Origin of the sequence: Paenibacillus sp. FSL W8-0187, from assembly GCF_037969755.1 — a bacterium.
GTDB lineage: Bacteria > Bacillota > Bacilli > Paenibacillales > Paenibacillaceae > Paenibacillus_AQ.
On sequence record NZ_CP150206.1, the window covers coordinates 3393047 to 3508389 of the forward strand.

90 protein-coding genes (2 of these 90 running past the window's edge) are annotated in these 115343 nt (G+C 48.2%); 74 read left to right on the forward strand and 16 right to left on the reverse strand.

Annotated elements, in window-relative coordinates:
• Positions 1–182, reverse strand: the beginning of a protein-coding gene (locus tag MKY48_RS15295; protein WP_339293325.1) for a beta-galactosidase trimerization domain-containing protein. Its footprint begins 1804 nt before the window's first position; only the first 182 of its 1986 coding nucleotides appear in the window; it begins with the start codon at positions 180–182; the stop codon falls past the left edge of the window.
• Between the two features lie 134 nt (positions 183–316).
• Here MKY48_RS15295 and MKY48_RS15300 point away from each other — a divergent pair, with 134 nt between their 5' ends.
• The 9 genes from MKY48_RS15300 (at position 317) to MKY48_RS15340 (ending at position 17567) form a co-directional block, all read left to right on the forward strand.
• The gene (locus MKY48_RS15300; RefSeq protein WP_339293326.1) at positions 317–1261 is read left to right on the forward strand and encodes an AraC family transcriptional regulator; all 945 of its coding nucleotides are present in this window, start codon (positions 317–319) and stop codon (positions 1259–1261) included.
• Between the two features lie 33 nt (positions 1262–1294).
• Positions 1295–3604, forward strand: a complete 2310-nt coding sequence (locus tag MKY48_RS15305) for an AraC family transcriptional regulator (protein ID WP_339293327.1) — start codon at positions 1295–1297, stop codon at positions 3602–3604.
• A 301-nt stretch (positions 3605–3905) separates the two neighbouring features.
• Positions 3906–4931: an ABC transporter permease subunit gene (locus MKY48_RS15310; protein ID WP_339293328.1), complete on the forward strand. Its 1026-nt coding sequence runs from the start codon at positions 3906–3908 to the stop codon at positions 4929–4931.
• A 15-nt stretch (positions 4932–4946) separates the two neighbouring features.
• Entirely contained in the window at positions 4947–5831 is an 885-nt protein-coding gene (locus MKY48_RS15315; RefSeq protein ID WP_339273062.1) for a carbohydrate ABC transporter permease, read from the forward strand.
• Between the two features lie 37 nt (positions 5832–5868).
• Positions 5869–7395 (forward strand): ABC transporter substrate-binding protein, encoded by a 1527-nt coding sequence (locus tag MKY48_RS15320; RefSeq protein ID WP_339293329.1) that lies wholly within the window; start codon positions 5869–5871, stop codon positions 7393–7395.
• 130 nt (positions 7396–7525) lie between these two features.
• A complete protein-coding gene (locus MKY48_RS15325; protein ID WP_339293330.1) occupies positions 7526–11299 on the forward strand; it encodes an Ig-like domain-containing protein in 3774 nt (1257 codons plus the stop codon).
• Between the two features lie 115 nt (positions 11300–11414).
• Positions 11415–12092, forward strand: coding sequence for a hypothetical protein (locus tag MKY48_RS15330; RefSeq protein ID WP_339293331.1), 678 nt, complete (start codon positions 11415–11417; stop codon positions 12090–12092).
• Positions 12085–16341: a glycoside hydrolase family 2 TIM barrel-domain containing protein gene (locus MKY48_RS15335; RefSeq protein WP_339293332.1), complete on the forward strand. Its 4257-nt coding sequence runs from the start codon at positions 12085–12087 to the stop codon at positions 16339–16341. The genes MKY48_RS15330 and MKY48_RS15335 overlap by 8 nt, the downstream gene beginning before the upstream one ends.
• Before the next feature lie 74 nt (positions 16342–16415).
• Positions 16416–17567, forward strand: a complete 1152-nt coding sequence (locus tag MKY48_RS15340; protein ID WP_339273505.1) for a glycoside hydrolase family 88 protein — start codon at positions 16416–16418, stop codon at positions 17565–17567.
• Positions 17568–17677: 110 nt separating this feature from the next.
• Here MKY48_RS15340 and MKY48_RS15345 read toward each other — a convergent pair whose 3' ends face one another.
• Positions 17678–18907: a cytochrome P450 gene (locus tag MKY48_RS15345; protein ID WP_339293333.1), complete on the reverse strand. Its 1230-nt coding sequence runs from the start codon at positions 18905–18907 to the stop codon at positions 17678–17680.
• 200 nt (positions 18908–19107) lie between these two features.
• Here MKY48_RS15345 and MKY48_RS15350 point away from each other — a divergent pair, with 200 nt between their 5' ends.
• The 25 genes from MKY48_RS15350 to MKY48_RS15470 all read left to right on the forward strand — a co-directional run bounded on the left by MKY48_RS15350 (position 19108) and on the right by MKY48_RS15470 (position 53608).
• Positions 19108–19617, forward strand: coding sequence for a PadR family transcriptional regulator (locus MKY48_RS15350; protein ID WP_339293334.1), 510 nt, complete (start codon positions 19108–19110; stop codon positions 19615–19617).
• A 149-nt stretch (positions 19618–19766) separates the two neighbouring features.
• Complete coding sequence (locus MKY48_RS15355) at positions 19767–19865, forward strand: hypothetical protein (RefSeq protein ID WP_339273506.1); 99 nt, start codon at positions 19767–19769, stop codon at positions 19863–19865.
• Positions 19866–20081: 216 nt separating this feature from the next.
• Positions 20082–20720: a spore coat protein gene (locus tag MKY48_RS15360; RefSeq protein WP_339273072.1), complete on the forward strand. Its 639-nt coding sequence runs from the start codon at positions 20082–20084 to the stop codon at positions 20718–20720.
• Positions 20721–21065: 345 nt separating this feature from the next.
• On the forward strand, positions 21066–22565 hold the full coding sequence (locus tag MKY48_RS15365; RefSeq protein ID WP_339273074.1) for a malate:quinone oxidoreductase: 1500 nt from the start codon (positions 21066–21068) through the stop codon (positions 22563–22565).
• A gap of 279 nt (positions 22566–22844) precedes the next feature.
• The gene (locus MKY48_RS15370) at positions 22845–23861 is read left to right on the forward strand and encodes a glycosidase (protein WP_339293335.1); all 1017 of its coding nucleotides are present in this window, start codon (positions 22845–22847) and stop codon (positions 23859–23861) included.
• Positions 23862–24160: 299 nt separating this feature from the next.
• The gene (locus MKY48_RS15375) at positions 24161–25456 is read left to right on the forward strand and encodes an extracellular solute-binding protein (protein WP_076323333.1); all 1296 of its coding nucleotides are present in this window, start codon (positions 24161–24163) and stop codon (positions 25454–25456) included.
• A 97-nt stretch (positions 25457–25553) separates the two neighbouring features.
• On the forward strand, positions 25554–26426 hold the full coding sequence (locus MKY48_RS15380; protein WP_015735068.1) for a sugar ABC transporter permease: 873 nt from the start codon (positions 25554–25556) through the stop codon (positions 26424–26426).
• A 16-nt stretch (positions 26427–26442) separates the two neighbouring features.
• Positions 26443–27273 (forward strand): carbohydrate ABC transporter permease, encoded by an 831-nt coding sequence (locus tag MKY48_RS15385; protein ID WP_339293336.1) that lies wholly within the window; start codon positions 26443–26445, stop codon positions 27271–27273.
• A gap of 47 nt (positions 27274–27320) precedes the next feature.
• Positions 27321–29144 carry a sensor histidine kinase gene (locus MKY48_RS15390; protein WP_339293337.1) on the forward strand — a complete coding sequence of 608 codons (1824 nt, stop codon included), beginning with the start codon at positions 27321–27323 and terminating at the stop codon, positions 29142–29144.
• Positions 29107–30681 carry a response regulator gene (locus MKY48_RS15395; RefSeq protein WP_339293338.1) on the forward strand — a complete coding sequence of 525 codons (1575 nt, stop codon included), beginning with the start codon at positions 29107–29109 and terminating at the stop codon, positions 30679–30681. The genes MKY48_RS15390 and MKY48_RS15395 overlap by 38 nt, the downstream gene beginning before the upstream one ends.
• A gap of 40 nt (positions 30682–30721) precedes the next feature.
• Positions 30722–33046 (forward strand): glycoside hydrolase family 3 N-terminal domain-containing protein, encoded by a 2325-nt coding sequence (locus MKY48_RS15400; protein ID WP_339293339.1) that lies wholly within the window; start codon positions 30722–30724, stop codon positions 33044–33046.
• A gap of 187 nt (positions 33047–33233) precedes the next feature.
• Positions 33234–33794 carry a TetR/AcrR family transcriptional regulator gene (locus MKY48_RS15405; RefSeq protein WP_339293340.1) on the forward strand — a complete coding sequence of 187 codons (561 nt, stop codon included), beginning with the start codon at positions 33234–33236 and terminating at the stop codon, positions 33792–33794.
• 38 nt (positions 33795–33832) lie between these two features.
• Positions 33833–34228, forward strand: a complete 396-nt coding sequence (locus MKY48_RS15410) for a YvaD family protein (protein WP_339293341.1) — start codon at positions 33833–33835, stop codon at positions 34226–34228.
• Between the two features lie 375 nt (positions 34229–34603).
• Complete coding sequence (locus MKY48_RS15415; RefSeq protein WP_339293342.1) at positions 34604–35569, forward strand: helveticin J family class III bacteriocin; 966 nt, start codon at positions 34604–34606, stop codon at positions 35567–35569.
• An 85-nt stretch (positions 35570–35654) separates the two neighbouring features.
• Positions 35655–36473: an endonuclease/exonuclease/phosphatase family protein gene (locus tag MKY48_RS15420; RefSeq protein WP_339293343.1), complete on the forward strand. Its 819-nt coding sequence runs from the start codon at positions 35655–35657 to the stop codon at positions 36471–36473.
• Between the two features lie 208 nt (positions 36474–36681).
• The gene (locus tag MKY48_RS15425) at positions 36682–38094 is read left to right on the forward strand and encodes an extracellular solute-binding protein (protein WP_339293344.1); all 1413 of its coding nucleotides are present in this window, start codon (positions 36682–36684) and stop codon (positions 38092–38094) included.
• 59 nt (positions 38095–38153) lie between these two features.
• A complete protein-coding gene (locus MKY48_RS15430) occupies positions 38154–39917 on the forward strand; it encodes a sensor histidine kinase (protein WP_339293345.1) in 1764 nt (587 codons plus the stop codon).
• 10 nt (positions 39918–39927) lie between these two features.
• Positions 39928–41556: a response regulator gene (locus MKY48_RS15435; RefSeq protein WP_339293346.1), complete on the forward strand. Its 1629-nt coding sequence runs from the start codon at positions 39928–39930 to the stop codon at positions 41554–41556.
• A gap of 13 nt (positions 41557–41569) precedes the next feature.
• Positions 41570–43822: a glycoside hydrolase family 95-like protein gene (locus MKY48_RS15440; RefSeq protein ID WP_339293347.1), complete on the forward strand. Its 2253-nt coding sequence runs from the start codon at positions 41570–41572 to the stop codon at positions 43820–43822.
• 105 nt (positions 43823–43927) lie between these two features.
• On the forward strand, positions 43928–46258 hold the full coding sequence (locus tag MKY48_RS15445; RefSeq protein ID WP_339273105.1) for a helix-turn-helix domain-containing protein: 2331 nt from the start codon (positions 43928–43930) through the stop codon (positions 46256–46258).
• A 157-nt stretch (positions 46259–46415) separates the two neighbouring features.
• Positions 46416–48077, forward strand: a complete 1662-nt coding sequence (locus tag MKY48_RS15450) for an extracellular solute-binding protein (protein ID WP_339293348.1) — start codon at positions 46416–46418, stop codon at positions 48075–48077.
• An 89-nt stretch (positions 48078–48166) separates the two neighbouring features.
• Positions 48167–49144 carry an ABC transporter permease subunit gene (locus MKY48_RS15455; protein WP_339273108.1) on the forward strand — a complete coding sequence of 326 codons (978 nt, stop codon included), beginning with the start codon at positions 48167–48169 and terminating at the stop codon, positions 49142–49144.
• Between the two features lie 12 nt (positions 49145–49156).
• Positions 49157–50047, forward strand: coding sequence for a carbohydrate ABC transporter permease (locus tag MKY48_RS15460; protein WP_339273110.1), 891 nt, complete (start codon positions 49157–49159; stop codon positions 50045–50047).
• Between the two features lie 16 nt (positions 50048–50063).
• Positions 50064–51188: a glycoside hydrolase family 88 protein gene (locus MKY48_RS15465; RefSeq protein ID WP_339273112.1), complete on the forward strand. Its 1125-nt coding sequence runs from the start codon at positions 50064–50066 to the stop codon at positions 51186–51188.
• Positions 51189–51229: 41 nt separating this feature from the next.
• The gene (locus MKY48_RS15470) at positions 51230–53608 is read left to right on the forward strand and encodes a chondroitinase-B domain-containing protein (protein ID WP_339273114.1); all 2379 of its coding nucleotides are present in this window, start codon (positions 51230–51232) and stop codon (positions 53606–53608) included.
• 24 nt (positions 53609–53632) lie between these two features.
• Here the strand turns inward: MKY48_RS15470 and MKY48_RS15475 are convergent, their stop codons facing one another.
• Genes MKY48_RS15475 through MKY48_RS15490 form a run of 4 tightly spaced genes read right to left on the reverse strand, consistent with a single transcriptional unit; the run spans position 53633 to position 57842 of the window.
• Positions 53633–54871: a Ger(x)C family spore germination protein gene (locus MKY48_RS15475; protein WP_339273116.1), complete on the reverse strand. Its 1239-nt coding sequence runs from the start codon at positions 54869–54871 to the stop codon at positions 53633–53635.
• Between the two features lie 32 nt (positions 54872–54903).
• Complete coding sequence (locus MKY48_RS15480; protein ID WP_076323349.1) at positions 54904–55113, reverse strand: CLC_0170 family protein; 210 nt, start codon at positions 55111–55113, stop codon at positions 54904–54906.
• Entirely contained in the window at positions 55110–56204 is a 1095-nt protein-coding gene (locus MKY48_RS15485; RefSeq protein ID WP_339273118.1) for an endospore germination permease, read from the reverse strand. The genes MKY48_RS15480 and MKY48_RS15485 overlap by 4 nt, the downstream gene beginning before the upstream one ends.
• Before the next feature lie 3 nt (positions 56205–56207).
• A complete protein-coding gene (locus tag MKY48_RS15490) occupies positions 56208–57842 on the reverse strand; it encodes a spore germination protein (protein WP_339273120.1) in 1635 nt (544 codons plus the stop codon).
• A 265-nt stretch (positions 57843–58107) separates the two neighbouring features.
• Between MKY48_RS15490 and ric the strand changes: the two genes are divergently transcribed.
• The 8 genes from ric (at position 58108) to MKY48_RS15530 (ending at position 68129) form a co-directional block, all read left to right on the forward strand.
• On the forward strand, positions 58108–58806 hold the full coding sequence (gene ric, locus MKY48_RS15495) for an iron-sulfur cluster repair di-iron protein (protein WP_339273121.1): 699 nt from the start codon (positions 58108–58110) through the stop codon (positions 58804–58806).
• 468 nt (positions 58807–59274) lie between these two features.
• Complete coding sequence (locus MKY48_RS15500; protein ID WP_339273123.1) at positions 59275–60729, forward strand: aldehyde dehydrogenase family protein; 1455 nt, start codon at positions 59275–59277, stop codon at positions 60727–60729.
• A gap of 18 nt (positions 60730–60747) precedes the next feature.
• On the forward strand, positions 60748–61617 hold the full coding sequence (locus MKY48_RS15505) for a methyl-accepting chemotaxis protein (protein ID WP_339273125.1): 870 nt from the start codon (positions 60748–60750) through the stop codon (positions 61615–61617).
• A gap of 539 nt (positions 61618–62156) precedes the next feature.
• The gene (locus tag MKY48_RS15510) at positions 62157–63308 is read left to right on the forward strand and encodes a GntR family transcriptional regulator (protein WP_339273126.1); all 1152 of its coding nucleotides are present in this window, start codon (positions 62157–62159) and stop codon (positions 63306–63308) included.
• Between the two features lie 33 nt (positions 63309–63341).
• Positions 63342–64160, forward strand: coding sequence for an MBL fold metallo-hydrolase (locus MKY48_RS15515; protein WP_339273128.1), 819 nt, complete (start codon positions 63342–63344; stop codon positions 64158–64160).
• Between the two features lie 41 nt (positions 64161–64201).
• Positions 64202–65308, forward strand: coding sequence for an extracellular solute-binding protein (locus MKY48_RS15520; protein ID WP_339273130.1), 1107 nt, complete (start codon positions 64202–64204; stop codon positions 65306–65308).
• A gap of 86 nt (positions 65309–65394) precedes the next feature.
• Entirely contained in the window at positions 65395–66423 is a 1029-nt protein-coding gene (locus tag MKY48_RS15525; protein ID WP_339273131.1) for an ABC transporter ATP-binding protein, read from the forward strand.
• The gene (locus MKY48_RS15530) at positions 66420–68129 is read left to right on the forward strand and encodes an iron ABC transporter permease (protein ID WP_339273133.1); all 1710 of its coding nucleotides are present in this window, start codon (positions 66420–66422) and stop codon (positions 68127–68129) included. Before MKY48_RS15525 ends, MKY48_RS15530 begins: the two co-directional genes overlap by 4 nt.
• 257 nt (positions 68130–68386) lie before the next feature.
• Here MKY48_RS15530 and MKY48_RS15535 read toward each other — a convergent pair whose 3' ends face one another.
• A complete protein-coding gene (locus MKY48_RS15535) occupies positions 68387–69331 on the reverse strand; it encodes a 2-dehydropantoate 2-reductase N-terminal domain-containing protein (RefSeq protein WP_339273135.1) in 945 nt (314 codons plus the stop codon).
• 237 nt (positions 69332–69568) lie between these two features.
• Between MKY48_RS15535 and MKY48_RS15540 the strand changes: the two genes are divergently transcribed.
• The 13 genes from MKY48_RS15540 to MKY48_RS15600 all read left to right on the forward strand — a co-directional run bounded on the left by MKY48_RS15540 (position 69569) and on the right by MKY48_RS15600 (position 84076).
• Positions 69569–70141: a TetR/AcrR family transcriptional regulator gene (locus MKY48_RS15540; RefSeq protein ID WP_339293349.1), complete on the forward strand. Its 573-nt coding sequence runs from the start codon at positions 69569–69571 to the stop codon at positions 70139–70141.
• Positions 70142–70275: 134 nt separating this feature from the next.
• A complete protein-coding gene (locus MKY48_RS15545; protein WP_339293350.1) occupies positions 70276–70995 on the forward strand; it encodes a response regulator transcription factor in 720 nt (239 codons plus the stop codon).
• On the forward strand, positions 70992–72143 hold the full coding sequence (locus tag MKY48_RS15550) for a HAMP domain-containing sensor histidine kinase (protein WP_339293351.1): 1152 nt from the start codon (positions 70992–70994) through the stop codon (positions 72141–72143). Before MKY48_RS15545 ends, MKY48_RS15550 begins: the two co-directional genes overlap by 4 nt.
• Positions 72144–72241: 98 nt before the next feature.
• A complete protein-coding gene (gene bahA, locus MKY48_RS15555; RefSeq protein WP_339293352.1) occupies positions 72242–74500 on the forward strand; it encodes a bacitracin amidohydrolase BahA in 2259 nt (752 codons plus the stop codon).
• A gap of 201 nt (positions 74501–74701) precedes the next feature.
• Positions 74702–75991, forward strand: coding sequence for a class II aldolase/adducin family protein (locus tag MKY48_RS15560; protein ID WP_339293353.1), 1290 nt, complete (start codon positions 74702–74704; stop codon positions 75989–75991).
• A 227-nt stretch (positions 75992–76218) separates the two neighbouring features.
• Positions 76219–76704 carry a DUF6530 family protein gene (locus tag MKY48_RS15565; protein WP_339293354.1) on the forward strand — a complete coding sequence of 162 codons (486 nt, stop codon included), beginning with the start codon at positions 76219–76221 and terminating at the stop codon, positions 76702–76704.
• A 73-nt stretch (positions 76705–76777) separates the two neighbouring features.
• Positions 76778–78997, forward strand: coding sequence for an AAA family ATPase (locus MKY48_RS15570; RefSeq protein WP_339293355.1), 2220 nt, complete (start codon positions 76778–76780; stop codon positions 78995–78997).
• Between the two features lie 242 nt (positions 78998–79239).
• Complete coding sequence (locus tag MKY48_RS15575; RefSeq protein ID WP_339293356.1) at positions 79240–80394, forward strand: AI-2E family transporter; 1155 nt, start codon at positions 79240–79242, stop codon at positions 80392–80394.
• Between the two features lie 41 nt (positions 80395–80435).
• A complete protein-coding gene (locus MKY48_RS15580) occupies positions 80436–81002 on the forward strand; it encodes an NADAR family protein (protein ID WP_339293357.1) in 567 nt (188 codons plus the stop codon).
• A 224-nt stretch (positions 81003–81226) separates the two neighbouring features.
• Positions 81227–81712, forward strand: coding sequence for an Rrf2 family transcriptional regulator (locus tag MKY48_RS15585; RefSeq protein WP_339293512.1), 486 nt, complete (start codon positions 81227–81229; stop codon positions 81710–81712).
• A 321-nt stretch (positions 81713–82033) separates the two neighbouring features.
• Positions 82034–82237 (forward strand): DUF3658 domain-containing protein, encoded by a 204-nt coding sequence (locus MKY48_RS15590; protein ID WP_339293513.1) that lies wholly within the window; start codon positions 82034–82036, stop codon positions 82235–82237.
• 131 nt (positions 82238–82368) lie between these two features.
• Entirely contained in the window at positions 82369–83139 is a 771-nt protein-coding gene (locus tag MKY48_RS15595) for an alpha/beta hydrolase (protein ID WP_339293358.1), read from the forward strand.
• An 82-nt stretch (positions 83140–83221) separates the two neighbouring features.
• Positions 83222–84076, forward strand: coding sequence for an aminoglycoside phosphotransferase family protein (locus MKY48_RS15600; RefSeq protein WP_339293359.1), 855 nt, complete (start codon positions 83222–83224; stop codon positions 84074–84076).
• A 159-nt stretch (positions 84077–84235) separates the two neighbouring features.
• On the opposite strand, the gene MKY48_RS15605 is transcribed toward MKY48_RS15600, so the two are convergent.
• From MKY48_RS15605 to MKY48_RS15620, 4 genes are all read right to left on the reverse strand, one after another.
• Positions 84236–85060, reverse strand: a complete 825-nt coding sequence (locus MKY48_RS15605; RefSeq protein ID WP_339293360.1) for a DJ-1/PfpI family protein — start codon at positions 85058–85060, stop codon at positions 84236–84238.
• A gap of 2 nt (positions 85061–85062) precedes the next feature.
• A complete protein-coding gene (locus MKY48_RS15610) occupies positions 85063–85695 on the reverse strand; it encodes a DUF2306 domain-containing protein (protein ID WP_339293361.1) in 633 nt (210 codons plus the stop codon).
• Positions 85696–85816: 121 nt separating this feature from the next.
• Positions 85817–86857: a DJ-1/PfpI family protein gene (locus MKY48_RS15615; RefSeq protein ID WP_339293362.1), complete on the reverse strand. Its 1041-nt coding sequence runs from the start codon at positions 86855–86857 to the stop codon at positions 85817–85819.
• Positions 86858–86876: 19 nt separating this feature from the next.
• Entirely contained in the window at positions 86877–87092 is a 216-nt protein-coding gene (locus tag MKY48_RS15620) for a hypothetical protein (protein WP_339293363.1), read from the reverse strand.
• Positions 87093–87297: 205 nt separating this feature from the next.
• Between MKY48_RS15620 and MKY48_RS15625 the strand changes: the two genes are divergently transcribed.
• Positions 87298–87984, forward strand: a complete 687-nt coding sequence (locus MKY48_RS15625; protein ID WP_076323376.1) for a response regulator transcription factor — start codon at positions 87298–87300, stop codon at positions 87982–87984.
• A gap of 1 nt (position 87985) precedes the next feature.
• On the forward strand, positions 87986–89344 hold the full coding sequence (locus MKY48_RS15630; RefSeq protein ID WP_339293364.1) for a HAMP domain-containing sensor histidine kinase: 1359 nt from the start codon (positions 87986–87988) through the stop codon (positions 89342–89344).
• Between the two features lie 50 nt (positions 89345–89394).
• Here MKY48_RS15630 and MKY48_RS15635 read toward each other — a convergent pair whose 3' ends face one another.
• A complete protein-coding gene (locus MKY48_RS15635; RefSeq protein WP_339293365.1) occupies positions 89395–89595 on the reverse strand; it encodes a hypothetical protein in 201 nt (66 codons plus the stop codon).
• A 315-nt stretch (positions 89596–89910) separates the two neighbouring features.
• On the opposite strand from MKY48_RS15635, the gene MKY48_RS15640 reads away from it, so the two are divergent.
• The 3 genes from MKY48_RS15640 (at position 89911) to MKY48_RS15650 (ending at position 92471) form a co-directional block, all read left to right on the forward strand.
• A complete protein-coding gene (locus MKY48_RS15640) occupies positions 89911–90423 on the forward strand; it encodes an N-acetylmuramoyl-L-alanine amidase (RefSeq protein ID WP_339293366.1) in 513 nt (170 codons plus the stop codon).
• A gap of 24 nt (positions 90424–90447) precedes the next feature.
• Complete coding sequence (locus MKY48_RS15645) at positions 90448–91503, forward strand: helix-turn-helix domain-containing protein (RefSeq protein WP_339293367.1); 1056 nt, start codon at positions 90448–90450, stop codon at positions 91501–91503.
• A gap of 173 nt (positions 91504–91676) precedes the next feature.
• Positions 91677–92471 (forward strand): SDR family oxidoreductase, encoded by a 795-nt coding sequence (locus MKY48_RS15650; RefSeq protein WP_339273168.1) that lies wholly within the window; start codon positions 91677–91679, stop codon positions 92469–92471.
• A 103-nt stretch (positions 92472–92574) separates the two neighbouring features.
• Here MKY48_RS15650 and tatC read toward each other — a convergent pair whose 3' ends face one another.
• From tatC to MKY48_RS15665, 3 genes are read right to left on the reverse strand one after another with little or no spacing between them, the layout of a single operon-like run.
• Positions 92575–93318 carry a twin-arginine translocase subunit TatC gene (gene tatC / locus MKY48_RS15655; RefSeq protein ID WP_339293368.1) on the reverse strand — a complete coding sequence of 248 codons (744 nt, stop codon included), beginning with the start codon at positions 93316–93318 and terminating at the stop codon, positions 92575–92577.
• Positions 93315–93500 carry a twin-arginine translocase TatA/TatE family subunit gene (gene tatA, locus MKY48_RS15660; protein WP_071221680.1) on the reverse strand — a complete coding sequence of 62 codons (186 nt, stop codon included), beginning with the start codon at positions 93498–93500 and terminating at the stop codon, positions 93315–93317. Before tatA ends, tatC begins: the two co-directional genes overlap by 4 nt.
• Positions 93501–93517: 17 nt before the next feature.
• Positions 93518–94198, reverse strand: a complete 681-nt coding sequence (locus MKY48_RS15665) for a hypothetical protein (protein ID WP_339293369.1) — start codon at positions 94196–94198, stop codon at positions 93518–93520.
• A gap of 123 nt (positions 94199–94321) precedes the next feature.
• Here MKY48_RS15665 and MKY48_RS15670 point away from each other — a divergent pair, with 123 nt between their 5' ends.
• The 5 genes from MKY48_RS15670 (at position 94322) to MKY48_RS15690 (ending at position 99041) form a co-directional block, all read left to right on the forward strand.
• Positions 94322–95083, forward strand: coding sequence for a gluconate 2-dehydrogenase subunit 3 family protein (locus MKY48_RS15670; RefSeq protein ID WP_339293370.1), 762 nt, complete (start codon positions 94322–94324; stop codon positions 95081–95083).
• 30 nt (positions 95084–95113) lie between these two features.
• Complete coding sequence (locus tag MKY48_RS15675) at positions 95114–96826, forward strand: GMC family oxidoreductase (RefSeq protein ID WP_076323385.1); 1713 nt, start codon at positions 95114–95116, stop codon at positions 96824–96826.
• Between the two features lie 32 nt (positions 96827–96858).
• A complete protein-coding gene (locus MKY48_RS15680; protein WP_339293371.1) occupies positions 96859–97236 on the forward strand; it encodes a c-type cytochrome in 378 nt (125 codons plus the stop codon).
• A gap of 124 nt (positions 97237–97360) precedes the next feature.
• A complete protein-coding gene (locus tag MKY48_RS15685) occupies positions 97361–98071 on the forward strand; it encodes an alpha/beta hydrolase (RefSeq protein WP_339293372.1) in 711 nt (236 codons plus the stop codon).
• A gap of 193 nt (positions 98072–98264) precedes the next feature.
• A complete protein-coding gene (locus tag MKY48_RS15690) occupies positions 98265–99041 on the forward strand; it encodes a hypothetical protein (RefSeq protein WP_339293373.1) in 777 nt (258 codons plus the stop codon).
• 85 nt (positions 99042–99126) lie between these two features.
• Here MKY48_RS15690 and MKY48_RS15695 read toward each other — a convergent pair whose 3' ends face one another.
• Positions 99127–99972, reverse strand: coding sequence for a helix-turn-helix domain-containing protein (locus tag MKY48_RS15695; protein WP_339293514.1), 846 nt, complete (start codon positions 99970–99972; stop codon positions 99127–99129).
• 226 nt (positions 99973–100198) lie between these two features.
• On the opposite strand from MKY48_RS15695, the gene MKY48_RS15700 reads away from it, so the two are divergent.
• The 9 genes from MKY48_RS15700 to MKY48_RS15740 form a co-directional block, all read left to right on the forward strand.
• On the forward strand, positions 100199–104653 hold the full coding sequence (locus MKY48_RS15700; protein ID WP_339293374.1) for a glycosyl hydrolase family 8: 4455 nt from the start codon (positions 100199–100201) through the stop codon (positions 104651–104653).
• Positions 104654–104935: 282 nt separating this feature from the next.
• Positions 104936–106291, forward strand: a complete 1356-nt coding sequence (locus MKY48_RS15705; protein ID WP_339293375.1) for an amino acid permease — start codon at positions 104936–104938, stop codon at positions 106289–106291.
• A gap of 300 nt (positions 106292–106591) precedes the next feature.
• The gene (locus MKY48_RS15710; RefSeq protein WP_076323391.1) at positions 106592–107266 is read left to right on the forward strand and encodes a response regulator transcription factor; all 675 of its coding nucleotides are present in this window, start codon (positions 106592–106594) and stop codon (positions 107264–107266) included.
• Positions 107263–108630, forward strand: coding sequence for a HAMP domain-containing sensor histidine kinase (locus MKY48_RS15715; protein WP_339293376.1), 1368 nt, complete (start codon positions 107263–107265; stop codon positions 108628–108630). Before MKY48_RS15710 ends, MKY48_RS15715 begins: the two co-directional genes overlap by 4 nt.
• Positions 108631–108858: 228 nt before the next feature.
• Complete coding sequence (locus MKY48_RS15720; RefSeq protein ID WP_339293377.1) at positions 108859–109842, forward strand: alpha/beta hydrolase; 984 nt, start codon at positions 108859–108861, stop codon at positions 109840–109842.
• Between the two features lie 169 nt (positions 109843–110011).
• Positions 110012–110992: an alpha/beta hydrolase gene (locus MKY48_RS15725; RefSeq protein WP_339293378.1), complete on the forward strand. Its 981-nt coding sequence runs from the start codon at positions 110012–110014 to the stop codon at positions 110990–110992.
• Positions 110993–111122: 130 nt separating this feature from the next.
• Positions 111123–112577 carry an alpha/beta fold hydrolase gene (locus MKY48_RS15730; RefSeq protein WP_339293379.1) on the forward strand — a complete coding sequence of 485 codons (1455 nt, stop codon included), beginning with the start codon at positions 111123–111125 and terminating at the stop codon, positions 112575–112577.
• A 523-nt stretch (positions 112578–113100) separates the two neighbouring features.
• A complete protein-coding gene (locus tag MKY48_RS15735) occupies positions 113101–113847 on the forward strand; it encodes a hypothetical protein (protein WP_339293380.1) in 747 nt (248 codons plus the stop codon).
• A gap of 230 nt (positions 113848–114077) precedes the next feature.
• A protein-coding gene (locus MKY48_RS15740; protein ID WP_339293381.1) for a discoidin domain-containing protein crosses the window boundary here: on the forward strand, positions 114078–115343 show its 5' portion. 2253 nt of this gene lie beyond the right edge of the window; only the first 1266 of its 3519 coding nucleotides appear in the window; it begins with the start codon at positions 114078–114080; the stop codon falls past the right edge of the window.

Below are 115343 nucleotides of genomic sequence, written 5' to 3' on the forward strand. Positions count from 1 at the left end.
TGTGTTTCATTGGCTTCGCTCGGGTGGTAAGCCCAGCCGTGATGACATTTAGAGAAAACGGTAATGGAGTCGACATGCCCGGCACGCAGCATGTTCTGAAACTGTTTTTTTGAAAACTGGCTTCCGATTTCCGGAATGGCCTCGGATGTGTGAAAGTCGAGATGAACCTGACGAAATCGCATGTGTGAACAGCCTCCTTTGCCGCCTGATGAGAACGGTTTCTTTTGTTCAATGTACCTCTTTAATACGCGGGTAACCAGTGATAATATAGACTTTGATTAGCACAAAATGGACTTGCGAAAAGGAGAGAACCGCTGTGCTGTGCTTAGAATTCGCCATTCCGCCGCTGCCGCAATTCGTAACGGCGGGACATGCCGTCTGGAAGCCCGGAGACCGGCATTTCGCCCGCACCTTCGGCGTCTACGACCTGCTGCTGGTAACTAAGGGAACGCTTTATATGACGGAAGAACAGACCGAATATGAGGTCTGTGCCGGAAAGCTGCTCGTGCTGGAAGCGGGACTGCGGCATTTCGGGCATCGTGCCTGCTTGGAGCATACGGAGATTTATTGGGTGCATTTCATCCATGGACATCCAGCTTCATACATCTCGCAGGAGGATATTCCTTGGTCGGCCCTGCTGTCCAAAGGCACGGTCGAGGATGTCGAACCGTCCACGCAGCAGCGCATGTACCTGCCGAAGTTCGCCTCCGTCGAGGTGCAGACCGTAGAGCCGATGCTGCGCGGGTTGAATGATATCCACAACCGGCTGAACGGGGAGAATGCGCTCAAGCTCCATTTATTGCTGGCCGAGCTGTTCGCCGCACTGCAGGCTGACTGCGCACGGATGACCGAACCGGAGCCTTCCATCCGACTGGCACAAGCCGCCGCCGCTTATTTAAACGAACACTGGAGGGAGCCGTTTGAACGGGCTGCATTGGAGGAGAAGCTGCATTTCCAGGCGAGTTATATCGCCAGATGCATGAAGAAGCATATCGGCAAAACGCCGCTCCAGTACGTACTTCATCTGCGCTTGGAGGAAGCCAAAAAACTCCTCGGCGGCACGGTGCTTGGCATTTCGGAGATCGCTGAAAGGGTGGGAATCCGCGATTCGAATTACATGACGCGCTTGTTTACCGCCAAGCTTGGCATGACGCCCGGCGCGTATCGGCAGATGCTGCGGCAGATGAAGGAAGAAGCGGGGGAAGGTACGGCTATTTTTTCGAAAATGCTGATTGACAATGAAAAACCCGCCGGATTATAGTAAAGCCACCTAACCTTGCAGGAGAGTGGTCCCATGAAGTTGCTGCAAACCCTCCGCTCTCGCAAATATTTGCAGCGGATTATTCTGAGCTTTATGCTCGTCGTCGCCATGCTCGCCATCGCCTCCCTCTTCCTGAACGCCGCTGCCCGTGATAAAGTCCTGAGCCTCCAACACGAAGCCGATCGCAAGCTGCTCACCCAAATCAACTACAATATCGAGAACATGAACGGGATCGTGAAGGATTTGGCGGTGTCGTTGTACAATGACGAAGAGCTGATCGCGCTGAAGTCCGGGGCGGATTATAAGCAGAGCATTCTGAAAATCGAACGTTTGAACCGGACGGTAGCCGCTTCGCCGTACTTGCACGCCGCCGTTTTTTACAACGGCAAGCAGAACCGTTTTTTCTCGTCGCTGAGCCATGATATGGACACGCGCGCCCTGTACGGCGCGCTTGAAGATTATATGGCTTCCCGAGCCGATCTGCCGAAGCTGCAGCTCATTCCGCTCGATCTTGACGGGGAGAATGAGGGCATCGACGTATTCGCTTTTTTCATTTATGACGGGCCGACCCTCGGTTCCGTTAACCGGAACGCCCTCATTTTGACAGTGAAGCCAGGCTGGATGCTCGACAATGTGAAAGCGCTTAATCGAGTGGCCGAACGGGAAAACGACGTCCTGTTCGTCACCGACGGCGATGGACAGGTGCTAATGGCAGGTGAGCGCAAGCTGCCGCCCGGGCTTGACATCAAGAAGGATTTACTGGGACGAATGGGCTCGACGGACAATGCACCGGACTCTTTCATCCATAAACAAGGAGAGAAGGATTATAAGGTAACTTATTTGAACAAAGGCTTGAACAACTGGCAGATCATCAGCCTGCAGGATTACGATGACGTGCTGGGCAGCGTACGCCAGATGAGATGGACCGAAATGGCCGTGACGCTGTCCGTTGCCCTGCTGGCCTTGCTCTTGTCCGTATTAATCTCGCTGAGGCTGTATAAACCGGTAGGCCGTCTGCTTATGCTGGTTCCCCATGACGGGCGCGGTGATAGCAGGGCAAAAGATGAGTTGTCCCTCATCGCGGAGAATGTGACGGAGATGATAGGCAAACTCAAAGGCTTGGAGCAGGAACGAGCGACGCAATGGAATATCGCCAAGGTTTATCATTTGCGGAGCCTGATTAGCCTCAGCGATAGTATGGACGAAGATGCATTTCTACGGATTAAGGAGCAGTATGCGATTGATATAACGCATCCATCGCCGCTCCGGCTTGCGGTTGTACAGCTTGACGATCTGCAGAGCCTTCTCCTGCAGCCGGATTCCCAGACGGAGGCCCTGTATCACTTTGCTATCGCGAACATCGGCCAAGAGCTGCTGCAACGTGGTGGTTCGTGCGAAGCCGCGGACATGAAGAGCGGCCATCTTGTCTTTATCGCCAGCGGCAATCCCAGTTACCTCGAGATGCTGGATGAACGGTTCCGGGAGCTTCAGGAGACCATACTCCGCTTTTATCGAGTTACGTTCACCGTAACGCTTAGCGATGCGTTCGAAGATTACCGCAGGCTAACGAAACATTACAACCTGGCGATGCGTCATTCCAACTATCGCATGATTTTCGGCAAGGGGGCCGTGATCCAGCCTGACATGATCCGCCGTAACGAGGGGAACGAGTCGCTTACCATTCCGAAAGAGCTGGAGCGCCGGCTGACGGAGGGGTTGAAAAGCGGAGACTCGGAGGAGACAGAGCAAGCGATTCGAAGCTGGAGAGGACTCCTGGGCGAGTTCAGCTTCGATAACATGTTCTCGGCGCTACTGCATTTGACCATGACACTGAGCCATACGCTGGGCGAGATGAATAACAATAATCTGAATCCGGTATCGGTTAATCTGCAGGCTATCAATCGGCGCATTCTCGAAAAAGAGACGCTGGATGAGATCGAGGGCGTGCTCCTGGACGTCGTGCGCGATGTATTCGATCAGCGCAGGAGCGGAAGGGAGGACAAAAACCGGCTGCTTGTGGACACGGTCAAAGAAATGATCGAGAAGCATTACGCCGATCCGGACCTGAACGTCCAGAAGATCGCCGAAATGCTGAAGATGAGCGCCGTCTATTTGGGCCAAGTGTTCAAAGCCCAGGAAGGGACAACGGTGGTCGACCAGATCAATGCGACTCGACTTGCCCGAGCCCAACAGTATCTGGAGCAGCAGCATTTGACCGTGGCCGAAATCATGGAGAAGGTGGGCTTCGGCAATGAAAGCTATTTCTATCGGCTGTTCAAGCGCCGCTACGGAGCGACACCGAAAGAGTACCGTCTGAAATCAGCCATCGACCGCAGTACCTAAAATTAGAAATGTTTCATAAGACCCGCAGATGAAATTTACCGTGTGCGGGTCTTTGGCATGCCGCGGTTATGAAGTGGTGATTCGGTGGCTTTTTTGAGTTGCGCTGGTTCCGATTGACCCAGGTACAGTAATCCTGCTTCTATACAGCCGGCTGTACAGCATTCCGAAATCCTTACAGCCCGGCCGTACAGCAATCCTGAAATTGTACAGTAACGCAGAGCCCCGAGTTTGAGCTATCGTTAATCATGCAAAGCCTGGCATGCAGGCGAGGAGTGCATAAGAAAAGGAAGGGGCTTTCGCTATGTTGAAGAAGGTAACACTATCGGGTTCTATTGATGCAGACCCGGCTAACCGTTCGGGACCCGAATTGGGACCGAATCCTGGACCTGCCGGCGCACGCCAAAAAAAATCGGCGCTTCGCAGAGAGCTTCGCCATTTTCGTAACAACCGGGAGCTGTTTCTGCTATCGCTGCCCGGAATTCTGTACAAGCTGATTTTTGCCTATATCCCGTTAGTGGGATTGATCATTGCCTTCAAGCATTACCGCTACGATCTTGGTATATTCGGCAGCGAATGGGTTGGACTGGAAAACTTCCGTTACTTGTTCTCGACCGATACGGCTTGGCGGATCACGCGCAATACGGTGCTGTACAATGCCGCTTACATTGTAGCTACCACCGCTGCAGCGCTGCTACTGGCGATCCTAATGAACGAACTCAGGGCGAAATGGAGCAAATTTTATCAGACTGCGCTGTTCTTGCCCCATTTTTTATCTTGGGTGTTGGTCGGATACGTCGCCTATGCCTTCCTGAACCATTCCGACGGGTTCATCAACCGCACCTTACAGATGTTCGGGATGGAGCCGGTCAGTTGGTACCAGACGGCCGAGGCATGGCCAGCCATCCTCATTCTTGTTCATTTATGGAAGGCGGTCGGATTCAATACACTTATCTATTTTGCTGGCATACTCGGCATTAACAGCGAGTATTACGAGGCAGCGCGGATCGACGGAGCGACGAAATGGCAGATGGCGATGAAAATTACGGTTCCGCTGCTGGCTCCGCTGGTCATTATTCTGCTGATTTTGTCCATCGGCAACATGTTCCGCGGCGATTTCGGACTGCATTATTTCATTCCGAACAACTCCGGCTTTCTGTACGGCTCCACGGATATTATCGATACGTACGTATACCGTGCGCTCCGCGAGATCGGCAACGTTAGCATGTCGGCGGCTACGGGCTTTTACCAGTCGGTTGTCGGCTTCGTCCTGGTGCTGGTGGCGAACGGGGTCGTGCGCAAAATCAATCCCGAGCATTCCCTATGGTAAGAAGGAGGACATCCGATGCCTAAGAAGTTCGAACTACCGAAACTGTTGATCCATCTACTGTTCATCCTGCTCTCGCTGGCGGTCGTCTTGCCGTTTCTGCTCGTCGTCGCCGTGTCGCTGACGGACGAAGCTTCGCTCACCCGCAACGGGTATCAGTTTCTGCCCGAATCATTCAGTCTGGAGGCGTATCGCTACCTTCTGGATGCTCCTGACATTCTGCTGCGGGCTTACGGGGTTACGATTACGGTGACCGTCATCGGAGCGCTGGCAGGATTGCTGCTCACCGCGATGACCGCGTACGTCATCTCAAGGCCGGATTACCGCTACAACCGGGCAACAACATTCTACGTATTTTTCACGATGCTGTTCAGCGGAGGACTCGTTCCTTCCTATATCCTCATCACGCAGTACCTGCATTTGAAAGACAGCTTACTGGCACTCATCCTGCCGGTGCTGCTCTCGCCATTCAACATTATGGTCATGAAAGGATTCATGTCCAAAATTCCGCTCGAAATCGTGGAATCCGCCAAAATTGACGGGGCGAGGGAGCTGCGGATATTTTTCAGGATCATATTACCACTGTCTACACCGGCTTTGGCTACGCTTGGCTTGCTAATCTCGTTTACGTATTGGAACGAATGGTTTAATGCCATGCTGTACATCGACGATCCGAACAAGGTGCCCCTGCAGCTGCTGCTCGTGCGGACGCTTGGCAGCATTGAGTTCATTACTTCCAATTCGGAATTTGCGCAGCAGCTGGGTGTTGATTTATCCAGTTTTCCAAACAATTCGGCAAGAATGGCAATCGCGGTGCTTGCGGGTGGGCCGATGCTGATCATCTTTCCGTTTTTCCAGCGGTTTTTCGTGAAAGGGCTTACGGTTGGCTCCCTCAAGGGTTAACATACAACAACCAATTAAACACTCAGGAGGACATGTTATGAAAAAAAGACTGCTAGGACTTTTGGCGATCGTCTTGATCGCGATGTCCACTCTTGCCGGCTGCGGGGGCAGCGGCGGAAACGGCGAGACGAATAGCGGAACGCCGGACACGCAAGGGGCGTCACCGGATACAGGCGGATCGAGCAAGCTTGATCCCGTCGAGTTGACTTGGTATTACCCGCTGCTGCAGCTGCAGCCCGACCAGAAGAAGGTCGAAGAGGAAATCAACAAAATCGTGAAAGAGAAATTGAACGCCACCATAAAGCTGATGCCTGTTGCGATAGGAGATTACGTACAGAAGATGAACACCGTTCTGGCAGCGGGGGAAAAGTTCGATATTCTCTGGACCGGTTACATGCTGAAGCCGGAGGAGCTGGTCCGGAAGGGAGCCATTCAGCCGCTGAACGGGCTCTTGGATGAGTACGCGCCGCAGCTAAAGACGGATGTCCCTCAGGTGATGTGGGATGGCCTCTCTGTGGACGGGGAAATTTACGGCATTCCGAACCAGCAGATCAATGGTTCGAGATACGGCTTCATCGTACAGAAGCGGTTTGCCGACAAATACGGCTTGGATCCTTCCACGATCAAAAATATTGCGGATATCGAGCCGTTCTTGGAACAAATCAAGCAGAACGAGCCTGGCATCATCCCGATCGGACTGTTCGGCGGCTCGTTTGTCAACCCGCAGGCGCATGACGATCAATACTGGGTCGTTCCGGGGCTTGACGATCATTTCTACATCAAGACCGATGACCCGTCCTATACGCTTCATCGCTATCCCGAAGAGGAGCTGGACAATTTCAGACTGGCCAGCAAATGGTATAAAGCCGGGTACATCCACAAGGACGCGGCTACGGAAAAAATGACCGACTACCAATCCAAAGGCCAGATCGCGGTCGAGTTCGACGTCACGCTGAAGCCGGGGGTCGAGGCGGAGGTCAAGCCGAAGAACGGCGGCAACGATGTCATCATCATTTCGCTCAGCGATTGGTTCTCCAACGGCTATTCAGCAACAACCAACCAGTCGATCAGCCGAACTTCCCCGAATCCGGAACGGGCCCTGATGCTGCTCAATCTGATCAACACCGACAAGGAGCTCTACAATTTGTTGATCAACGGTTTAGAGGGAGTGCATTACGAGAAACTGAGCGGCGATTATATCAAAGCGATGCCGGATTCCAGGTATCGTCCGAACATGGATTGGGTGTTCGGCAGCGTATTCAATTCCTACCTGAAGGAAGGGCAACCGGAAAATATCTGGGAGGAAACGAAAAAAATCAACACGAGCTCCGAAATCAATCCGGTCGGCGCATTCAAGTTCAATTCCGAGCCAGTCAGCACGGAAATCGCCAACCTGAACGCCGTATGGGGCGAGTACAAACGCGGACTCGTGACTGGAACGCTTGATTTTGAGGAAACCTGGCCGGTTCTTTACGGCAAGCTGAAGGAGGCGGGCGAAGATAAATACGTCGAGGAGGTGACGCGTCAGTTCGAGCAATTTCTAAAAGAGAAGGGCTTAAAATAATCGGCCCGTAGGCTTGTAGACGGATGGAGACGAAACGGGAGAAACCTGCTGCCTGGGTGGGCTTTGACGACACTGCGCAGTGCGTAGGCAAAGCTGACCGGATTCCACGCTGGAGGTAGGGGAGCGATTTATGAAGAAGCTTGTGCTTGCGGCGCTGGCGGCAAGCCTGTTGTTCGCGCTGTATCCATTTCTGCCGGCCGCCGAGACGGCGTCGGCTTATGGAAATCCGTACGGGACGGCTTATTACGTGGCCTTAGACGGAAATGACTCGAACAAAGGGACGATCAAGAAACCGTTTCGAACGTTGGAAAAAGCGCGTGACGCCATTCGGGCGTTGAAAGCGAAGAAGGGACTGCCTCGGGGCGGCGTCACGGTCTATCTTCGGGAAGGCCGGTATGAGCGGGCAACCAGCTTCGAGCTGGGTTTGCAGGATTCGGGGGAAGCGGGTAAGCCGGTCACCTATACGGCCTATCCAGGTGAAACGGTTATCTTGTCCGGTTCTAAGAAGTTGGAGAAATCCGCATTCGTTCCGGTAACCGATTCTGCCGTACTGAACCGCATTATCAGCGAAGAGGCACGAAACGAAGTGCTGGTAGCCGATCTGGCTGCCCTCGGCATTACCGATTACGGCGAAATGAGCCGGCATGGTTATTATCTGGCCAACGATTTGAGCAAGGTACCGCCGATGGAGTTGTACGTGGGCGGGGAAGGCATGACGCTGGCTCGCTGGCCGAACGAGGGAAGCGTTCAAATGGACGAAATCCTCGATCCGGGACCGACGCGGAAAGATCCGAACGGGGAGGTTCATACGAGAGGCGGGACCTTTACCTATACGTATGACAGACCGCAATACTGGACGCAGGCGGACGACATCTGGCTGGATGGCATTTTCGGCTACAGCTGGGAATGGTCCTACAACAAGATCGCTTCCATCGACACCCAGGCCAAGAGCATTACGCTCCGGTATGGAGAAATGAGCGGCATTTTTAAGAACTGGTACCCAGATTTCCATTTCGCTCAAAACCTGCTGGAGGAGATCGATATGCCCGGCGAGTATTACATCGACCGCCAGGCCGGAAAGCTCTATTTTCTGCCGAATGCCGAATTCATGACCGCGAATCCATCCATCGAAGTGACGATGCTGAAGACGCCGATGATCAATGCGCTAGACGCATCTTATAACGAATTCTCGGAGCTGATCTTGGAGAACGGGCGCGATTCGGCGGTCGTCTTTATGGGCGGCAGCCATATGCGTGTCCTAAATAGCGAAATCCGCAATTTCACCAATAGCGGCGTGCTGGTCAACACTCAGAGCCGCTTCCATTACAACGATTTTACCGGAGTTCCGGGAACGGACCATAAGATCGAATTTACCCACATCCACCATATCGGGGGTACCGCCGTCACGCTTACCGGAGGCGACAAGACGACGCTCGCGCCGGGCAACAATGCGGTGGAGAACTCTCACATTCATGATTTTGCTTATTATCATAAGGCCTACAATCCCGGCGTTCTCTTGTCCGGGGTGGGTAACCGCATGTCGCATAACGAGCTGCACGATGCTCCCCATCCCGGCGTGCTGATCTTCGGCAACGATCATCTCGTGGAGTACAACGATATTTACGACGTATGCAAAACCTTCTCGGATCTCGGCGCCATTTACATGAATGCGGGCGAAACGCCCCAGCAGCGCGGCACCATTATCCGTCGCAATTACTTCCACAACATCGGAGAAAGCAAACCCGGCGTTGAAGGGGTCTATCCTGATAATTTCACGATGGGGCTTCAGATCGATGAGAATATCTTCTATCGTATGGGGAATTCAGCAATCAAAAACAACGGGGGCGCGCATATTTTGGCCCGCAACAATATCTTTGTGGACAGCAAGGTTCCATATGACTACGCGGATTTGTTTCTAGGCGATGAGCCGGACGATCAAGTTCCGCTGAATTACATGCCGAAGTGGGAGGCGCTGTTCGAGGCCAACAACGACTTCGTCGGCACGCCGTACCTGGCCAAATATCCGGAGCTGACGAACTTTTTCACGGAAAATCGTTATTATCCGGATACGAATACGTTTCACGGCAACGTTGTCTACAATCCGACGCTTCCACGCAGCACGACAACGAACGAGCAGGGGGCGTACGACAAATTCAGTCTTGTCCAATACGCCGATAACTGGGTAACCGACGAGGATCCCGGGTTCGTCGATTTGGCAGGAGGCGATCTGTCGCTGCGTCCGGATGCGGAAGTATTTCAGGCCATCCCCGGCTTCCCTGATATCCCATTTCACGAGATTGGCATCAACGGGAAAGCGGGCACGACCAACAGCCCGGACAGCTACCCAGTGCAAAGCGTGGTGGTCTACGACAACGAAATCACGGTGGATCGGTGGAAAACGGTAAAGCTGCGCACGGCGGTCCTCCCATGGAACGCGGAGAATCCGAAGCTGGTCTTCACGTCGGCCGATCCCGGCATCGCCACGGTTGACAATAACGGTATCGTCACGGGTCAGGAGGTGGGCCAGACGGTCATCACGGTGGCGTCGGCGGAGAATCCTCAGCTCACGGCAATGGTGGACGTCATAGTCGAAGCCGGAGACGGGGTCATGGATTTCACCAATTTCGAGTCAGGTGCAAACGGCTGGCCGCAGGATGCGAACCGCAGCATCGTCAAAGAAGGCGACAACCGCTGGTATAAAATACTGAACGGTGCTACCGCCCTCAGCGACAAAACCTTCACCGATTATGAGCTGACCTTCAAACTGAAGACGACTGAGTCGATCGGGGAAAATGCAACGCTGTACGTGTTCGATCGCCAGGCGGGCAGCGGCTCGACCCGCGTCGGCTACAAAACCCGTCCGGACGGCTCTTCCTCCTGGCTGCTGTATAACGCAGCCTGGACCGTGCTGCATGAAGAGAAACTCCCAGGACACGACCTGCAGCCGAATACGGAATACGAGATCAAGATGCGGGTCAAGGGCGGCGATATCAGCGTGTACGTGGACGGCCATTTCCGCCTGAAGGCCGCCGATCCCGGCCATAACGCGGCAGGCAAGGTCGGATTCTACGTCAACAACGTCAGCCACATGCTGTTTGACGACATCCGGTTCAAGGCACTGAGCACGGAGCTGGCCGGCATCATACCGTCCGAGCGCGAAATACGGCTTGCCGCCGGCGAGCAGCATCAGCTGCAGGTGACGTTCGATCCCGCGGATACCCCGGATACCGGCGTTACTTGGCAATCCGCCGATCCGGCCGTAGCGGAGGTGAGCGACAAGGGGGTCGTCAGTGCCGTATATGAAGGAGAGACGACCGTCACAGCCGTGTCCGTGGTCAACCCGCTCATCAAAGCGGATATCGCCGTGACCGTTTCGAACATCATGCACGAGACCGACTTCGAATCGGGCAGCAACGGCTGGCCGGTAGACCCGAACCGCAGCATCGCGGCCGATCCGGACGGTAATCGCCGCTACAAAATTTTGAACGGGGCAACAGGCCTGCTGGACCGGGTCTTCGAATCGTATGAGCTGGAGTTCACGCTGAAGACCCCGGCCGTCATGCCGGACGACGGTACAATGTACGTCTTTGATCGTCAAGATGCAAGCGGCTCTACCCGAATCGGCTATCGGACCCGCGTGGATGGGACATCCGCCTGGATACTCTACGACACAGCCTGGCAGAAGATCGCCGAGTCCGTCTTGCCGAATCGAGACCTGCAGCCGGAAACGGAATATGCAGTCAAGATTAGCGTAAAGGACGGGGACGTCTCCATTTATGTGGATGGCGAGCCGAGGCTTGCCGGTACCGATCCGAATCACCGGCCATCCGGCAAAGTCGGCTTCTACGTGAGCGGATTCGACTACATGCTGTTTGACAACATCCGTTTCACAGTGGTGCCTTAAGGAAATGAGGCGCTTCCTCCCGGTAAATGGCGGGAGCGCCTTTTATGATCGGCAAATAAAACGGATACGGATTTTGATCTTCAGGAGTTTCAAAATTCACGATGGGAGGTTCATCATGCAGCGATGTCTATTTAGGGGCGAAGGAATCGAGGAAGATGCCCTTACACTGTTACGGGGCGAAAGTGTTTCACAAGAGATCCACACGGCGATGGAACGGGAACGCGTGGCCCGATTAAGCTTGTTTACAGACGGAAGCCGGTTGTTTCTTTATTATGAATGTCTCGGGGAGAAGGTGCTTCCGGAAAGTTTGCTGCCGCGAGCTGAGGTATGGTTGGCCGTTTGGCCGGGAGGAGATCCGGGACGCAGATGGGCGTCGATGGCCGACATTTTTCATTATCAAGCGCCCGTTTCGGAGCAGCATTGGGTACGGACGAATGATCACAGTGTGCCGTATGGAAGGATTGCCCGGCTAAAGCCCGAAGAGGTCTCAAGCTACGTGTACTATCATTACCAGTACCAGGAAGAACGGCCGGGCGATGGAGATAAATTCGGCATCATCGGCATGCATGAGAATCTGCTCTTTTTTTACTCAGAGCTCCCGGCCACACTTGAGCCAGCCCCTTATGAAGGAAAGTTGAAAACAACGCTCCGTCCGGACGATTGGGCAGCGGTGATGGAGCCGCATTTCATGAAGTGGGAGGGTGCGCCAGACAGTCAGGAGATTTGGCGAGAGCTGAAGCTTGTCCTTGAGGCACGTTCTTTCATCCAAAGGCAGGGAACAAACCATGCGTAACCGATTATGCCTGAACGGGGACTGGGATTTCATGCCGCTGTATGGTCAGCCTCAGTGCCGCCGGCTTCCGGATAAAATCGTCTACGAGCCGCAGCAAATCCAAGTTCCTTCCTGCTGGAGATCATCCTACGAGCAGGCCAACGGCAAATCGTTCGGCGAAATTCGCGAGCATGGGTATGCCCCGATGGATCTCTACGGCTATCCGAAAGAATGGGACGGCGCGGAAGAGGGCGTGTTGCATAGAAGTTTTCATATTCCCGAAACCATGTCCGGGGAGCGGATTGTGCTGCGGATGGACGGCATCATGCAAAAGGCCGTCATTTTTCTTGATGGGGAAGAAGTCGCCGTATGGGAAGACGGCTACCTGCCGCTGCGTCTCGATATCACGCCTTGGGCCGAGCATGGGCATGAGCATCATCTCCATGTCGTATGCGGCAGCTTCGACAAAATAACGTTGGCAAACGGCATGGAGAAGGTGACCGGGCTGATGGGCTCCTGGTTCGGAAATGTTGCCCGGGGAATATGGCAGGACGTTTACCTGGAAAGCTATCCGGTCCTGTCTATAGAGGATGTAACCATCCGCACCTCCGTTCGGAAAGGGCGGTTTGAACTGGACGTCACCGCTGGGGCGGCGGAAATAGGAGGGGATCACGGTCCCCTTCACGTCAGGTTGAGCGTGCGAGAGATTGGCGTGATAAGGCAAGGGGAAGAAAAGTCAGATACGAGGGAAAATGCAGCTTCGATAAGCAGTAGCAACAACCGGTATGCGGCTAATGAAAAGAAGTCATTGCGAAGCCAAAAGCTTGGAATCGAAACGGAAGGATTTTCTGCGGAGAAAGGGGAAGGCGGCGGGCTGCGATTCGGAGATGGAGGGCGGTCCGTGTCTGTCCTACAGGCAGAGCAGACGGCACAGCGCATCGATCCGGTGGATGCGATGAAGATTAGACTGTGCGAAAACATACCCAGCGAGACGGTCTACCGTGCTTCCTTTAATTTGGAGTGGAGCGATGCCATCCTATGGGATCCCGATACGCCGTATTTGTATATGGCGGAGCTTGAGCTTGTAGAAGGTGAGCAGGTGCTAGACCGTCACGAGGAAGTGTTTGGTTTCCGTGAATTTTGGTGCGAAGGTCCGCAATTCATGCTGAATGGCATCCCGATCCGTTTGCGCGGCGATTCGTGGCATTTTCAAGGGGGACTGCAGCAGACGGAAGCGTACATCCGGAACTGGTACCGGATGTGCCGCTCCGTCGGAATCAACAGCATCCGGCTGCATGCTGAGCCTTATCCGGAGGATTATGTCCGAATCGCCAACGAAGAGGGCATGCTGATCATCGACGAAACAGCGATATACGGATCGGGCAAATCCATGCTCGCCGACCATCCCGATTACTTGGACAACTGCCGCAAGCATGTACAGCGGCTCGTTAAGCGTGACAAGAATCATCCTTCCGTCATCATGTGGAGCCTGCAGAACGAAATGCGCTGGGTGGACGGCCGGGACGGCTATAAGGTGCATATTCCCGGCCTTATGGAGGCGATCCGGGAACTGGACGCCACTCGTCCGATCGTCGCCGAAGGAGACAACCGACTGGTGTCCAATGCCCATACGGAGGTGGAAAGCCGCCATTACAATATTGACGGCACCATCGCTCAATGGGACCGTTCGGTCCCATTAACCTTCGGTGAACACGGTGGCTGGTGGTACATATGCCCTCAAAACGCCAGCATGTATGCGGGGCTGCAAGCATATCGCAGTACGGACGAAAGCACGGTCGGGCTGGCGCAGAAGGAACGCCTATTCGTAGAGTATGCGCGGCGGCAAGGCGTCTCGGGCATTGCGACATTCAATTTCGCCCATTATTTCATGAGAGCTATGCCGGAGAACGACGTCGCTGTCCCACCGTCCGAACCAGGCCTGCCCGGGGTGAAGCCCAAGGTGATACCGGCCTATTCGCTTACGATCAACAACGGCCTGCTGCCTGATGATCCGATGTATGTTCCTAATCCGGCTTTTGCCCCCATGGCGGAGGCGTTTAAGCCGGTCACGATGTTCGCGGCCGAATACAACCACTGTTTCTACGACGACGCAACCATCACCCGCAGCTTTGACGTCTTCAACGACACGTTGTCCGCACAGGATGTTCGGATCGAGTGCGTGATTAGGCAAGGGGAAACGATCATTCATGAACGCAGTTTCATATTCCGGCAGGAGCCGGCCGAGCAGAAAACCATTGCGATGTCGTGGACTCCGGTCCACGTTGAGACTGAAGGAATGATAGTGCTGACGGCAGTGCTGTTCCATGGCGATCGGATTATGCATGAGCTTCGGAAGGAATACCGTCTTGTGTCGGGAAGCCTCCTTCGCCATCCGGTTGAAGTTGTACGCCCGACAGCTTACTGGGGATCTGAAACAGATTACTTCAAGATCCGAAATCTTGTTCCCGACTGCAAGCGGGTAGCCCGGGATGGGCTTGCTCTGCTGTCATGCGATCATTTGCTTATCATCGGCAGTAAGGCAGAGGACCCGGATGGCGGGTTGGAGGCGGAGTTAAAAGGCTTCGTCGCACGCGGCGGTCGCCTGCTGATGCTGGAGCAGTGCGGGTTGTCGCTAGGCGGCCGGCTCAGGCTGTCGCGGAGACCGTTTCTTCGGGCCCATGCCGGCGATTACCAACATCCGGTGCTTAAGGGTTTAAGCGACTCGGATCTAATGTTCTGGCACGAGGAGCTTCGCGAAGAGGGCCCGCTGCCTATCATTTACGCCGCATTCGAAAAGCCGCTCCAAGGCGATTTCACCCTGCTGCTGGAGTGCAGCGCTGGCGATTTCGGCGACGGTGGGGATTTATGGTCGCCGCTCTTGGAGTACCGGAGCGGAAGCGGCATGTTTGTGGCCAATCAGTTGGAGCTGATGGCTAATCTTGGGCGCGTTCCGCAAGCCTGTCTGCTGCTGCGTAACCTGCTGGCTTACACCGGTCGCAACGAAATCGCTGACGGTGCGACTGTGCGGCTGGTGGGGGCGCTGGTCCGTCCCGGCGGGGAAGCGGCTGCGTTCCTCGACCGGCTGTGCCTGCGCTACACGGTGCTGGATGCAGCTGCGCTGATAAATGAGGGTGTGACCCATGACGAAAATGGCCGGGGCGATCTTCCCGCATTCTTCGCGCAATCATTCGGCTTGCTCGTAGCAGAAGCAAGCCTGCTTGCGGCTCCTGGCTCAGCCGAGGCCGCCCGGCGCTATGCCGAAGCAGGCGGACATGTGCTTGTCCTGCCGGCGGACAGCAGTCAGCATGGCAATCTTGCCCGCCTGTTGGACCGTCCTGTGAGAGTGGAGCCTCACGAGGCGTACCATCTAGCGGTGGATTACACCAACAAGGCCGTAAGCGGCTTCAGTCCGGTCGAGCTGTTCGGCTATGACAAAGTATTTCTGTCCCCCCGGGACACCTCGAACCGTTTGCTTGCCGCCTACCGGCTTGAGGTTGCGGGAACGGACGCCTTGTGCGTTAGCGTGGAGGGAACCGCTTGGAAAGATTATTTCGTCAATGGTTACACATCCGAATACAGCCGTCTCGCACTGGTCGAACTGAACCGCAGGAAAGCCCGTTCCTCCGGAGCGTTTCTGGTCCAAGAGAGGACGGGGGCAGGCTCCATCCTGTGCTCCCAGCTTCTGCTAGACCCCAACAATGAGAAGGCACTAAGACTCTATACCCGTTTGCTCGCCAACCAGGGTGCCGTCTTTGATGATGGCTTGCTGGTAAGCGAGAAAGACGACGGGACATGGGCCGTGGAAGCGGTTATGGTACTGCCTTGCCCGTCTCATGTCGATTACGAGGCGATGAAGACATACTATACCGATCCTGAATTTTCGTTGAACAATTTGGGTGAAGGACTATACGGCTGGATGCAGAAAAAAGAGCGGCAATCCGAGGATGGAATGATGCGGATTGCCTGCACCGGATATGATCCATGGCTTATGAGCTGTTTTGTGCAGGTACCTGGAGGAGGAGCTAAGCCAGTCCGCAAGGGACGTTTGCGAGTTTATGCTAATGTGCCGTATGCCATTTACCTGAACGGTGAGCATGTGCGTGAACCGGAGCGCGAGCTTGTCTTGAAGGGCGGACTCAACCGGCTGATCGCGATCGTCCGCGGAACCGGCGGGGATATTGCCTTCGGCATGACCTTTCTGCACGCGGACGGGACGTACATGAAGGATCTGGAATACCGCATGACCCTGGATGAAGTCGAACCGAAATAGTCGAACGTATAGACGGTAGCGATATCGGTATGGAGCCAGATCAGATGAAACAAAATGGATATGGGGAGGACATTATGGACTGGAACGCTGTCATCGAACGAACCTTACACACAACGAAAGCGAATATCGCCCGGTTTGAACATCGGTTTCCGCATGTCGGAAACGGGGGCGGCAAGTATCAGCTGGTGAATCATACGGATTGGACGGAGGGATTTTGGCCTGGCATTCTGTGGCTGAGTTACGAGTACGGCAAGGATCCCTGCTTTCGTGAGGCAGCTATCCGATCTGTGCGTTCGTTTCAAGAGAGATTAGCGCAAAACCAAAAGCTGGAGCATCATGATATCGGCTTTTTGTATTCATTATCCGCTTTGGCGGAATGGTTCGTGGAACGAGACGAGACTGCCAAGAACACGGCGCTGCAAGCCGCAGATGCGCTCATGAGACGATGGAGGCCCTCGCTTCAGCTTATCCAGGCATGGGGTCCTGAACATGATCCCCAAAACGGCGGCAGGATCATCATCGACTGCCTGATGAATCTGCCCTTGTTATGCTGGGCCACCGAACAGACTGGAAATGCTGCATATGCCGATGTCGCACGCATTCACGCTGACAAAAGCTTAAAATTCCTGGTGCGTGGAGACGGCTCTTCCTACCATACTTTTTATTTTGATCTGGAATCTGGCGATTCCGTGCGAGGCGGGACGCACCAAGGATACAGGGATGGGTCTACGTGGTCGCGGGGGCAGGCTTGGGGCATTTACGGATTCGCGCTGGCTTACCGTTATTTCCAAGAGCCGCAATATTTGGACGCTGCCATTCGAATGGCGCGTTATTACATCGACCACCTTCCGGATGATCATGTCGTCTATTGGGATTTTGACGTCCCGGCATCGGCGCTGACGCCGAGGGACAGCTCTGCCTCTGCCATTGCAGCATGCGGGATTCTGGAAATCGCGGATCAGCTGCCAGGCGATGATCCCCGCAGGGAGCTTTTCATAAATGCCGTTCGGCGTTCGATGGTCTCGATGGTTAACGGTTATTTTACGGACGGTAATCCGGATGAAGAAGGTTTTCTGCGGCATGGTTCGTATTTTGTCAGGGGAGGGATCGCGCCGGACGATTTTGTTATATGGGGGGATTATTTCTTTCTCGAAGCGCTCATGCGTTTAAACAACGGACGGCCCGGTTATTGGTATGAATCTAAGAGGAACAAAGTGAAAGAATGAGTGCATAAAAAGTGAGAGACCCTGTGCCTTTAGAAATAGACAGGGTCTCTTGATACCATGAGCCCTTGCTGTGCAGGGCTTTTTTTGATTGTACAGGACATAGGTCAGCATTACCGATGAACACGGATTGGAAGCTGCGTCAACATTTGTCCTGCCGCAGACGGACTCAGGTTATCCTCCAGTTTAAAATCGGCAATGGGCTCAATATGCGGGAAGTAATCCATAAATCTGCTTATCGCAATGTTTGCCTCAAGTCGTGCTAGCGGAGCTCCCAGGCAGAAGTGTGCACCGTTACCAAAAGTTAAATGCTTTTTATTATTGGCGCGGTGGATATTCAAGGTGAAGGGATCCTCGAATACCTCTTCATCCATATTGGCAGCGCTCATCCATGCGACGACGACGTCGCCCTGCTTCAAATCCACGCCGAGTATATTGTTATCCTGTTTTACGGTCCGGTCCATTTTGGCAATGTTAAACCGATAGCGGAGCATTTCCTCTATGGCATTGGGAAGAAGCTCGCGATCGTCCCGAATTTCGCCATAAATTTGGTTGTTATCATATAAGAAGGAATAGAACGTATTGGCTAGCAGATGCGTCGTGGTTTCAATACCCGCACCGAGGATGAACATCGTTGTTCTGACGATCTCGTCATCCGATAATCGATCTCCATCCACCTCGGCTTGAATGAGGTCGGAGATGATATCGTCAGATAGATTTGCTCTTTTTTGGACGATATGAGGGTAGAGATAGTTGTAATATTCCTTGGCTGCTTGACGTTTCAGTTCCTGTACATCTTCCGAATGGTCTTTGGGCAAGGGGAGGAATAAATGGTTGACCCATTCCTTAAACAACAAGCGGTCTTCCGAAGGGACGCCGAGCAGATCGGCTATGACGATGGTCGGCAGCGCACTCGCGTAATTTTGAACGATATCAATGACATCGGCGTCTCCCATTTCGCTCAAAAGCTGGTCTGCAATCTCCTGAATGCGCGGTTCCCAGAGTTTTAAACTGCGAGGGGTACAAGCGGCGGAAATCAATGCTCGACTTTTTTGGTGCTCCGGCGGGTCGGATTGAAGGTTGATTTTACTCATCTTCTGACCTTCGGCATTGTCGGCACCAACGCTAATTGTCGTTCGAGTTCTTGCACTAGAGAAATATTCATGATCCTTGAGAACCCTCTTTACGTCATTGTAACGGAAGACGTTCCATGTATGGGTTGCCTGGTTATAAACGATGGGCTCATGCTGCAATTTGTGCTTGTACCAATCATAAGGATTGAATTCTTCGGTCGGTGAATGGAATTGCGTGATTTCCTCTAAAGAGATGATATCATGATTCATTACATTCCCTCCAATTCTAGTGTAATATACCATATGTTAATTTAACATAATGACACAGCTGGTCATAGTTTCCAATGACCCATGTCCAAAGTTCCGTTTATATTCTGCCTTGTCGGATTTTAGTAGAACATATACTCTAGAGGTGTGCTGCTTCGATGCAGCGATTTTGCCAAATCCGTTAACGAAAGGCCTGAGCCATCATGTATCTTGAACTTCTCATTCTGATCCAAATCGAAAAATCCCCGAAACATGGTTATGAAATAAAAAAAGAAATACAAAAGGATCTCGGTTATTTAATGGACGTCAATCACAATATGTTATATCCGACATTGCGAAAGTTTACGGATGAGGGGTTTGTACGCAAACATCGAAATGAGCAAGAAGGCAGACCGAATCAGTATATATATGAAATTACAGAAGCAGGCAGGGGGAAAATCGCCAACCTCATTAATGAATTCACCGAAAAAGATGCAAAACATCAAATCGAATTCATGGTAAGAGTGTCCCTGTTCGAGCGTATTTCTCAAGAGGACCGGATTCGAATATTACATAGGCGAAAGAAGGACTTGGAAGAGCTGCTGTCCGATATCGAGAGAAGACTGGATGAAGGTGGAGACGAGTTATTCCGGGAAGAGGTTCTGCAGTATTCGATCTCCCAGGTTAATGGAGAATTGACGTGGATTGATAAATTGATGCATAGCGTAACCTGATGGTGAAAACAGCATCCACCAGTTCTTTGATGAACTTGGCATCAAGTATGACGATTGCTATAGCGCAAGTAAAGAAGCCGTGATCTATCGGCTTCTTTACTTTTTTGTACCTTGCTTTTGCCGAGCGGCATGGCGTTAGTGCCGAAACGATGCCAACCTTAATCAAGTGTATGCTGCACAGCACAGATTCGATGAAGCTGAAGATTCAATCCGCATGGAAGAAGATAGCCGCCAAAGTTGAAGGGTAGCGGGCGCAATGGCTCAACGCGTTGGCTGACGCAGCCCGTCGCGGTTGATCAGGAACTGACGAGTATCCGCCTTTTTAAGGCGTTTTTTTATTAGTTCTGGGATTAGAATTCATCACCAACTGCTTTCATCACATAAAAATCTCCAAATCGTCCGTATATTCTGGACAAAAGAACCCACAATATGAAGGGCGTATAATAACTTTAGGAGGTACATGAATGGAATTCGAACAATCACAAAATCATCAAAACATGGAGACAGGTATGATTCCACCGCAAATGAACCATGGCGGTCATGAAATGTTTGATGTCCACGAAGTATTGGCAGGGGCAATCAACACCATGAACACGTATACCATACTGAGCGGGCATGTACAGGATCCGGAGCTTCGAGATATCCTGCAGCGCCAGAAGCAATTTATGACAGATGAGTACAACATCACCTTAGAGTGCTTTAAATCAGGACAAGATCCATCAAAGCCAACGCAAAGCTATAAAATGAAGCAGGGCAATGACTTTATTTACGGCATGAAGCCAGGCCAACCGAAAAAACCGATGCAGTCTACAGCCGAGATCAACGATGAAACCATCGCACTCAGCATGTTAAACGCAGTGAAATCGGGTGCTACGATGAAAACCAATGCTGCCATGGAATCTACGAATCCAGTCGTGCGCCGCGTGCTTGCCGATTCCCTTCCCAACTGCATAGAAATGGCTTATGAGATTTCGCTATATCAAAATAAGCATGGCTATTACCAAGTACCACAGCTGCCTCAGCAAGATATGCAGTACATGCAGAATAGTTACGGCACTGCCCCGATGCAGTCGCAAATGCCTGGCAAAATGGCCCCTCACTAATTACCAAAGCGCTTTGTCCGTATGGACATGGCGCTTTTTTAATTCTTCCCAAGGGAAGAGTAATACATAAACCTCCACACATTGAATATCAGTACATAAGAAGTCGCGATTCTTGCGGCTTTTTTTTGTGGAGGATCTTCTCACTATGTTAACAACTTTAAATAGTTTATAATGATTAGATAATAGTAGATATTTTAATCTATCAATATTTATAATAGACTATAATAATATGGTGAAAAATGACACAGAAAAGGTGTGTTTTCAGGGGACGCCTTGCTTTTTAATGAACTTTTTAGCAGGGACGCCTACTCTTTTTTCAAATATATGGGATAAGGAAGGTTTATAATGAGCAACATGGAGAAAAAAACAGATGTAATCTTAATTGGTGCCGGCGTCATGAGCGCAACATTGGGAGCCCTACTGAAAGAGTTAGTACCTGAATGGGAGATCAAAGTGTTTGAGAAACTTGCAAGCGCGGGGGAAGAAAGCTCCAATGAATGGAATAACGCGGGGACCGGCCACTCCGCATTGTGCGAGCTTAACTATACATCCGAAAAACCTGACGGATCTATCGACATCAGCAAAGCGATCAATATTAACGAACAGTTTCAGGTCTCAAGACAGTTCTGGTCTTATCTGGTAAACAGCAATCTGATTCGCAATCCGCAGGACTTTATCATGCCTATTCCTCATATGAGTTTAGTGCAAGGTGAAAAAGACGTGGCTTTTTTGAAAAAACGTTTTGAAGCGCTGTCAAACAACCCGCTCTTTCAAGGGATGGAATATTCCGAGGATCCGGATCAGCTGAAGGAATGGATTCCGCTTATTATGGAAGGGCGTACAACGAATGAGCCGTTTGCGGCAACCAAAATCGACTCCGGGACGGACATAAACTTTGGCGCTTTAACGCGCATGCTGTTTGACTACTTGAAGAGCAAAGGCACCGAGATTAACTACAAGCATAGCGTCAAGGGTATTAAACGTACACAAGATGGTTCGTGGAAAGTGAAAGTGCATGATATCCAGCAGGGTAAAACCGAATATCATACGGCCAAGTTCGTCTTTATCGGCGGAGGAGGCGGAAGTCTGCATTTGTTGCAAAAAACCGGTATTCCTGAGTCAAAACATATCGGAGGATTCCCGGTAAGCGGACTATTCATGGTGTGTAAGAATCCGGAAGTGGTAGCGCAGCATCATGCCAAAGTATACGGAAAAGCCAAGGTTGGCGCCCCTCCGATGTCGGTTCCCCACTTGGACACAAGATATATTGACAACCAAAAAGCATTGCTCTTTGGTCCGTTTGCCGGCTTCTCGCCCAAGTTCTTAAAAACAGGATCGAATTTTGATTTGATAAGTTCCGTCAAACCGAATAATCTTGTTACCATGCTTGCCGCTGGAGTAAAAGAGATGGCATTGACCAAATACTTGATCCAGCAAGTGATGCTTTCGAATGAAAAACGCATGGAAGAATTACGCGAGTTTATTCCTAACGCCAAAAGCGAGGATTGGGAAATCGTCGTGGCGGGCCAACGCGTACAAGTGATTAAGGATACGCCTAAAGGGAAAGGAACGCTTCAATTTGGGACGGAAGTGGTTAGTGCCGCAGATGGCTCGGTCGCTGCCTTGCTCGGTGCTTCCCCTGGCGCTTCGACAGCCGTTCACGTTATGCTTGAAGTATTAGAGAAATGCTTCCCGCAGCAGATGAAAGAGTGGGAGCCGAAAATAAAAGAAATGATTCCTTCTTACGGCATATCCCTTGCGAACAACCCAGCCCTATTCGAGGAAATTCAAGAATCAACTGCGCAAGCGCTAGGTTTAAGCTTAAAAGAACTCGTGTATAGCTAATACTAGACAGGTAAAAGCGGCAATTAAAAGACACATCGCGCTGTTACTGGATAATGCACTAATAAGGGTAATTCCATATACGTATTGGCCAAATGGCCAAAGATCCAAGCGGTTCATTCATTGAACCGCTTTTTTATGTTATTTAACTGTCAGGACATCACAGATAACAATATTTCGGATAATATTGAAAGTTTGCAGGATATTATGAATTGGCTAAGCCTCTTATAATAAAGTAAAGAAATTGATAACACTTACATAACGATCATAGGAGGCTTATCCATGAAAATTACCCGGCATCCGGAAAATCCGATCGTAGTGCCTGGACTCTACGACTGGAGAAAGGTGACGGTATTCAATCCGGCGGTCATTATCGATAACGGAAAATTCTATATGATTGAACGGACGGCAGGCTCCCTGACTCCCTGTAAAAACTACCTTGGTCTCCTGGAGAGCACGGACGGTGTGCATTTCACCCATGTGTTGGACGAGCCCGTCGTAACACCGGACCAGCTGGGATTCCCCTACGGCAGCATTCAGGACCCGCGGATCGTCAAGATCGACGACACCTTTTATTTGAACTATGCTTTGCGCCCATGCGCCATGAACTATTACCCGACGGGAGCTGGCATCCCTGGACGCTCGATTCCCGAGTATCCGGACGGCTGGGGAGATGAGGAAGGCCACTGGCTGACGCGCTCCGGGATATTGACCTCCAAGGATCTCATTCACTGGGAATACCTATGCGATACGACGCCGCTTGATATCAATGACCGCGACAACATTCTGTTTCCGGAGAAAATCAACGGCAAGTATGTGCTGCTTCGCAGACCGGAAGAATATGTAGGGGAGGAATATGGAACCGAAAAAGCAGCCATGTGGATCAGCTACTCCGACGACTTGGTGCATTGGGACGAGCCCAAGCTGCTGGCAAAAGCCGAAAACAACGACTGGGAGTACAAAAAAATCGGCGGCTCGACGCCTCCGGTACGAACAGACAAGGGATGGCTGGTGCTTTACCACGGCGTAGACCAAGATACGGTGTATCGCGTAGGGGCCTTGCTGCTGGATCTGGAAAATCCGGAAAAAATCATCGCCAGAACCCGCCGGTTCATTATGGAGCCGGAGACGTACTATGAGAAGTTCGGCTATCAGATTCCGAACGTCGTTTTCCCGACAGGGAATGTAGTCAAGGACGGGCTTCTCTATATCTATTATGGCGTGACGGATACGGCGATCGCGCTCGCAACGGTTCCTTTGGATGAGTTGGTAGATTATATTTTGAACGAACCGCAATAACGAAGGGTTAAGGCGTGGCAGAGTTAAAACTGGTTTCTCTGCCACGCTTTCCATATAATCCAACATGTAAGCGATACCATTAATTTGAAATTCCGTAAACTTAATGTCATTAAAATTAACGTTTGTTATGAAGTAGTATGTTTTATAAGTTCTCGCTATTCAAAATGACTTGAAAAAATTAGATGAAATCGTTTTTTTAATGGATATTGGGATTTAAAGTCCGCTTGTATAATTAATATATCTTATATTGTTAAATATAAGAACATAATATGTAACATATAAAGAGAGGGGTATAACAAATGAAAACGTCTAAGAAGCTTAGAACGATGCTGCTGACCGGAACAGCTGCGCTGCTGCTCATGTCAACCGTCGCCTGCGGCTCCGGAGAGAAAGATGCTGCAGAACCGGAAAAGGTTACCTTGAACATCATGCATCCATGGACATCGCCGAACGTGGATAACGAGGTGTACAAAGAGCGGATCGCTGAGTTCGAAAAACAGCATCCTGACATCATCATCAAACAGGACGGGGTAGCGGCAACCGAATATAAAACGAAGCTGCGCACGCTGGCTGCTGCCAACAACCTGTCGGATATCAATGTAGTATGGCCTGGTGCCGACCTGGCTCCTCTGGTTGCCGGGGATTTGCTGATGCCGCTGGATGACCTGATGGACAACTGGAAGGATATTTTGCCGGAGGACGCATTGGCCGGGTTTAACCAGAACGACAGTCAATTCGCCGTGCCGACCAAACAAACCTTCGTGGACATTATTTATTACAATAAAGAGATGTTCGCTGGGGTCGGTTATGACCAATTTCCGGCTACCTACGACGAATTCATTGATGCGGTGAAAAAGCTGAAGGAAGCCGGCATTACGCCGATCTCCTTGGGCAACAAAGAGAAATGGCCGCTTCAATCTTCCTTCTTGTCGATTATCGGGGACCGTTACGCAGGCAGTGACTTCTTGCAGAAAATTCTGAACAAGGAAGCCAAGTTTACCGATCCCGAATACGTGAAAGCGATTGCGGTCATCGATGAACTCGCCAAGCTGGGAGCATTCAATACGGATGCGAACAACATGGATTCCGTGCAAGGGCAGGACTACTTCATTCAAGGCAAGGCAGCCATGCATATCTCTTCTTCTACCGTTGACGGAAGAATCCGCATCAACAACGAGGAAGGGGACAAATTCGGCATTGCGCTCTTTCCGAGCGTCCCTGGAGGCTCAGGCGATCCGGTGAAAAGCGCGGGCGTCGTTCAGTACGGCATCGCCATTAAAAAAGGATTGAGCGATGAAAAGAAAGCGGCTGCCGAGGAATTTATCAAGTTTTTTGTCAATGAGGACTTATACAAAGATCTGATCAGTAAAGGCGTTGTCGTACCGGCCAACGTTGAAATTCCTGAAGATGCGAGTCCGTATCTCAAGGAAATGCTGGAGTTGACCAATAAGGGTACGGCACCGGTGTTCGACAGTGTCATTCCGACGCAAGTTACCGACGTCATGCAGAACGGATTGCAGGCTCTGACGATTGGCAGAGGTACGCCGGAGGAGCTCGCCCAAGAGGTGCAGGAAGCTTTCGACAGCATGAAGTAAGCGCGACGGATTTCCCTAAGTCAAGATCATGATGGCACAAAGAAAAACCCGGCAGCGGGTTTTTCTTATTAAAGGCAGAAAGAAAGGAGTTACGCCAATGCATACGCTTAAGCATACGAAATGGGCTATTTTCTTGGGCTTGGCGCCAGCACTCATTATATATATATGCATTGCCATATTTCCCATCGGCTTATCGGTCTATTATTCCTTGATGAACTGGGATGGGATCACCCCTATGCGTTTTATCGGGCTGGACAATTTTGTGGATATATTCAAGGACGATATATTTTGGCTGTCCGTTAAAAACAACATCATTATCATGTTTACGGGGATAGCGGGTCAGATTCCGCTTGGCCTGCTGCTGGCCTTGCTGCTGAATCGGGGACTCAAGGGCTCCAGTTTCTTCCGGACCATCGGATTCCTGCCCGTGGTCATTTCATCGGTCATGGTATCCCTGATCTGGGGCATGGTGTACAACACGGAATACGGGATGCTGAATAACCTGCTCGGCGTTTTGGGTCTTGAAAGCTGGCAGCAAAATTGGCTGGGCGATCCGTTCTGGTCCATGATTTCCATCAGCATCGCTTATATATGGCAAAACTGCGGATTATATATGATCATTCTATTAGCTGCACTTCAGAATATCCCCGATGAAGTCAATGAGGCGGCTGCCCTGGATGGGGCGACCGGACTAAGCCGGATCATGCGCATTACCATTCCGATGATCCGGGGGACATTGCTCGTCTCCGTTGTCTACAGCATCAGTAATTCCTTCCGCGTATTCGATCTGATTCAGATCATGACCGGCGGAGGACCGGCACATGCGACGGAGGTTATGACCGTTTATATGTATAACAACTCGTTTATGAATATGAGATTCGGCTACGGCAGCGCGGTATCCGTATTGATTCTGCTGTTTAGCCTTATCGTCATCACGATCGTCAATCGATTGGCGAGAGAAAAGGAATAGAAGGGAGAGGGAGGAGATGTACAGACAAACGAAATGGTTCCATTTATCGGCATACACTTTTTTGGGCATATTCGCTATTATTAATATAATCCCTTTCTTTTGGATGATCGTAGATTCGTTCAAAACCGAGCAGGAATATGCGGCGAACCCGTTCTCCATACCGACAGAGCTGCAATTCTCCAATTACGGGAAAGCGTGGGAAGTGGCGAATATGGATACCTACTTCCTTAACAGCATCATCGTAACGGTTGTATCGTTGGTCGTGACGGTCCTTCTCGGATCGCTTGCGGCGTACTTTTTAGCCCGGTTCAATTTTAAGCTGCGCGGTGCGACTTACGCGATATTTCTGCTGGGCATGGTCGTTCCGATCCATGCGACCTTGATTCCGATCTTCTTGATCATGCGGAATCTGCATTTGCTGGATACCCATTTATCGCTGATTCTTCCTTATACGGCCTTCCATTTGTCGTTGACAATCTTTATTCTGGAAGGCTTCATGAGAGGATTCCCGAAGGATCTCGAAGAGTCGGGCGTTATGGACGGCGCGGGCGTATTTAAAATTTTCTGGTCAATCATTTTGCCGATCACGCGTCCAGCCATTTCAACTGTCGTGATTTTGAACTTTATCTATAATTGGAACGAGTATTTGTTTGCACTCGTCTTGATCAGTTCATCGTCCCTGAAAACACTGCCGCTGGGTCTCGCCAACTTTGTCGGCATTGAGACAGCCAGCCTGACGCTGCAAATGGCGGCACTGACGATCGCGCTTATTCCGATCATTATTTTTTACTTGCTGCTGCAAAAGCAATTGGTTAACGGCATGACGGCAGGAGCAGTTAAAGGTTAAACTGGTTTCAATTCAACATCATGAGGACATCGAAAGAGGGAATGGACATGCGCAGCAGTTTTGGCTGGATCGGGAATTATGGTCTGAAACAGAAGGCTCTGGTCATTTTCCTCTTTTTTGTCATTCTGCCTACGCTTGGGGTCGGCGTCCTGGCCCAAGATAAGCTGAACGAAGTGCTGCGCAGCCAATTTATCCAATCAAGCCAGCGCAGCCTTGAGATCGTAACGAACCAGCTGGAAGAGCAAACGACCATGATTGAGGACATTGCCGATTATTTGATCCTCAGCAATGACATGCGCCAATACCTGCGCCTTGACCCACCGCCCGAGAGCGGGAGGGCTGAGCAGTTGAAGCAAAATCTCGAAGGATTTCTGACGTTTCAGTTAATGTCCAAAAACTATATCAAATCGATGTCGATCACCGGATTTAACGGCAATTCCATTGAGATGGGCGAGCCGATTCACGGCAACGAAGAGTCATGGAACCGGCTTGCGGACGAGCATAAAGGCGGGATCGTGTGGAGCAGTGGCTATCCTTCAACCAGCGGCTGGTATGGAGAAGTAAACCTCGTTTCATTGTTCCGGGTGCTGAATTCCTATGACGAGATCACGCAGCCGCTTGCCCGGCTTGTCATCCGCATGGATGAAGCCAGTATACTTAAACAGCTGCAGCGGGGGTTGACGCGGGACGAAGGCATGGTGTTTATTGTGGATTCGGAAGGTCAAATCGTACTGCCTTCCAAAGAAATGTTTCCCTTGAATATCGGCGATTGGGAAGCGTTTACGGATATCGTAACCGCAGGGACGATGGGGATTTCCACTTACCGTCACGACGGGGAAGCGTATTTGACCTTTCATCAACGAATGGAAAATACCGATTGGAATATCGTTTCCATGGTGCCCAAGGCTGCGCTTGATCAGGATATACGCGGCGTAAGAATCTTGATGCAGGTCATTCTTGTGGGGATCCTCCTATTGGGTTTATTGGCCTTGATCGGCTTCCACTATACGATTATCAGACCGATTCTGCGCTTGAAGATTGAGACCAATCGCGTAAAGCTCGGCGATTTCTCCGCGAGGGTACCTATTCGTTCCAAGGATGAGATTTCCGAGCTGAACCGCAGGTTTAACGATATGGTATCCACGATTCAGGAATTGATCGAGCATAAATACAAGCTGGAACTGCGGGAGCGCGAATCCGAGCTGCGTTTGCTGCAGGAGCAGATGGACCCGCATTTTCTCTATAATACGCTCGATATGATCCGCTGGACTGCCAGGCTGGAGAAGGCCAGCGAGTCCAGCCAGCTCATCGAAATTTTGTCTCGATTCCTGCGTTCCAGTCTGAACAATGGTCATTACGAGACCAGTCTCGCTAAAGAAATGGAGTTCGTACGCTCCTATTTGTATTTGCAGCAGAGGCGGCTGGGACAAAAACTGAAATACGCACTTTATATGGAATATGATCTGGCGAATTCGCTTACTTTGAAGGCTACCATTCAGCCTTTGATTGAGAATTTTCTTAAACATGGCATAGATCGGCGCGAGCCGGCAGCCAGAATATCGGTCATAGCGTATACGCGGGAGGATGAGATTTGGATCGACGTGCAGGATAACGGCCGCGGAATGGACGAGCTTACTTTAGAGGAAGTTCGGGAATCCCTTCGAAACGGGGTTCAAGCCGGTCGCAAACGAGGTGCGCTCAGCAACATTCATGAACGTCTATACCTATATTTCGGAGAACGCTACGGACTGGAAGTGATCGAGGCTTCACCTCAAGGAACCTTGATTCGCCTCAAGCTCCCATATTCTGAAACCTACGGTGGTGAATCGTACGATGCAACACGTGAAGACAGTAAAAATGCTGATCGTTGACGATGAACCCGTGATCTGTCAAGGCTTGCACTATACCATTGACTGGGCGGATTATGGAGTCGAAGTCGTCGCGGAGGCTTATGACGGCAATGAAGCTTTGCAGGTGGTGCAGGAACACGGGATTGATCTGGTTCTTACGGACATCCGGATGGAGGGAATGGACGGGCTTCAGCTTGCTAAGGAGCTGAAGCGCTGCCATCCTCAGGTTCGGGTCATCATGATCAGCGGTTATGAGGAATTCGAATATGCACGCCAAGCCATCAAGCTGGATGTAACCGATTACTTGCTGAAGCCCGTCGATATTGACGAATTGGTGGCGGCCGTGACCGGGATCGTGGAAGACATTCGCAGCAAGGATACCCATGTCAACAGTCCAACGAAGGATGCGGAGCTTTGGCTTTCCGAGATGGCCGCGCATTATGAAACTTCATTAGCCAAGTCGATACCTCCATATTTGTTAAACAGTGCCGAGTATAAACTCATAGCCACGCAGCTGGAGAAGTTCTCGAACCTTGCGGCTTCCGTGAATGAACAGGATTTTGTGAGACTTCAGCAATTGTGGCTGCATACGATACGCGAAAACCTGGAAGCTAGCGGCATCCGTCAAGTATCCGTGTTTGTGCATAAAAATTTGCTGTTGACCCTGCTGATGACGGATCAACCGCGCCCGAAGCGGCAGTGGGATGAAATTCTGCAGGCGATGCTGGATGCTTGGCCGGAAGAGCATCGCATGTATGGGGCGGTATCGGATGCTTACGCTTCCCTGGACCAAACGGCAACCATATGCGCCGATGTGCGCGCGTTACTGCCTTATTATGCCTTGGAGCATCGCTCCTTGCTGGATCGCGAATATAAGGCCAAGGCGGATTTCGGCCGGGCATTGCATGATTTCGACAGTGCCGACATGGTATCGAAACTGTCCGTGGCATTATTCAAGCAGGATGCTGATATGCTGGAAGAGCTTGTCGACGGCATGTTCCGATTATTCCTGGATCAGCGCTACCTGTTGACGGATATGGTCAAAGTGTGTGATGAACTATCCATCATGCTGCGGCAGCGACTTCGTCAAAGCGGCCTGACCCAGCTGGAGCATGGCCTGGAGAGGGCGATCGACCTGGAGGTGTTCAATCATCCCGATGCGATCCGGCAGGCGATATCCACGGAAGTGTTTGACCTGCTGCAGTTGATCGACAAGGTTGGCATCGACAGATCGTTCTGGATCATTGAGAAGGCCAAGAAGTATATGGCGGATCATTATCTGAGCGAACTGAAAGCGTCGGAAGTGGCAGCGTATTTGAAAATTACGCCGAGCTACTTCAGCAATATTTTCAAACAAAGCACGGGAAAAAGCTTCAGCGAATACATGAACGAATTGCGCATCAACGAGGCAAGAAAGTTGCTGCTGACGACGCAGGACAAGGTGTTTGAGATTGCCGACCGCGTCGGCTACAAAGAATACAAGTATTTTGTATCCGTCTTCAAACTGTACACGGGCATGACGCCCAAGAAATATCGGGTCTTGAATATCAAAGAATGATTATAAGCATGACGACCAGGATGGAAGGAGTATGGGGAATATGGAGAAATATCGTAATGCTGCGCTCCCCGTAGACGAGCGTGTTGAGGATTTGTTATCCAGAATGACGCTGCGAGAGAAGGTCGGGCAGCTGAATCAGCACTTGTACGGCTGGATGGCTTATCGTCGAAGCGAAGGAACCGAAACGGAGTTTGAACTGACCGACTTATTCAAGGATCATGTCGAGTGGGGAGCCGGAATGGGAGCGCTGTACGGACTGTTCCGGGCGGATCCCTGGTCCGGAGTGACTTATGAGAACGGGGTTCCTACGCGAGACAACGCGAAGGTGGCAAATGCCATCCAGCGCTATGTGATCGAACACAGCCGGCTGGGCATTCCCGTCCTGCTCTCGGAGGAATGTCCTCATGGCCATCAAGCGCTTGACGGAACGATTCTGCCCGTCAATACGGCCATCGGTTCCACCTGGAATCCCGAATTAATTGAACAAGCCTATTCCCAGGTAGCCTCCGAGATCCGCAGCCGAGGCGCGCATTTAGGGTTGGTCTCGGTATTGGACATCCTGCAGGATCCGCGGTGGGGACGCTCCGAGGAGTGTTACGGAGAAGACCCTTACTTGGCTGCGCGAATGACGGAAGCGGTTGTGTTTGGCATGCAGGGAAGAAACCTGGAAGAATGGAGTAGTCCGAATAAGGCAGCTGCCGTGCTCAAGCATCTGTGCGCACAGGGAGCAGGGCAGGGCGGTCGGAATGCCGGCCCGGTTCCCGCAGGCGAGCGGGAACTGCGGGAAATTCACCTGCCTGCCGCGGAGGCTGGGATCAAGGCAGGAGCGGCTGGTGTCATGGCGGCCTATAATGAACTCGACGGCATTCCGTGTCATGCCAATGATAAGCTGTTAACCGGCATTCTGAGAGATGAATGGGGATTTGATGGAATTGTCATGGCGGATGGAACGGCCATCGACCGATTGGTGTCCATTACGGGAGACTATGAATCGGCAGCTGCGCTTGCCCTGTCATCCGGGGTAGACCTAAGCCTGTGGGACAAGTCGTTTACGACGCTTGAACAAGCGGTGAAACAAGGGAAGGCCGATATGGAGAGCATCGACCGCGCGGTTGGACGAGTGCTTGGACTGAAATTCCGATTGGGGCTGTTCGAGCAGCCGTACGTTGACGAGAGCTTGGCTGCTTCGACCGTGAATAATGCAGCCGCCAGAGAGTTGAACGTTTCCGTCGCGAGAGAAGCGGTTGTATTGCTTAAGAACGACAAAGACGCACTGCCGCTGAGTGGCGGCAGCATCAAACGACTGGCGGTTATCGGGCCTAACGCGGACAGGCTCTACAACCAGCTTGGGGACTACACCAGCGTTCAGCGTGAGGGCAGCGGAGTCACGGCGCTTCAAGGCATTCGGATGGCTGCACCCGCAGGTACAGACATCGTCTTCGCTCCCGGATGCAGCGTCCGAGGCATGTCCACGCAGGGCTTGCCTGAAGCGATCGAAGCCGCCCGTTCCGCGGATGCGGTCGTGCTCGTGCTTGGCGGCAGCAGCGCCCGGCAATTCGGGGACGCATTCGATAATAACGGCGCAGCGATCGTAGCGGAAGGGGATCCGACGGAGATGGATTGCGGCGAAGGTGTCGATCTTGCCGATCTGCGATTAGGCGGCAATCAGGAACAGCTGGTACGTGAAATTCACGCCATCGGTAAACCATTGATTACGGTACTCATTCAGGGACGTCCGCTGGCCATCGGCGAGGTGGCTGAGCTCAGCGATGCCTTGCTGTGCGCTTGGTATCCCGGCAGTGAAGGCGGCCTTGCCATCGGAGAGATCCTGTTCGGCCAGGTGAACCCGAGCGGCAAACTGCCCGTTTCGATCCCGCGCTCCGTGGGTCAATTGCCGGTTTATTATAATCAGAAAAATGCAGGGCGCCCTCGCCCTTATGTCGATATGCCGTCCAAACCGTTATATCCGTTCGGATTCGGCCTCAGTTACAGCACGTTCGAATACGGTTCTCTGACCATCTCGCAGAAAGATATGACGCTTGAAGAGCTTCGATCCGGAGGTCGTGTCGAAGTGTGCGTGGAGATGAAGAACACCGGAAAGATGAAGGGAGACGAAGTTGTACAGCTCTACATACAAGCCGATCAATCAGGGATAACCCGCCGTTTACGGGAATTGAAGGGATTCAAAAAGGTAGCGCTGGAGCCTGGTGATGTAACCACCGTCACGTTCGAGCTCGGCTTCGAGGAGTTGGCTATTTGGAATCGAAACATGGAATTCGAAGTGGTCCCTTGCAGAGTTAGCCTCGTTGTTGGCGGGCACTCGGATTGGGACACCGGTGTTGTTGAGTTGAAGATAAAGGCCTGATCGTAAGCCTCTGTCAAGGGGTTTGTGTACATGTCTAAACGATCATATTTTTGGAGACAGCATTCCATGCTGTCTCTTTTCGTTGTGATCATCCTTTCGTTGACATTAAAAAAGAATAGGGATATCATTAAAGAAATCACGGAAAATGTTATCGTTTTATTATTTTCCGGACAAGGAGGTGTACCTATTGAGAGAACGAATTGTCGAAGCGGCAAGCAAGGAAATTAGGAGAAGTGGATTGCGATTTACGATGGGTGAGCTGGCCAAACAGCTGGGGATGAGCACAAAGACGCTGTACGGATACTTCCCTTCGAAGGATGTACTTATTGCAACGATTCTTCATAAGGCCATTGTCGAACTTCAAGAAAAAGAAAAGGACATCATGGGTAATCCTGACCTGACTACACTCGATAAACTTAAGCGATGCCTCATCCTTATCCCGACTGATTTTCAGTTTATCGAGCTGAATCTCATAACCGAGCTTCAGCGTTATTATCCTGATCAATGGAAGACGCTGGATCAATTTCTGAATAAGCAATGGGACAGCATTACTGAACTATTTCAGGAAGGAATCAATCAAGGATGGTTACGCCCTTTTAATACCAAAATATTTATTGATTTGTATGTAGGAGGTCTTTATCGATTAATTGAGGATTCGACTGAGAATAAAAGCAGCATTACGCTTCATGAGGGTCTGCGGGATATGGGTGAGATCCTTTTATCCGGTATTATCAAGAAGGAAGGCTGATCAATCATTAGTTCATTAAGGAGAAGAGAGGGTATTATTTGAGTAAAACATTAAAAGGGCTCTTTTTATTTACGGATATCGGATTTATCTTGTATTGGGTCGTCACCGCACTAGCATTAATTCCCAAGGAATATTTATATCAGGATTATACCAATGAGCTGTTAGTGGTTTGGAATTGGTCGTTCTTCCCGCTGGATATACTCATTTCCATCACCGGGATATACAGTCTTCACCTACATAAACACATGAATGTAAAGTGGAGAAGCTTTGCCTTAATATCGCTTATCCTGACATTTTGTTCCGGGCTGCAGGCGATCGTTTTTTGGATCATGAAGTCCGATTTCGACATCATGTGGTGGGCGCCTAACCTGTACCTCATGTTATATCCTTTGTTCTTCATCCCAAAACTGCTTGAGACCAAGGAGCCGCGTTAATTCGTGGCTTTCTTGATTTTTGTTTCACTGTATCGGATGAGTATTCGATAAAATTCTCTACCGACATATTCTGAGCGCAAGCGAAAAAAAAGGGCTAAAGGACCATACGGTTCGTCTAACTTTAAGTATTTTATACACGGGAAATTCTTGAGGTACATGGTAAACTCAATAGTGGATCCCCCATTTTCTGTAATAAAGCAGAAACTTGATTGGAATGAAACGATGTTTCTGTATAAAGAGAGGAGGAAGATATCCTATATCATGGCAAAAATGCCCGCATGAACCTTATTATTAGTACGTATTCGGGGGCAGTCCAATTTGATTCCTACTATTAATGGAGGTGTATTGATGGTTGACGTTCAAGGGTTGAGGCATATGAAAAGGCACTTAAAAATTCTCACGTCCGCAATACTTGCAGCTCTCGTGTTTTGTATGTCCGGATTACCCGCATTCGCGGCAACTCCTGAGAAAACGCTCAACGCTTCGGCAACGCTTGCCTACAATTTAAAGGGACTTAATCATAACGTGGCAGTTCAAAAGGCTTATATCGCGGATAAATATCTCTATGTCACACAGCGGTCGAAGGGAAATTGCTATCTTTCAAGACTGCTCATTAACGGGAAAGACGCTACTTATGTAGATGAAATGACCGTCACGAATACCGGCCACTGCCAAACGCTGGATATGTATACGTACAACGGCATCAATTACTTTTATTTCAGTTCGAAGGCAGATCCTTCAACGGACTATTACTGGTCGCTGCAGGTAGCAAGACTTCAATATTCGGCTGGCAAAACCGTAGATTATACGGATTTGCATCGTTTCACCTACATGAATTACGCCAATAAAACGGGAGCAAGGCTAGGCGAGACCTACCGTGTGGATGGCGGCGGCAACAGTACTCATACGGTGTTCCGCGTACAGACAAAAGAAGGGACTGTAACTTGGTCCATTTATGACACGGTCGCACTCAATAAGCTGCTGGACAGCAATGAACAGGTGAGGATGGACAGCGCAGCTGCAGTTAACGCCGCCGTCAGCAGCTTTACGCAGTCGGGCAGTGCAATCGTAAGGCCGAACGGCTCCTTCCAGGGGGCAGATATGCTGGGTCAGACGAAAATCTATACATCAGGCGGTGCAGAAGGCGACATCCCGCAGATTGCCATGATGACCAACGCAGGGACATACAAAACCCTCGTGAAAATCACCAATGTGGGGAACCATGAAATCGAGGGAGTGCAGACAAAGAACAGCAACGTTTATTTTACGATCGTTACGGACCCGGTAAACAAAAAAGATACGCAAAAAGTGTATTACGTTCCGGACAGCATATTTAATTAACTTCCACGCAGGTCAGGCGCTGAGAATGGTAGCAACAGTAAAAGTAGCTTAGTTCGGCATTCGACAATGAAAGGGAGATTCGTCCATGAAAAAGAGCGTCATCTCATTTATCGCTTGCCTGTTGTTTGTTCCCATGTTTACAACGGGGGTGCTGGCGGCTGAAAAAGGACAAGGCAAAGAAGTAAGCATAACGGTGATGTCTTACAACATCCATCACGGGGTTGGATTGGATGAGCAGTTAAGCCTGCAAAGAATTGCCGATGTCATCCGTGATTCCGGCGCAGAGATTGTCGGCCTTCAAGAAGTGGACCGGTATTACGGGGAACGAAGCGACTTTCAAGACCAGGCGAAGGAACTGGCGGGTTTGTTAGGATATCACTATGCTTATGGTGCCAATCTTGATTTGGAGCCGGAGGATGGACAGACGAACAACCGTCAGTACGGAACTGCCATTGTTAGCAAGTATCCGATCCTTCGATCCGAGAATGTTTTGTTAAGCAGCTTCGGGAAGGAGCAGCGCGGTGTACTGCACGCTGTCGTAAATCTGAAGGGAATCCACGTGGATGTGTACAATACGCATCTTGGACTGGATGTCACCAGCAGAACGGCACAGGCGCAGGAAATCATTGACCTGGCTTCTGCCTCTGAGGGACCAGCGCTGCTGATGGGCGATTTTAACGCGGAACCTGACAGTTCAGAGTTTAAGCTGCTGCTCGACAGCGGTTTATTCGTGAACAGCTTTCAGGGAATAGACGATGCCTATACGTTTCCTGTAATTAATCCGTCGGCAACAATCGATTACATTCTGACCTCTCCAACTGTTCAGCATTCGAATCAGCGCGTGATCCATACGGAAGCTTCGGATCATCTGCCTATCGCAGCCGATGTGTCATTCCAGCGTTAAGACCATAGGATAGGCATAAGATGAGGTCCAAACATGATTTAAGCAGGACATAACAATGATCAAGAGGCTACCGCCAGGCATTTGCTTGGGGTAGCCTTTTTCGTATCGGGAGATGAATCGATATTCTTCCCTTTACAGTTTTTTTACCGTTCTGTCTATATCCACAAAATAGGTTATGCTACGATACAAGCACAAGGAGGGAGCGTGCATGATCACTTGGAGATTACCGCTGGTTGCATTGATGTGCTTGAGCATAACCGTAACAGGGTGCATGCAGGGTGGCAAAGGGCAGGGCTCTGATCGTCTATTTTCGCACTCAACGGCATCGGATATGTCTGGTGCCGAAGAAAAGACAAAGCTGAGATTCTGGTCAACGGGGCGCCATGACGCGAATTATATCAAAGAGGTCATTCATCGTTATAACCAAGAGAATTCCGATCTTATTGAGGTTGAGATGACGGTTATGGCAGATGATTTTGCCCAATCGCTTGATTTGTCATTTGTGAGTGAGCAATCCCCTGATATCTTCACCCCGATCGATCTTGCTGAAATGACTCGAAAAGGCTATGTAGAGCCATTAAACGAATATTTAACGCCCGAGATCAGAAACAGGTTCGGGAAGCAAGCCTTCATCGAAGGATATAATGTGTTTGATCCATTCATATACAGTCTTCCTAACAGCGGATCAACCTTGCGGCTTATTTATAATGTGGAGCTGTTTGAGCGGGCCGGCATAACTTCACCTCCGAAATCGCTTGACGAGTTGGTGGAAGCGGCGAGCCGGATTACCGAGATTGGAAAAGCGGATGGCGTTTACGGTTTTGCTCTACCCTATAAAATTCCTGCCAGCGCTCTTGGCCGGTCAGCCGTTCCGATTGCGGAAATAAGCGGAATCAGCGGCGATGGTTATGACTTTTCAACAGGCAACTATGATTTTACGGGGTTTATACCGATTATTAGCGCGTTCCGGACCATGGTGGAGAACGGCAGTACGCTGCCGGGATCAGAATCCCTGGACATCGATCCGCTGCGGGCGCAGTTTGCCGACGGGAAGATCGGGATGTATCTGTCCTATTCTTCGGAACCCAGCATTTATAAGTTTCAGTTTCCGGCCAAGATCAAGTGGGGAGCTGCACTTCCCCCATCGATTGACGGAACCTATAAAGGAGTGATCAATCAGGGAGTTGGAGCGACAAGGTGGTTATCGATTAGCAGCCAGTCGAAGCACAAGGAGGAAGCTTGGAAATTTCTCCGTTATATGTATAGCGATGAAGTGCTGATCGGGTATCAGGAAGCCGGACTTGGCATTTTATCTGTGGATGCGGTAGCCGCTAAAGCCAGGAAACCCGATATCGACGGTATCACCGGCTTTTTTCCAGGTGATTATGACGGGATATGGCCTGCATCGCCGCAAGGATTCAAACCAAAAGGAAAGGAGTGGGAGGACGAATTCGTCAAGTACATCATGATCGGCGGAGATCTTGATCGGTTGGTTGAGGATCTGAACGCGCGTTACAACGCAGCATTAGATCAGGAACGGGCCGCCGGCAGAGTGAATACGCAAGCTATACCGTCATTTGATCCGCTACATCCTCAGGATGTCTCATGGCAAAGTGATTGATCTACTATTACGGACAACTGCAGCCACAGCCGAAACTTAGAGACGGAGGATGTTGATCTATGCTCTACCGATTATCGTTCAGACGCCGAATCTGGATCGCGTTTATGCTCATTGTCATCTTTGCGGTTACTACCGCAGGCGCGTTAAGCTACATGATCGCGGAGGAAGTTGTGAAGGACAATGCTTATCAGCTAAGTCAGGAAACGATTCATCAAACTTCGAAGGTGTTAGATGAGAAGCTGAATCATATCACACAAGCGGTTTACTCGATGATGGTCAATACCGCATACCGAAGAGCGTTAGGAATGGACAGCAGTTACTCGGAGGCGGAGAATTATTATACACATCTGTCCGGGCTGCAATCGACTTTTGTGCAGACCAAGCTGTATGAACCTGTTATCGATTCTATTCTTATCGCCACGCGTGAGGGTGACTATTACCAGACAAGTCAGCAGCGTAACTTCTCCCATTCGTTCTATGACTCGGAGCTGTATACGCTTATCAAAAGCGAGAAGCGCAAATTATGGGTGGCCGGTCATGAGGACAATTTCTTTTCCAGCAGGGAGAACGTCATTTCCTTTGTGATGGAGGGCATACCCTCCCATTACATCGAGGATATTTTCGTTGTAGCGAATATCAAAATCGACTCGATCCGATCCTTAATTGCCTCGGAGGATAAAAATCGCAAACAGTTCCATCTCTTGGCCTCATCCGATGGGAGCGATGTGCTGTTAAACGATTCTATCATTGCGGATACGCTGAAACATGAGCCTAAATATAGGGAGGCCTTAACAGCTGAGCAGGGAAGCTTTGAGTATTCGGATCAAGGTTATGAGTACCTGGTTAACTTTACCAAGCTAGGTGGAGTGAAGGAGTGGACGTTATTCAGCTTCCTGCCTAAATCGGAGTTGATGAAGAAGATGGACAGCATCAAGCTGACCATTCTCGGAGTTATTACGGGATGCTTGCTCGTGTCGTTTGCTTTTGCCAATATGCTAACCCGTTTGCTTATAAGACCGTTAAGCCACCTGCAATCACTAATGAAACGGGTGGAGATGAACGATCTTAACGTACGTTATGAAAGCGAATACAATGATGAGATTACGCAGGTCGGTTATCGCTTTAACCGGATGCTGGAAGAGCTTAATGAAATGTTTGACGTTGTGAAGCAGGCAGAGAAGGATAAACGCCAGTCCGAGATGAAAGCCCTGCAAGCTCAAATTGATCCTCATTTTCTATATAACACGCTTAACACGGTTTACTGGAAGTGCCAGTTGAATCAATTGGAGGATGTGCAGGAAATGGTGCTGTCCTTATCACAGTTGTTTCAGCTCGGCCTCAATCGCGGCAATGAGATGACGACGCTTGAACATGAGCTGCTCCACGTGGAGCAGTATTTAAACATTCAGCAGAAATGCTATGAAACGCTGTTTACCTACACCATCGAGGTTGATCCCATAGTGGATATGCAGCACCCGATCTTAAAAATCATGCTGCAGCCGCTGGTTGAAAATTCAATCCTGCATGGCTTTAACGATCGTAATGAGGGCGGGTTCATTCGGATTCAAGTGAAACAGGATAGCACCTATCTGTATTTCAACGTGGAAGATAACGGTATGGGGCTGAACGAAAAGAATCCAGCTGATCCACTTCTTCGACAACCGGCATCCTCTACTACATCGGGTTATGCGTTAAATAATGTCCGATTGCGATTACAGCTTCAGTATGGAAGCTCGGCAGATTTGTACATGGAAAGCGAACCTAATGTATGTACCCGAGTTTCGATTATCATCCCCCGTTACCCACGACTTGAAGGGAGTTGACTAAAAGCAGATGAGCGCAATAACGACAACGATTTGCTTTATAGATGACATTCAGAGTGTCGTCGATGGCGTATCCAAGCAAATCAACTGGGAACGTCATGGGATAACCGTAAGCGGAACGGCAATCAATGGAGAAGACGGACTCATGTTGATCACCTCGTGCAAACCGGATATCATCGTGACCGATATTCGAATGCCGAAGCTCGATGGTCTGGAATTGACCCGACGCGTCAAAGAGCTGCTGCCTCGCAGCAAAGTCATATTGATGACAGGTTTCAGCGATTTTGAATATGCCAGGCAAGCGGTTCAGCTTGGGGCGTTTGACTTCATAACGAAGCCCTTTTCACTAGCTCATATCGAGGAAATTGTTGTAAAGGCCAAAAAAGAAATTGAAGCGATACGAAACCAAGAGGATCATATCGCTGAATTAGAGCAGCGGGTTCAGGAGAGTATGCCGTTCCTGCGTCAGGAATTGTTCACGTTATTGTTACATCATAAGGTGGATAAACAGGAGGCGGAGCAGCGGTGGGAATATGTAAAGCCGGATTTAGAGTCCAGGGATCTGCTCGTCATGATTCTTGAAATCGACGGATTTGCTGACAAGCACCGAGAGTCACCGATGAATGAAATAGAGCTCGCCCGGTTTGCATTGAAGAATATTACGGAGGAGACCATCGCTTTGTATACAAAGGGGATGGTATTCCGGGATTCGGCTAACCGCCTGGTAGCGGTGTTGAATACACCGTTATCAGCTCCAGCGGCAGTCATAGCAGAAGCGTGCTGTCAGCATGTTAGATTATATACTTCATTAACGACATCCATCGGAATTGGCAGACCCGTAACGTATATCCATGAACTGTACTCATCGTATGATCAGGCTTTGCATGCCCTGTCATACCATTTCTATACCGGAGGCAACGCGGTGATTTCATATGAAGATATAGCTAATACAGAAATGTCCTTGCCGCGCAGTATACGGACCGCAGAGCAGGAAATGGTATATGCCTTACAATCCGGAAACGTCGACCAAGCCTTACTGACGCTCGATCATATCCTGAATGAGTTTACGGACAGGTCGCCGCTTCCCAAGCCGGAATACTTCATCAGCCTCTACTACGAGCTGGCGTACATGATGCTAAGGGCGATTCAAGATAAGGTACCGATGAATGAACTGTCCGATTTAAACATGATCGTTCGGGAAGGGCGGGTCAGCTCGGAGAGGTCCTTAACGGACATGAAGAAGATTCTGCATAGCATCGTGACGCTAGGCTGTGAACGCATCGAGAATCAGAATCGCTCCGCCGCCGCAAAAATCATCCAGGAAGCCATTCACTATGTGAAATCCAATCTGGATCAGGACCTCAGCTTAAGTGCTTGCGCGAAGGCAGTTCACTTGAGCCCGAGTTATTTTGCCAGCTTATTCAAGAAAGTGGCGGGAATGGCATTTAGCCAATTTGTTACTCAAGAACGGATGGAGCTGGCCAAGCGGCTGCTCTTGGAGGATCGGCAAATCCAGGAGATTGCGGATTCGCTAGGTTATGTAGAGCGGCGGTATTTTACCGACGTGTTCAAAAAATATACGCAGATGACACCATCGGAATTCAAGCAGGCGCACATAAGAAACAACATTTCATTGTAATAGGAGGGATATCGTGACTACCCGCATAGAGAATGACATTGACTGGCCAGTGTTTATGTCAAGACACGATATGTTGTGGACGACGCGTCCGATCAGCTGGGATGAAGGGGCTTTTCTTGGAAACGGCACGCTCGGAGCGATGATCTATAGCGAAGAACATCGGGATAAACGGAATGTGCTGCGTTTTGTGCTTGGACGTTCCGATATAATCGCGTCACGTCCGGGTGAACAGGCTTTCCCGGTACGCGTACCTATTGGCGAGCTTGCATTAGAGCTGGAGGGATGGATTTATCAGCCCTTTGAAATGCGGGTGGAATTATGGAACGCGGAATTGAGGGCGGTTATACCGACAACAAAGGGAGAAGTCAGAATTCGTGCGTTTGTGCATGCATTAGCTCCCGTACTTGTCGTGGAGTTGGATGCAGATGAAGGTGAACGCGATGCGAAGCTGAAGTGGTACGCCTATTCGGAGGTTGATCCTATTTTGAAGAATGCGGACGGGATAAATCTCAACCAATATTTACCTGAAACCACCGTTCGGCATATAGAATCCGATGAGGTATCGATCGGCATTCAGGAATATGGAAGCGGTGAGGGCTGTACTACGGCATGGCTAACTCGTCGTCCTGACCAGTCTGAACAGGAGTCGGGAAGCTGGTATCGGCAAATCTGTATCTTAACCGTGATGAATGGCGTGGACGACTCCGTTCGTGACCAAGCGGTACGGGAGCTTCGGTCTGTGCCGTGCCCAACCTCAGGATGGGAAGCCTGGATTCATGCCCATCGCAGGTGGTGGCATCATTACTATCCGGAAAGCTTCATTTCGATACCGGATACGCAGTTGGAAAGCTTTTACTGGATACAGATGTATAAGCTGGCTTCTGCGACCCGTGGGGACTCATACCCTATCGATAATCAAGGTCCGTGGCTCACATCTACGCCATGGCCTGGATTATGGTTCAATATGAACGTGCAGATGAGCTACTCTCCGATTTATACGGCGAACCGCCTCCATCTGGGCATGTCGCTGATTCGTTCCCTGCAGGAGCATCAGGACCAACTGATCCGTAATGTTCCCGAAGCTTACCGTGCAGACTCGGCAGGCCTCGGTCGAAGCTCAAGCTATGATCTGGACAGTCCGGCCACGGATGAGGTGGGGAATTTAACTTGGGTCATGCATAACGCTTGGCGTCATTACCGTTATGCCATGGATGATCATCTGCTGCGAAGCTTGGTATATCCTCTGCTCCGGCGCAGTGTGGGTTTATATTTGCACCTTCTTGAGGAAGGGCAGGACGGCCGTCTTCATTTACCTCCCACAATCTCACCGGAATATGGGTCCTTTAAGCAGCTAAAAACAGCCGATTCTCATTATGATTTAGCGCTGCTGCGCTGGGGATGTGAAACCTTAATCCGCATGACGGATCAGCTTGGTGTTCATGATCCGCTGCACGATCGCTGGCGTGAAGTCCTTGAGCGATTGGTACCTTTTCCGGTGGATTCATCCGGATATATGATCGGCGAGGGACAGCGTATGGAATTCGGACACCGCCATTTCAGCCATATGTTGGCGGCCTTTCCACTGCATATCGTCGGTGATACCGAAGAGGAGAAGGCGCTGATTCTTCGCTCGCTCCGGCATTGGATCGGCCTTGAAGGAGATTTGCGCGGATTTAGTTTCACCGGAGCCGCCTCCATCGCAGCCAAGTTAGGTTTAGGAGATGAAGCCCTCGCGTATTTGCGGAGTTTAATGCATCTCATTAAGCCGAACACGATGTACAAAGAAGCGGGACCGGTTATCGAAACGCCGCTGGCCGGGGCGGAATCGATCCATGACATGCTGCTTCAGAGCAGAGGGGAGCGGATCTATGTTTTCCCTGCAGTCCCTAAAGAGTGGCCGGAGTCGGTATTCCATCATCTGCGGACAGAAGGAGGCTTCCTTGTTAGCGCTGTTCGGGAAGAGTGGCGCACCGCTTGGATACATATTTGCAGTCTTGCCGGAGAGCCCTGCCGGATCGTAACAGATATGTCCACATCTGCGGAAGACGGCCTGTTTATTGACATCGGGGGAATCTCCAGGAAGTGTCCGATCCAGGCAGATGGGACGATCGATCTGGCTCTGAAGCCTGGTGAGGAAGCTTACATTTACAGGGCCCGTTGGAGCGGATCCACTCGATTCCGCATCTCGCCTGTCCCTGCTGAGAAGCGCAAATGCAATCTGTTTGGCAGTCGTAAACCATGGAGATTGTATGGGGTTCCCCAATAATTCGTAGTTATTCGTAAAACCTGCACCCGTTCTTGTTTTTAGAGCAGCCTTATCCCTATGAAGGCTGCTCTTGTTATCACAAAAGGCTATAAGGAGGAAAATCACATGTTCAGCATCCTTCGTAAATATAACCGCAGCGTCATTGTGGCATGGCTGTTCTCTTATGTCACCGTATTAATGGTGCCGATTCTGATCAGCTTCGTGCTGTATTCATTCTCATACCATCAAGTGAAGAGCGAGACCAATCGGGCGAACGAATTGCTTCTTCAGCAGATGGAAATGTCCATTGACAGCAAGCTGAAGAGTCTGGAGCGATTAAGCCTGGAAATTGCGTTAAATAAGGGGATATCGGCATTCTCCAGCGTGGAGTTACCGATTCGTGATCCTCAGTATTACGATGTGTTCAACATTTCGGAAAGCCTGCGAACTTATAAAAATGCAAACGATTCGATTGAGGATATTTACGTGATGTATTTGAACAGTGATACGGTGATTTCGACGTATGGTCATACGAGCGGCAGAGGGCTCTATCAAAAGCTGCGGCAGAATGACGAACCCTTCTATGAGAAGTGGATGGGATTGTTCGAGCAAAGATATGTAAACGGTTACAAATCGATGGAGTTTCAAGATGGTCTTCAAAGCTTCCCGGTGGTCGTATTTGCACATTCCCTCGTATTTAATTCACCGGCCCAGCCCCCGGCTGTTGTCCTGTTCTTGATCAAGGATTCGAAACTAATCGAGAGCGCTCCCCGGCAAAAGGATGCGAGTATGTTCATTATAGATATGGATAGCCGGTATATCGCTGCATCAGGACAGGATCCGGCTGTACCTGCTGGTATAAGTTATGAGCAGCTGGAAGGCGATAGCGGAATGATCTATATAGGCTCGGACGCGGAGCAGTTCGCGGTTTCCTATATCACGTCGCAAGTAACCGGATGGAAATATGTATCCGTACTGCCAGCGGCATTATTCAATGAGAAAATGAAAGACTTACGCCAACTGACATGGATCAGCATCGCCCTGAGCTTATTAATTGGAGGTATTGTTACGGTTTTGTTTTTACGCAGAAACTATATGCCGGTTCAAGTGATGCTGCAAAGTTTATCCAAAAAATTCGGACTGAGGTTTGACGGGGGAGCCAATGAATACACGTTCCTGCAGGGGACGATTCAGCAATATTTTCATGACAAGGCAGATATGCAAACGGCGCTTCACAAGCATCGCAATACAATACGGGCGCATTTGTTGCGGCGACTCTTAAAGGGATACGCCGATCATGATCAGTCTCTCCATACAACGCTGCCTGCACATGATATACAGTTTCAATCCGACCGATCTGTTGTCCTGCTGATATCGATCGATCATTATGGCAAGTTTGAGCAGTTTGGCATTCGCGGGCTCCCGGATCATAAGCAGCAAATGCTTTATTTCATACTAACGAATGTGCTTGAGGATACGGCTTCCGATGAAGCGCTTGTGTTTACAACAGAAATGAACGATGCGCTTGCTTGTGTCGTTAATTTCGAAGCAAGCCTGCCAGCGGAGCAGGAGCAAACCGTATTGAATCGAATACTGGCCCAGGTTCAAGATTTCATGCGAAAGCATATCGAAGCAGAGCTTACAGTAGCTGTGGGTCAGGTTCATTCGGATTTGCACGGCATCGCGCTTTCTTATCAAGAAGCGCAGGCCGCGCTTGAATATCGGATTGTGATGGGGAGCGGGCAGTTCATCCCGTATACGGACACTCTTATGGACAGGAGCAAGCAATTCCGTCAATTTTATTATCCTCTAAGTGTCGAGCAGCAGTTTATAGGCTTGGTGAAGAGCGGGAACTACGACAAAGCGGAAGCCATTTTGGATGATATATTCCAAGCCAACTTTTCCAAGCACCCGGTTTCGGTTCCACTCGCCAAATGCCTGATGTACAACCTGGCAAGCACGATGCTGAATACGCTTGAGGAAGTGAGAGCGGGCAGCAAGCGAACCTATGAAGATCATATCATCGATGCGGATCTATTGCTCGAATGCGATCATGTGCCGGAGATGAAGGAACGGATGAAACAGATGCTTTCGCAGGTCTGTGAATGGATCCTTGCCGAGAAACGGAATCACCACCGTTATTTAATCGAAGATGTCTCGCAGTATGTCCAAGAGCATCTGTATGACCCGAAATTGAATATTTCAATGATTGGCGACGCTTTTCAGATGACCCCCTCCTACGTATCGAGACTGTACAAGGAGTTTACAGGAGAAGCCTTACTGGATACCATTAACCGCCTCCGTCTGTCCAAAGCGAAAGAACTGCTTGTTCTGCAAAAGCTTACCGTCAATGAAATCGCTAGCCAGGTCGGTTATGCGGATGTCAGCACGTTTTTGCGAATCTTTAAAAAATTCGAAGGCGTGACCCCCGGGAAATATCAGAAAGCCGCACTGTAAACCGGATTTTTCATGAAAAACCATCGATTTTTAAGGAATTGCCTGCGATTTTAGATTTTGTCTATGGTAAGGGATACGGGTTTTATTGAACAATGACAACGGATAGGGCAACATGCTGGCCTATCCGACACCTTATCTTACAATCGGGGGAATGATGATGGTTCAACGTTTGCTGGTCAAAGACAGCTTGTTGCGAAATTTGAAGTCAGGACTGACCGCCATATTGTTAACGAGTCTGGTGCTTGCGGGATGTTCGTCTGGAAGTAAGGATAACACGACGGACGCTAAGCCGAACGAGGCTGGGAAGGGTACATCCACTGCAATCGGTTCATCGTATCCGCTAAATACAACCGAATCGATCACGTCGTGGGAAATCTTGAACATGAATGCGGTAACCTTCTATTCTAACCTTGCAGAAACGCCGTTCGGGAAGGCGCTTGCCGATAAAACAGGAGTTCAGGTGGAGTATATCCATCCGAATGATCAGCAGACGGCCGAGCAATTCAATCTGATGATTGCGTCCGATGAGCTACCGGATGTCATTGAATACGATTGGACCGGACGAAGTGCGGGCTCTTATCCGGGCGGACCGGAGAAAGCCATTCAGGACGGCGTCATTCTGGAGCTCAATGAGCTGATTGATCAGTACGCGCCGAACCTGAAGAAGAAACTCGAAGCGGATCCGACGCTTGACCAAATGGTCAAGACAGACAGCGGCAAATATTATGTGTTTCCCATGATTCGCAATCCGTCCGGGCTCGTCTTCCGTGGCCCCATGATCCGTCAGGATTGGCTGGATGAGCTTGGTCTTCCAGTACCAACGACTATAGAGGAGTGGGAGAAGACGTTAATCGCCTTTCGCGACGAGAAGGGGGCCAAAGCACCGCTCAGCGTGACTTACACCGGAGGGAATTTTGAGATTCGCGATGCGTTTATCGGAGCTTACCGCACATCAAATTCCTTCTATGTGGACGATGAAGGCAAGGTGAAGTATGGACCTATAGATCCGCAGTATAAAGATTTTCTGGCCTTATTCCGCAAGTGGTTTGCGGAAGGATTGTTTGACAAGGATTTTGCGCTCACCGATACCAAAGCGTTGGATAACAAGATTCTGACCGGGCAGACCGGCGCTACAGTGCATCTTCTCAGCGGCGGCATGGGAAAATGGATGGATGCCATGAAGGGGCAGGATCCGAAATTCAAGCTGGTTGGCGCTCCATATCCAACACTCCTTAAAGACGAAGTTCCTTTTATAGGACAACGGGATTTCAAGTACAATCCGGGACCAAGCAAAGCCATCACAACCGCTGCGAAAAATCCGGAACTGATTGTACGCTGGCTTGATTATGCCTACAGCGATGAGGGCGCGATGCTCTACAACTTCGGCATTGAAGGAGAGAGCTACGCGATGGAGAACGGTGCTCCTGTCTATACCGATTTGATTAAAAACAATGAGAAATACAGTCTGCAGCAGATGGTATCGCAGTATTCCAAGCCGAATGGACCATACGAAGCGGATGAACGTCGGAACTGGAATACGTTTCCTGAGCAGGATGAGGCCGTGAAAGTATGGGCGAAAACGGATGCCGAGAAGCATACACTGCCTGGCTTCCTGACGCCAACCGCCGAAGAAAGCAAAGAGCTTGGCAAGATTTTAACTGAAGTAAGTAACTATAAAGAGGAAATGTTTGTCAAGTTTATTGTCGGCAAGGAGCCGATGGAGAGTTATGACAAGTATGTGGAACAAATCAAGAAGCTGGGGATTGAGCGTGCGGTTGAAATCTATCAAAGCGCTCTGGATCGATACAACAGCCGATAATGACATCTTGAGCCGAGGGGAATGGAGCGGGTTCATCCCCCTCGGTAACTTGAACCTTCAATAGACAGAGCATAAGGAGTGAGCACGGCATGGCGAAAATTCCGCCTCCGACACGCACGTCAATTCCTTCTAAACCATCTAACTCGGCAGGACTGAATCCTCGAAATTGGGGCTTGCTGAAGGACATTAGTAAAAATCGTTTCCTGTACATCATGTTAATTCCGGTACTTCTATATTTCGCGGTTTTTCATTATTTCCCCATGTACGGGGCATCCATCGCCTTTAAGGAGTTCTCTCCACGTCTTGGCATCATCGGAAGTCCATGGGCCGGCTGGGAGCACTTCGAATCGTTTTTTAACGGCATTTATTTCTGGCGGGTTGTCAAAAATACGCTGTTAATCAGCTTTTATGAACTGCTCTTTGGCTTTCCGGCACCCATTATATTGGCGCTCCTGCTGAACGAGGTGAGAAAAGCCGCATTCAAACGCACGGTTCAAACCATAACGTATATGCCGCATTTTATTTCGCTGGTCGTTGTTTGCGGCATTATTAAGGAATTTACGATGAGTGACGGGTTAATCAACGATATTTTGGCTTTTCTCGGATGGGAACGGGTCTCTCTTCTGCTGGAGTCTGAATATTTCCGGACCCTCTTCGTAACCTCCGGAATTTGGCAGAACATCGGCTGGGGGACCATTATCTACCTTGCCGCCCTGGCCGGTATCGACCAGGAACAATACGAGGCCGCGAAGATCGATGGAGCCAACCGGTGGAGGCAGATGTTGAATGTGACTTTGCCGGGGATCATGCCTACGATTATCATCCTATTCATTCTTGAGATCGGCAGGCTGATGAACGTCGGCAGCGAGAAAGTCATCCTGCTCTACAACCCCTCAATCTACGATACCGCAGACGTCATAAGCTCCTATGTGTACCGGGTCGGGCTGCAGGAATTCAATTACAGCTTCAGTTCGGCAGTAGGGCTGTTCAATTCCGCCATCAATTTCACGCTTGTCATCGGCTCAAACTGGCTGAGCCGCAGAATGAACAAAACCAGCTTGTGGTAGGAGGTGAAAGGAATGGAATGGAGAGCTGGCAATCGATCGGTTGGTGAAAAGCTGTTTGATGTTTTTAATTACATCTTGTTGACCGTAATCACGTTGTGTACGTTATACCCATTGATTTACGTGCTGTTTGCTTCCTTGAGTAATCCTACCCGTTACATGCAGCATTCGGGGATTCTATGGAAGCCGCTGGATATAACATTTAACGCTTACCGGCTCGTGTTTGATAATCCGATGATTATTCAAGGATATTTAAATACGTTCCTTATCGTATCAGGAGGCTTGGCGATCAATATTATATTGACCGCATTCGGAGCGTATGCGCTTTCCCGTAAGGGTTTGCGATATCGTAAGCAGCTGATGCTGTTTATCGTATTTACCATGTTCTTCAGCGGGGGCTTGATTCCCTTGTATTTTACAGTGAAAGGCCTGGAGCTTACCAATACGCTGTGGTCCTTAATTATTCCGCAGGCCATATCTGCTTTTAATCTGATTATCATGAGAACGGCTTTTGAGGCGGTGCCTGATAGTCTGGAGGAATCCGCCAAGATCGATGGAGCCAATGAATTCGTCATCCTATTCCGGATTATGATACCGCTGTGCATGCCGGTCATAGCCGTCATGCTGCTGTATTACGGTGTAAGTCACTGGAACTCATGGTTCCAGGCCATGATCTATTTGCAGGATCGTTCCTTGTATCCGCTTCAGCTTGTCCTGCGGGAGCTGCTGCTTCTGAATGATGCAAGCTCCATGGCAAGCGGAGCGAGCGGAGGGGAGGTGGCCGTTATCGGTGAAACGCTGAAGCATGCGACCATTATCGTTGCGACGGTACCGATTCTGCTGGTCTATCCGTTTTTGCAGAAGTATTTTGTGAAAGGTGCTTTAATTGGTGCCATTAAAGGATAACGACAGGAGGAAAATGATGAGTAAATTAAAGATTCAACATGAACTCGATTTGGATATGTGGTGGAATGGTGCTCAGTTGAAGGTGGACCGGATGTTGGCTAGAAAGCCTGAGCTTGCTCCGCATGCGGCCAAGGACGGGGAATACGACGGCTTGACCCTGGACAACTGGATTTCAGGGTTTTGGCCGGGAATGTTGTGGATTTTTTACGATATGACCGGAGATGCGAAGTACAAGGAAGCGGCGTGGGAGTGGGATATACGGATGGAACGATTGACTCTGGAAGAAAGTCGCTTTCATCATGATGTCGGGTTTCAGTATTTGCCGACAGCCGTACTGAAATATAAGTTAACCGGCGATGCAGATGGTAGAAGGCGAGGGCTTGCGGCAGCTAACTTTCTGGCCGGACGATTTAATTTGGCAGGCCAGTACATCAGGGCATGGAACAAGGATCTCCCGGGCTGGGCTATCATCGATTGCCTGATGAACCTGTCCCTCTTGTACTGGGCTGCCGAGGAAGGAGAAGACCCAAGATTTCGCCACGTTGCGAATGCCCATGCGAATATGGCTTTGCAGCATATGATCCGTGCCGATGGATCCACCTGTCATGTTGTTTCGTTTGATCCGGAAAGCGGGGAACTGCTGGAGTATATGGGCTGGCAGGGATATGCCCCGGATTCCTGCTGGTCAAGAGGGAATGCGTGGGCGCTGTATGGGATGGCTAACGCTTACCGTTACACGAATAATAAGGATTATTTGTACGCCGCCGAGCGGGTAGCTCATCATTTTATAGCTTCCTTACAGGGGCACGGGGTCCCGCCATGGGACTTCCGGGTACCGAATCCCGATACCGAGCCTCGTGACACCTCCGCTGCGGCCATTGCAGCTTCCGGTTTGTTGGAGCTCGCTGCTTTGACAACTCCGGAGGTGGGGACTGTATACCGGAAAGCTGCTGAGCGAATCGTCCTGGCATTGTCGACGGAGTACGCAGCTTTCCACGCTCCTGAGCATGAAGGAATCCTGCTTGGCGGAACCGGCCATAAGCCGGCGGATACGAATATCGATGTGTCGCTTATTTATGGGGATTATTATTACATCGAGGCTCTGGCGAAGCTTCGCGGCTGGGTCCATCGCGTATTCTGATTGGTTATGGGACGTTAATATTCGAAGAGGGGTGAACGGATATGAAAACGTTATTAAACGCTTTAAACCAGCGGTTTCTCAGATCGATAAGTATGGGTCTCGTCTTGAGCCTTTTGATCGGTACACTGATGATGTCGCCTTCAGAAGCCCAAGGGGCTTCGAGTGATGCAGAAGGGAGCAGCAGTATGAATCGGATCGAGAGCACGGTAACGGCAAGCAGCTACCAACCGGGCACGAATTACGTACCGGGGAATGTATTGGATGGGATATGGGGCGAGGACGCGGAGAGCCAGCAAAGCCGCTGGTCCGCATCGGGTCAAGGTCAATGGCTGCAATTTGATCTAGACACGGAACAAACCGTCACTTATGTGAACATCGCCTTTTTGAATGCCAGAGAGCGTCAGTCCAGCTTTGAAATATTAGCTTCGAATACTGAAGATTTCAAATCCGGCACCGTTGTTTTTGAACAACAGTTCAGCCGGCAGCTGAAACCGGAAGATAGTATCATGCAAACATATGTATTACAGAAACCGGTGAAGGCCAGGTATTTGCGGTTGATCGGATATGGCAATAACGCCAGCGGAAGCTCGGGAAACTGGAACAGTATCATGGAAGTAGAGATTTACGTAGGGAAAGTGCCGGGTGAATCACCGGAAGAACCACAACCACCAGTTCCTCCAAACGCTGGCGAAGAGAAGGAGGAAGATGTGAAGCTTCCGGAGATGAAGCGCGTCTCGGTCAGCACGGCGGAACAATTGCAGCAGGCACTGGATCAGGCTGTGGCCGGCACGCTGATTGAACTGAAGGATGGGAACTATGAGCAGAACGGTCCGTTTGTTGTGAAGGATAAACACGGCTCCGCGGCCTATCCGATTCGGATTACCGGGAAGCCCGGCAAGGCAATCATTAGTGGGAATAGTTATATACACATTGAAAATTCAAGTTATGTGGAAGTCAGCGGACTCACGTTCCGGAACGGGATCGGCGATGAGAATGGAACGCAGACCTTGAATGACCGTGGATTGGCGCAACGGGCGCTTACCGGGGTTCATCCAGGGATTCAGCTGGAAAGCTCCAGCCGAATCTCTATTTTGGGCAACACCTTTGCTTTGGATGAAACAGGCCAGCCCTACCGATTTAAAGCTCAAAACCGATATGTATGGTGTCTCCTTAATTTGGAGAACAGCTGCCGGTACAGTGAGGATCGGTATGACCCAAACGGAGAAGTTTATAAGGGGTTAACGCCATTTGAAGATCCGAAGCTCATTACGGATAATGGCACTCACAGACATTATATTCGAGTCGAAGGAACGAGCAGCCATAACCGGATCGCTTATAATGATATTGGTCCGAAGAAGGGCTTTGGCGCAGTCCTGATTTATGATGGTGAAGGGCATAGTGGACAGCATATATCGCAATACGACGTCATTGAGTATAACTATTTCCACGGGATTGGTCCCCGGGTAACCAACGGGTTGGAAGCCATCAGGCTTGGACTTTCCAGTACCTCGCTCTCTTCCGGTTATATTACGGTTCAGTACAATTTGTTTGACGGGTTTAACGGTGAAGATGAAGTGATATCGGTGAAGAGCAGTGACAATATCATACGGTACAACACGATTCGTGATTCATACGGCGGTATTGTGTCGCGACATGGAAACCGCAACAGCTTCTACGGCAACCATCTGATTGGCGATGGAGTGACACCAGGCAGCAGCGGGTTCCGGATATACGGCAACGATCACAAAATCTATAACAATTACATGGAAGGTCTTACGGACAAAGTGATTCGTCTTGATGGCGGAACACATGATGGCGGACCGGAAGGCAGTACGAATCCAATCGTTCGTTGGGGTGGAAACCAAGAGCAAACGGCAAGGCTTGGCGATCTGCCTGCCGAACAAAGAACGGAACTTTTGCGCGGACATTGGCGGCAGTATAACGTTCAGATTTACAACAATACAATCGTGAATGTCGGCAACCAGACGACAACTTTCAATCTGGGCGGCAGAACCTATCAGCCGGTAGGGACTAAGATTTATAACAATCTGATAGTTAGTCATGCAGGGACGATATTTCAGGAAACTGATGCGGTGATACAGGCACCCGAACAGGAACGGGCTGAGTACAAGGGAAATATGCTCTCGGGGAACGCACCGATTTCTAACAACCCCATCGTGGACAGAGGGATGACCAAACAAGAGCTTCATTTGGTGCGCAGTAAGGACGGTCTCATTCGATTATCCGTCTATAGTCCAGCCGTAGACGCTGCCCTGACTCCATTCGTTGCAGCGGACGACATGGATGGCCAGATTCGCTATATACCTGACGTGGGTGCAGACGAATATGCGCCAGGCAAGCAGCGATCCAATCCTCCGCTTACCGTCCATGATGTCGGCCCGGAAGCCTGGACGAAATGAAGGTGAATACCATGACCGGCACCATTATTCTGCCTTCATCCCAATTCTTCGAACTTTGGACGTCACACGATAATCAAAGGTTACGTTTTTATAGATTTCACCCCATTGCTCTGCAGATTTAACATGGCTTTTCCAATACGATGGTTCTTTGGCTCTTACCAATTCGCCGAATCCGAATATATCGGATTCTTTTTTTTGCGTCTTTTGGATTAATCCGATTAATAATTCTGTAATGGAACGCTCATTCTCGCGAGCAATTTCCTCCAGAATTTTCGAGTTATCTACCGGGATGGTATCAGAGTTTTTTTCTTCGATATTAATCTCCGTTGTCGCCGTGATCGTAAAATGGGGCATACCGTTCTTGATATCAACTTTAATTTCCGATTCCCGGTTCGTCGCATGGATTGTTACGACCTGGGAATCGTCCCCAATATGGATAATTCCCCGGTATCCTGCCGGACTGATTCCCTTGATGACCAGGTATCCGGCAATTTCAATTGGTTTTGTCACACCTACCATTTTGGCTCCTTTAAAAAAAGCCATTCCGCTGATTTCCACGTTATCCCCCTTCATGATTTTGATATAAGGCAGAAATCCCTCCTGACCTTTCTTCGAGGAATTGCTCCAGAACGTCCCAATGTAGTTACTCGGAAATTTGCCATGCTTTACGGCATCGTCCAATGTGGATGCTAGATACAGCGCCGGGACACGTTCCAGTTTTGGTGCTGCTTGCATATGATTTTTTGCTTTTCCTTTCGATATCATTAACCAGGCCATACGGCGAACCTCAGCATTACGGTGTAGATAGTCGTTTAAATTCTCTATTCCTTTTCTGGCAAACTCTTCGGATACAACGATGACGCGGAGATGGCCAAAAAACAGTTTGCCTGATATTTGCTGCTGTAAATTCATCATGGCGTCGTCGACCGTGTGTCCTACAACATCGAGCACCCACACGGTTTCTTGCTCACCTTCTCCCGAACCGCCGCCTTCACCAGGCCCGAGCGGTATTCTGCCGGGAAGCGCAATTTGAACGGATAGTTGGATTAATTCCTGTTTCGGAGCAGGATATTTCCCGCGAAGATGAGATATTTCATCCTCACGTGCCTCAGCATCCTTATCAGCCGTATCGATCGATATCCCTAGAACGACAGCACGCTCTTCAATCTCCATCCGATCCCAGCATCCTGTCAGGAGTGAGCACGATAGAAGAAGGACGATCATGAATTTTACGTTTTGATTAACGCTTATTCTTGTACTCATTGAAATCCTCCTACAACTGTGAATATGCTCTCTCACACCAGGACTTTGACAAGGACGATACCCAGGAACAAAACCGTTACGAACGCGATATTGATCCAGCCCAACACGCGAGATACTTTTTTTTCCTTGGCCATGTTCGACTGATCATACTTATACGTATCGATGAACAGGTTGAACAAACCAGAAAACACCCAGATCATTATGGCGACATCCAAATAACCGCTGTAAATTTCTCCGATCATTTGGATTTCCCTCTTTTTTTGCGCAGTTTGGCGATGATAAGCAGTACTCCGGGATAAACGATCGTAATCAGCAGTCCGAATTTGGATATCACGCTGTTCACTTCATTCAAATGAATCAAGCTTTGGGGCAGCATGGCCAAGACGAACAGAAACGGAAGGATGAAGAAGGACAGCATCCCATGATCAGCTAACCGGAATAACTTGCTTATCGAGTAAATCGTAAAGTAGTAACAAGAGAACAAGGATGTAAATACAGCTGTTACCCAGACAGCAAGGAAGACCGCATCCAAACGTTCCAGTACATTGGCAGGTAATGAAGTTGCTTTTGCCAGCTCCAGTGTCGGCCACAATAGCTTCTTCGTTTCCTCTGCCCCAAACACGCTAACCGTTGCCGAGACAATTAATATATACAGCACCCCGGTGATCAGCATCGCCCATATGCTGGAGCGCATCGCTCTTTCCGGTTTGCACATGGCAGGGATGACCATCATCATAATAAAGTATCCTTGGAACATGGTGGACAATGTAATAATGCCTGCCGGTATTCCTCGAATTTCATTCCCCATCACAGGAAGAACATTGACGATTTCCGCGTTTTTTAACGACAGGGCGACGATCAAGAGCGCAGGAATTAGGATAAAGGGGCTGTAAAATAAATGAATGTAAGCAAAGGTCATAATATTTCGGCGTGAAGAAAAAGCAGCCAGGAGCAGCATGACCAGTACAGTCACCTCCAATGGCGTATTTTTCAAAACGGCTGTGACAACAACCTCACCGAACTCCCTTGCAACAAGAGAGCTTAAAACGGCAAAGAATGCAATGGATAGAAGGCCTCCGATTCTTCCGAGCCATTTGCCGATGATGATCTCGCTATACTCGATGTAAGAGTCATTCGGGAACCGCATGCCAAGCCGGGTCATGAAAAAAAGTCCGACAAATGCAAGCAGCATTCCCAAAAAAGTGACTAACGGAGCTCCTGCATCTGCGGCCTTCACCGCAGCCAAGGGAAGTGCAAGAACGCTTACTCCAACTATGGTGCTGATTGTAACGGCAGCAGCCTGCGTGACAGTGATTTGGCGCTGTTCATTCATAAGTTAACGCCCTTTCTCGTCGTTAGGATGGACGGGATCCATAATATGGGATGAAGAATGATCCACCTGTTCCTTCATGTGATCACCCATTCTTGTCTTGCTAATCGGATGGAGGAAGGAAGGCCGATTCTTCATCTTCCACAACGGCCCACGGGTCAGGAGATCCCGCATGCCTTGGAAGTTGCCAGGCACAAATGGGCTTATGTATGGGACCCCGAACGATTTAAGTGACAATAAATGATTGGTAATCAAAATGATTCCGACCATGACGCCATATAGACCGAAGATACCGGCTAAGATGATCAGCGGAAAACGAAGCAGGCGAAGAGCCAGAGCCGCATTGTAGGCCGGCGTTGCAAAAGAGCCAATGGTCGTTAAAGCGATAATAACGACGGTTATCGGGCTCGCGAACCCGGCTGCTACCGCAGCCTGGCCGATGACCAGCACGCCGACAATAGATAAAGCGCCGCCTACCTGTTGCGGCAATCGTATGGTAGCTTCCCTTAAAACCTCCATTGAGATTTCAATGACAAGCACTTCGATCATGGCAGGGAAAGGTACGCCTGCACGCCCGCCGGCAACGGCGACCGCAAATTCTGTGGGGATCAGCTCAGGATTGAACGAAATAATCGCCACATACAGCGAGGGAAAGACCAATGAAAATACTAGAGCAACCAGACGGGATAGTCGGATCGCACTCATCAGAACGAAGCGTTCGGTATAATCTTCAACGGTCTGATAGAACTGGCTAAACACGGTAGGCGCGATCAAGGCCAGAGGGGAGCCATCGACCAAGATGGCGACTCTTCCTTCCAGCAGATTCGCCACGACTTTGTCAGGTCGCTCGGTATACTGGATTTGCGGAAAGGGAGACCAATGGTTGTCTTCGATGAATTGCTCCAAATAACCTGAATCCAGAACGGCGTCGATTTCAATGGCATCCAGCCGCTTTTGTACTTCTTTGATGATTCCGGGATTGGTTATGCCGTCCATGTAACACATGGCAACTTTGGATTTGGTTTTCGTTCCGATCTCCATGGATTTCACGCGAAAATCTGGGGTTTGCAGCCGGTAGCGGAGTAGAGAGATATTGGTCCCCAGGGACTCTATAAATCCCTCTCTGGCTCCGCGGATTACCTGCTCCGTCGCCGGCTGCTCAATAGCGCGCTGCGTGATCTGACGTGTGTCAATGATAATCGCCTCGTCCAGCCCTTCAATGGCAACGACGGATTGCCCCCTTAGCAGGTTGTCGGTCAGAACGGAGATTTTCCTTTCCGAATACCCCTCGCTATGATAAAGCGTATCTTTCATGATGGTTTGCATTAACGCATCATGCGGGAGATTATTTACATCGATATGGCGCGGCCCATATTTGAGGGGCTTCAATATCGTGTTATTGATGACGGCATGATCCGTCATATCGGAGAAATACAACAATACAGCCGGATGCTGCCCGAACACATGGAAGCCAAATACAATAAAATCGTCACTATCTCCCAGAACCTGTTTGATTTCGGATATGGTTTCTTCCAGATTCACCGATATGTCCATATCCTCTGAGTTCTTCCCATTCGGATTGGCAGAAAGATTATCGCTATCGTTGGGTTGGTTCGAACCCGCCCATGTGGAAAATGACATTGTGTTTACACCTCTCCTAATTCAACCGGGGTCACAGCATTTGGATATTTCGATTAAGTATTTCCTCTGGTTGTTATTTTTATCAGAAAGAAGAAGTCTAAAAAGATGTTGCCTTGGCTCCCGTAGTTCTCCGATCCTGATCGTTCACATAGTGTTAGATTTTGGTATGACTGCAATCACATATACGAAGATAGGAGTTTCATATACTTGGGTTGTAAGAGTGAAATAGTTCACAAAGACGCATTTAGTCTAAGGAGGTTTGAACATGAGTTCATTCACGCTTCAGAGTCAGGTATCCGATATCGTTACATCCATTCCGCAAACCGCGGATTTATTCCGATCACTTCGCATTGATTTTTGTTGTGGAGGGCAGGTGCCTTTGGAAGAGGCGGCTAAACAGCGCAATTTGGAACCCGCCGCCGTTTTGGAGCAGGTTCGGTCCGTGGAGAGCAAGTTTGCAGATTATCAAGAAAGCCGTCCGGCTTCACTGAAGGAATCCGAACTGATTGAATACATCCAGCAGAAACATCATGCCTTCTTGCGGGATGAATTACCTGCTTTAACGCCGTATGTGACGAAATTAGCCCGCGTTCATGGGGAGCATCATCCCGAACTTCTTCGGGTGCAGGAGCTTTTCTCCGATCTGAAAAAAGAACTGCTGGATCATACGAAGGATGAAGACGAGCATGTATTTCCGCTCATTTTGAAATTTGTTGCAGAGCCTAACCACCAGGCTGCAGCGGAGCTTAAGCCGCATGTGTCTGAACTGGAACATGAACATGCTCAAGCAGGCAAACTGCTACAGGAGCTCCGGGAAGTAACCGCTGATTTCGAACTTCCGTCGGATGCCTGCGGTACGTATCGGTTGGTCTATCAACGGTTGGCGATGCTTGAAAAGGACACCTTCGAGCATATCCATCTGGAAAACAACATCTTGTTCGAACGGATTCGTCAAGCGGTATAACCTTGATGACCGTGTGAAAGTGAATTAACGCATGCTGGATTAATATTAATTGCAAAATAACGTGGCGTCCCAAAAGTAGATTTAGTTGCTTGACGTACGGCTCTCATAAACAGAAAGTGTGTCAAATAAAGCCATGGCGGTGCTCAGGATGTTATTCCCACACCGCTATGGCTTCTGTTTTGATCATTGGCTGTTCTCCCTTGCTCAGAACCATTCCAAGAAATGTTGGGGCAACAGCGATGGTAGGAACGATTCGTACATGGAGCGTCTTCTAGCAGCAAGAAGGGGGGCTCCCGGAAGATCTAAGATCTTTTGAGACACCCCCGTTATTATTCTGCACTTATTTAACGTATAGACTCCCTTGCTCTAGGAGGGAGAAGAGGTCAAAGAAAATTCACTTAACAATTACCTGTTTTTAGTCGATAATTATATTGATCAGTTGGAATTATTCGACACAGGAGGGTTCATATGGATTACTCGAAATTAGGAAAACAATTCATAGCCGGGGAATGGCGAGACGGTAAGAGCGGTAAAACGCTGCCTGACATCAATCCATACAATGATGAGGTCATTACTGCTTTTCAAATCGCAAACGTTGCAGACATTGATGACGCATATCAGGCTGCCAATCAAGCTAAGCTGGAATGGGACAAGGTTAATGCTTACCAGAAACGAGACATTCTTGAAAATGCCGTTAAATATATTGAATCGCATGAGGAAGACATTTCCTCCATTATTGTTCAAGAGCTGGGCGGAACACGTCTGAAGGCGGCGTTCGAGATCGGTCTTGTGAAGAATATGATTAAGGAAGCGGCTACGTTCCCCCTTAGAATGGAGGGAAAGATTTTACCTTCCACAGAGGATGGCAAGGAGAACCGCCTGTATCGGATCCCGGCTGGCGTGGTTGGGGTTATCAGTCCATTTAACTTTCCTTTCTTCTTGTCCATGAAGTCTGTCGCCCCAGCATTGGGTGCTGGCAATGGCGTCGTGCTGAAGCCACATGAGGATTCGCCGATTACGGGCGGAACCCTGATCGGGAAGATTTTCGAAGAAGCGGGCGTACCGAAGGGTTTGTTGAATGTTGTGGTGACAGATATTAAGGAAATTGGCGATGCGTTCGTTGAGCATCCGATTCCGAGAATCATTTCTTTCACAGGTTCGACTAAGGTCGGAAGCCATATTGGTCAACTGGCCGTCAAGCACTTCAAGAAGCCGCTGCTTGAGCTCGGCGGGAACAGCGCGTTCATTATCCTGGAAGATGCTGATATCGATTACGCGGTACAAGCGGCGACATTCAGCAGATTCACACATCAAGGCCAGATCTGTATGTCGGCCAACCGGATTCTTGTACAGAAGTCGATCTATCAGGAGTTTGTAGATAAATACAAAGAGAAGGTTTCTACCCTGACAACAGGTGATCCGAGCGATCCACAGACCATTATCGGACCCGTCATCAACCATCGGCAGGCAGAGACACTGCAGAAGCTGATTGAGAAGGGCATTGAGCAAGGTGCAGTTCCATTGGTGCGAGGGAATATCACCGGCAGAATGGTGGAGCCTACCGTCCTTGTCAATGTCAAACCGGATATGGAGGTAGCACAAGAGGAGTTGTTCGGCCCGGTTGTGTGCATCATCCCATTCGAAACGGAAGAGGAAGGCATTGCCATTGCCAACGATACACGTTTTGGCCTTAGCGGGGCTATTCACACCTCCAATCTTGAACGTGGTGTAGAAATGGCGAAGAAGGTCCATACAGGCATGATCCATGTGAATGATGTAACAATTAACGACGAACCCATTGTAGCATTTGGCGGAGAGAAGCAGTCGGGGTTGGGGCGTCTGAATGGGCAATGGAGCCTGGATGAATTTACGACCATGAAGTGGATATCGGTTCATTACGGGCAAAGGAAATTCCCGTATTAAGGGTTGGGGGAGATAGGCATGAATAATGTGACTGAAGAGCAAACACAGCATGAGCTGATTAGTGCCTTTGTAAAGGTAGCTCCATTGCTGAAAAGTCTAACGAATGATGATATCACGATTGGCATTTATGATACGGAGAAACTTATCATTAATATTCCGGGCAAAACCTTCTCGCTGAATGTGAGCCCGGGGGACCCGCTTGTTGAGGGCGATATTGTCACCAATGCGATTCGGAATAATACAGCTTTATCGGCTGTCGTTCCGAAAGAGCTGTTTGGATTTCCGCTGGCTGCGCGCGCGATCCCACTGCACGATCATCAGGGTAGGGTTATCGGCGGCGTAGGCATGGGGACAAGTCTCGAAAAAGCGAATGCGCTGTTTGAGATGGCCGAGAGTTTTTCGGCAATTGTCGAACAGACCACCGCATCCATTGGAGATATCAGTCAATCGATTGCTCACCTAACCGAACGTGTGACCGACGTAACGAACCAAATGACGGACGTCAGCTCCAGTGCGCAGCAGATTGGGAAGATTTCCAGCGTTGTTAAGGAGATTTCGGATCAGAGCAACATGTTAGGCCTTAATGCTTCTATCGAAGCGGCGAGAGCGGGGGAAGTCGGAAGGGGCTTCTCGGTTGTTGCCGATGAGATTCGGAAGCTGGCGACAAGCTCCAAAGAGAATGTGGACCAGATTAATGGTATCACGAAGAATATTCAGGAATTTTTGCAGCGGTTGAATCATGCTTTTTCCGATATCCACACCCTAACCGATACCCAGTCAAGGGCGATTCAGGAATTCTCTACAACGATCCATGAGATTAGTATCAAAGCTGAGGAGCTAGCGCAGGTTGCTGAAGAAAGCCTACATGCAAAAGAAAACAAGCAATAGAAAATCACGGTGCTTACGTACATATAGACATGGATGGCCGCATATCTTTTGCGGCTTTTTTCTTTTGACGGCAATTATTTTGTAGAAAAGTGATTTTAGACCAATTTTTCGATTCGTAGCGTATTTCATAGGCTCGATTTTCTGGTCGATAATCAGGTGTTAAAGACGAAGGTGAAATATGTATTCTTGGCGGTTTCTAAAGAGGCCGATTCACGTTTGATAGCGTAATTTAACGAAGCTTAACCCTGAATCGATAGAATCAAGCTCTAAAAAACCTACCTAACCGGCAGGTTTTTTTTCGTTGATCGGGGAAATGGCAATAGCTTGCATGGTGTAGGGTACCTTGAAAGCAAACATATGAAGCGAATTAATATATCACTGATATATAATTTTTGATTCAGGACCGCAGCATTGAGATTTAACATAGAATTTACAAGGCTTTTACAAATATATCATTGAATATGTCAGTGACATTCATTAAGTTTAAATTAGATCCCTTGCGGATTACGAGTCGACTCAACGATTAGAGGGATAATTTGATGAAAGAAGTACGTTTGATTAAACAGAATCAATTATATCACCGGGTGGCGGATCAGGTAATCGAGATTATTCAGAGCCGTAGGCTGCGGCCGCATGATCCTGTTCCATCCGAAGGAGAGCTTGCCAAGCTGTTCGGCGTGAGTCGAATGACGAGCAAGCTGGCGCTTCAAAAGCTGGCAGAGCAGGGACTGGTGTACCGCCTGCCCCGAAGAGGGACCTTTCTTGCCCAGCCGCTAGAAGGATTGATGGCCGAGGGAGGAACTTCTCCCCAGGTCACCGAGGCGGCGCCGAGTGTGGACAGGCCGTTCGGACAGATCGCACTCATTATGCCCCATCTATCTGATTACACTTCCAGAATCATCGCCGCCGCCGAGGCTGAAGTGCGAAAGCACGGGTGCGACCTCATTTTAAAAATGACGAAGGACTGCGACGATGAAGATCTTTGTCTGGAAAGGCTGGCCGAAGGAGGGATCACCGGTATCATTCTGTTTCCTCAGGGGCGGAAGACCTGCAGCGATCAGGTGCTGCGACTAAAGTTGCGCAAACTGCCGCTGGTGATCATCGATCGTATTTTCCATGAAGTGGAGATCGATTGCGTGTATCACGACCACTATATGGGCTCTTATCAAATGACGAAGTATTTGATCGAGAAGGGGCACCGGGAAGTCGGATACACTTCGAATCCGATCGACAATATCACAAGCCGGAAGGAACGGTATCAAGGCTATATCCAAGCGCTGCTCGACCATAAAATTCCGGTGAAGATCCAGAACATTCATTTTCGAAGCGTCGCTTGCGATACCAGCCGCATTAATGAGTGCGATCCGGAACAGGAGCGGTTTATTCAGGACAACCCCCGGATGACGGCCATCATGTGCGGGGATGACCATGTCGCCATCTCGACCATTCACACCGCACTGCAAATGGGTATTCCGGTTCCTGAAAAGCTGTCCATCGTCGGGTTCTCCGATATCCAGTTAGCGGCATATATTCCGACCCCGCTTACGACGGTTCGACAAGATACCGAGAAACTTGCCCGATCGGCCGTTGATTTGCTGATGAAGCGCGTTGGCAACTCCAACGAGAATCCAATCACCATTAAAATTCAAACATCGATTGTAGAACGACAATCCGTTCAGTCCAGGACGTAAAATGGATCACTACAGTGGCAAGGAGACATAACTTTGAAAATTCACTTTCTAGGAACTGCAGCCGCAGAGGGCTTTCCCAATGCCTTTTGCCGCTGCGAGCATTGTAACAAAGCGCGAGAGCTTGGGGGAAAAAATATCCGCACGCGAACTTCCGCCATCATGGACGATGTCATCAAGTTTGACTATTCCCCGGATTCCTATATGCAGGCGCTGCGGGACAATATCGATCTGGGAGCAATCGAGCACCTGTTGGTCACGCATTCGCATTCGGACCATTACAATGCCGTTGATTTGGAATGCCGCAGGGAAGGAATTGCGCACGGCCTTCAGCATCCGATGCACATTTATGGGAATGGTACGGTGATGCATCACACGCGTGCCGCCATCGGCCGCTTTGAAGGACAAAGGTATCAATTCCATCTGTTGCGCCCGTTTGAGACCTTCGCTATGGGCGATGCAACGGTAACGCCATTGTTGGCGGATCATGACCGCATGGAAACCTGTCTGTTATACGTGATCGAAAAGGAAGGAAAAAAACTGCTGTACGGGCACGATTCGGGCTGGTTCCCGGATGCGACATGGGCATGGTTAAAGGGCAAAAATCTGGATTGCGCCATCCTCGACTGCACGCATGGATATACGGGGAACTCCCGCGACCGCAATCATATGTGCGTCGAGACGGTGCTGGAAGTCCAGCGCGAGTTCCAAAAAGAAAATATCCTGAAGCCTAAAGGCCAAATCGTCGTCACACATTTTAGCCATAATTCCAAGCTGCTTCATGAGGATTTTGTCCGCATCTTCAGCCCATTCGGAATTTTGCCGGCATATGACGGGTTGATCATCAACATTTAAACCAAATAAAATGACACGATCAAAGGAGAGTTAAGGGAATCATGAGAAAACTTTCAATGGCGCTACTTCTCATTATGTGTGTGATTGTATCGGCTTGCGGAGGCGGCAACAATGCCGGCAATGCAAACTCGGGCACTTCGGAGTCAGGGGCTCCGGCCGGGTCGGAATCGTCGTCTACGGAACCGGTCCAGAATGAAAAGTTGATCGTGTATACGAATGCGAACTCTGACGGCCGCGGCGAATGGCTGATTGAGAAAGCGAAAGGTGCGGGCTTTGACATCGAAATTGTCGGAGCGGGCGGCGCCGACTTAACGAACCGGTTGATTGCCGAGAAGAACAACCCGATCGCGGACGTCGTATACGGCTTGAACAATATGCTTTATGAGAATTTGAAAAAGGAAGACGTTCTGGCTAAGTTTGTTCCAAGCTGGGCCGGAGATGTGGAGCAGGGCTTGAACGATCCGGAAGGCTACTATCATGGCCTTGTGAAGCAAGCGATTTTGCTTGGGTATAACCCGAACGAATTCACGGCCGATACCGCGCCAAAGGACTGGACCGACCTTTATAAGAACGATACGTACAAAGGGAAGTACGAAGCTCCTACCCTGCTTGGGCAAAATACGCCTCGTCTTATTGTAGCGGGCATTCTGACCCGTTTCCAAGATCCGAATGGTGATCTCGGTATATCCGAGGAAGGCTGGAATGAAATTCAGCAATTGTATGACAACGGCGTCAGCGCAGTCGAGGGCGAAGACTTCTATGCCAATTTGGCCAGCGGGAAAACGCCGCTAGGGGCGCTCGTTTCCGGAACCCTGCAGCAGAAGGAAGAGCAATATAAAGTGAAAGCAGGCATTGTCAGTCCCGAAGTCGGCGTACCGATGGTCGTGGAACATGCAGCGCTCGTGAACGGAACGAAGAAACAGGCAACGGCGGAGCGGTTCGTGGAATGGCTCGGATCCAGCGAAATTCAAGGAGAATTTGCGGCTGAGTTCAATGCCATGCCGGCAAATACAAAAGCGGTCGAGCAAGCCAATGATTCCGTCAAGGAGCTGTTTACTTCGTTAAAACCACAAGATTTCGATTGGGCCTTTATTGCCGAAAACATGGATCTGTGGGCGGAGAAAATCGAGTTGGAGATTATGCACTAAATAACGGAATGGAGTCAAGCCGGCTGCATATTGGAACGCCAATATGCAGCCGTTCATTCAAGTACAACAAAAAGGAAGATAATAATATGATTACATTCCAGAACGTTGACATTAAATTCGGAGAATTTCATGCGGTCAAAAACCTTAATTTGCATATTCGGGAAGGGGAATTCTTCACGTTCCTCGGTCCCTCGGGTTGCGGGAAGACGACGACCCTCCGCAGTCTGGTCGGGTTTATTATACCTACGAGCGGACAGATCCTGCTGAAAGACACCGACATTACCCGTTTGCCGATTGAAAAAAGAGAGATCGGGATGGTATTTCAAAGCTATGCGCTGTTTCCGACGATGAATGTGTACGAGAATATCGCTTTTGGCTTGCGTGTCAAGAAGTTTTCCAAGGCGGAAGTGGACCAGAAGGTAAAGGACATTGCCCGGAAGGTTGATCTGAAAGATGATCAGCTATTCAAGAAAGTATCGGAACTATCCGGCGGCCAGCAGCAGCGCGTTGCGATTGCCAGGGCGCTGGTTTTGAAGCCGAGCATCTTGGTACTGGACGAGCCTTTATCCAACTTGGACGCCAAGCTGCGGGTACAGCTGCGCAATGAGCTGAAACAATTGCAGAAGAAATTCGGGATCACAACGATTTATGTCACGCACGACCAGGAAGAAGCGTTAACGCTGTCCGACCGGATTGGCGTATTCAATCATGGGGTCCTGGAGCAAGTGGGCACGCCCATGGAAGTTTACAATCAATCTCAAACCGAGTTTGTATGCAATTTCATAGGAGATATTAATCGGATCGATCCACGGATGGTAGAGAACAGCCGGTTAAAGGATATTGTTCAGCCAGGGAATATCGCCTATATCCGCAATGAGAAGGTAAGCCTGCAACCCCTGCAGGGGATCGATACGGTCCAACTGAAAGGCAAGATTGCAGACCGGGAATTTTACGGTTTATACAGCAAGTACGTATTGGAGATTGCCGGCGGCGGACGGTTAAAAATCATCGAAATAGAAAGCCCGCTCGTTCATCATGAGGTCGGCGACGATGTGGACATCTACCTCCCGGTCCGCGATATTTTGCAATATCCGATGAAGGAGGGGGAAGCATGAAAGCCCGGAACCTGAGCACCCGGCTGGCTTCCATAAACCCTTTCTCGATCCTTTTATACGGGTTGATTGTCTGGTTTGTCATTGCTTTCCTGATTTATCCGAACTTGAATATTTACGGCGAAATATTCTTTAAGGACGGCAAATTTACGCTGGAAGCGGCAGAGAAGCTGCTGTCGTCCGAACGCGCGATGAGAAGTTTATACAACAGCTTTATTCTCGCTTTTTCGCTTGTCATTACGGTAAATGTGGTGGGCATTACGCTGGTTTTGATTTCGGAATATTTCGATATCAAAGGCGCGAAGATTTTGCGGTTGGGTTACTTTACGACCCTGATTTATAGCGGAGTCGTGCTGGTGTCCGGCTATAAATTCGTCTATGGCGAAGAGGGGTTTATGACCAAGCTCTTAGTTCAATTGTTCCCTTCTTTTGATACGACATGGTTTCATGGCTATTGGGCGGTTCTATTCGTCATGACGTTCGCCTGCACGTCCAATCACTTTCTGTTCCTGAGCAATGCGATTCGCAAAATCGACTTCCAAACGGTGGAAGCCGCGAGAAATATGGGGGCGTCTACTGGGTATATCCTATGGCGGGTCGTACTTCCGGTCCTGAAGCCTACGATCTACGCGCTGACGATCCTGACTTTTCTTACCGGCCTGGCTGCGACGTCCGCGCCGCTTATCCTCGGGGGCAAGGAATTCCAGACGATTACGCCAATGATTCTGACATTCTCGAGAAGCATGACGTCAAGAGACTTGGCTGCGCTGCTGGCTCTTATTCTCGGAGTGGCCACACTGGTGTTGTTGACCGTGATGATCCGGTTCGAACGTAAGGGCAACTTTATGTCGGTCTCCAAAGTCAAATCGGAGCTGGTCAAACAAAAAATCCGCAGCAAAGCCGGTAACATAGCCGCTCATATTCTGGCTTACGGCCTGTTTGTTCTCTACATCGTTCCGGTTGTGCTGATCATCATCTTTTCTTTCACCGATGCGGCCAGTATCTCGACCGCCACGTTGAATTTGAACAGCTTCACGTTGGATAATTACATTCAAGTGTTTTCATCCATGTCGGCATTCAGGCCTTATCTCGTAAGTATTCTATATGCCGCGGCAGCCTCGGTCATTGTCGTCGCATTGGCGCTGGCCGCGTCAAGGATCTTACATAAATATAAGAACAAGTGGGCGCTTGCCCTCGAATACGCATTGCTGATTCCGTGGATTCTTCCGTCCACGCTGATTGCAATCGGACTGATCGTAACCTTTAACACACCGAAGCTGATGATCGGGAATACGGTGCTGGTTGGCACGGTCTGGATGCTTCTGATTGCCTATGTCATCGTCCATATTCCTTTCACCCTGCGAATGGTCAAGGCCTCCTTCTTCAGCTTGGACAGCAATCTGGAAGACGCTGCAAGGAATTTGGGTGCCAAACCGTTCTATACATTCAGAAAAGTATTGCTGCCGATCATTCTACCGTCGACGCTAGCTGTTCTTGCCTTGAATTTCAACGGAATTTTGGCCGATTATGACGTTACCGTGTTCCTCTATCATCCTTTGTACCAGCCGTTAGGAATCGTCATCAAGAACAGTACGGATGCGCAGGCGCTAGCAGATACCAAAGCGTTGACATTGGTTTATTCAGTGATATTGATGATCATGTCCTCCGTTACTTTATATTTCGTTTATGGAAGAAACAGCAGATCCTGAGGGCACCGGGTTTACTTGTCACACAGGGACATGCTCGGTACAACTAGATAACACCAGCGATCCGTAAAGAGGTTTTTCCACTATGAAAAAGACAACGGTTAGGGAAACAACCGATTCCACTCATAAAATATCGAAGATTGAAGCTTCAGTTAAGGCCCGCCGGAAGGTTCATAAAATCTCTGCTCGTTGGTTGAGCAGAGATTTTTTTGCGAACATATTTCTTACCAGGCTAAGCTATAGATCAATAAAGCCATCATCTATGATCTCTGAATAGGCGCGGAATAATGTTGGAGCTCATCCCAATTGGGTGTCGCCATGTTCGCGCGAATTTTCAATTGATCAAAAGCTTGCTGTAACGCAGTCATCTCGTTTGATGACACAGCCTTATCACTCAGCAGGATTCTGCCAATCGGGGTTGATAACATTATTTTCAACAGGATGTAGAACAGCTTCCTTTTTTCACGGGCGAATTGCTTTTGAGCAGCAGGCGTAACCGTAAATCCGTTTTTCTCCAACACTTGATGCCCTTCATCTACAGCATGGATAACAAGCTTGAGAAGCTTTTTGTCTTTTGCGGCTCTGCGCAAATTACCGTGATATGTAGAAGCAATGGAATTCAATGCCAAGATCATGACATAATGACTTTTCAGCCACTCATTCATATTGTTCTGGTATGTCCACTTATATTTGGTGTTAACCAAAGCCTGGTCGATCACCGATCGCCAAGACAGATCCTCGCCTAAACCCCCGATATTGATTTTGGTTCTTGGTCCGCGCACGCTAATGACCCGGCCATTCTCTCTCCAGCCAGCGATCGACTGAAAAGCGAAAGCAACCTTTTTCGCTACCGGACTATGGGTGTGCAAATACTCCTCCATTTCCCCAGGACTCGCATTGTTGCCCATTATTACGATGTGGCTGCTATGGTTCGCTGCAAGCGCAGGCAGTACCGCTTCGAAATCCGGATATTTCATCACAACAAAAATAAGATCATAAACATCGTTTGGCTGTAGTTCCCGGATCACCCTTACGTTATGAACCGTTGTTTGGAACTGAAAATAATGCCGAATGACATTGCCGCTTTTTTCCAACTCATCCGCTCGTTGTCCTCTGGCCAGCATCGAGACGTTGTGACCTCCACGCACCAGCTCGTGGGCTAAATAACTGCCCAGAACCCCAGCGCCATAAACCAATATTTTCATAGTAACTCCTCCATTAGGGTTAAACGATTTGATCAAACTGTTTTTCTCAAACACTTATTTTTGTTTTCAGTATAGTTTTTAAATAATTGATGCAATATTTAAAAATTACAGCTTGATTCTATATGGATATCGACCGGACTGTCAAGAAGTTTTTAAATATAGACCCCGAAATTTAAAAACTACTCTTTTTATGGTAAACTACTTGTAGCGACGAATACGGGAAGTGAGTGAAAACGGATGAATAAATTCGAGATAAGAACGCAGCAAAAGAAGGATGCGATCATTCATGCCGCATTAAAGCTTTTTAAAGAAAAAGGCTTCATCCATGTCAGCATCAAGGACATTGCCGAAGAATCCGGTGTATCGTCTGTATCGCTGTATAACTACTTCGGCAGCAAAGAAGGGGTGGTTACTGAATGTGCGAACGTTCTGATGCAAAATACCATCCATATGGCCAAGGAGCTGTTGAAGCAAAATATCGAGTTTAAAGACAAGCTATCCCAAGTACTGGAGATCTGTGCTGAGCATGACTATCAATTGCTTTCTACACCGGGTGCAGTTGAGGATCAGGTGCTGGCGAGCTTATATAGTGAAAACACCAATAAAATTAGAACTGAGCTTATTCAGGAATTTATTGAGCTGGGGAAGAAGGAAGGGGCGATTCATTCTTCTGTTTCTATGGAGACCCTTTTGGAATTATTAAGTGTTGTCGGGACGCTCCAAGCTTCCTGGGCAAGATCCGGGAATTATAAAAATAAGATGGCTGAACTTAACCAGCTTCTCTTGTATGGTTTCGTTGGACGCCACTAAAATCAATCATAAAATGACCTCCGACGATCCAGGTAGGAGGTTATTTGCGCTTAACGATGCTTACGGAAACAACGCAAAAAAGGAAATTAGCCTCCCAAGGAGAACCATATACTACTTGAAGGAGGATGCTTTTTATGCCTAAAACCATACTTGTGGTCGATGATGATCCGGATATTATAGATATGCTTAAACTTTATCTGGAGGCAGAAGGATATAGGACTTTGGAGGCTTTTGACGGGAAAGCAGCCCTAGAGCATCTGCGAAGCAAGCACGTGGATCTCGCACTCTTCGATATCATGATTCCGTTCATCGACGGATTCCAGTTGCTCCGCATGATGCGGCAGGATTATAAAATCCCAGTCATTCTCATTTCGGCCAAAAATCAGGAACTTGATAAAATAACCGGTCTCAAGCTGGGGGCAGACGATTATGTGTCCAAACCGTTCAGCCCGCTCGAAGTGATGGCGAGAATTCAGGCCCAGTTAAGACGTTCTTATGAGTTTAATGAGCCGTCAGAGTCGGAAGCTCCCACGTTATCCGAAACCTGCGTCGGGGACTTGCTGCTGGATCACCGCGAATGCATGCTGTACATCAAGGGAACACCGATTGCACTCAGCGCTATTGAGTACAAATTATTGAAGCTGTTCATGGGGGAACCGGGGCGCGTATTTACGAAAAAGATAATTTTTGAACAAGCCTGGGACGAGCATTATCTGGCTGACGATAACGCCGTCATGGTCCAAATCAGCAGGCTGCGCGATAAAATCGAAGCTTGTCCGAGGAAACCTGTTTATATCAAAACCATTCGCGGGCTCGGATACCGATTTGCGAAGAAAGATGAGTTACAGCCATGAAATCTCCTAATCGTCTGCAGCGTTCGTTGATTCGCCAATATATTTTTTTCTTTGTTACGATTGCACTTATTGCCGTGTTTTCGCTATTTGTATTAAATGCGTTGATCATGGATTATTTTATGGAGGCTACCGGACCGGTCAAGACGGAGGCTGGAGTCATGGGCAGTCCAACAGCCGTGCCAGGCATGGACAGCGATCAGCATGAGAGAGTATTTTATAAAATGGCCTTCCAAGCCCTGCTGCTCTTTCTCGCATTGTTTGCAATTACCGTTTATGTCTTCGGAAGATGGACGGCTTCCCGGCTCACCACCCCGCTTAGCTCCATAGCGGACGGCATACGGAACATCGCCAGCGGACACTACCACAAAAGACTGAATTTTAAAGCGAGTTATGAGCTTGCGGAAATTCAGGACGATTTCAATGCTATGGCGGAGCGGCTTGAACGGATGGAGAGGGAAAAGCGAGAGCTTGCGGAGAGCAAGCAGCGAATGCTGATCGACATTTCCCATGACCTGAAGACACCGATGACGACCATTCAGGGTTATATCGAAGCGATGGAAGTGGGGCTCGTCGATTCGGAAGAGAAAAGGCAAAAAATCCTGCGTTTGATTTCCGACAAAGCCAGTCTGATGTCAGAGCTGATCGACGGTATCTTCGAGCTGTCCAAGCTGGATAGTCCCGACTATCCTCTTGCTGTTGAGGCATCCGACATTTCAGAATTCACAAGGGAAATTGCAGCTGAGTATTACGAGGTGTTCGAAGAACAGAAGTTTCATTTTAAGTACGATATTCCCGATTGTGAGATCATCGTCCCATTCGACGCCACCTGGTTATACAGGGCGGTTTCTAATATCCTGTCCAACGCAATCCAATACAACCCGCCCGGTACAACTGTTGAATTGAAATTGGCAGCGACGGGAAAAGGAGTTGAAATCCACGTTTCGGACGATGGCATCGGAATCCCGGATGTTATGAAGGAAACGATTTTTGATGCCTTTGTCCGCGGAGACCAAGCCCGTAAAAGCGATGGGGGTACGGGTCTGGGTCTTGCCATTGCCAAACAAGTGGTAGAAAAACATGGGGGTAACATCACGCTGATCACGAACGGGCATACGAACTTCGTTCTTTTTCTGCCTGATCATTTGTAAGATTACTGAAAGGTTCAGGAAAGTGTAGAGAAAGAATTCTCCGATATAATCAGAAGTAGAACTAATAACGATATGGGGATACAGGAGGACTGGAGAGATTGGAAATACAAAAAGAGACAGAAACAGAGAAGGATGTTACTTTTGTTCGAAGAATCATGGCCAACCGAAAGCGACGGGGCCCGTTATCCCCTGGATGGAAAGGTGCGTCACTTGGCCTTGGCGTCATCGCCTTTATCCTGGTTCTGATCCAGGCCAATTATCTGTTGACGGGGCATGGTTTCGGTAAATTCATCGTGGGTACCTTCATGTTTGTCTTAGCTGCAGCGCTTGTAAGCGGCCTGGCTGCATTATTGCTGCACGGAGTCAAGAAACTGCCAAGCCGTTATATGTGGATATTGCTGTGCTCCCTTATCATGCTTTTATTCTCTTTCATAGGGCCGCTGGAAGTCTCGGTGGTTTTCATCGTGTTGTTTGCCGTAGTTTTTTCTTTGTTTGGTGCATTGGTTTATAAATTTGCAACGGGAAGCTACAAGCAAGCGTCCAACACTAGGAAGATCGGCGCCCTGGCCTGTTTATCCCTGATCACTGTCGTGATCGGCGCCGGCAGCTTCTGGTTGATTCGGGCCGGGGATGAAGCCGCTCCGAACGTGACCTTAAAACAGCTGAAGACTTCAACCCGATATGATGGCGCCTCGATGAAAAACCCTGCCGAAGAAGGCGAGTATTCCGTCAAAAGCCTGTTATACGGAAGCCCCGACAATTACAGGAAAGAGTTTAACCAGAGCGGATCCCTGACCACCCAAACGGTGGATGCGTCCAAGTTTGTTGAGAAATGGTCGTCCTTGCGTACGAAGTCGCTTGGATTTGGACCAGAGGCCTTGCCGTTAAACGGTAAAGTGTGGTATCCCGAAGGGGAGGGTGCCTTTCCGCTTGTTTTGATCGTACATGGTAATCACTTAATGAATGATTATTCCGATCCGGGTTATGAATACCTGGGCAAACTGATAGCGAGCAAAGGTTATTTTTTCGTCTCCGTGGATGAAAATTTTCTTAATTTCTCCCCTTATGAAGATCTTTTTCTGGTCAGCCCGCTGCAGCATGAGAATCCGGCAAGAGGCTTGCTGCTGCTGGAGCATTTGAAAACCTGGAAAGGCTGGAACAGTGAACCGGACCACCCGTTTTATCAAAAGGTCGATATGGAACGAATCGCCCTCATCGGGCATTCCCGAGGCGGCGAAGCGGTCGCGATCGCGGCAGCCTATAACAAGCTCAGCCGTCATCCGGACCATGGCCACATCAAGTTTGATTATAACTTTTCGATCCGTTCCCTGATTTCCATTGCGGGAACAGACGGGCAATATAAGCCACAAAGTAAACCCCTGCCGCTGCAAGACGTAAATTATCTGGCTTTGCATGGAGCTCATGATATGGATGTTAACAGCATGGGTGCTGCCCATCAATATCACCGGATTAGTTATACCAAGGGCACAAATTACATGAAATCGCTGGTCTATATTTATGGAGCCAACCACGGCCAGTTTAACGGAGGCTGGGGTAGAGGGGATGTAGCAGGCTTGGGGAACCAACTGTTTAATCTACGTCAAATTATGCCGCGGGATGAACAGGAAACCATCGCAAAAGTGTTCATATCTTCGTTTCTGGATGCCACGCTGAAGGACCAACGGCAATACCGGGAGGTTTTCAGAGATTTGGGTTATGCCAAGGAATGGCTCCCCGATACCCTGTACATCGGCAATTATTACGATTCGCAAACGATCTTACTGGCGGATTATGAGGAAGACGTTGATTTGCAGAGCACCACAATTCCCGGCGGCAGCCTGATGGGCGAGAACCTCCAGCAATGGAGGGAGGAAAAGGTGAAGGTCAAAATGGGTGAAGCGGAATACAGCGCCGTTCACCTCGGTTGGAATTCGGAAGGCTCGCCTGGGCCCCCATCCTATACGGTTACTTTGCCGGACCATGGGGTGAGAACAGGGAAGGAAAGCTCCATCGTATTTTCGCTGGCGGATGCCCGTGGGAAAGAGGAAATCAGCGACCCGAAAGAGCTTATCAATTTTACGATTACTGTCGAAGACAGGAAGGGCCATCAGGCAAGTCTTCCCCTTAGCCATATATCCAAATTGCCACCTGTCATTGAAGGTAAACTGCTGAAATGGCCATTTTCTAAAGCAGGGAATACCTCGGAACCCGTTTTTCAAAGCTATGATTTCCAGTTAGGTGATTTCTACAAAATGAATCCGGATTTCAATCCAGAGCAGTTGAGCAAGATTCGTATTGAGTTCAACCTGACCGAGCGTGGAACCATTCTGCTTCGTGATATTGGCATTCGATCATAAACGATAAAAAGTCGCCTGAAATGGCGACTTTTCGTATTAGTACGCCAATCATGAACTTCTTGGAGCAGAACTGGTGGTACGAATCCTAATTTTCTACTTGTTATGTTTTTGCCACAATTATTTTCGAATATCAATAGAAAAAACAGTATAATAAAAACAAACAAAACTAAACAAAAATATTCGGATAAGGCGGTGGCAGGGATGAATCAGAATTTTTTGCATCCGGCAGATCAGCTCCTTCAATTTATCAATCGTATTTACAATCATGGCATGACGACCACGTCCGGGGGCAATCTGTCGATCAAGGACCAGAACGGAGATATTTGGATCACACCGGCCGGGGTGGATAAAGGCTCATTAACCCGGATGGATATGGTATGCGTGAAGGAGAACGGCACGGTCCTGGGAATTCACAAGCCGTCCAGCGAGTTTCCGTTTCACAGGCTTATCTATCAAGCCCGTCCGGACTTGAAAGCGATCATTCACGCCCATCCGCCCGCACTGGTTTCGTTCAGCATTGTCCGGCGCATTCCGGATACCAGGCTGCTTCCGAACGAACGGCAGATTTGTGGCGAGATCGGGATCGCGCCTTACGCCCTGCCTGGAAGCGAGCAGCTCGGGGAGAACATTGCGGCTGTTTTCAAGCGCGGGATCGACACAGTTATGCTGGAGAACCATGGCGTTGTGGTCGGAGCTGGGGACCTTTCTCAAGCGTTTAACCGGTTTGAAACCCTGGACTTCTGTGCGCGGCTGGAGATCGAGGCGCGTCGACTCGGAAATCCCGTCCTGCTGACCGATGAGGATTACGATACCGTCCGCAACAAAAGCACGCAGCAGTTGGATACGTATATCTACGACACCTGCACGTCGGAGGAAAAAGAAATTCGCCGCGATATGTGCGCACTAATGCGGCGTGCGTATAAACAAGGTTTGTTCACCAGCACGCAGGGCACCTTTTCCCATCGATTGATTGGAAATGATTTTGTTATCACACCCTACGGTAAAGACCGCACCGATCTGGAACCGGGTGACCTTGTCCGTATAGAGAACGGCAAAGCTGAGGCTGGCAAACAGCCAAGCAAGTCTGTCTTTCTGCATGAAGCGATCTACAAAATGCAGCCGCATGTCCATTCGGTCATTATCGCGCATCCTCCCAACATTATGGCATTTGCCGTAACCGATACCGCTTTCGATTCAAGAACGATTCCAGAGAGTTATATCTTGCTTCGCGGAATGCCAAAGCTTCCCTTTCATGCGGTTTACAACGAGCCTGAGCGTACCGCTTCGCTGTTTAAAGCGAATACGCCGATTGCCATCGTGAATAATAATTGTGTCATTGTTGCCGGTCAGAGTTTGCTTAACGCGTTTGACCGATTGGAAGTTGCCGAGTACAGCGCCAAGTCCATTCTGTCGGCAAGAACGCTCGGCAATGTCATCCATATCGATGACGACCGGATTCGCGAGCTTGAAGCAGCGTTTAATCTGGAGTAGGAAGTTCATTGGAGTACCTCAGCTGTACAAAGGCTGTCGCGGTAATAGAGCGGCAGCCTTTCGTTTGTTCTGGCATCGATGAATCGGCCTCTGTGTGAAAATATTCCTTTCCAGAGCGGTATTTGCTTGAAGCTTGGCAAATCATACTTTACAACAATGTAAAAATTATCTATTATATAAATAGATCAAAGTATAATTTGTTTGCTTTTTAATAAAGAGGAGGAACCATGAAAATACCTGCTTCAACAAATCATAAACCCGTGATTGTGTCGGATAACTATGGGAAAGTGGATGGACGATTTGCATCTAAGACAGACGTAGGAGCTCTATCTTTGGGATTGACCGAGCAGAACGAGGATGGTAGGGCGCATATTGCTGCCAAGATATGGAGAGCTGAAGAGGAAAAAGAGACCAGTTCATCTGATGAGATCCCCATCCATCGAATTCTAGATTTGTCCATTCTCATTTGCAGTGCCCTGACCCATTTTAGCGAAGCCTATAGATATGAACATTTATATGATCCACAACATCCTGTGATCAACCGGATCGGATTGCAGGGGAACGCCATGACGGTGGCTGTTTGTACGGATAATGAACAGATTCAGGAGGATATCAAGCTGTTCAACGAGGCATTGAGCGATAACGGTGAGATGATTGGAGAACGTCTGCGCACTTTAACGAGAATGTTAGAAGAATTGGGTTATGCGCGATGAGAAAGTCGCCGAACGTGGAGTTACGAAACTTTTCTTGCGTTTAGTGTTAACGAGAGTTTGGAGGTGAGCGGTCATGAAAGACCAGAATGACTTTGCATCTAACGTGCTGTCTCCTGAGAGAGTATTAACTGAGGAGGAACAGAGTCTTGTCTGGAAAAAACCATTAACGCATAAAGTAAGCGAGGAAGAACGCCGAATCACGAATGAAATTAAGCGTAATTGGCATCGCGGCGAGATGAAAATCGCCAACATTCTATTGGAGGGAGATGCCGGCTCCGGAAAAACGCAGCTCGCCAAGGCGTTATCCGCAAACTTCAGGCTACCCTATACCAAAGTAACTTGTTTTGCCGATATGGATAAATCGGATATCCTTGGCGCCATTTTACCGGTTATTTCATCGGATCGAATGAAGCAGTTGGAAGCTGCGGACCAAGCGGCCTTGAGAGCATTATACGAAAGCGACGGCTTTCGAAGCTCGACGGAGACTTTAATGGAGGCACTAGAGATTACACGAGAGATGGCTGCCGCGAAGATGAAGCAATTATTGAAGCTGGCCGCGAATAACGCTCAGGATGGAACTGTAGAGTATCGATTTTACGCTTCCGAGATCGTCAGAGCTTTTCAAAAGGGCTATCTGCTGGAAATACAGGAACCGAACGTGATTCGGGATGCTGGCGTATTGATGGCATTGAATTCCGCATTGGAGCCGAGCGGCAGCCTTAATCTCCCAACGGAGATCGTGCACCGGCATCCGGATTTCATAGCGGTGATCACGGCAAACCGCAGTTATGCGGGATCGAGACCGCTTAACGAGGCATTGCGTGACCGGGTTCAGCACACGGAGAAGATGGACCTGCCGACCAAAGAGATCATGATGGAGCGGGCAATGGCCAAAACCGGTTATCGGAACGATGAAATGCTAGACGTACTGGCAAGAGTCATTATCCTATTGGATAAAACAGCCCGAGCTAATGCCATAAAAGGCGTGGCCGGCATGCGTTCCTATTTCTATTGGGTGGATGCCGTTGCTCAAGGTGCTTCTGCGAGGGAATCCCTTTATCATAAAGTAATCTACAAGATAACAACCGATTCGGAAGAGATCAAACTGCTGGAAGATGCGCTGGAAGGCGAAGGCTTAATGGATATGTTAGAGGAAGTTCCACTTGAAATGAATAATAAACGAAATGCAGAGGCAGTGGAGATCACGACCTGGGACAGCGATATTGAGCTGGATTCCATTCCTGATGGGCAAGCTAGGGAAGAAGGGATCCGGTTAAAAAAGTCCGCTGAAAGCGAAGGTAGCACATCCATTCCTTCGGATGAATCAACGGATATGGAGAGTGCGGATTCGGGTGAAGACGGATCACCGCAATTTCACCAGGCCAATCCCGAACCCATGACGGAAGAGGAGAAACAGAAGGAGCGGAACTTCCGCAAAAAGCTGAATCAAGTTTCCAGATCCATCGTGTCCGATTCGATTCATCAGTCTGTTAAGCTGATCGTTCACCGTCCTGAATATGACCCGATCCAGCAGGAGGAATATTGGAGTCTGAGTAAGGGGCTTATGCCCATCGTGCGGGAAATCGCCAGACAGACGCTGCCGCTATTGGAGCATGAGATCACCGCGGAAAATGCCAAAAACCATTACTATGGTTCTAAATTTCAGGCTGACAGCGTGGCCTATCGCGATTTCAAGTATTTTGCCAAGAAGCGTCCTCCGACGGAATCCCCTGGTCTTGTGGTCGGTTTGAGGGTGGATGAATCCGCATCGATGGCTGCTTTCGGTAGACTGGAGGCGGCCAAGCGGGCGGTCATTGCTGTCTATGAATTCTGTCAAATTTGCCATATTCCTGTTTTAATTTATGGGGATACTGCGGATGTTTCCCGTTTGGAACAAATGTCCATCTTCGCATATGCCGATTACGATCAACCGGATGTTCGCGATCGGTTCAGGTTGATGGGGATCCGAGCCAGAAGTAATAATCGGGATGGTATGGCTTTAAGAATTATGGCGGAACGGTTAGCAGCTTCACCGAAGCAAACCAAGCTGTTGATCAGCATCAGCGACGGGCAGCCAAAAGCCATGGAAGACTATACCGGAAGTCTGGCCATTCAGGACATGCAGCAGACTCTATCTGAATACGAAAGAAAAGGAGTCAAATTTCTGGCGGCAGCCATCGGTCAAGACAAGGATGTCATTAGTCAGATCTATGGTGTCGAGAGGTTTTTGGATATTACTAACCTGAATGAGCTGCCAGCAAAATTGGTGCGCATTATTTCTCGGTACTTGTAATATATCAACACTGAACAGCTTCAGCCTGCGTGTCTTTATGACATGCGGGCTTGTTCTATTAATATTCGTGAATACCTGAACATATCTTCTAGTTCGTACTTGGTAAACTGGACATGTGCCCCGTTCAAACATTATAGTTAAAAGAATGAGGATGGCGTCATTTTGGCGGATTTTTTAGGTGTCGTGAATCGATGCTCAGCTTTAAATCTTGAATATGTATACATAAGTAAGGGAGGACATGTATGGAGCAACCCCGTATTTGGCCGGATCGGTTCAAGCGCTTTTTCCTGAACAATAAGTTTGTGCTTATTTTGCTTGTTCTGTTGCTGGTTGGACTCAACGTGTTGGTTATAAGCAAGATTTCGTTTGTGCTGCATCCGCTCGCCGTGTTAGTCAAGACAATCGTTTTGCCGATCATTTTATCAGGGATCCTCTATTATTTGCTGAACCCCCTGGTGGATTTCATGGAGAAAAGGAAAATCAAGCGCGGATGGTCCATCCTGATCCTATATCTGGTTATTGCCGGTATTCTAACGATTGTGGTGCTCGCGGTCATTCCGGTGCTGCGCAACCAGATTATGGGACTGATTGACAATTTCCCGACATATAGCGAGAAGGTTAGACAGCAGTTTGAAGATCTAACGGGCAGCGAGTTGTATAATCAGATCCAAGAAACCATGAACATTAATTCCCAAGAGTGGTGGACAACCGTCACGCAGAAAGCAACGGAAATTCTGAACCATACGTGGAGCAGAGTGGGCGGGTTCCTGGGTGCTTTTACGGAGATTGTGTTGTCGATCGTGACCGTACCTTTTGTGCTGTTTTATATGCTGAAAGATGGTAAAAAGCTCCCTCAGAAAATATTGTCTTTCCTGCCGACGAAGAGTCGTTCCGGAATTTTGCATGTACTTCAGGATATCAATCATCAGATCAGTTCCTTTATCCGCGGGCAGATTATTGTGAGCTTCTGTATTGGGATTCTGCTCTATATCGGTTATATGATCATCGGTCTGGATTACGCGTTGATTCTGGCGATTATTGCATCGTTCACCAGCGTGGTGCCCTATCTGGGACCCGCAATTGCGATTACGCCAGCGCTGATTGTGGCTCTGGTCACTTCTCCGGTCATGCTGCTGAAGATGGTTGCGGTATGGACGATCGTGCAATTAATCGAAGGGAAATTCATCTCACCGCAAATCATGGGCAAAACGCTTAAGATTCACCCCATTACGATTATCTTCGTCATACTGACGGCCGGTAATCTGTTCGGTGTGGTTGGCATTCTGTTAGCTGTTCCTGGCTATGCGGTACTCAAGGTTTGCGTGTCCCATATTTTCGAATGGTTCAAGGACACATCGGGCATGTATGAGCCTCCGAATAGCAACACGCTGAAATAGTCTTTTGGACTGTCTCATCAATAGAATCAGGAGGTGTTCACTTGATATACAACATCCAAGATTTACAAAAGGCCTATTTGGCCGGGGGAAAGCGAAAGTTTCTGTTCTTCTGGGGTCATACGCCTCCAGCCGACGGCAGCGTTAGTAACAGCTGCTTCAGTCAGTGGTGGAAATGCACCTTCCTGATAGATGGCGTATCTTATAACTGTACTGAGCAATACATGATGGCAGAAAAAGCACGGTTGTTCGGCGATCATAAGATGCTGGAAGCGATTATGAAGGCTAAACATCCCAAAGAGATGAAAGCATTCGGTCGTGCTGTCCAATCCTTTGATAACGAGGTTTGGGAGCACCATTGCTATGACATTGTGAAGCGCGGGAATTTGGCTAAGTTCGAGCAGAACCAGGAATTAAGGTTGTATATAAGCACAACGAAAAATCGGATTTTGGTTGAAGCCAGTCCTGTAGATCGGATATGGGGAATCGGCTTGGCGAAGGACGATCCGAACGCTGACAATCCCATGAAATGGCGCGGAAAGAATCTGCTTGGTTTTGCACTGACAGAAGTTCGTGATCAATTACAAGAACAAGGAAGTCATACTGACTGATTCATGAAGGATGTAATCTTTGAAGGCTATAATATAATTTGCTTGCGGAGTCGCCATTTCGGCGGCTTTTTTAAAAAATAAAAAAGGTAGGTTCTTCACAAAGCAATAGTAGGTAAATTCAACCATGCTTCATCCTGAAACGTGGATTCATTGCAAAAAAGAATCCGAATTAATATAATGGATATCACAGGTCCATGTGATTCGAATTAAAGGAGGGAACCGTCATACAGTTTTCCAAAAGCGTTGATTACGCTCTGCACGCCTTAATCCATTTGGCTCATTCGGAGCGTGACCAGAACATCGGAATCAAGGAGTTATCTGCGACGCTGGGCGTTTCGGAAAGCTATTTATCCAAAATCATGTCCAAGCTGAGACAGGATGGAATCGTGCGAGCAGTGCCGGGAGTGAACGGAGGCTACGAGCTGGCCAAGCAGGCTGAGCAGATTACATTCCTTGAAGTGATACAGGTAATTGAAGGAAGACAGCAGCTCTTTGAATGCTCAAATATGAATTCGCGGCAGCACCGTTTGCTGACCGAGGAGAAGGCTGCCGAGAAACAAGAGGACCGTCCCCGTGAGTGCGTATGCCTGGTCAAACAGGTGATGGACGGTGCCGAACGGCAATTGAATCGATACTTGGAGGAGCAAACGATCCAGTCGGTATTGGAGGCTGCATCGAAGCGTGGCAGCTGTGATGAAAACAAGAAGTGATGAGCTTCTTGTTTTTTTTAATATGGATAAGCTGAAAGTTTGGGAGGGATCGTAATCGATAAACTCTTTGAGAAATTAAGCAGGTTTGGAGAAAGAGAACGTTGGCTTTTACTTGGTCAGTTGCTGAATAAAGCGATACACGATTCAACGAATGGTGAGCATGAAGATAGAGTGTTCGGTCAGAGATTGAGGGGATCCCTCTGAATTCTGATCTAAGGCAGCGATATGAATCAGAATGGTTGGAGCTGGCAGGACAGGATTATGTGCTTCGACTCTGGGAAGAGGGAGGATAGACTGGACGAGGTTATTGTTAAATCGGTCATGGAGCTGCTAGATAAACACAATCCTGGTGATATGGTTAACGCTGGAGAAGTCGTGACTAAAACATTGGAAATCTCAAAGCAACATATAAGTTATTCCTTCATCATGTACAGAATCTGGAGTTTAGTCAGTGAGGGTGTCCTGATGTTCAAGGGTCAACCGGGCTTTCCTCATCAATTCTCGCTAGGGTTATCACATGTTTAAGAAGTCGCCATTGGCGGCTTTTTTTGTTTTGATTTTGTTTCATTACGATTTTCTATTGACCGGACGTTCAGTCTTAAATTATATTAGAATCATAATCTGGATAATCATTCATTGGAGAGAGGAGTTTTCAAATGGATTTAGCTTATCAAACTCAAGGCATTGGGACACCTGTTGTGTTGGTACACAGTCCAGGTGTAGACTCAAGAGAATGGAAGTATATTGCTCCGCATTTAGCTCGGAGCCATCAAGTCATCACGTATGATGGTCGGGGAACGGGAAAATCTCCAGCGCCGCAAAAACCAACCAGCTTGGTTGAAGACCTGCGAGCATTGCTTGATCATCTGGAAATTGACAGCGCTTCGCTTGTCGGTCATTCTATGGGAGGGCAGGCAGTTACGGATTTTGCCTTGACTTACCCTTCCAGGGTTGACCATTTAGTATTAATCGCACCATCGCTAACCGGATTCGAGCACTCTCAGCCATTCATCGATTGGATGGCCCAAGTAAATGCATGCGCACCAGATGTTAACCGTCTGGTTGAACAATCGTTGAGCGGTCCAAATTATCGTGTGACGATGTCCAGCGCTGAACGGGATTTTTTGCGCGAGATGCATACGCTGTATATGACAAGAGTGTTTAGTGAGTGGAAGAGCTTTGAGGTTGTATGGCCGATGCCGCCAGTCATCGAGCGGTTGGAGGAGCTTGTTGCAAGGACGCTGTTTATTCAGGGAACGGTCGAATGGGAGGATATGCAACGAATTGCGGAACAGTTCAAGCGTGTTCAAGACATCCGTTTCGAAGTAATTGAGGGGGCTGACCATATGGTTACGCTGACACATGCAGAAGAACTTGCTGGTTTGATTCTTACATTTTTAGAAGGTACCTTATCTTCAAAAGGGTAAAGGTATTCAGCGTGGTAATGATAAGTATCAGCATGTTCGCGATAGGAACATGCTGGATTTATGCAATGTGGGGGAAATCACAATGAATGAGCAGTTGCTTGCGCGTAAGCTGGAACTTGTGAAAGCTGAAATAGGAGAAATGACTTATCAAACCATTGAAATAATCAACACTGGATGCGAGAAAGATGTTGTCATCTTAGACAAAACAAACGTTATCTCTTTCTATCGTGATGGATTTCATTTCGACACTTATCATGCAAGACAGGAACTGATTCGCAGATTAGGAAAGCACGCGGAGATAGTTTTACCAGAAAGCTTATATGTATCTCATACTGAGGATTTTGTGATAGAGAATTATGTGCCTGGGTATCGGATTACACCGCAATATGTTGAGGAAAATAAAAAGAATGCAAAACAAATTGGAAGGTTGGTAGGAAGATTTTTAAGGCAACTTCATACGGTACCAGAACAAGGCTTGAACTTGCATACCCGCTTTGAACAGGATGTTCGAAACGACATGGAGCAAGGGCTCTCACTTTTGGAGAACAAACTTTCCAGAATCGAGATGAATCAGATTATGGAATTTCTGAGTATGTATTATGAAATTTCTGGATCGACTCAGACTTGTTTAGTGCATGGGGATTTTCATTATGATAATGTGCTTTGGGATGAGGAGGCCGGTCGCCTGGGGGTTATCGATTTCAGCGAAGGAGGGATCGAGGACCCTGCCCTGGACTTTATGTATATGTGTTATTACCCCGAGGAATTCCGTCGAGAGGTATTTGATGAATACGGTTCAATCGAGAAAAACTTATACGAAAGAAGCAAAGTATATAACAGGATTTATGGATTATATGATATGGTTGAAACTCTCAAGAATAATCCTCGCAAGCCGGATTTTCAAAAAGGGTATAGTAGATTTTTTGATAGAGAATAACATACACGCAAAAAGCCGCATAATTGCGGCTTTTTTGATGAATTCATGCATTTCTTTAAGCGAGTAAATGAAACGACATGTAATCATTGTGACTAGATATCTCTAATAAACGGCAGGTGGGGCCGACGAGGTTCGAAGCTCCCCGAATGCCTCGAGTCCTTATTTTTCAGCTTTCTTCCCCGGTACAGCGGGTTGTATTTTTTTAGGCGTTTCCTGGCTCGTCTCAAAGCTAATCGGCGTGATGCCTTTTGCTTGCCACACCGTGCCTCTACGCTCGTATTCAAATAACTTTTCGATGGCATTCGCAATCTGTGGCCCGACTTCACGCTCAACCAAATACAAGGCCACATCAAGTCCGGAAGTAACACCTCCGCCAGTCACCAAGCGAGGACCATCTTCCACGATTCTTGCATCAACTGGAATTGCACCGAGAGCTCCTAATGCACCCATGCCTATCTGATTGGTGACAGCATATCTATCCTTCAATAAACCATCCATAGCCAGCAGCAATGAACCTCCACACACGGTAGCCACCGTAACTTCCTTATTATTCATAGCTTGTTTCACCATACTGGTTAAGCCCGTATCCTTAGCCTGCCTTAATATGTTGGGGATTGCATCTGCGGTATTCCCCGCTGGCTTTCCCGAAGCTCCAGGAACTACAATAATCCCGGGACGATTAGGGTCTAATACGGCTTGGGCTTCAAGCGTGGGTCCATCCAGCCCGCTCGGAACCGAACGCTTACCTTCTGCAGATACCAATTCTACCGTAACTTTTCCTCCAGTGTACATTCCAGCTGCAGCAAATACTTCATAAGGCGCTAATGCGTCCAGCAGATCAAATCCATCGAATAATACGATTTGTACATGCACGCTTTTGTCTTTGGATGGATCCTGATTCTTTTTTGTTTCCGCGCTTGCTGCGGGGGCTAACAGACTTAGAACGAGCGTAAACGACATGAGTAAGCTAAGTATTCTTTTCATTCTTATACCAATTCCTTTCGATTCGTTCTGATGATAATTTCAGGAATAACTAGCAGCAGCGCAATTGAGCCGTAAACGCCGATGGTGTAGCTGGTAGCGTAAACATACCCGAATCCCTGATGAAAAAGGGAAGTAATGAGATGAATCAACATGTTCGTGAAGCAAAAGGCATAACTGCGAATCATCCAATTTCGATGACAGATGATCCGTTTCCTCTTGATTTGGACGAGCGCCGTAATGGTGATAAACAGCCAGATCATATTCAGCAGATTGAATCCCATACTGCTTAATTTTCCGCCAGTGGCATAGGGGGCCATATATCCGGAAGTCAGCACAACTAGCAGTACGGATACGATATATACATAGCCGTTTATGCGATGGAGCCGGCGGCTTCTTTCAAATATTCGATTCGAAAAGTTAACCAGTCCCGATGCCATGGCCATACATGCGAATGCAACATGAACGTACATAACATTTAGCCAATCCGGGAGATTGAGCTCGCGCTTCAGCCCGGTCTTATGACTTAAAAACCCCGAAGCAGCGGGATCGATCCAATAGTTTTTCACCAAGGCGTGTAGTATAAATAGAATGCTGATACAGGCCAGCAATAGATATAACGATTTTCGTTTCTTCATCCGCTCGCAACTCCCGAAACTCTAGATTTGATACACACCATTCCTGGTAAAGAAAAACTCGATCGACATACATCCTTGGAAGCCATTATCGCGTGTATGCCGCGGTTTTTCTTTTTTACGATCAGGAAACCCGATTTCCTGTTAATTTGGATGCAGGCAGAAGGCCAGCTTTGGCTATACCGACCATGTGATCTCCATCGACGACAACTTCAAATTTGAGATTCAAGCGCATGGGTTTCGTGATTCGTAGTGACCAGGCCAGCTTGTTATCCTGAAGCACAGGGTTCATAAACTCAATGGTTTCATCCCCCTGCGTTGCCGTGCCCTGGATCATATCGTTCCTTGTCAATATGGAGAGCTTGACCTCCATCTTCCCGACGGGCGTAGCGATAGTGGTCTCCCAATCCCCGTCGAAGACCGATGCCTGTATGCTTTTGCTATGCTGGGAGCTGGGCGTGGGTGTCATCGCTGTTATGTTCACCGCGACATTTGGTTCGTCGCTCGTCACTGATTTATTAACGTTAGGCTTTATCCCTGTATCCTTCCAGACCGTGCCTCTTCGTTCATATTCGAATAACTGCTCGACCGCGTGAGCGATACGAGGCCCAAGTTCACGTTCGACCAGATATAGCGCTACATCGAGTCCTGAAGTTACACCGCCGCCAGTGACCAGATTACCGTCGTCCACGACGCGAGCCGAGACGGGAACTGCTCCAGTTGCACCAAGTAAGTCCATGCCCAGGTGGTTCGTTACCGCCGGCCGGCCTTCTAAGAGGCCTCCCATAGCAAGAATCAGGGAACCGCCACAGACCGTAGCGACTGTAATGTCTTTTTGCTGGAGAGCCTGCTTGATCAACCTGGTCAATTCGGTACTCATGGCCCGGCCCAGAATAGTCGGAATCGAATCGGGCCCATCACCTTCGACGTCGCCGGACGCGCCCGGAACGAGAATGATGCCCTCACGTTCCGGGTCCAGTCTGCCATTTGCTTCAATCTTCAACCCGTTGATGCCGCTAGGCACGGATCTTGGTCCTTCGGCCGTGACCAATTCTACATTTAACTCGTTTTCAGCATTCATGGCTGCGGCGCAAAAGACCTCATAAGGAGCTAACGCATCCAGAAGATCGAAGCCATCAAACAACACGATTTGAACGTTTAGCATCAATAAATTCTCCTTGTCTCTATTTGGTTAGAAGATCTTTCAGCATGCGATATTCCTTCTCATCAATTTCACCTTTGGCCATTCGGTTCTTCAGAATCATAGCGATATCATCCTTTTGATGGTTTTTGTAACGATGACGAATCGTGTATACTCGAACCGCCAGGAAAGAGAACAGCGTGAGACAAAACAAAGCGCCAAAAGGAAAGAACGAGAAAGCGTTATTTTCCAAACCCATATGTAAACCTCCTTTTCGATGAGTGCGCGGGAAGATCACCCGAAATATTGGCTGTCTGTGTGCGCAAATAGAAGCATAACAAAAGAATATCTCAAACGAAGATATAGAAAGGTCACAAAAGTATAAACAAATCATCACAATACATAAGCTCGCGTTAGTTCTAGCTAAAAAAATGATAAACTAGGAAAGCAAAGGTGGGATAAACATGAGTGTTTTCAAGACGATACTGGTTGTAGACGATGACCAAAGCATCGTTGAGTTATTAAGAGATTTTCTAGAGAATGACAACTTTCAAGTGAAAACTGCTTGCGATACCGCTCAAGCGTGGGACATATTTAAGCAGAACTCCATTCATTGTATTGTTCTGGACATTATGATGCCGGGACAAAACGGATTTGAGTTTTGCCGCCGGATTCGCGGGGAGAGCCATGTTCCGATCCTGTTCTTGAGTGCTCGCAGCGATGATGTGGATAAGATTCGAGGCCTGACTCTCGGAGGCGATGATTATATTGTTAAAACCGCTTCACCTGGTGAAATCGTTGCCAGAGTGAAAGCGGTATTGCGGCGTTCCGCTTCCCCGCAGCAAATGGATAGCAGGGTCTTGGATTACGGGCGAATCAAGTTAAATCTGTCCACAAGAGAAGTACTAGTGGATGGAAATAACGTCGTGCTGACACCCAGGGAATATGAGTTGCTGCGATTATTTGCCGAACATCCGAGACATGTTTTCTCCTATGAACAATTACTAGCGAAATTTTGGGATGGGGTGGGCGACAGGCACACGATTCGGGTCCATCTCAGCCGACTTCGTGAGAAAATCGAAGCTGATCCGAACCAACCGATATTCCTGGTCAACGTATGGGGAGTAGGGTATCGCTTTGAGGGAGGGTAACATGAGGTCACTCCGCATTCGCACGTTTACTATGCTCTGCTTCGTCTTTATTCTCACTTTGCCGTGGATCTTCTTTGTTGCTGCTCACTTTATGGAGACGAAGACGCTCAGCTTCGAAAAAGGTCGGCTGCAAAATGAGACGCTGCAACGAAATATATCGGAAATGACTCAGCGAATTGAATCGGGCACAGACCAATGGACGGATTCCGACTGGCAAAACCAATTGTATTCAGCACTGCGCGAAGCGAAGATGGATGTTCTCATTCAATCCGCAGCAGATCAGGAAATTTATCGTTCCAATCCAGATCGACGAGGAACTAATTTATCTACCGAGCGGTTCTCTGTCATCGAGGACGGCCAGCTGTTGGGAAGGGTTATTCTGTATCTGCCTCAGTCCAATCAATTTCAAGTGATGTCGGCTTTTGTCGGGCTGCTGCTTGCGATCTTTGTTGTTGGAATGGAAATGAGGCGATTCGTTCTTAAACCACTTGAGAAGATGGGAATCGCAGCTAGACAAATTGCAACAGGAGATTGGGATGTTCGGTTACCCATGTCGAGGATCACCGAAATCGCTGAAGTCCGCGACGGTTTCAATGTTATGGTCAAGGGGCTTGAGCAATCCTATCGAAAACAGGCCGAATTGGAGGAGGAACGCCGATTCGTCATTGCGGCAGTTGCGCATGATTTGCGGACACCTTTGTTCGCTTTGCGGGGCTATTTGGATGGTCTGGAGCAAGGGATCGCTCAATCTCCGGAAAAAATGGCCCAATATGTGGCGGTTTGCAAGGATAAATCGGCACAATTGGATCGGTTGGTAGAGGATCTGTTCACCTTTACAAAAATGGAGTATGTGGAGTCGGAACTGAACACTAAAACGGTTGATTTTAACCAGGTTATCCGGAATTCGATGGACAGTCTGAGTCCGCTGGCTCGGCAAAAAGGCATCTCGATCTCATTCCGTGTAACAGATGGCTGCATCATCAATGGAGATATGCATTTATTGGAGCGAGCCATGAACAATCTTCTGGATAATGCCGTCAGACACACACCTACAGATGGTGACATCGAAGTCCTGTGCAACAAAGATGGCAATAAGGTTATGTTTGCGATACGCGATACCGGGTCGGGCTTCTCTCTGGAAGAACTTGAGCGTGTATTTGAACCGCTGTATCGCGGGGAAGCCTCCAGAAGCCGCTCTACTGGAGGAAGCGGATTAGGCTTAACCATTTCACAAAGAATTGTTAGGCAGCACGGAGGCGAGCTTGCCGCAAGCAATCATCCGGAAGGGGGAGCGCTGCTGGAAGGATGGTTACCTGCAGCAGCTTCAGAGCAGATGGATTCAGAAAGCCACGAAAAATGATGGGAATCACTGTAGAATACTAGTTATGGGACGGTGTTCATACAACGCATTTAGTTGAAGAAAAGCGAGAAGAAGGCGATTCCATAGATGACCATATAGTGGATACCTTTACCTTTAATTTTACGGGAAGCGAACAAATATCTGAATCCGGTTCCTCCTGGAAGCTCCACCAATATCACCGTTACGGTAGCCAATGTCTCTAATAATGTTTTGACTGAGGTACGAGTCTTTGAATCACTGACCGGTTTCACAACGGTGATTCCGGAACTGCTCCCAGGTCAGAGCGCCTCTTGGGGCAGGCCAGACGATTGTGCTGCAATATGTTGTTCATGAAGCTACCGAGGAAGACATTGTCATCAGTCGGGTTATCGCATTTTCAGATAATGGCCCAAGGCTGGAAGTGGGGACACCATTAAGAATTACTGGCGAGGATGAAGAATAAGGACGTATCTCAATAAAAAGCGTAGAACCTCGGTTCTGCGCTTTTTTTAATTGATGTTGATTTCATCTCCACTTGATCTTGATGTCACCCTTGTACACACGTTTAAGGAAGGGGGAGAAAACGGATGAAAAAGGGTGCAACGATCATACCGCTTATATTGTCAGCAATATTCATTATTTTGCTGTATAATAATCTTTCGAATGAAGGTTCAGCAAGCTATCGTATGGCGGATATAACCAGTTCGAATGATCGCTCGCATGGCAAACAAACACAGCACGATCCAGAATCGACCTATATAGTAGTTATCGATCCTGCAGATTTATTTATATCCATTCACGGCAATACGTACGAGGATTCCAGCGTTTCAGGCATCGAAACTTATTATTACAACGACAACTCCTTCATCTTGGCTGACCTTATGCATAAGCATAGCGTGAAAGGCGTCGGGTTTCGAGACCGGGGAGTGAAGCATGAGGATTTCTTTGTATTGAAGGATACCAATATGCCTGCCGTTCTGCTGGAGATGTGTTACTTAACCAATCCGCAAGAAGAGGAAGAAATGCTAACAGAAGAAGTCCAATACAGGATAGCAAGTTCCATCCTGGACGGAATCAAGGAATATCTAACATTACAATAAACAGTATATAAAGGAGCCCTATAAATGAAGCATTATGCATCTGGCCGTATTAAAATCCCGCCGGGATTTTGGGAAGGATTACATCAATTAGGGATTGCCGCTCATGACATAGCACGCAAAGCACAATTACCGCTCACCATCATAACGGAGTCCATAGTCACCACTGCCCAATATTTCGCGATCTGGAAGGCTTATTCCGATCTCATTGGTGACACGGCCCAAGCCATCATCAAGCTTGCGACCGTTTTTGAAACGGCGCAGTACCCACCGACCGTCTTAGCGCCTTACCACGCTCGTGACTACCGCGATGCTCTAAACCGAATGGCTCGGTATAAACAACTATGTCCACCCGAAGGCTTGCTGATTACCGAGGAAGGCGAGTACTGCACCATCGAGCTGGAATGGCTGAATCCAGGCGAACAGCCCGGTCCTCCGCTGCTTGTGGGTATCACACTAGCATGTCTTTTGGAGCTTGGACGCCGGGGCACAGGCCAACCATTGACCGCACACTTGGTTGAATTTTCGCAGCCTATGGGCGATGTCCAAGCTCTTGAAGCTTATTTCGGCTGTCGTATCCGGATGGGTGCTTCGCGTAACCGGTTGACGCTCTATCGAAGAGATCTGGACCGCACTTTTATCTCGTATAACGAAGAATTGCTGGAGATCCTAACTCCCGCTCTGGACCGTTCGCTTGATGAACTACAGAGCAACCAATCCATTACCGACCTGGTTAAGTGGATCATGAAGCGCAGTCTTACAGGAGGGCGACCTGACATTCAGTCTGTGGCGAAGGAGTTCAATATGAGTGATCGTACGTTACAGCGCAGGTTAACGGAAGAAAATACGAGCTTCAAGCAATTGCTGATGCAAGCTAGGCACGAGCAGGCCATTGAGTACTTGGCAGACCCCTCGCTCGATCTCAAAGAAGTTGCTTTTTTGATTGGATATGAAGATCAGAACTCGTTCTACCGTGCCTTCCGTCTTTGGGAAGGAGATACTCCATCAAATTGGCGTACTGAGCATCTTAGTACCCATTCGCTTTCAGAACAACAGCAGGGAATGCTGACCATGAATTCATAGCGTTCTCAACTAAACGGTTTCTATAGAGAGGTTGCAGGTTACTTCAGTGTGTTGCTTTAGTATTATCAATTGGCGTGTTATACAAGTACTTTGGCGCTATGTGCTAGTTACTCAACATTCCTGACAAAGTAATATAATCACTATCCGGATCACAAAGGAGAAATGATTATATTATGGATATGGGATTAAACAATAAAACGGCTCTAGTTACCGGTTCAACAAAAGGCATAGGTAAGGCCATTGCTATTGAACTTGCAAGAGAAGGTGTTCATGTACTCATTAATGGACGAAATCATGAAGAGGTCGAGCAAACCGTGAATGACATCAAGTCCCAATTCCCGGCGACGTCTCCTCAAAATGCTACAGCCGATATCGTGGATGCAAAGCAAAGAGAAGCTTTGTTTGAAAAATATCCCCATGTGGATATTTTAGTTAACAACATGGGTATTTATGAAATTATGCAGTATGAGGATGTTGATGATGAGGTATGGGAGAAATATTTCCGTACGAATGTGCTTGCAGCTAATGGATTAACTAAATTTTACTTGCCACATATGTTGAAACGTGATGATGGGCGCATTATTTTTATAGCCAGCGAAGAAGCCGTAATGCCTTCAGGACAAATGCCTCAATACTGCATGACAAAATCAATGCTCTTATCCTTGTCTAAGAGCTTGTCCAAATTAACCAGGGGAACGGAAGTAACCGTTAATACGATTATGCCAGGACCAACCCTCTCAGAGAATGTGTACCAAATCATAGAAGGAATGTACCCTGATAAAAATATGACTTTTTCTGAAAAAGAGAAGGAATTTATGGTTACGAACCTACCTCAATCCGAAATACAGCGATTTATCAAGCCTATCGAAATAGGTAGACTGGCTGCATTCCTGTGCAGTCCTTACGCATCCGCGTTTAAAGGTTCTCCAATTCGTATGGATGGCGGAATGGTGCCTACGATTTTCTAAGGTTATTATAATATTCTTACTCATATTAAAAGCTTGGGATCTAAAAGAGATCTCCAAGCTTTTTTAGTATCTATTCGCAATATCCCTGATTCGAACCGGTTTTTTATTCGCTTATCAATTCCAGCTTGGTCAGCCTTTTGTGGTATATAATGCGAGACAGTCCAACGCTAATTTCATATAGAAGCAACAGGGGCACAATGACAAGAATGTCCGACACGATATCCGGCGGTGTAATGGTAACAGCTGCTATCGTCAGCAGCAAGTAGGCGATTTTCCGCATTTTAGCTAAGCGGAGCGGATTCAGGATGCCAATCGAGGTCAAGAACATGATAACGACGGGCATTTCGAACAGCACACCGAACGGTACGGTCATATGCACCATAAAACGGAAGTATCTCTCAGCTGTATAAGCTGTTATGAAATGATGCGACAGCGAATCCAGAAAGGACAGGACCATGGGGTAAATGACAAAGTAACCAAAAGCCAACCCCAATAAAAAAAGGGCTCCGATCGCGGGGATATACGCCAGAGAAGCACGCCGCTCAATGGTGCTTAAGCCGGGTACGACGAAACGCCATACCTGAAATCCGGCAACAGGCATCGTCACCGCCAGAGCTATAACGCCTGCAATCATGAAGTATACCCAAATCACGTCCGTTGGTCCCAATACTTGAAGCTGACCCTCCACGTCTCGAGTCAACATTTCATATAGGGGTTCAACATACAGAAAAGCGGCACAAAGGGCTACCAAAAAGGTGCCCAATGTGATGAGAATCCGCTTGCGGAGCTCTGTTAAGTGCTCCAATATATGCTGCTCCTGTTCTTGTGCCTGCTCGTGCTCGGTCATTTCAATTTATCTCCATCATGGATATCTTCGCTCGAAACCAGTTCACGCGTTGAGTTTTTGAACTCGCTCAGTGTACGACCGAAGGCACGGCCCAGTTCAGGCAGCTTCGAAGGACCGAAAATAATTAAGGCGATCAACAGAATGAGGATCAGCCCTGTCACACCGATATTTCCTAGAGGCATATGATCAACTCCTTTACCTATTTTTTATCCGATGCCATTTGCAGCAGCTTTGTAATATCTCTGGCGATCGACTCGTCGCGCGGCGCACCATGCAGCTTCGAGGCAATTCGGTCGATCAGCTCAGGAGCTTGCGGATTCGTTACCGTTAGAATTTGGACTTCTTCGTTAAACATGCTTTTCACTTGCTCTTTGGCTTGCGACATATTATCGTTGTCCGCAGACTTGGCCCCGATCACACCTTCGTTTGGTTCGCCTTTACCCGACATTCCTTGCGTCTGACTTAAAACCTTTTGCTGCATGTTGTCATATTGGTTAGAAGAAACGCGTGATTCTGCACGTGCCAGAATAATCGTGTCATTCAGGACAAAGGCTTTGACTCCTTCAATGCCTGAACTTGCGAGTCTTGACTGGACATGGGAAGAGACACCGCCTTCATGCAGGCTGGAAGAGCCGATCATGCTGTACACGGACATGCCCATACCGCTTGTGGTTTTCCCGTGGACATTGGTCGTTTCGGTCTTGGGCCCATGATAGCTTGGGATCACATCGGTACTGTGCAAGTGTACGGCATCCGCATTACGCTGTTCCATGGATTGCGCATTTTGTTGGTTGTCGTTTTGATTTAAGCAGGCAGTTAAAGAAAGAAGCAGTGCTGAGCCCAATATTGGACCTCTACACTTGCTCCACAATTGATTCATGAGCATTCGCCTCCATATCATTAGTGTTTTTATCATGCCCGGATGGAGAATAATGTATGAATGAAATTTTGATGGGGACAATACCCATTATTCCAAATGATAAAGAGTAGGGGTGCTGAGAGTTTGAGCGAACAAGACGAACAACAAACCAAACCATCGAAGTCTGGCAGCTCACAGACGATGTCACGGCGAAAGTTTCTGAGAAACTCCGGGTATGCCGTGGGAGGTGTCGTGCTGGGCGGGGTACTCGGTTATCTGCTGCCGAAGCGGGCAACTCAGCCTGCAGTGCCAGCTCCTGAGACGAATGGAAACAACTACAATCAAGCATTAATGTTCTTCAACCAGGAACAATACCGGATCACGGAAGCAGCCGTAGAGCGTATATTCCCTGCGGATGACAATGGTCCTGGCGCCAAAGAACTTGGCGCTGCATTCTTCATCGACCACCAGTTGGCCGGTGATTGGGGTTTTAATGCAAGAGACTACATGCAGCCGCCTTTTTATGTTGGAGAGAAAACGCAAGGTTATCAGGGACGATTAAGAAGACGAGAGATTTTCTACATTGGGCTGCGCGAAATTCAGAACTACAGCCAAAAAAATTATCAGAAAGATTTCCCGAGCCTGTCGCCAGAGGAACAGGATGCCGTGTTAACAGCCTTTCAGAACGATGAAGTCAAATTGACAACGATCTCAGCCAGCGGGTTCTTCAACCTGCTCCGCAGCAGCACATTAGAAGGTGTTTACAGTGATCCGCTATATGGTGGCAATAAAAATATGCAGGGCTGGGCGATGCGGCAATATCCGGGTAACCAAATGGCTTACACGAATATTATCGAGAAGAATTTTACCGTCATCCCGCCTAAGAGTTTAAAAGATCACCTATAACGGCTCACGATTAGCGAGAGGAGTATAGATATGGCTAAAAAATTACCTAAAACGGATGTTGTCATCATTGGCGTCGGCTGGGCTGGCGGCATTATCGCTTCGGAACTGACCAAGAACGGTTTATCCGTTGTCGGATTGGAGCGAGGTAAAGAAAGAGTGACGGAAGACTATTACATGGCTCACGATGAACTCCGTTATGCGCTTCGGTACGATTTAATGCAGGACCTCTCCAAAGAAACGATTACATTTCGAAGCACTGAAAAAATACGTGCGCTTCCAATGAGGCAATATGGCTCGTTCTTGTTAGGCGAGGGATTGGGAGGAGCCGGGGTGCACTGGAACGGGCAAACATTCCGTTTTTTGCCTTACGATTTTAAAATTCGGAGCATGACGGAAGAACGATATGGGAAAGATAAAATACCGCCGGAAATGATGATCCAGGACTGGGGTATAACCTATGATCAGCTTGAGCCGTTCTTTGATAAGTTTGAGAAGACGACCGGCATCTCCGGCGAGGAAAATCCCTTGGCAGGGAAACGTTCGAATCCTTACCCGACACCGCCTATGCTTCACACGCCATCCATGAAGATGTTCACAGAAGCGGCGAAAAAACTGAAGCTCAATCCCTATACGGTGCCTTCAGCCAATCTGTCGGAAAGCTATACGAATCCGGATGGCATTGCCCGTGCAGGTTGTCAGTATTGTGGGTATTGCGAGCGGTTTGGGTGTGAATACGGGGCGAAAGCGGATCCGGTCGTTACCGTGATTCCTGTTGCCAAAAAAACCGGAAAGTTCGAAATCCGGACCCATTCCTATGTAAGACGAATCCTGCATACGGGAGGTAAGGCAACGGGTGTCATGTACACGGATCTAACGACGGGAGAGGAAATCGAACAGCCAGCGGATATCGTCGTTTCAACGGGGTATGTATTTAATAATACTCGTTTGATGCTTCTCTCTAAGATCGGTAAACCGTACGACTCGTCCAGCGGAACAGGTGTGATTGGCAAAAACTATGCTTATCAGGTCATCAAGGGGACCGCCGCCGGATTTTTTGAGGATCAATTCAATCTGTTTGCCGGAGCGGGAAGCTTAGGAATGGGCTTGGACGATTATAACGGCGACAATTTTGATCACTCGGATCTAAAGTTCATACATGGGGGGAACATCGCCCATACGGTAACAGGACAAAGACCCATTCAGAACAATCCTGTTCCGGAAGATACACCGCGTTGGGGAAAAGAGTTTAAGGCGAATTCCTTGAAGTATGCAAACAGCGTGCTGTCCGTGGGCTCCCAAGGATCTTCTATGCCTTATCGGCATCACTACCTAGACTTGGATCCCACTTACAAGGATGCATACGGAGATCCGTTGATTCGAATCACGTTCGATTTCGAAGAGCAGGACCGTCAGTTGGCTAGGTATCTTTCTGATCGCTGCGCGGAGATCCTGCAGGAGATGGGGGCCCAGAATATTATGAAGTTGAAGGAACTGGGACCTTACGAAATAACGACATACCAATCGACTCATAATACCGGTGGGGTTATTATGGGTGAGAATCCTGGCAATTCAGCCATCAACAACTACATGCAAATGTGGGATATGGAAAATTTGTTTGTCGTGGGTGCATCCGCTTTCCCGCATAATAGCGGCTATAATCCGACAGGTACGGTCGGGGCTCTTGCGTATCGCGCAGCGGACGGAATCCTCGAATACAGCAAAAAGGGCGGGTTGCTCGTATAACTTGCATTTTACAAAAGGAGGTAGTTTCAAACATGTTCAAAAAAGGGTTGCTGTTTGTCATGCTTTTGTCAGCTTTTGCTTTTGGTGTGGTGGCATGTGGAGGTAAAAACACATCAGAGCCTGCCCCAGCAGAAAACGGCGGACAAGCTCCACAGGAAGGTACAACCGGCGGGGATGCGACGAATGCAGAAGCAACCTCGCTCTACAATGCAAACTGCATGGCTTGCCACGCGACGGACTTAAGCGGAGGTGGGAATTTTCCAAACCTGCAAAATGTAGGGGCCAAATACGATGCCAGCCAAATCTCAGCCATCATCACGAATGGCCGAAATGGAATGCCGGCATTCCAAGGCAAGCTCTCCGCTGACGAAATTAATGTGTTATCTGAATGGTTGTCCGCCAAAAAGTAAGGTGAATAGAATATGAAATAATGAGGACCCTCATGCTACAATGCAGATATCGCATTGTTATCATGGGGGTTCTTCATATGTACGGAAGATTGGGAACACTTTTTAAGAGGGGGACTGTGAAGTCATGACAGAGACGTTCGTATCCTCCTATAGCACTTGTTCAAACAATTGCCGAACGGTGGTTTTCTTTTTTGCCGGTGTCCTGACCTATCGAAATAATTTTGAAGACGCTGCAAGCGAGATTGCTCTTAGATATCCAAATGCCAAAATTGTAGTGATCTTTCCGTATGGGATGGCAAACGGCATAGCGGGTTCCTCGTTAATCCATCTGCTAGCCCGGCAGCTTACTCAAGTTGGCTATGACTTGGTTCGCGAGCAGTCTCGCCGGGTAGTGAACGCAGGGCAGATCATCCGCGAGCATGCAGCAGATACGGATCAGCTGATCCTGATCGGGCACAGCGCTGGAGGCGTGGTCGCCTATAAGGCAGGGCTTCATTTGGAGGAGAAGTACGACTTTCGGGGTATCCATGTATTTGCTGTGGGGTGTCCAAAGTTTTATTTGAAGGACATTCCTTACAATGAACGGTTTACATATATTACGGGCCAGAATCCGGACAGGATCACTAGAATTGGCAGTTGGCGCAAGCCGGGTTCCAGGGTGTACCGGGGAAGTCCGGGGCGCGAGATTCAACTGGATTTTAATCCGCACCATCAGGGATGGCGGTTTCATGCTTCTTATTTTCTGAAATCGGTATGGATGGATTCAAACGAAGCGTTCCATACCAATTCAGTAGATCTGGTTTCCAAAATCCACGAGTTGTACCCTGGAAACTAAATATTACATAATAAATATTATGTAAACCATCAGGTTCTTGTGAATAGAAAACTGGTAGATAACAGTATTGGCAACGTCATATAAGGTTATACTTGACTCTTTGGTTTATAATCTCTCAAACGGTTGATATTGGAATAGTTCGATGATACTATAGAACTATATTTTATAAGCCTTAAGGGGGAAAAATGTAACAGTGGAGAAAAAAAAGTCGAAGTTTAAAAAGATTTTGCTAATAATTGTGGGGGTTCTTGTCGTTCTTTTTGTCATTGGCAGATTATCCGACAATTCCTCATCCGATCCAGGTGACGGCACAACAGCGAAGAGTGCAAGTGCTGGCAAGACTGATGATCATGAAGCCAAATTTGCCGAAGCACAGGATTTATTCAAAAATGGAAACTATGTTCAAGCCAATGTAGTAGTCGACGAAGCTATTAAAGCTGAGAAAAAGGATGAATATACGAAACTGAAAACCGACATAGAGTCTAAGATCAAGAATCGGAAAACGGAACTGGAGTCCAAATTTGAAATTAAAGAAGATAAAGTCGAAAATATTACCTTTATCTCACCATCCGCGGGTGTTACCAAAGGCTTGAGCTTCTATCCTTACATCGGCGTAAAGGATTCCAAAAAATACATGATCTTACGAGTTGGGTATCAGGAGGACGCAAAAAAAGCCTTATTTGTGTTTACCAAAGTGAAGGTCCGTGCAGGAGACAAATTGCAGGAGCTAGATTTCAACCCGATGGATAAAGTGAATGATGTGGATCTTTTTGGTTCAGGAATGACAGAAATAGTGGATATAAATGTAGATAAAAAAATGGAAGACCTACTTGGTAACGTGATTCCAGCAAATGATGAAATCATTGTACGATTTGAGGATATATCCAATAAATCGACAGACTACACTTTAACCAAGAATCAGAAGCAAACGATAGCGGATATTATCGAATATTACAATTACTTGGATTAGTTTGCACTACTAACTGTTGTCTGTGTACTCATAACATACGTTCCAAAGAGCCGAATTCCCTTAAAGGAATTCGGCTCTTTGTTGTTTACGGCCGCATATCCGCCTGATGATTTTTACGGAATTTCAGGGGAGAGAGACCGATTATGCTTTTAAACGTGCGGCCGAAATGGGTGGAATTATCGAAGCCGACGCTTTCGGCGATTTCGGAAACTTGTAAATGGGATTCTTTCAACAAATGACACGCTTGCTTGATCCGTACGTGATTCACATACTCGATCAGAGTAAACCCTGTTGATTCCTTGAAGGTTCGACTAAGATGGGAGGGACTTACATGGAATCGGCTGGTGAGTTCCTCTAATGTCAGGCGCTGTTCGTAGTGGTGATTGATAAAGTGGGCAATATGGGAAATACGCTGATGAACCTGGTTGGTTGAGGCATTTATGTATTGACGACCACTGTTTAGAATACGGTGGATGAACACCAAAAGCTCGGACAACAGGATTTTGAGATAAAAATTCGACTCCGGAAATCCGTTGACCGATTCGGCGGCCATCTTCGCAAAAATCCCTTCGACATACCCCTGCTCCTGACCCTTTAACCGGATGGAGCCGGAACCTGTTTGGAAAGGGGAGAGAGGATGAAAAGACGAATCCTCGGTCAACAACCCACCTAAGAAATCTTCTTGGAAGAGCAGGGTCACCCTTTCAAATGGCGCACCGTTAGGATTGATCAGACGATGTCCGTCATTCTTACGAATGAGCAGCATGGAACCGCCCACAAGCTGAAACGGCTGACTTCCAATACAATAATGCAGCTCGCCAGAGACAATATACAGAATTTCATAAGCGTCGTGATAGTGGAATGAAGGAATACTCGATCGGGATTTGCTCTCTCGACTGATATAAAAGGGATCGGAGCAAAAAAAGTTGATGTCAAATCACCTCTCACGAAAATCCAGCTATGTCATGATGTCCTCATTGTACCCGAAGCCGATTGAATTGTTAATCAAAATAACAGCAATATATGTTGAAAAGGGCCATTTTTAAATAAGATTCCGCGAGAATCCTGAGAAAACATCGGATATATTCAAGAAGGCGGGATTCATATCGAATCCTCAAGCCAAACCGTTCATGTTGAACGGGAAAGGGGTGCAAAGCATGCGAATCAAGAAGAAAAGAGGAAGGAATCCGCAAAAAATGTTCTTATTGTTTTTAGCATTATTGTTGATCCCCTGGACATTGCCGGCAAATTCATATGCCGACTCCGTGACGGGTAAGCCCGAGCTAGCCTCTGGTGGGTCGGGGAAAGCGGCCGAGGCCTTACTCGCCGAATGGGTCTTCAAGAACAAGGGAGAAGGAGGCATCCATCCTGCAACCGGAGGGCTCAACAAGTCTTCCTCCATCCTGCAACAGGTCGGAGGATATTTTGAATACTACGACAGTAAAGCCCAAGATATTAGCTACCAGGGCTGGGATAACGGCCAGGGCAAGAAATATTGGTTGGCCATGGTTTCTACCTCAGCCTACAAGAATATCAAATTATCTTCGGAGCAAAGCTCTTCGGGTTCCGCTCCTAACGATTTCAAAGTACAGGTAAGTACCGACCGAACGGTATGGACAGACGTCCCGGGAGGCACGGTTCAGATGAATATCGTTTCAAGTTACAATTGTCCGAATCAATCCTGCATACTTAATAACGTCTCCTTGCCGAATGCAGACGATAAGCAAATGCTGTATATCCGCTGGGTGGTTAACTCCAATAAGCCAACCAACCCTAAAGATAATCCGAAAGGCATTGGATCGGGAGGTTCCAGTAAAATTCGGAACATTCGCGTAACCGGAGAACCGATTTCCGGAACAACGCCTGAACAGCCTACCATCGACGTATCCTATGTACCGGAGCAAGGTGCGGAAAATGTAGCCGTAACAACGCCGATTGAGGTTAAGTTCAATAAACCGATCACGGTAACGGCCAAACAGGACATCACGGTTCGGGATGGCCAGAATCAGCCTGTTCCAAGCCTTGCCGTCGAAGTCATAAATCAAACGACCTTGCGCATGGGGCATGGCGGATTAGGTCAAGGGAAAAGCTACAGGGTTACCATTCCCCAAACCGCGGTCCAAGGAAAAGACGGCTCTCCCCTGATTCGAAATATCGAGTGGAGTTTTACGACTGTAGGTTCAGTCTCTCAGCCGAAACTCATTAACATGACCTTGAACGGCGATCCTAAAACAAGCATGGCTTTTGCTTGGTACACGGATACCTCGGCCGGAACGAAAGTCCAGGTAGCCGAATCAACGGGAACCGGTAACGTGTTTCCGAAAGAGGGTGTTCTTGAATTCACCGGAACTTCCGAGGAAATTTCGACTTATATGACTAAGAGTGACAGAACGACGGGTAAGAAGAAAAAGTTTTTCAGCCATAAAGCAAGCGCAAATGGATTAAAGCCGGGAACCGATTATGTATTCCGGGTAGGCGACGGTTCGATATGGAGCTCCGTAGGATCGTTTAAAACCGATTCGGCGACTCCACAGCCATATCGCTTTATCGTGGGAGCCGACTCTCAGGCCTCGAGCAAATCGGGCTTTGAACCATGGGCAGATACCTTCAAGAAAGCTTACGAACATATTGGTAACCCCAAATTTCTGATCAATGCCGGCGATCTGGTTGATAATGGCGACCTGGAAGAGCAGTGGCAGTGGATGCTCGGGCTTGCGCAGGAGCATCTGATGAAAGTGCCATTTGTACCCGTACTGGGCGGACACGAAGTATCGGATTGGGACGGGGATGCCACAACGCCGAATAATAACTTTTACAACCATTTCAATCTGCCACGGAAAGTGGTGGATGCGACACATGATGGCTCGGTCTATTCTTTTGAATACGGCGACGCGCTTTACATGGTGTACAACTCGCAGTTTGACGGCAAGCTGAACGAAGACGGCTCCGTCGACTGGGATGATGATCAGCACGAACAGTTTTGGAACCAGATTGATTGGATGCGGAACACGGTTGCGAAGACCGACAAGAAGTGGAAATTCGTGACGCTTCACAAAGCGCCTTATGCAGCTGGCGATAATTCCGCGCAATGGGAAGGAGATCGCGTTAAATTTTACAGGAAAAATCTGATTCCGGTTTTTGACGAACTTGGCATCGATATGGTGTTTGAAGCTCACGATCATATGTATATGCGTTCCTTCCAAATGTACGGGGACAAGGTCATCGATCCGAAAAAACTGGAAAAAGACGAAGCAGGCAACGTTGTCAATCCTCAAGGAACGGTGTATCTGATGTCCAATGCGTTTGGAAACAAATTTTATTACAAGAACGAACCGTATGACGACTTCTTTGCAGCAATTAACAACCAGCCGAAGAAAAAAATGTTTACGGATGTGTCGGTTGCAGATCAAATTCTGAAATTCGATGCCTATACGGCCGCTGTTGAAGATGAAGGAAAGAGCGGATACGGGAAAAATGGGCTGAAGGTGTACGATCATTACGGTATTAAACGAACAGACACCAAACCGGATCCGGTGGAGGGAGCACAGGTTAAACTCCAAGGTACCAAAGCTACGTTGACCTGGAAGGCGCCGTCCTCAAGTAAAGAGCAGGTAAGAGGATTCCGTATTTACGAAAAGGATGACAAGATCAGCAAGCATTGGAGCCTCTATGTGCCAGTGAAGTCGGGAACGTCGCAGTACAGTGTTGTTATCGACAAATTGAATCCGGATATCCAATATAATCTGGTGATCAAGTCTGTTGGCAGAAGAGACAATTCCAGCCCAGTCACGGTAAGCACTTCGAATCAGACCGAGGGGAATGAGCCCTCATCCGCTTTGGATGGTTTGGCGGGCAAAGGCGTGTCTCCTTTCCAAATTGACCTGACCTGGAGAGCGCCATCTGGCAAAGCGCCGGATCGTTATCATGTTTACCGCAACGATAGTCACGTTGGAACAACCAAGGAAATAACATATACCGATACCGGGCTGACGCCTGACACGGAATATCGGTACAAGGTGACGGCCGTTACCGCGGGAGGAGTCGAATCGCTGCCGTCTGAAGAAATCCGCTTGAAAACGATGTCTTCTTCACAAGGCACCGGGCCTTACAAGCCGTTTCCGCAGCATACGGCCTACACCTCCGGCTCGATCAAGCCAAATCATATGCAACAAGCGCAACTGGATGCAACCGTTGCCCGGCTGTATGATGAGTGGAGGCAGAAATACTTGAAAAAGAAGCCGTATCTTCAATCTACGGAGCCGGATCAGTACTACGTCTGGTATGCCGACGGGGACTGGTTCCAAGAAGAGTTTGACAAGGAGCTTAATGTCAAGTATCAAGCGATGACCGTTTCGGAAGCGCACGGATACGGGATGCTGATCACCGCACATATGGCGGGCCATGATCCTAAAGCTAAGGCTTATTTTGACGGACTATATCGATATTTCAGAGCACATCCGAGTAAGATCAACCCGGACCTTATGGCTTGGAAGCAGGGCGATACAGGTCGGGCCGTTGTGGATGTCAGCGGCGTGGATTCGGCCACGGACGGTGATATGGATATCGCATACGCGTTGCTCCTTGCGGATCGCCAGTGGGGAAGCGATGGTGAGATCAATTACTTGGCCGAAGCCAAAAAAGTAATTGACGCGATCATGAAGAGTGATGTTAATCATGCTGAGTGGACATTGAAGCTTGCAGATTGGGTAAGCGACGACGATGCTAAATATGGCAGTGCTACGCGTCCTTCCGATTTTATGCTTCAGCATTTGAAAGACTTCAAAAACGCGAGCGGAGACGCCAATTGGGACCGCGTCATCGACAAAACCTATTCCATCAGTGAGGGATTATACAAAAAGTACAGTCCGAATGCGGGGCTGCTGCCCGATTTTGTGGTCAAGAAAAACGGCAGCTATGCTCCGGCAGATTCAACATTCCTGGAGTCTGAAACGGACGGGGACTATAGTTATAACTCTTCACGTATTCCTTGGCGGATCGGTACGGACGCTCTCATGACAGGGGAAACTCGTGCCAAGGAGCAGCTAAATAAAATGACGTCATGGATTCGCCAAGTGACCGGGAATGATCCAAGCAAAATATATGGTGGTTACAAGCTGGATGGATCAAAAGTACTCGTGGATTATACGGATACTTCATTTTCTGCGCCGATGATGGTCAGCGCCATGATCAATCCGGCGAATCAGGAGTGGCTCAACCGACTATGGGACCACAATGCCTCCATCTCCACGAATGATGATGTGTACTTTGGGAATACGCTGCGTCTCCTAAGCATGATTGTCGTTTCGGGTAACTGGTGGTCACCGACCATCGCGGATACCGAAGCGCCGATGCAGCCAACCATCGAAGAAGCGGTAGCCGTATCCGATTCATCGGTGGAATTGAAGTGGACTCCTTCATTCGATAATGCGGGCATTGCAGAGTATAAGGTTTATCGGAATAATACCGTCATTGGAACGTCGAATACGACGGATTATAAGGATAGCGGCTTGACGCCGAATACAATGTATCAATATTTTATCGTTGCGTACGATACTTCCGGTAACATGTCCAAAATCAGCAATGTCAGAATCGTCTCAACTGGGAAGCAATAAATGTAATGCGATGATGATCAAACTATGAAGTACTGTCCGTCACTGAAGCAGTGATGGTATGAGCTAGCCATAATCATAACGAATGAATAAAGAGCCCGGGACCTCCCCGGGCTCTTTATGATCCGCTCCAGGAACAACCTATTTACCGTTTATTAAAGAAAAAGAGGCATTAGAGCTCTCGTACTTCCTCATTCACTTTGCGAATTTCTTAAGTTGTTTCCTTAGCAGAAAAGGTTATACTTATCAATAGGTTAATTTGAAAGTCATCAGGGGGATATGTGAATGGCAAAACAAGATGAAGTTTCATTACAGAAGAAATTGAGGCCAAGGCATATCAGCTTTATGGCGATGGGCGGTGTAATCGGCACCGGGATATTTAAAGGAAGTGCCGAGACGATCAGTCTCGCTGGCCCGGGCGTTATTTTCTCTTATATCTTTGCGGGACTGCTTCTTCTGGTCGTTATGGGAGCGATGACGGAAATGGCTACGGTGTATCCGGGCCGCAATATGAAAGATTTTGTTCGCGAAGCCTTTGGTAAGCGGGTTTCTTTTGTCATGGGCTGGATGTATTGTTTCATGTGGCTGTCGGTATGCGTGATTGAAGTGATTGCGGCAGGCAGCTTTCTGCAATACTGGTTTCCGGAGGTTCCGCTGTGGCTGCTAAGCCTTGCAAGTGCGGCACTCATTATTTTAATCAATATGATGAGTGTTGGAAGTTTTGGCGAAGTGGAATTCTGGCTTGCCGGAATAAAAATCGCCATGATTATTAGTTTTATTGTGCTGGGAAGTTTTCTGATGTTTGGCATTATTCCGAGTTCGGACACCCCGTACTTTCAGAATTTCACCGCACATGGCGGGTTTTTGCCAAATGGATGGTTTGCCATATTCTCGGCTCTGCTTGTTGTCACCTTTTCGTATGGAGGCTCCGAGCTGATCGGTCTCACATTAACCGAAACCGAAAATGCGGAGAAAATCCTGCCTAAAGTTGTACGCAACTTTATTTTAAGGGTGATTTTGTTCTTTACGCTGCCCATCCTGATCATATGCGGATTGATTCCGTGGAACCAACTGGGAGGAGAGGCAAGTCCTTTCGTTCAGGTGTTATCCGCTACGGGATTGCAGGGCACGGCCCATATTATGAATTTCATATTGGTAACGGCCGTGCTGTCGGCAGCCAACTCCGGCATCTATGGCGCGACGCGCATGATCTATTCCATGGCTGCCGCCGGGGAGGCTCCAAGGAGCCTGGCTAAGACCACGAGTAAAGGCATTCCGCTCAATACGTTGAAACTCTGCGCAATCATACTATTAGCGGGTTCCTTGCTTGGATTGATCGCGCAGGACCAACTGTTTCGGGTTCTGATGGCGGTTCCGGGCTTCGTTGTGGTGCTGGTATGGATCTGTATTTGTTTCTCCCAGCTGAAGCTTCGCAAAGCTTATCCGGTGCAGCCCAGCTTTAAGGTATGGGGCTTCCCCTATGTAACTGCGTTTACTGCGCTTTGTCTATCGGTGATCACGGTCCTCTTCCTCATCGATGGACAGAATCGGGTCAGCATCAGCGTATGTCTGTCCGTTCTGCTGTTATTGGTTGTCTGGTCCATCATGAAATTCAAAAAAGAGGCAGAAACGCATAACTGAGTGGAATATACGAAAGAGAAGGCGGCAGGGGAATCAATCCTCTGTCGCCTTTTCCATGCGTGTGAACAAGTTTGCGTGATGCGGCGATGCTCCTTAACCCATGGCAGATTGTTAATTAACTGAAACGAAATGGAATCAGCGGCTGTTTCTACGGAAGCAGCCGCTGATTTGTGCAGGGAAGAAAGCATTCGAGGTGCATTCCATGATAATTCCGGGTATGATGATTAGGTAGTATGGGAGTGATTCATTATACTTATAGTAAAATGGTTACTTCAATATGAGATGGGAAAGAGGGAACGGATGCCTACTATACTGGTTGCTGACGATGATGCGAACATTCGCGAACTCGTCTGTTTATTTCTAAGGAACGACGGATTCACAACGGCCGAGGCCGCGGACGGCAAGGAAGCAATGAACGTCTATGCCTCAACGCATGTTGATCTTGTCGTGCTCGATATTATGATGCCGATTATGGATGGCTGGACGTTGTGCAAAGAGCTCCGAAGAGTTAATCCTGATCTTCCGATACTTATGCTGACAGCGAGAGGCGAAACATGGGAGAAGGTAAAAGGATTCGAACTTGGAACAGACGATTACCTGACCAAACCTTTCGATCCATTGGAGTTAACGGTGCGTGTGAGAGCATTACTTAAACGATACCGGATCGGCTCTACACAGACGATTCAGTTAGGAAGCGTTACACTTGATCGGCAAACCTATAAGGTGATGAGAGGAACAGAGGCGCTCACGCTGCCGCTCAAGGAGTTCGAATTGCTGTATAAGCTTGCTGGTACACCCGGACAAGTCTATACGCGCGAGCAATTGATCGATCAAATTTGGGGGATTGATTATGCTGGAGATGATCGAACCGTAGATGTACATATCAAACGCTTGCGCGAACGGTTTGCGGCTACATCTGATTTTCGGATCGAAACGGTTCGTGGGCTTGGCTACCGGCTTGAGGTTTACGAATGATTAGATCTTTATATATCCGTGTGGTCCTGACATTTCTAGTCTCCGTCATTGCGGGCACGATCATTTCTTTTTTTATGTCCACTTGGATATTCGAAGATAAATTGAACCAAAACGCTCAAATCAACTTGCGCAACTTTGGACAAGACATCGTGCAGATTTACAAGACCCTGCCGTTACGTGAAGCGGACTCGTTCGTAAGTGGAATGAAGCAGCTCGATTCTTATCATATTCGGATTTACGAAGCAACGGGAGTGTTCCAGTCTTACGGTAAACTTAACGGACACAAACCTGCTACGGTGACGATGGAGCAGTTAAAGAAAGTCATCGATGGAGGCGTTGTTCAAGACACGCCGAATGGTATTGCTACGGTTCTCTTAGGGTTGCCGGTTAAAACAGAAATGGGAACGAAAGCGATGTTTTTGGAGACGCTCGCTCCACCTTCTACCTCTTTTGTCGCCAAGTGGGGATTGATCTTTGCAACCTGTTCGTTGATTGCAGGAAGCTTATTGATTCTTATTGCCTCTGTATTCCTGGTCAGACCAATCAAAAAGCTGACAAAAGCAACCAAACGTATTGCAGCTGGAGATTTCAACGTCAAGCTGAATATTAAGCAAACGAGTGAGCTAGGTACGTTGGCTCGCAGTTTCGAAGACATGATGCACGATCTCCAGCAACTTGAGCAGATGCGCAGGGAATTCGTAACGAACGTGTCGCACGAGGTACAGTCCCCGCTCACCTCGATATCCGGTTACGCTCAAGCGCTCAAGCAAGTAGACCTCTCCGATCAAGAACGAAGCCGGTATCTCGATATTATCATCGCTGAAGCGAAGCGGATGTCCACCATGAGTGATAGCCTGCTCAAGCTGAGTATGCTGGAATCGCAGTCACAGCAACTGCGGCTCGTCACAGTCAGTCTTGATGAACAGATTAGGCGAGTCATCGTGGCGCTCCAACCGCAATGGTCTGCCCGCAACATTCATTTTGAGCTTGATTTACAGACCGTTAAAGTAACGGCTGATCGTGACCAATTGAATCAGGTATGGACGAATATCCTCAGCAATGGCATCAAATTTTCCAAGGATGGCGGCGTGATTCACGTCAGCATCCAGCAGGATATCAAAAACGTGACCGTCCGAATATCCGACACGGGCATCGGTATTCCCCTGGAAGATCAGAAGCGCATATTTGAGCGTTTTTTCAAGGCCGATCGTTCACACAGCCGCAAGTATGACGGTAGCGGTATGGGACTTGCCATCGTGAAGCAGATCGTATCGCTTCATCAAGGGGACATCCGAGTAGAAAGTGAACTAGGTCAAGGAACAACCTTTATTGTCACGTTGCCAATCACTACACCAACGGAATAATTAGGCTTACAGGATAAGGTAGATGTATAGAATGTCCATCCGGATTGTCTAAACCGTATTTTCATGCCACGTTTCACATGCAAGCTTTCTTGTATGTGAAACGTGGCATTTTTTTGTTAGTTCATACTCCGTTCATGTTGTCGTCATGGTGAGGACATCTTGGTTGGTTAGGCTTGCATGAACGGCTTGTTACGGCCATTAACCAGATGAGGACAGGAGCAGATGTGTGTGACAAAAGTAAGAGAGAAGAAAAAATGGGGTGGAACCAAATCGAGGAAAGTATTAAACATTTTGCTTAAAGTATTAGGTGCAATCGTTATAGCTATCCTACTTTTTGTTGCCGCCGTGTATACCGTTAACAAAATCAGCAGTCATTCGGAGCAGAAGAGATTGGAACCTTATGGTCAGCATGTATCTGTAGATGGGAATCAGATGAATGTCACCATTCAAGGAAAAGGCGAAGAAACCGTCGTGATTTTACCCGGCTTTGGAACGGCATCGCCAGCACTTGATTTTAAACCGCTTATTTCAGAGTTATCCCCACATTATAAAGTCGTCGTCGTAGAGCCTTTTGGTTACGGATTGAGCGATCAGACCGAAAAGGAACGCAGCACGGCAAATATCGTAAGTGAGATTCATGAAGCTTTACAGAGTCTCCATATTGATCGTTATATCCTTATGGGCCATTCCATTTCCGGGATCTATAGCCTGGATTATGTGAACAAATATCCTAATGAAGTACGTGCATTTGTCGGACTGGATAGTAGTGTTCCAGCGCTAAGTGAACAAAAGATTGATTCGTCAGAAACACAACCGATTAAATGGTTCCGTAACTTAGGTTTCGCCCGATTACAATTGAAACTGAGTGCTGACCCTTATGATGGACTGCCTTATGATGAACAAACGAAAGAACAATTGAACATTCTGATACGCAAAAACATGTATAATACCACTCAATTAAATGAGGCAGAAAGCATGTATTCCAACTTTAAAGCAGCTGAACAGCTAACTTTCCCTCCGAATCTTCCTGTTATTTTCTTTATTCAAAAGAATCACCCGGCAACGGACAGATGGATTCCCGAGCACGAGAAGTTAATAAAGGATTCTATACATGGTGAAGTGGTGCTGCTGGAAGCGAACCATTATTTGTATCGTTCCCATGCCAAAGAAATTGCTGAAAGATTCAGGGGATTTATAAAGGAAATTCAATAATGTGTTCCCGCCAATTTATCCGCCAATGACGTCGCAGTAATTATTCATTTTTTTGCTTGTTCATACTCCGTTCATATTGACGTCACGGGGAGTACATCTTCATTGGATAAGATTTCATTAGCGACAATGAGGAAGCCTATCAAATAGCTCTAGACAGGAGAAGATGAGAGTGACACAAACAGAGGTAAAGAAAGCGAAGAATGGATCGAGGGCCAAAAAAGTACGAAACATGATACTTAAAATACTAGGAGCAATCGTAATTGCCATTGTTCTGTTTCTAGGTATTGTTTATATCACGAATGTGATCAGTAGCAATTCGGAGGCGAAAAAGATAGAGCCCTACGGCCAGCACGTATCTGTAGACGGGAAAAATATGAATGTGTTCATTCAAGGCGAAGGCAAGGAAACGATCGTGCTTCTGCCAGGTTATGGAACAGCTGCACCAGCGCTTGATTTCAAGCTGCTCATCGATGAGCTATCTCCATATTACAAAGTTGTGGCGGTTGAGCCTTTCGGTTATGGATTAAGTGATGGAACTGAAAAAGAACGAACCACAGAGAATATCGTAAGTGAGGTTCATGAAGCTCTACAACAGCTTAACATTAACCAATACATGCTCATGGGCCACTCCATTGCAGGCATTTACGGCATTGATTATGTAAACAAATATCCAAACGAGGTGACTGCCTTTGTCGGAATCGATAGCAGTGTACCAACACAACCGGGTATGGATGTTAAATTCCCATTAAAAACGTTCGCATTTCTTAAAAAATCAGGTCTCCAAAGATTGGCGGTCAAATTTGGTAGTGACCCTTATACCGGACTCCCATTTGATGACCACACTGTAGAGCAGATGAAAATGCTGTCGAATAAAAACTCAAATAGTTCCACGATGTTGAATGAGATGGACCATATTTCTTCCAATTTCAAAGGGGCTCAAGGTTTAACATTCCCTAAAGATCTTCCACTTCTTCTCCTTATACAGGCGAATAATACAGGCGTAGAAGGATGGATACCTTTGCACGAAGGACAGATCAAAGACTCGGTACATGGAAAAGTAATAACAATGGATGGCGAACATTATTTACACCATACATTATTTAAAGAAATAGCTGAAGACGTTAGAGCATTCATGAACGAAGCGAAGTAAATATCCTGTAAAAGTCTACTCGTGATTTCCCAAATGTGTATAAATGAATATGAAAAGCCGTTCTGTGGTGCGGTATTTCCATAGTATGTGCAATTCGGCTGACAACCGTGATGACAGAGAGGAATTCAAAATGAGATTATTTGAAGTACTTTTAGTTCTATCCTGTTTCGCTTTACTCGTAGATCTATTGTTTATGAAAAGAAGTGCAAAGAAAACAGGATTGGGTGTGGGTATAGGAAGTAGCGTTATATTATTAGTTCAATTGTTTGTTGAGGGATACAGATGGCAGTTACTTTTGGTATATATTATGACGGCGCTATTCATACTCATCGTTTTATTGAGACATTCAGGTAAGATGGTGAATCTAAAAATAGGGAAGCTGTTGAAGTATAGTTTATCTTCCCTAATCGTCATTTTACTTGTTGTATCTACCGGCTTGGCTGTATACTTGCCAGTCTTTGATTTGCCGAAGCTTGAAGGTCCAGAGAAAGTGGGTACTCAAACATTTCATTTTACAGATCAGAACAGAGATGAAGTCTTAACTGAAGATCAAAGCGATAAGAGGGAGCTAATGGTTCAAGTTTGGTACCCTACTGAAAATAGGAATAACAACAAGCGTGGAACTCTTTTTCCAAATGATAAAGAAATGTTCAAAAAGTTTATTCAGAGCTTCTCTACTTCTTTAAAGCTGCCCGACTTTGTGCTCGATTACTGGAAGTATAATAGAACCAACTCTTATGAAAATGTAGAAATATTACCTTCTACAAGTCTTTATCCTTTGGTACTGCTATCTCATGGTATGGGAACCAGTAAAGTTCTACATGCATCACAGGCCGAGAATCTGGCCAGTCATGGGTTTATCGTGGTCACAATTGATCATACGTATAGCACCTTTGCTACCATTTTTCCGGATGGCCGTGTAACGGACTATAAAACTAAGATGACCACCGTAGAAGATCGCAGGGAAATAGGAAATATATGGACACAAGACGTGGAGTTTGTAATCGATCAAATTGAAAAGCTAAATTCAGGTGCAATTGAAAGTCAATTTAAAGGGAAAATAGATTTAAATAACTTAGGCGTAATGGGGCATTCTTTTGGGGGTGCAACGGCATTTAATACAACTTATTTAGATCATAGAGTCAAGGCCGGGATTAATATGGACGGGTCACTATATGAAGTGGAAAATAGAGATGATATAAACAAGCCGTTTATGTTCATCAGATCGGGAAGTTTTGAAGACTGGTTAGCCAATTTTGAAATTGATAGAAATTCGGATGACGAAGTAACTAAATCTCTTTCAGATGAGCTGCACATTATGAAAAATGTAATCAATCATGGGGGAAATGTGATTTATGTAGAAGGAACCCAACATTTCAATTTCACGGACCTTCAATTCTATTCAGAGTTGATTAAACTGACGGGGATAACAGGAGATATCAATGGTAAAAGAGGATCAAACATCGTAAATCAATATGTACTCGATTTCTTTAATAAGCAGCTGAAAGGAACAAGTGGCAATCTGCTTCAGGGACCGAGCGACATGTATCCAGAGGTGAAGTTTATAGATCCGGAAGAACTTTAACCGATCATGTCCGACGGAGTAGAGTGAATTCGTCTTTAGTAAAAGGAGTACCGCCAACAATTTAACGAAAATTTACGCTCAGGATGGATCAATAGTTAAAAAGCCGGATTTTCCTACTTTAAGGAATCCGGCTTTTTGTTTGATAAATGAGTTACGATTTATGAATCTCTTTCGTAGTATTATTCAACGCTTTAGCCCCATCAACTCGTTATTTCTTCGATGATGTTACCGTTTTGTGTTCAATAACTTGTAATACTTTTGGTTCAATAGCTTTTAACATTTATTCACTTTGCATTCAGAGGGCCCTCCTAGGTAAGCAGCTTACACACTATATTGTCTCTCTATCAAAAAAAGGTTCGGTTTTTTTTATTTATTTTTTTCGAGAACGAGTAGGTAAACCCGGCTACCTAACTATTATACAGTCCGTTTACATTCGACTATTTAGCTAGGTGTCAATGTCACAAAAGCCTTGTTCGGTATTGTTATATACATTGAAAAAAGAAACCACAAGGAGAAATGACCTATGAACAAAAGTATGAAAATAACGGTTGCTGCGCTAAGCGGTGTATTGATGCTGGGCGCCATGAATGCTGCTGCGGAGGCAGCACCAGGGAAACCTGCAAGCACGGCAGCCGCTGTGAGCAAAGTGGCACAATTGGAAAAGGAGGAAATAGCCAGAATTAGTAAATTGCTTAAGGAGAATCCGGATGACTCTTATATGGTATACGTAAGCAATGAACTGACCAATAGAAAAGGTCTAGAGACGTTCGCTATGGGGAACATTCATCCAGAGTACACTACCTATGATGATTATTGGAAGAAAGCCTCTACTTTAAAAGAAGCGGTACTGAAAGAGCCAAATAAACTGCCAGAGAATTATCGCTTTGTATCGGGGGAAATACTCGGTCCATACAGCACCGAATATCATAATGAATTGAAGGCAGAAGCTAAAAAGCTGAAAAAGCAAGTTCATTCAAAAAAAGTGAATTGGACGAAATCAAGCATGATTTCATTACAATATAAGAACGGAACCGATTATGTTAAATTCCAAAGCACACGACTTGATCCGAAAGATAAGAAGCAGAAAGGGTATACCTATATAACCGCTGAGGAAGTGAAAAAGAAACATCCCAAGCTTGGTAAGGAATTTATAATCAACACGCTTTCCTGGAACGAAAATGGCAAGTCATTCAGCATCTCAACCAATCCGGGTAATCCATTGACAGAAGAAGACCTGATTAAAATGGCTAAAACGGCAGTCAAAAAGTAAGAAGAATAACCATATTAAGATTTTAATTGGTACAGAATACAAAAATACAATTTTTTGAGTGAAATAGGGTGCATTTAGGAAAAAATTTCTTCCTACTTGCACCCTTTTGTAATATTATAGAAATGTTTATATGAAGTAAGCGTTTACTTTGTGGGTTGCGCATTTGAAAAGGAGGGGTGAATTCAGAGTTAATCCGTGTATTTCAATACTAGATAATATGGAGGGAACTGATGAAGAAAACCGTTTATATCAAGATCGTTTGTCTGTTGTTGAGTTTAGTTGTAGGAATAACTTCGGCATTTGTGGCAGTTCAACCTGCTAGCGCACAGGCGAAGACGAAACAGGAGAGCGGGAATGTTGAAATCAGCGATCCTGACGCCATTATAACCTTTCCTGAGAACAAGAATGACACGCCACCAAGCGTTACAGAAGTCGTGTATGACAAGGACGGCAATATAATGACCAATGGGCAATCAGATGATGAAGCGGCTCGGCTCCTTGCAGAGGCAACATTCAGCGGGACGAATCTCGCCCTGAATGCTCCAGCATTTTCATCGGGTAATGAAGTGGATTATTTGACGCCTGGCTTGGCGGTTGACGGCAAGGGCAATACAAGATGGTCCTCGGCTATAGAAGACGATCAGTGGTTCTATGTTGATCTGGGCGAGAAGAAATCGTTCGACCGGGTGGTCATTCGCTGGCAAACTCCAGCCGATACATACAAGATTCTTGTGTCGGATGACGCTCAGACCTGGGTCAATGTCAAGGACAATGACGGAATTATCCAATGCAAGGGGGGCGTGGAAACCGTCGATTTCCCTTCGCTTGAGGCTCGTTACGTGAAATTCCAGGGCGTTAAGCGAGCGCCTGTCGAAGGAACGCTGTATGGCTATTCCTTTTATGAATTTGAAGTGTATCAGTTGAATGATTTGCAATCTGTGATCGATAGGGTTGCTGGTGTTCTGAACGTGCAAGCCGGACAAACCAAGCTGGATTGGTCTGCAGCAGAGGTGCCGGATGGATACAGCGTGAGTGTATATGGAAGCGACAGGCTCCCTGTCATTGACCTTGAAGGAAATATCCGTACCCCGCTTGTAGATGCCAAGGTGAATCTGATCATCCAAGTGGAGGATCTGAACCAACCGGATCGGAAACTGCTGTCGGACAATATGACCGTCATCGTTCCGGGCTTCCATGAGCAAACACCGGATCGCAATGCCGAGCCGGATGTCATCCCTTCGCTGCGTGAGTGGTATGGAGACTCTGGCAATTACACATTAACCGAATCCTCGCGCATTGTGGTGGATCCGAAGGATGAATCGGTATTGCGCAAGGCTGCGGAGATCACACGCGATGATCTGTTGGATCTCACAGGTTATGAGCTGGAAGTGACAGCAGGGCAGCCGCGATCCGGTGATCTCTACCTAGCTATTGATCCGTCCTTGTCCTGGCTTGGGGATGAAGGGAATGTGTTCAAGGTGAGCGAGTACGTTTCA

Coding starts and splice junctions, on each gene's coding strand:
- MKY48_RS15305 (WP_339293327.1), top strand. CDS start 1,295: ATGAAGTTGCTGCAAACCCTCCGCTCTCGCAAATATTTGCAGCGGATT.
- MKY48_RS15310 (WP_339293328.1), top strand. CDS start 3,906: ATGTTGAAGAAGGTAACACTATCGGGTTCTATTGATGCAGACCCGGCT.
- MKY48_RS15315 (WP_339273062.1), top strand. CDS start 4,947: ATGCCTAAGAAGTTCGAACTACCGAAACTGTTGATCCATCTACTGTTC.
- MKY48_RS15320 (WP_339293329.1), top strand. CDS start 5,869: ATGAAAAAAAGACTGCTAGGACTTTTGGCGATCGTCTTGATCGCGATG.
- MKY48_RS15325 (WP_339293330.1), top strand. CDS start 7,526: ATGAAGAAGCTTGTGCTTGCGGCGCTGGCGGCAAGCCTGTTGTTCGCG.
- MKY48_RS15330 (WP_339293331.1), top strand. CDS start 11,415: ATGCAGCGATGTCTATTTAGGGGCGAAGGAATCGAGGAAGATGCCCTT.
- MKY48_RS15335 (WP_339293332.1), top strand. CDS start 12,085: ATGCGTAACCGATTATGCCTGAACGGGGACTGGGATTTCATGCCGCTG.
- MKY48_RS15340 (WP_339273505.1), top strand. CDS start 16,416: ATGGACTGGAACGCTGTCATCGAACGAACCTTACACACAACGAAAGCG.
- MKY48_RS15345 (WP_339293333.1), bottom strand. CDS start 18,907: ATGAATCATGATATCATCTCTTTAGAGGAAATCACGCAATTCCATTCA.
- MKY48_RS15350 (WP_339293334.1), top strand. CDS start 19,108: ATGTATCTTGAACTTCTCATTCTGATCCAAATCGAAAAATCCCCGAAA.
- MKY48_RS15355 (WP_339273506.1), top strand. CDS start 19,767: ATGCCAACCTTAATCAAGTGTATGCTGCACAGCACAGATTCGATGAAG.
- MKY48_RS15360 (WP_339273072.1), top strand. CDS start 20,082: ATGGAATTCGAACAATCACAAAATCATCAAAACATGGAGACAGGTATG.
- MKY48_RS15365 (WP_339273074.1), top strand. CDS start 21,066: ATGAGCAACATGGAGAAAAAAACAGATGTAATCTTAATTGGTGCCGGC.
- MKY48_RS15370 (WP_339293335.1), top strand. CDS start 22,845: ATGAAAATTACCCGGCATCCGGAAAATCCGATCGTAGTGCCTGGACTC.
- MKY48_RS15375 (WP_076323333.1), top strand. CDS start 24,161: ATGAAAACGTCTAAGAAGCTTAGAACGATGCTGCTGACCGGAACAGCT.
- MKY48_RS15380 (WP_015735068.1), top strand. CDS start 25,554: ATGCATACGCTTAAGCATACGAAATGGGCTATTTTCTTGGGCTTGGCG.
- MKY48_RS15385 (WP_339293336.1), top strand. CDS start 26,443: ATGTACAGACAAACGAAATGGTTCCATTTATCGGCATACACTTTTTTG.
- MKY48_RS15390 (WP_339293337.1), top strand. CDS start 27,321: ATGCGCAGCAGTTTTGGCTGGATCGGGAATTATGGTCTGAAACAGAAG.
- MKY48_RS15395 (WP_339293338.1), top strand. CDS start 29,107: ATGCAACACGTGAAGACAGTAAAAATGCTGATCGTTGACGATGAACCC.
- MKY48_RS15400 (WP_339293339.1), top strand. CDS start 30,722: ATGGAGAAATATCGTAATGCTGCGCTCCCCGTAGACGAGCGTGTTGAG.
- MKY48_RS15415 (WP_339293342.1), top strand. CDS start 34,604: ATGAAAAGGCACTTAAAAATTCTCACGTCCGCAATACTTGCAGCTCTC.
- MKY48_RS15420 (WP_339293343.1), top strand. CDS start 35,655: ATGAAAAAGAGCGTCATCTCATTTATCGCTTGCCTGTTGTTTGTTCCC.
- MKY48_RS15425 (WP_339293344.1), top strand. CDS start 36,682: ATGATCACTTGGAGATTACCGCTGGTTGCATTGATGTGCTTGAGCATA.
- MKY48_RS15430 (WP_339293345.1), top strand. CDS start 38,154: ATGCTCTACCGATTATCGTTCAGACGCCGAATCTGGATCGCGTTTATG.
- MKY48_RS15435 (WP_339293346.1), top strand. CDS start 39,928: ATGAGCGCAATAACGACAACGATTTGCTTTATAGATGACATTCAGAGT.
- MKY48_RS15445 (WP_339273105.1), top strand. CDS start 43,928: ATGTTCAGCATCCTTCGTAAATATAACCGCAGCGTCATTGTGGCATGG.
- MKY48_RS15450 (WP_339293348.1), top strand. CDS start 46,416: ATGGTTCAACGTTTGCTGGTCAAAGACAGCTTGTTGCGAAATTTGAAG.
- MKY48_RS15455 (WP_339273108.1), top strand. CDS start 48,167: ATGGCGAAAATTCCGCCTCCGACACGCACGTCAATTCCTTCTAAACCA.
- MKY48_RS15460 (WP_339273110.1), top strand. CDS start 49,157: ATGGAATGGAGAGCTGGCAATCGATCGGTTGGTGAAAAGCTGTTTGAT.
- MKY48_RS15465 (WP_339273112.1), top strand. CDS start 50,064: ATGAGTAAATTAAAGATTCAACATGAACTCGATTTGGATATGTGGTGG.
- MKY48_RS15470 (WP_339273114.1), top strand. CDS start 51,230: ATGAAAACGTTATTAAACGCTTTAAACCAGCGGTTTCTCAGATCGATA.
- MKY48_RS15475 (WP_339273116.1), bottom strand. CDS start 54,871: ATGAGTACAAGAATAAGCGTTAATCAAAACGTAAAATTCATGATCGTC.
- MKY48_RS15480 (WP_076323349.1), bottom strand. CDS start 55,113: ATGATCGGAGAAATTTACAGCGGTTATTTGGATGTCGCCATAATGATC.
- MKY48_RS15485 (WP_339273118.1), bottom strand. CDS start 56,204: ATGAATGAACAGCGCCAAATCACTGTCACGCAGGCTGCTGCCGTTACA.
- MKY48_RS15490 (WP_339273120.1), bottom strand. CDS start 57,842: ATGTCATTTTCCACATGGGCGGGTTCGAACCAACCCAACGATAGCGAT.
- ric (WP_339273121.1), top strand. CDS start 58,108: ATGAGTTCATTCACGCTTCAGAGTCAGGTATCCGATATCGTTACATCC.
- MKY48_RS15500 (WP_339273123.1), top strand. CDS start 59,275: ATGGATTACTCGAAATTAGGAAAACAATTCATAGCCGGGGAATGGCGA.
- MKY48_RS15505 (WP_339273125.1), top strand. CDS start 60,748: ATGAATAATGTGACTGAAGAGCAAACACAGCATGAGCTGATTAGTGCC.
- MKY48_RS15510 (WP_339273126.1), top strand. CDS start 62,157: ATGAAAGAAGTACGTTTGATTAAACAGAATCAATTATATCACCGGGTG.
- MKY48_RS15520 (WP_339273130.1), top strand. CDS start 64,202: ATGAGAAAACTTTCAATGGCGCTACTTCTCATTATGTGTGTGATTGTA.
- MKY48_RS15525 (WP_339273131.1), top strand. CDS start 65,395: ATGATTACATTCCAGAACGTTGACATTAAATTCGGAGAATTTCATGCG.
- MKY48_RS15530 (WP_339273133.1), top strand. CDS start 66,420: ATGAAAGCCCGGAACCTGAGCACCCGGCTGGCTTCCATAAACCCTTTC.
- MKY48_RS15535 (WP_339273135.1), bottom strand. CDS start 69,331: ATGAAAATATTGGTTTATGGCGCTGGGGTTCTGGGCAGTTATTTAGCC.
- MKY48_RS15540 (WP_339293349.1), top strand. CDS start 69,569: ATGAATAAATTCGAGATAAGAACGCAGCAAAAGAAGGATGCGATCATT.
- MKY48_RS15545 (WP_339293350.1), top strand. CDS start 70,276: ATGCCTAAAACCATACTTGTGGTCGATGATGATCCGGATATTATAGAT.
- MKY48_RS15550 (WP_339293351.1), top strand. CDS start 70,992: ATGAAATCTCCTAATCGTCTGCAGCGTTCGTTGATTCGCCAATATATT.
- MKY48_RS15560 (WP_339293353.1), top strand. CDS start 74,702: ATGAATCAGAATTTTTTGCATCCGGCAGATCAGCTCCTTCAATTTATC.
- MKY48_RS15565 (WP_339293354.1), top strand. CDS start 76,219: ATGAAAATACCTGCTTCAACAAATCATAAACCCGTGATTGTGTCGGAT.
- MKY48_RS15570 (WP_339293355.1), top strand. CDS start 76,778: ATGAAAGACCAGAATGACTTTGCATCTAACGTGCTGTCTCCTGAGAGA.
- MKY48_RS15575 (WP_339293356.1), top strand. CDS start 79,240: ATGGAGCAACCCCGTATTTGGCCGGATCGGTTCAAGCGCTTTTTCCTG.
- MKY48_RS15590 (WP_339293513.1), top strand. CDS start 82,034: ATGGAGCTGCTAGATAAACACAATCCTGGTGATATGGTTAACGCTGGA.
- MKY48_RS15595 (WP_339293358.1), top strand. CDS start 82,369: ATGGATTTAGCTTATCAAACTCAAGGCATTGGGACACCTGTTGTGTTG.
- MKY48_RS15600 (WP_339293359.1), top strand. CDS start 83,222: ATGAATGAGCAGTTGCTTGCGCGTAAGCTGGAACTTGTGAAAGCTGAA.
- MKY48_RS15605 (WP_339293360.1), bottom strand. CDS start 85,060: ATGAAAAGAATACTTAGCTTACTCATGTCGTTTACGCTCGTTCTAAGT.
- MKY48_RS15610 (WP_339293361.1), bottom strand. CDS start 85,695: ATGAAGAAACGAAAATCGTTATATCTATTGCTGGCCTGTATCAGCATT.
- MKY48_RS15615 (WP_339293362.1), bottom strand. CDS start 86,857: ATGCTAAACGTTCAAATCGTGTTGTTTGATGGCTTCGATCTTCTGGAT.
- MKY48_RS15620 (WP_339293363.1), bottom strand. CDS start 87,092: ATGGGTTTGGAAAATAACGCTTTCTCGTTCTTTCCTTTTGGCGCTTTG.
- MKY48_RS15625 (WP_076323376.1), top strand. CDS start 87,298: ATGAGTGTTTTCAAGACGATACTGGTTGTAGACGATGACCAAAGCATC.
- MKY48_RS15630 (WP_339293364.1), top strand. CDS start 87,986: ATGAGGTCACTCCGCATTCGCACGTTTACTATGCTCTGCTTCGTCTTT.
- MKY48_RS15640 (WP_339293366.1), top strand. CDS start 89,911: ATGAAAAAGGGTGCAACGATCATACCGCTTATATTGTCAGCAATATTC.
- MKY48_RS15645 (WP_339293367.1), top strand. CDS start 90,448: ATGAAGCATTATGCATCTGGCCGTATTAAAATCCCGCCGGGATTTTGG.
- MKY48_RS15650 (WP_339273168.1), top strand. CDS start 91,677: ATGGATATGGGATTAAACAATAAAACGGCTCTAGTTACCGGTTCAACA.
- tatC (WP_339293368.1), bottom strand. CDS start 93,318: ATGACCGAGCACGAGCAGGCACAAGAACAGGAGCAGCATATATTGGAG.
- tatA (WP_071221680.1), bottom strand. CDS start 93,500: ATGCCTCTAGGAAATATCGGTGTGACAGGGCTGATCCTCATTCTGTTG.
- MKY48_RS15665 (WP_339293369.1), bottom strand. CDS start 94,198: ATGAATCAATTGTGGAGCAAGTGTAGAGGTCCAATATTGGGCTCAGCA.
- MKY48_RS15675 (WP_076323385.1), top strand. CDS start 95,114: ATGGCTAAAAAATTACCTAAAACGGATGTTGTCATCATTGGCGTCGGC.
- MKY48_RS15680 (WP_339293371.1), top strand. CDS start 96,859: ATGTTCAAAAAAGGGTTGCTGTTTGTCATGCTTTTGTCAGCTTTTGCT.
- MKY48_RS15685 (WP_339293372.1), top strand. CDS start 97,361: ATGACAGAGACGTTCGTATCCTCCTATAGCACTTGTTCAAACAATTGC.
- MKY48_RS15700 (WP_339293374.1), top strand. CDS start 100,199: ATGCGAATCAAGAAGAAAAGAGGAAGGAATCCGCAAAAAATGTTCTTA.
- MKY48_RS15705 (WP_339293375.1), top strand. CDS start 104,936: ATGGCAAAACAAGATGAAGTTTCATTACAGAAGAAATTGAGGCCAAGG.
- MKY48_RS15710 (WP_076323391.1), top strand. CDS start 106,592: ATGCCTACTATACTGGTTGCTGACGATGATGCGAACATTCGCGAACTC.
- MKY48_RS15715 (WP_339293376.1), top strand. CDS start 107,263: ATGATTAGATCTTTATATATCCGTGTGGTCCTGACATTTCTAGTCTCC.
- MKY48_RS15730 (WP_339293379.1), top strand. CDS start 111,123: ATGAGATTATTTGAAGTACTTTTAGTTCTATCCTGTTTCGCTTTACTC.
- MKY48_RS15735 (WP_339293380.1), top strand. CDS start 113,101: ATGAACAAAAGTATGAAAATAACGGTTGCTGCGCTAAGCGGTGTATTG.